91 protein-coding genes, 2 tRNA genes, 1 pseudogene and 1 other annotated feature (2 of these 95 running past the window's edge) are annotated in these 115,343 nt (G+C 67.0%); of the genes and pseudogenes, 41 read left to right on the forward strand and 53 right to left on the reverse strand.

Features of this window, described 5'->3' with window-relative positions; genetic code table 11:
• The 3 genes from SOM18_RS00465 to SOM18_RS00475 all read right to left on the reverse strand — a co-directional run.
• Nucleotides 1–263, reverse strand: the 5' portion of a protein-coding gene (locus tag SOM18_RS00465) for a hypothetical protein (protein ID WP_042466688.1). 202 nt of this gene lie to the left of the window's left edge; only the first 263 of its 465 coding nucleotides appear in the window; it begins with the start codon at nucleotides 261–263; its stop codon lies beyond the left edge, outside the window.
• A 79-nt stretch (nucleotides 264–342) separates the two neighbouring features.
• A complete protein-coding gene (locus tag SOM18_RS00470) occupies nucleotides 343–1,779 on the reverse strand; it encodes an AMP nucleosidase (RefSeq protein ID WP_031439894.1) in 1,437 nt (478 codons plus the stop codon).
• A 121-nt stretch (nucleotides 1,780–1,900) separates the two neighbouring features.
• Nucleotides 1,901–2,380, reverse strand: a complete 480-nt coding sequence (locus SOM18_RS00475; RefSeq protein WP_031394784.1) for a peroxiredoxin — start codon at nucleotides 2,378–2,380, stop codon at nucleotides 1,901–1,903.
• Nucleotides 2,381–2,489: 109 nt separating this feature from the next.
• On the opposite strand from SOM18_RS00475, the gene SOM18_RS00480 reads away from it, so the two are divergent.
• Nucleotides 2,490–3,050 (forward strand): YqgE/AlgH family protein, encoded by a 561-nt coding sequence (locus SOM18_RS00480; protein ID WP_056407654.1) that lies wholly within the window; start codon nucleotides 2,490–2,492, stop codon nucleotides 3,048–3,050.
• 173 nt (nucleotides 3,051–3,223) lie between these two features.
• Complete coding sequence (gene ahcY, locus SOM18_RS00485) at nucleotides 3,224–4,657, forward strand: adenosylhomocysteinase (RefSeq protein WP_320481149.1); 1,434 nt, start codon at nucleotides 3,224–3,226, stop codon at nucleotides 4,655–4,657.
• Nucleotides 4,658–4,765: 108 nt separating this feature from the next.
• Here the strand turns inward: ahcY and SOM18_RS00490 are convergent, their stop codons facing one another.
• From SOM18_RS00490 to SOM18_RS00500, 3 genes are read right to left on the reverse strand one after another with little or no spacing between them, the layout of a single operon-like run.
• Entirely contained in the window at nucleotides 4,766–6,112 is a 1,347-nt protein-coding gene (locus SOM18_RS00490) for a cell wall hydrolase (protein WP_042466703.1), read from the reverse strand.
• 5 nt (nucleotides 6,113–6,117) lie between these two features.
• Nucleotides 6,118–7,038: a cysteine synthase A gene (cysK, locus tag SOM18_RS00495; protein ID WP_031439897.1), complete on the reverse strand. Its 921-nt coding sequence runs from the start codon at nucleotides 7,036–7,038 to the stop codon at nucleotides 6,118–6,120.
• Nucleotides 7,035–8,387 (reverse strand): MFS transporter, encoded by a 1,353-nt coding sequence (locus tag SOM18_RS00500; RefSeq protein ID WP_031439898.1) that lies wholly within the window; start codon nucleotides 8,385–8,387, stop codon nucleotides 7,035–7,037. The genes cysK and SOM18_RS00500 overlap by 4 nt, the downstream gene beginning before the upstream one ends.
• Nucleotides 8,388–8,605: 218 nt before the next feature.
• Between SOM18_RS00500 and pdhA the strand changes: the two genes are divergently transcribed.
• Nucleotides 8,606–9,655 carry a pyruvate dehydrogenase (acetyl-transferring) E1 component subunit alpha gene (pdhA, locus tag SOM18_RS00505; RefSeq protein WP_031394777.1) on the forward strand — a complete coding sequence of 350 codons (1,050 nt, stop codon included), beginning with the start codon at nucleotides 8,606–8,608 and terminating at the stop codon, nucleotides 9,653–9,655.
• Entirely contained in the window at nucleotides 9,655–11,079 is a 1,425-nt protein-coding gene (locus SOM18_RS00510; RefSeq protein ID WP_031439899.1) for a pyruvate dehydrogenase complex E1 component subunit beta, read from the forward strand. The genes pdhA and SOM18_RS00510 overlap by 1 nt, the downstream gene beginning before the upstream one ends.
• Before the next feature lie 49 nt (nucleotides 11,080–11,128).
• Here SOM18_RS00510 and SOM18_RS00515 read toward each other — a convergent pair whose 3' ends face one another.
• Genes SOM18_RS00515 through SOM18_RS00525 form a run of 3 tightly spaced genes read right to left on the reverse strand, consistent with a single transcriptional unit; the run spans nucleotide 11,129 to nucleotide 14,078 of the window.
• The gene (locus tag SOM18_RS00515) at nucleotides 11,129–11,785 is read right to left on the reverse strand and encodes a TadE/TadG family type IV pilus assembly protein (RefSeq protein ID WP_042466694.1); all 657 of its coding nucleotides are present in this window, start codon (nucleotides 11,783–11,785) and stop codon (nucleotides 11,129–11,131) included.
• The gene (locus tag SOM18_RS00520; RefSeq protein ID WP_042466695.1) at nucleotides 11,782–12,381 is read right to left on the reverse strand and encodes a TadE/TadG family type IV pilus assembly protein; all 600 of its coding nucleotides are present in this window, start codon (nucleotides 12,379–12,381) and stop codon (nucleotides 11,782–11,784) included. Before SOM18_RS00520 ends, SOM18_RS00515 begins: the two co-directional genes overlap by 4 nt.
• Nucleotides 12,378–14,078 carry a TadE/TadG family type IV pilus assembly protein gene (locus SOM18_RS00525; protein WP_042466696.1) on the reverse strand — a complete coding sequence of 567 codons (1,701 nt, stop codon included), beginning with the start codon at nucleotides 14,076–14,078 and terminating at the stop codon, nucleotides 12,378–12,380. Before SOM18_RS00525 ends, SOM18_RS00520 begins: the two co-directional genes overlap by 4 nt.
• Before the next feature lie 122 nt (nucleotides 14,079–14,200).
• Between SOM18_RS00525 and SOM18_RS00530 the strand changes: the two genes are divergently transcribed.
• On the forward strand, nucleotides 14,201–14,863 hold the full coding sequence (locus tag SOM18_RS00530) for a squalene/phytoene synthase family protein (RefSeq protein ID WP_031439902.1): 663 nt from the start codon (nucleotides 14,201–14,203) through the stop codon (nucleotides 14,861–14,863).
• A gap of 79 nt (nucleotides 14,864–14,942) precedes the next feature.
• On the forward strand, nucleotides 14,943–15,422 hold the full coding sequence (locus SOM18_RS00535; RefSeq protein ID WP_031439903.1) for an EF-hand domain-containing protein: 480 nt from the start codon (nucleotides 14,943–14,945) through the stop codon (nucleotides 15,420–15,422).
• Here SOM18_RS00535 and trmFO read toward each other — a convergent pair.
• Nucleotides 15,358–16,725, reverse strand: a complete 1,368-nt coding sequence (gene trmFO / locus SOM18_RS00540; RefSeq protein WP_031439904.1) for a methylenetetrahydrofolate--tRNA-(uracil(54)-C(5))-methyltransferase (FADH(2)-oxidizing) TrmFO — start codon at nucleotides 16,723–16,725, stop codon at nucleotides 15,358–15,360. The two genes, SOM18_RS00535 and trmFO, sit on opposite strands and share 65 nt — an antisense overlap.
• A gap of 58 nt (nucleotides 16,726–16,783) precedes the next feature.
• Here trmFO and SOM18_RS00545 point away from each other — a divergent pair, with 58 nt between their 5' ends.
• Nucleotides 16,784–17,215 carry a DUF488 family protein gene (locus SOM18_RS00545; protein WP_031439905.1) on the forward strand — a complete coding sequence of 144 codons (432 nt, stop codon included), beginning with the start codon at nucleotides 16,784–16,786 and terminating at the stop codon, nucleotides 17,213–17,215.
• Nucleotides 17,216–17,388: 173 nt separating this feature from the next.
• Nucleotides 17,389–17,444: a sequence feature (sul1 is cis-regulatory element that is thought to sense ions involved in sulfur or methionine metabolism; They are found in Alphaproteobacteria), on the forward strand.
• A gap of 71 nt (nucleotides 17,445–17,515) precedes the next feature.
• Entirely contained in the window at nucleotides 17,516–18,997 is a 1,482-nt protein-coding gene (locus tag SOM18_RS00550) for a SulP family inorganic anion transporter (RefSeq protein ID WP_031439906.1), read from the forward strand.
• Nucleotides 18,998–19,095: 98 nt separating this feature from the next.
• Here SOM18_RS00550 and SOM18_RS00555 read toward each other — a convergent pair whose 3' ends face one another.
• The 4 genes from SOM18_RS00555 to yaaA all read right to left on the reverse strand — a co-directional run bounded on the left by SOM18_RS00555 (nucleotide 19,096) and on the right by yaaA (nucleotide 23,854).
• Nucleotides 19,096–19,446 (reverse strand): DUF952 domain-containing protein, encoded by a 351-nt coding sequence (locus SOM18_RS00555; RefSeq protein WP_031439907.1) that lies wholly within the window; start codon nucleotides 19,444–19,446, stop codon nucleotides 19,096–19,098.
• Nucleotides 19,443–22,223: a DNA gyrase subunit A gene (gene gyrA, locus SOM18_RS00560; protein ID WP_192008611.1), complete on the reverse strand. Its 2,781-nt coding sequence runs from the start codon at nucleotides 22,221–22,223 to the stop codon at nucleotides 19,443–19,445. The genes SOM18_RS00555 and gyrA overlap by 4 nt, the downstream gene beginning before the upstream one ends.
• A 198-nt stretch (nucleotides 22,224–22,421) precedes the next feature.
• Nucleotides 22,422–23,108 carry an SDR family NAD(P)-dependent oxidoreductase gene (locus SOM18_RS00565; RefSeq protein ID WP_031439909.1) on the reverse strand — a complete coding sequence of 229 codons (687 nt, stop codon included), beginning with the start codon at nucleotides 23,106–23,108 and terminating at the stop codon, nucleotides 22,422–22,424.
• Nucleotides 23,105–23,854, reverse strand: a complete 750-nt coding sequence (gene yaaA / locus SOM18_RS00570; RefSeq protein ID WP_031439910.1) for a peroxide stress protein YaaA — start codon at nucleotides 23,852–23,854, stop codon at nucleotides 23,105–23,107. Before yaaA ends, SOM18_RS00565 begins: the two co-directional genes overlap by 4 nt.
• Before the next feature lie 163 nt (nucleotides 23,855–24,017).
• Between yaaA and SOM18_RS00575 the strand changes: the two genes are divergently transcribed.
• Nucleotides 24,018–25,310 (forward strand): hypothetical protein, encoded by a 1,293-nt coding sequence (locus SOM18_RS00575; protein WP_031439911.1) that lies wholly within the window; start codon nucleotides 24,018–24,020, stop codon nucleotides 25,308–25,310.
• A gap of 100 nt (nucleotides 25,311–25,410) precedes the next feature.
• On the opposite strand, the gene SOM18_RS00580 is transcribed toward SOM18_RS00575, so the two are convergent.
• On the reverse strand, nucleotides 25,411–25,878 hold the full coding sequence (locus tag SOM18_RS00580) for an Lrp/AsnC family transcriptional regulator (RefSeq protein WP_031393257.1): 468 nt from the start codon (nucleotides 25,876–25,878) through the stop codon (nucleotides 25,411–25,413).
• Between the two features lie 195 nt (nucleotides 25,879–26,073).
• On the opposite strand from SOM18_RS00580, the gene SOM18_RS00585 reads away from it, so the two are divergent.
• From SOM18_RS00585 to SOM18_RS00595, 3 genes are read left to right on the forward strand one after another with little or no spacing between them, the layout of a single operon-like run.
• Nucleotides 26,074–27,891 carry a sensor histidine kinase gene (locus SOM18_RS00585; RefSeq protein WP_031439912.1) on the forward strand — a complete coding sequence of 606 codons (1,818 nt, stop codon included), beginning with the start codon at nucleotides 26,074–26,076 and terminating at the stop codon, nucleotides 27,889–27,891.
• The gene (locus SOM18_RS00590; RefSeq protein WP_031439913.1) at nucleotides 27,888–28,874 is read left to right on the forward strand and encodes a polysaccharide deacetylase family protein; all 987 of its coding nucleotides are present in this window, start codon (nucleotides 27,888–27,890) and stop codon (nucleotides 28,872–28,874) included. Before SOM18_RS00585 ends, SOM18_RS00590 begins: the two co-directional genes overlap by 4 nt.
• Before the next feature lie 44 nt (nucleotides 28,875–28,918).
• The gene (locus SOM18_RS00595) at nucleotides 28,919–29,437 is read left to right on the forward strand and encodes a DNA-3-methyladenine glycosylase I (protein WP_042466697.1); all 519 of its coding nucleotides are present in this window, start codon (nucleotides 28,919–28,921) and stop codon (nucleotides 29,435–29,437) included.
• A gap of 22 nt (nucleotides 29,438–29,459) precedes the next feature.
• On the opposite strand, the gene SOM18_RS00600 is transcribed toward SOM18_RS00595, so the two are convergent.
• Nucleotides 29,460–29,729, reverse strand: coding sequence for a hypothetical protein (locus tag SOM18_RS00600; RefSeq protein ID WP_031439915.1), 270 nt, complete (start codon nucleotides 29,727–29,729; stop codon nucleotides 29,460–29,462).
• 131 nt (nucleotides 29,730–29,860) lie between these two features.
• On the opposite strand from SOM18_RS00600, the gene SOM18_RS00605 reads away from it, so the two are divergent.
• From SOM18_RS00605 to SOM18_RS00630, 6 genes are all read left to right on the forward strand, one after another.
• Complete coding sequence (locus SOM18_RS00605; RefSeq protein ID WP_320481150.1) at nucleotides 29,861–32,077, forward strand: VacB/RNase II family 3'-5' exoribonuclease; 2,217 nt, start codon at nucleotides 29,861–29,863, stop codon at nucleotides 32,075–32,077.
• Nucleotides 32,078–32,148: 71 nt separating this feature from the next.
• A complete protein-coding gene (lepA, locus tag SOM18_RS00610) occupies nucleotides 32,149–33,972 on the forward strand; it encodes a translation elongation factor 4 (RefSeq protein WP_031439917.1) in 1,824 nt (607 codons plus the stop codon).
• A 109-nt stretch (nucleotides 33,973–34,081) separates the two neighbouring features.
• Nucleotides 34,082–37,480, forward strand: a complete 3,399-nt coding sequence (locus SOM18_RS00615; RefSeq protein WP_031439918.1) for a polysaccharide deacetylase family protein — start codon at nucleotides 34,082–34,084, stop codon at nucleotides 37,478–37,480.
• Nucleotides 37,481–37,555: 75 nt separating this feature from the next.
• Nucleotides 37,556–38,317, forward strand: a complete 762-nt coding sequence (modA, locus tag SOM18_RS00620; protein WP_192008619.1) for a molybdate ABC transporter substrate-binding protein — start codon at nucleotides 37,556–37,558, stop codon at nucleotides 38,315–38,317.
• Nucleotides 38,318–39,022 (forward strand): molybdate ABC transporter permease subunit, encoded by a 705-nt coding sequence (gene modB, locus SOM18_RS00625; protein WP_037530133.1) that lies wholly within the window; start codon nucleotides 38,318–38,320, stop codon nucleotides 39,020–39,022. It abuts the gene before it with no gap.
• Nucleotides 39,012–39,611 (forward strand): ATP-binding cassette domain-containing protein, encoded by a 600-nt coding sequence (locus SOM18_RS00630; RefSeq protein WP_031439319.1) that lies wholly within the window; start codon nucleotides 39,012–39,014, stop codon nucleotides 39,609–39,611. Before modB ends, SOM18_RS00630 begins: the two co-directional genes overlap by 11 nt.
• A 65-nt stretch (nucleotides 39,612–39,676) precedes the next feature.
• On the opposite strand, the gene rpsI is transcribed toward SOM18_RS00630, so the two are convergent.
• From rpsI to SOM18_RS00645, 3 genes are all read right to left on the reverse strand, one after another.
• Nucleotides 39,677–40,234: a 30S ribosomal protein S9 gene (gene rpsI, locus SOM18_RS00635; RefSeq protein WP_043157976.1), complete on the reverse strand. Its 558-nt coding sequence runs from the start codon at nucleotides 40,232–40,234 to the stop codon at nucleotides 39,677–39,679.
• Nucleotides 40,235–40,714, reverse strand: a complete 480-nt coding sequence (gene rplM, locus SOM18_RS00640; RefSeq protein ID WP_037530138.1) for a 50S ribosomal protein L13 — start codon at nucleotides 40,712–40,714, stop codon at nucleotides 40,235–40,237.
• A 115-nt stretch (nucleotides 40,715–40,829) separates the two neighbouring features.
• The gene (locus tag SOM18_RS00645; protein WP_320481153.1) at nucleotides 40,830–41,873 is read right to left on the reverse strand and encodes a COX15/CtaA family protein; all 1,044 of its coding nucleotides are present in this window, start codon (nucleotides 41,871–41,873) and stop codon (nucleotides 40,830–40,832) included.
• A 231-nt stretch (nucleotides 41,874–42,104) separates the two neighbouring features.
• On the opposite strand from SOM18_RS00645, the gene SOM18_RS00650 reads away from it, so the two are divergent.
• The 4 genes from SOM18_RS00650 (at nucleotide 42,105) to SOM18_RS00665 (ending at nucleotide 45,267) form a co-directional block, all read left to right on the forward strand.
• On the forward strand, nucleotides 42,105–42,503 hold the full coding sequence (locus tag SOM18_RS00650; protein WP_042466454.1) for a MerC domain-containing protein: 399 nt from the start codon (nucleotides 42,105–42,107) through the stop codon (nucleotides 42,501–42,503).
• A gap of 73 nt (nucleotides 42,504–42,576) precedes the next feature.
• Nucleotides 42,577–43,050, forward strand: coding sequence for a Fur family transcriptional regulator (locus SOM18_RS00655; RefSeq protein WP_031439322.1), 474 nt, complete (start codon nucleotides 42,577–42,579; stop codon nucleotides 43,048–43,050).
• Between the two features lie 127 nt (nucleotides 43,051–43,177).
• Nucleotides 43,178–45,100, forward strand: a complete 1,923-nt coding sequence (gene dxs, locus SOM18_RS00660; protein WP_031439323.1) for a 1-deoxy-D-xylulose-5-phosphate synthase — start codon at nucleotides 43,178–43,180, stop codon at nucleotides 45,098–45,100.
• A complete protein-coding gene (locus SOM18_RS00665; RefSeq protein ID WP_157840526.1) occupies nucleotides 45,097–45,267 on the forward strand; it encodes a hypothetical protein in 171 nt (56 codons plus the stop codon). Before dxs ends, SOM18_RS00665 begins: the two co-directional genes overlap by 4 nt.
• Nucleotides 45,268–45,297: 30 nt before the next feature.
• Here SOM18_RS00665 and SOM18_RS00670 read toward each other — a convergent pair whose 3' ends face one another.
• Nucleotides 45,298–45,969 (reverse strand): RBBP9/YdeN family alpha/beta hydrolase, encoded by a 672-nt coding sequence (locus SOM18_RS00670; RefSeq protein WP_031439324.1) that lies wholly within the window; start codon nucleotides 45,967–45,969, stop codon nucleotides 45,298–45,300.
• A gap of 187 nt (nucleotides 45,970–46,156) precedes the next feature.
• Between SOM18_RS00670 and SOM18_RS00675 the strand changes: the two genes are divergently transcribed.
• From SOM18_RS00675 to proC, 5 genes are all read left to right on the forward strand, one after another.
• Nucleotides 46,157–46,906, forward strand: coding sequence for a TlyA family RNA methyltransferase (locus SOM18_RS00675; RefSeq protein ID WP_031439325.1), 750 nt, complete (start codon nucleotides 46,157–46,159; stop codon nucleotides 46,904–46,906).
• A gap of 171 nt (nucleotides 46,907–47,077) precedes the next feature.
• Entirely contained in the window at nucleotides 47,078–47,596 is a 519-nt protein-coding gene (locus tag SOM18_RS00680) for a TspO/MBR family protein (protein ID WP_031439326.1), read from the forward strand.
• A gap of 38 nt (nucleotides 47,597–47,634) precedes the next feature.
• Nucleotides 47,635–47,889: an accessory factor UbiK family protein gene (locus SOM18_RS00685; RefSeq protein WP_031395657.1), complete on the forward strand. Its 255-nt coding sequence runs from the start codon at nucleotides 47,635–47,637 to the stop codon at nucleotides 47,887–47,889.
• A gap of 97 nt (nucleotides 47,890–47,986) precedes the next feature.
• Nucleotides 47,987–48,493, forward strand: a complete 507-nt coding sequence (locus SOM18_RS00690) for a YbjN domain-containing protein (RefSeq protein ID WP_031395656.1) — start codon at nucleotides 47,987–47,989, stop codon at nucleotides 48,491–48,493.
• A 31-nt stretch (nucleotides 48,494–48,524) separates the two neighbouring features.
• Complete coding sequence (proC, locus tag SOM18_RS00695; protein ID WP_031439328.1) at nucleotides 48,525–49,340, forward strand: pyrroline-5-carboxylate reductase; 816 nt, start codon at nucleotides 48,525–48,527, stop codon at nucleotides 49,338–49,340.
• On the opposite strand, the gene SOM18_RS00700 is transcribed toward proC, so the two are convergent.
• Complete coding sequence (locus SOM18_RS00700) at nucleotides 49,341–49,829, reverse strand: MarR family transcriptional regulator (RefSeq protein ID WP_031395654.1); 489 nt, start codon at nucleotides 49,827–49,829, stop codon at nucleotides 49,341–49,343.
• A gap of 106 nt (nucleotides 49,830–49,935) precedes the next feature.
• On the opposite strand from SOM18_RS00700, the gene SOM18_RS00705 reads away from it, so the two are divergent.
• From SOM18_RS00705 to SOM18_RS00715, 3 genes are all read left to right on the forward strand, one after another.
• Complete coding sequence (locus tag SOM18_RS00705) at nucleotides 49,936–51,015, forward strand: branched-chain amino acid aminotransferase (protein ID WP_031439329.1); 1,080 nt, start codon at nucleotides 49,936–49,938, stop codon at nucleotides 51,013–51,015.
• A gap of 52 nt (nucleotides 51,016–51,067) precedes the next feature.
• Nucleotides 51,068–51,142 (forward strand) — tRNA-Gln (locus tag SOM18_RS00710).
• Nucleotides 51,143–51,208: 66 nt separating this feature from the next.
• Complete coding sequence (locus tag SOM18_RS00715; protein WP_031439330.1) at nucleotides 51,209–51,637, forward strand: DUF1810 domain-containing protein; 429 nt, start codon at nucleotides 51,209–51,211, stop codon at nucleotides 51,635–51,637.
• A 21-nt stretch (nucleotides 51,638–51,658) separates the two neighbouring features.
• Here SOM18_RS00715 and SOM18_RS00720 read toward each other — a convergent pair whose 3' ends face one another.
• Nucleotides 51,659–52,321 carry a Fe2+-dependent dioxygenase gene (locus SOM18_RS00720; RefSeq protein WP_031439331.1) on the reverse strand — a complete coding sequence of 221 codons (663 nt, stop codon included), beginning with the start codon at nucleotides 52,319–52,321 and terminating at the stop codon, nucleotides 51,659–51,661.
• Between the two features lie 92 nt (nucleotides 52,322–52,413).
• On the opposite strand from SOM18_RS00720, the gene SOM18_RS00725 reads away from it, so the two are divergent.
• Nucleotides 52,414–52,722: a hypothetical protein gene (locus SOM18_RS00725; protein ID WP_152555363.1), complete on the forward strand. Its 309-nt coding sequence runs from the start codon at nucleotides 52,414–52,416 to the stop codon at nucleotides 52,720–52,722.
• Between the two features lie 110 nt (nucleotides 52,723–52,832).
• Here the strand turns inward: SOM18_RS00725 and SOM18_RS00730 are convergent.
• Nucleotides 52,833–54,929: pseudogene (locus SOM18_RS00730) on the reverse strand (prolyl oligopeptidase family serine peptidase).
• 58 nt (nucleotides 54,930–54,987) lie between these two features.
• Nucleotides 54,988–56,115 (reverse strand): lactonase family protein, encoded by a 1,128-nt coding sequence (locus SOM18_RS00735; RefSeq protein WP_031440098.1) that lies wholly within the window; start codon nucleotides 56,113–56,115, stop codon nucleotides 54,988–54,990.
• 108 nt (nucleotides 56,116–56,223) lie between these two features.
• On the opposite strand from SOM18_RS00735, the gene SOM18_RS00740 reads away from it, so the two are divergent.
• From SOM18_RS00740 to SOM18_RS00755, 4 genes are all read left to right on the forward strand, one after another.
• Nucleotides 56,224–57,603: an AarF/ABC1/UbiB kinase family protein gene (locus SOM18_RS00740; protein WP_320481155.1), complete on the forward strand. Its 1,380-nt coding sequence runs from the start codon at nucleotides 56,224–56,226 to the stop codon at nucleotides 57,601–57,603.
• Between the two features lie 156 nt (nucleotides 57,604–57,759).
• Complete coding sequence (locus tag SOM18_RS00745; protein ID WP_031439262.1) at nucleotides 57,760–60,120, forward strand: FdhF/YdeP family oxidoreductase; 2,361 nt, start codon at nucleotides 57,760–57,762, stop codon at nucleotides 60,118–60,120.
• Nucleotides 60,117–60,911, forward strand: coding sequence for a formate/nitrite transporter family protein (locus tag SOM18_RS00750; protein ID WP_031439261.1), 795 nt, complete (start codon nucleotides 60,117–60,119; stop codon nucleotides 60,909–60,911). Before SOM18_RS00745 ends, SOM18_RS00750 begins: the two co-directional genes overlap by 4 nt.
• Nucleotides 60,912–60,918: 7 nt before the next feature.
• Nucleotides 60,919–61,170 (forward strand): hypothetical protein, encoded by a 252-nt coding sequence (locus tag SOM18_RS00755; protein WP_031439260.1) that lies wholly within the window; start codon nucleotides 60,919–60,921, stop codon nucleotides 61,168–61,170.
• Nucleotides 61,171–61,295: 125 nt separating this feature from the next.
• Here the strand turns inward: SOM18_RS00755 and SOM18_RS00760 are convergent, their stop codons facing one another.
• The 8 genes from SOM18_RS00760 to SOM18_RS00795 all read right to left on the reverse strand — a co-directional run bounded on the left by SOM18_RS00760 (nucleotide 61,296) and on the right by SOM18_RS00795 (nucleotide 76,859).
• Nucleotides 61,296–63,362 (reverse strand): catalase, encoded by a 2,067-nt coding sequence (locus SOM18_RS00760; RefSeq protein ID WP_031439259.1) that lies wholly within the window; start codon nucleotides 63,360–63,362, stop codon nucleotides 61,296–61,298.
• 104 nt (nucleotides 63,363–63,466) lie between these two features.
• Entirely contained in the window at nucleotides 63,467–63,730 is a 264-nt protein-coding gene (locus SOM18_RS00765) for a hypothetical protein (protein ID WP_152555360.1), read from the reverse strand.
• A 98-nt stretch (nucleotides 63,731–63,828) separates the two neighbouring features.
• On the reverse strand, nucleotides 63,829–65,745 hold the full coding sequence (locus SOM18_RS00770) for an alpha-L-fucosidase (RefSeq protein WP_320481156.1): 1,917 nt from the start codon (nucleotides 65,743–65,745) through the stop codon (nucleotides 63,829–63,831).
• 18 nt (nucleotides 65,746–65,763) lie between these two features.
• Nucleotides 65,764–68,061, reverse strand: coding sequence for a GH92 family glycosyl hydrolase (locus tag SOM18_RS00775; protein WP_320481157.1), 2,298 nt, complete (start codon nucleotides 68,059–68,061; stop codon nucleotides 65,764–65,766).
• Nucleotides 68,058–69,479: a glycoside hydrolase family 125 protein gene (locus tag SOM18_RS00780; RefSeq protein ID WP_320481158.1), complete on the reverse strand. Its 1,422-nt coding sequence runs from the start codon at nucleotides 69,477–69,479 to the stop codon at nucleotides 68,058–68,060. Before SOM18_RS00780 ends, SOM18_RS00775 begins: the two co-directional genes overlap by 4 nt.
• Nucleotides 69,476–72,013, reverse strand: a complete 2,538-nt coding sequence (locus tag SOM18_RS00785; RefSeq protein ID WP_031439254.1) for a glycoside hydrolase family 3 C-terminal domain-containing protein — start codon at nucleotides 72,011–72,013, stop codon at nucleotides 69,476–69,478. The genes SOM18_RS00780 and SOM18_RS00785 overlap by 4 nt, the downstream gene beginning before the upstream one ends.
• Nucleotides 72,010–74,595, reverse strand: coding sequence for a beta-mannosidase (locus SOM18_RS00790; protein WP_031439253.1), 2,586 nt, complete (start codon nucleotides 74,593–74,595; stop codon nucleotides 72,010–72,012). Before SOM18_RS00790 ends, SOM18_RS00785 begins: the two co-directional genes overlap by 4 nt.
• Complete coding sequence (locus SOM18_RS00795; protein ID WP_235188263.1) at nucleotides 74,595–76,859, reverse strand: beta-N-acetylhexosaminidase; 2,265 nt, start codon at nucleotides 76,857–76,859, stop codon at nucleotides 74,595–74,597. Before SOM18_RS00795 ends, SOM18_RS00790 begins: the two co-directional genes overlap by 1 nt.
• Nucleotides 76,860–77,195: 336 nt before the next feature.
• On the opposite strand from SOM18_RS00795, the gene SOM18_RS00800 reads away from it, so the two are divergent.
• Both SOM18_RS00800 and galA read left to right on the forward strand, forming a co-directional pair.
• Entirely contained in the window at nucleotides 77,196–77,933 is a 738-nt protein-coding gene (locus tag SOM18_RS00800; protein WP_031396151.1) for a GntR family transcriptional regulator, read from the forward strand.
• 22 nt (nucleotides 77,934–77,955) lie between these two features.
• On the forward strand, nucleotides 77,956–80,877 hold the full coding sequence (galA, locus tag SOM18_RS00805) for a beta-galactosidase GalA (protein WP_031439251.1): 2,922 nt from the start codon (nucleotides 77,956–77,958) through the stop codon (nucleotides 80,875–80,877).
• A 61-nt stretch (nucleotides 80,878–80,938) separates the two neighbouring features.
• Here the strand turns inward: galA and nagE are convergent, their stop codons facing one another.
• The 6 genes from nagE to SOM18_RS00835 all read right to left on the reverse strand — a co-directional run bounded on the left by nagE (nucleotide 80,939) and on the right by SOM18_RS00835 (nucleotide 89,294).
• The gene (gene nagE / locus SOM18_RS00810) at nucleotides 80,939–82,672 is read right to left on the reverse strand and encodes an N-acetylglucosamine-specific PTS transporter subunit IIBC (protein WP_192008648.1); all 1,734 of its coding nucleotides are present in this window, start codon (nucleotides 82,670–82,672) and stop codon (nucleotides 80,939–80,941) included.
• Nucleotides 82,669–85,170: a phosphoenolpyruvate--protein phosphotransferase gene (ptsP, locus tag SOM18_RS00815; protein ID WP_031439250.1), complete on the reverse strand. Its 2,502-nt coding sequence runs from the start codon at nucleotides 85,168–85,170 to the stop codon at nucleotides 82,669–82,671. The genes nagE and ptsP overlap by 4 nt, the downstream gene beginning before the upstream one ends.
• A 43-nt stretch (nucleotides 85,171–85,213) precedes the next feature.
• Complete coding sequence (nagA, locus tag SOM18_RS00820; RefSeq protein WP_031439249.1) at nucleotides 85,214–86,356, reverse strand: N-acetylglucosamine-6-phosphate deacetylase; 1,143 nt, start codon at nucleotides 86,354–86,356, stop codon at nucleotides 85,214–85,216.
• The gene (locus SOM18_RS00825; protein WP_042466387.1) at nucleotides 86,353–87,423 is read right to left on the reverse strand and encodes an SIS domain-containing protein; all 1,071 of its coding nucleotides are present in this window, start codon (nucleotides 87,421–87,423) and stop codon (nucleotides 86,353–86,355) included. The genes nagA and SOM18_RS00825 overlap by 4 nt, the downstream gene beginning before the upstream one ends.
• Before the next feature lie 85 nt (nucleotides 87,424–87,508).
• Nucleotides 87,509–88,276, reverse strand: a complete 768-nt coding sequence (locus SOM18_RS00830; RefSeq protein WP_042466384.1) for a copper homeostasis protein CutC — start codon at nucleotides 88,274–88,276, stop codon at nucleotides 87,509–87,511.
• Between the two features lie 4 nt (nucleotides 88,277–88,280).
• On the reverse strand, nucleotides 88,281–89,294 hold the full coding sequence (locus SOM18_RS00835) for a N(4)-(beta-N-acetylglucosaminyl)-L-asparaginase (RefSeq protein ID WP_031439246.1): 1,014 nt from the start codon (nucleotides 89,292–89,294) through the stop codon (nucleotides 88,281–88,283).
• A gap of 203 nt (nucleotides 89,295–89,497) precedes the next feature.
• Here SOM18_RS00835 and SOM18_RS00840 point away from each other — a divergent pair, with 203 nt between their 5' ends.
• Complete coding sequence (locus SOM18_RS00840; protein WP_031439245.1) at nucleotides 89,498–92,566, forward strand: TonB-dependent receptor domain-containing protein; 3,069 nt, start codon at nucleotides 89,498–89,500, stop codon at nucleotides 92,564–92,566.
• A 154-nt stretch (nucleotides 92,567–92,720) separates the two neighbouring features.
• Nucleotides 92,721–92,805: transfer RNA gene (locus SOM18_RS00845), tRNA-Leu, on the forward strand.
• 53 nt (nucleotides 92,806–92,858) lie between these two features.
• Here SOM18_RS00845 and SOM18_RS00850 read toward each other — a convergent pair.
• The 12 genes from SOM18_RS00850 to SOM18_RS00905 all read right to left on the reverse strand — a co-directional run bounded on the left by SOM18_RS00850 (nucleotide 92,859) and on the right by SOM18_RS00905 (nucleotide 107,535).
• Nucleotides 92,859–93,890 carry a sulfate/molybdate ABC transporter ATP-binding protein gene (locus SOM18_RS00850; RefSeq protein ID WP_031439244.1) on the reverse strand — a complete coding sequence of 344 codons (1,032 nt, stop codon included), beginning with the start codon at nucleotides 93,888–93,890 and terminating at the stop codon, nucleotides 92,859–92,861.
• Nucleotides 93,887–94,726, reverse strand: a complete 840-nt coding sequence (gene cysW, locus SOM18_RS00855) for a sulfate ABC transporter permease subunit CysW (protein ID WP_031395573.1) — start codon at nucleotides 94,724–94,726, stop codon at nucleotides 93,887–93,889. Before cysW ends, SOM18_RS00850 begins: the two co-directional genes overlap by 4 nt.
• A complete protein-coding gene (gene cysT, locus SOM18_RS00860; protein WP_042466400.1) occupies nucleotides 94,723–95,589 on the reverse strand; it encodes a sulfate ABC transporter permease subunit CysT in 867 nt (288 codons plus the stop codon). The genes cysW and cysT overlap by 4 nt, the downstream gene beginning before the upstream one ends.
• Before the next feature lie 30 nt (nucleotides 95,590–95,619).
• Nucleotides 95,620–96,645: a sulfate ABC transporter substrate-binding protein gene (locus SOM18_RS00865; RefSeq protein WP_031439241.1), complete on the reverse strand. Its 1,026-nt coding sequence runs from the start codon at nucleotides 96,643–96,645 to the stop codon at nucleotides 95,620–95,622.
• 96 nt (nucleotides 96,646–96,741) lie between these two features.
• Nucleotides 96,742–97,803, reverse strand: a complete 1,062-nt coding sequence (locus SOM18_RS00870) for a lipocalin-like domain-containing protein (RefSeq protein WP_037527959.1) — start codon at nucleotides 97,801–97,803, stop codon at nucleotides 96,742–96,744.
• Entirely contained in the window at nucleotides 97,803–100,313 is a 2,511-nt protein-coding gene (locus SOM18_RS00875; RefSeq protein ID WP_320481159.1) for an FtsX-like permease family protein, read from the reverse strand. The genes SOM18_RS00870 and SOM18_RS00875 overlap by 1 nt, the downstream gene beginning before the upstream one ends.
• Nucleotides 100,310–100,987: an ABC transporter ATP-binding protein gene (locus SOM18_RS00880; RefSeq protein ID WP_031439484.1), complete on the reverse strand. Its 678-nt coding sequence runs from the start codon at nucleotides 100,985–100,987 to the stop codon at nucleotides 100,310–100,312. Before SOM18_RS00880 ends, SOM18_RS00875 begins: the two co-directional genes overlap by 4 nt.
• A 398-nt stretch (nucleotides 100,988–101,385) precedes the next feature.
• Nucleotides 101,386–102,981 (reverse strand): isocitrate lyase, encoded by a 1,596-nt coding sequence (locus SOM18_RS00885; protein WP_031439483.1) that lies wholly within the window; start codon nucleotides 102,979–102,981, stop codon nucleotides 101,386–101,388.
• Nucleotides 102,982–103,125: 144 nt separating this feature from the next.
• Entirely contained in the window at nucleotides 103,126–104,418 is a 1,293-nt protein-coding gene (locus SOM18_RS00890) for a dicarboxylate/amino acid:cation symporter (RefSeq protein ID WP_320481160.1), read from the reverse strand.
• A 110-nt stretch (nucleotides 104,419–104,528) separates the two neighbouring features.
• Nucleotides 104,529–104,756: a hypothetical protein gene (locus tag SOM18_RS00895; protein WP_052380834.1), complete on the reverse strand. Its 228-nt coding sequence runs from the start codon at nucleotides 104,754–104,756 to the stop codon at nucleotides 104,529–104,531.
• A gap of 94 nt (nucleotides 104,757–104,850) precedes the next feature.
• Nucleotides 104,851–105,840: a cell wall hydrolase gene (locus SOM18_RS00900; protein ID WP_081874118.1), complete on the reverse strand. Its 990-nt coding sequence runs from the start codon at nucleotides 105,838–105,840 to the stop codon at nucleotides 104,851–104,853.
• A gap of 60 nt (nucleotides 105,841–105,900) precedes the next feature.
• The gene (locus SOM18_RS00905) at nucleotides 105,901–107,535 is read right to left on the reverse strand and encodes an NAD(P)/FAD-dependent oxidoreductase (protein WP_031439479.1); all 1,635 of its coding nucleotides are present in this window, start codon (nucleotides 107,533–107,535) and stop codon (nucleotides 105,901–105,903) included.
• A gap of 155 nt (nucleotides 107,536–107,690) precedes the next feature.
• On the opposite strand from SOM18_RS00905, the gene SOM18_RS00910 reads away from it, so the two are divergent.
• Entirely contained in the window at nucleotides 107,691–111,014 is a 3,324-nt protein-coding gene (locus SOM18_RS00910) for a hybrid sensor histidine kinase/response regulator (RefSeq protein ID WP_031439478.1), read from the forward strand.
• 18 nt (nucleotides 111,015–111,032) lie between these two features.
• On the opposite strand, the gene SOM18_RS00915 is transcribed toward SOM18_RS00910, so the two are convergent.
• The 3 genes from SOM18_RS00915 to acs form a co-directional block, all read right to left on the reverse strand.
• On the reverse strand, nucleotides 111,033–111,821 hold the full coding sequence (locus SOM18_RS00915; protein WP_031439477.1) for a hypothetical protein: 789 nt from the start codon (nucleotides 111,819–111,821) through the stop codon (nucleotides 111,033–111,035).
• A gap of 82 nt (nucleotides 111,822–111,903) precedes the next feature.
• Nucleotides 111,904–112,530, reverse strand: coding sequence for a response regulator transcription factor (locus SOM18_RS00920; protein WP_320481161.1), 627 nt, complete (start codon nucleotides 112,528–112,530; stop codon nucleotides 111,904–111,906).
• Nucleotides 112,527–114,482 carry an acetate--CoA ligase gene (acs, locus tag SOM18_RS00925; RefSeq protein WP_031439090.1) on the reverse strand — a complete coding sequence of 652 codons (1,956 nt, stop codon included), beginning with the start codon at nucleotides 114,480–114,482 and terminating at the stop codon, nucleotides 112,527–112,529. Before acs ends, SOM18_RS00920 begins: the two co-directional genes overlap by 4 nt.
• 147 nt (nucleotides 114,483–114,629) lie before the next feature.
• Here acs and SOM18_RS00930 point away from each other — a divergent pair, with 147 nt between their 5' ends.
• Nucleotides 114,630–115,343, forward strand: the 5' portion of a protein-coding gene (locus SOM18_RS00930; RefSeq protein WP_320481162.1) for a DcaP family trimeric outer membrane transporter. The gene runs 702 nt beyond the window's last position; 714 of the gene's 1,416 nt are visible here — the first part of the coding sequence; its start codon is at nucleotides 114,630–114,632; its stop codon lies beyond the right edge, outside the window.

Consider the following 115,343-nt stretch of genomic DNA (forward strand, 5'->3'; position numbering starts at 1 on the left):
TCGATCGGCTTGGCGACGGGCGGCGGCGTCTTGCGCGCCGATATCGGTCGAGGCGTGCTGCGCTTGGTCGAGCGCGGCTTGGGGGCGGGTTTGGGCTTCCGCGAGACTGGGACCGCCTTTTCGGATGTCGGCTTGTCGATTGCCGGCGCGGCCGGCGCAACCACTGGCTTTGCCGGCTTGGGTGCACTGGCCTTGCGCGGCGCGCGGCGGCGCGTGACGACGGGCTTCTTGGCGTCCGTTTCAGGCGGGTCGGTGTCGGCCACGGCTATGCTCCCTCACAAAATGATCCCGCGGGCGTAACGCATCGGCATGCGATGCGCTCCGAAAATCGCGCGGCAGGCCTCAGCGGAACGGCGGCTCGTCGAACGCCCGCAGCTTGCGGCTGTGCAGCTTGGCACCCTCCTGGCGAAGCTGCTCACAGGTTTCGATCCCGATCCGCAGATGCTCGCTGATCGCGCGTTCGTAAAAGCGGTTGGCCTGACCCGGCAGCTTCAGCTCGCCGTGTAGCGGCTTGTCCGAGACGCAGAGCAGCGTGCCGTAGGGAACGCGGAAGCGATAGCCCTGCGCCGCGATCGTCGCGGATTCCATGTCGATGCCGACCGCGCGCGACAGCGAGAAGCGCAGCGCCGATTTCGAATAGCGCAGTTCCCAGTTGCGGTCGTCGGTGGTGACGATCGTCCCCGTACGCAGCCGGCGCTTCAGGTCCTCGCCCGACTGGCCCGAGACGATCTCGGCGGCCTTGGCCATCGCCACCTGGACTTCGGCGATCGCGGGGACGGGAATCTCGGGCGGAAGCACGTCATCGAGCACATGGTCGTCACGCAGATAGGCATGCGCGAGCACATAGTCGCCGATCCGCTGGCTGGGACGCAGGCCGCCGCAGTGACCGATCATCAGCCAGGCCTCGGGACGCAGTACCGCAAGATGGTCGCAGATCGTCTTGGCGTTGGACGGGCCGACGCCGATGTTGACGAGCGTGATCCCGGTACGGTCGTCCGCCATCAGGTGATAAGCGGGCATCTGGTGCCGACGCCATGCGCTGTCGGAGATGATCTTGTCGATATCATCCCCTGACGAAATCGTGATCCCGCCCGCGCCCGACAGCGTCGTGAACCGGCTGCCTTCGCCGAGCTGCGTGCCCGCCCAGCGAACGAATTCATCGACATAGCGGTGATAGTTCGTAAACAATACGAAGCGCTGCGCGTGTTCGGCAGGGGTGCCCATGTAATGGCGCAGCCGTGCGAGACTGAAATCGGTCCGCAAGCCATCGAACAGCGCGAGCGGACGGGTGTCGTCCTGTGCCACCCACAGCCCGTCGGCGATCTCGTCACCGATATGCGCGAGCTCGGTGGCGGGAAAGAACCGTGCGAGTTCGGTCGCAGAGACCTCGTCGAGGCTCAGCGCGTGGCCGGGATCGATGACGTACGGGAAGGGGATCTCCTGCCGCCCTTCGACGGCTTCGACCTCGACGTCGTAATCCTCGATCAGCAGCGTCAGCTGTTCGGTCAGATAATCGGCGAAGATCGCGGGCTTGGTCACGCTGATCCGGTATTCTCCGGGATTCACCATGCGTCCGAAGGAGCGGAGCGGGGTCGGGCGGTCAATGCCGCCTTTGTAGATCAGCCGGATTTCGGGATAGGCGAACGAGCCATCGCTGCGGGTTGCCGGATCGGGCACGGTGCCGTCGGCGATATAGGCGCTCATGGCGGACTGGAGCCGCGCAACGGAGGCGCGGTAGAGGCGGTCGAGTTCGGCGACCAGGTCGGATGCGATTGTCATCGCCCAGTGTTACGCGGGCGAGATTACGGAGGCAAGACTACCGCGCGTGCCACGCCAGCTCCGTCATTCCCGCGTGCGCGAGGATGACGGAGCACGACGTTCAATCAGGCGCGCGTCGCAATCAGATCTCGCTGAGCAGATGCTCGGCAGAGCTCACCTTGAACTCACCGGGGGCCTCGACGTTGAGCTGCTCGACGACGCCGTCATTGACGATCATCGAATAACGCTGGCTGCGCGTGCCCATGCCGAAGCCCGAGCCGTCCATCGTCAGGCCGACCGCCTTGGCGAAATCGCCATTGCCGTCCGCGAGCAACGTGATGTCGCCGGCACCGGCGGACTTGCCCCATGCATCCATCACGAACGCATCGTTGACCGATGTGCAGGCGACCTCGTCGATGCCCTTGGCCTTCAGTGCGGCTTCCTTTTCGACGAAGCCCGGCAGGTGCTTGGCAGAGCAGGTCGGGGTGAAGGCGCCGGGGACCGCGAAGAGCGCGACCCTGCGGCCCGCGAAGAAGGTCTCGGACTCGACCTGATCGGGGCCGTCCGCGGTGGCCTTGACGAGAGTGGTGTTGGGAAGCCGGTCGCCGACGCTGATCGTCATGGAAATTCTCCTGTCGCCGCGAGATCGTCCCGGGCGGACGGTACCTCGTATGGGAGGCGCGCGATTTCAAGCGTGGCGGCGGGGCCGTCGCGACGCTATGGTCTAGGGCATGGACAAGACGGCTTTTCTTTCCGGGCAACTCCTTCTGGCAATGCCGGGGATGAGCGATCCGCGGTTCGCCCGCGCGGTGATCGCGATGTGCAGTCATGACGAAAACGGCGCGCTCGGGATTGGTCTCGGCGCCACCGTCGACGGTCTCGGCTTTCACGACCTGCTCGAACAGTTCGAGATCGCACCCGGTGACGCGCCCAATGCCCCGGTGCATTTCGGCGGGCCGGTCGAACCCCGCCGCGGCTTCGTCATCCATTCGTGCGACTGGGGCGGGCAGGACACGATCGAGGTCGCAGGGCTCTGGGCCTTGTCGAGCACGATCGACGTGCTCCGCGCGATCGCGGAGGGGAAGGGGCCGTCGCAATGGGTCGTCGCGCTCGGCTATGCGGGATGGGACAGCGGGCAGATCGAGGGCGAACTGGCGCGTCCCGGCTGGTTCAACGTCGCCGGCGCTGCCGATCTGGTATTCGACACCAACGCGGATGAGCGCTGGAGCAGGGCGTTCGAGCGGGCCGGCGTCGACCCGCGGCTGCTGGTGGCGGATACCGGCACGGCGTGATGATCGCCGCGCGCATCCGCGGGTCAAGATGACATTCTAGCGCGGCGGAGACCGTCCCGGGCATCATATAAAGATATCTTTATATTTGATTTGGGCGGCCCGTTCCTCTATGCGGCCCTGCATCCGGCACGGGCATGAGGCCCGCCGATCAAAGATTTCCAGGAGATATCCTCGTGGCCACCACGCTCGCGCCCCAGAAGACGGACGGCAAGACCGATTACGTCGTCGCCGACATCAGCCTTGCCGATTTCGGCCGCGCCGAGATCAACATCGCCGAAACCGAGATGCCGGGCCTGATGTCGCTCCGCGAGGAATTCGGCGCAGCGCAGCCGCTCAAGGGCGCGCGCATCACCGGTTCGCTGCACATGACGATCCAGACCGCGGTGCTGATCGAGACGCTGACCGCACTCGGCGCCGACGTCCGCTGGGCGACGTGCAACATTTTCTCGACGCAGGACCATGCCGCCGCCGCGATCGCCGCGTCGGGCGTGCCGGTGTTCGCGATCAAGGGCGAGACGCTCGCCGACTACTGGAACTATGTCGGCGACATCTTCTCGTGGGATCGCGACGTCGAGGGCCAGACCGCCAACATCATCCTCGATGACGGTGGCGACGCGACGATGTTCGCACTCTGGGGCGCCAAGCTCGAAGCCGGCCACACAATGCCCGAGCCCGAGAACGAGGAAGAGGTCGAGATGCAGCGTGCGCTGAAGGCGTATGTCGCAAAGAATCCCGGCTATCTGACCGAGACCGTCAAGAACCTGAAGGGCGTTTCGGAAGAGACGACCACCGGTGTTCACCGGCTGTACGAGATCGCCAAGAAGGGCGAGCTGCCGTTCCCCGCGATCAACGTCAACGACTCGGTCACCAAGTCGAAGTTCGACAACCTCTACGGCTGCAAGGAATCGCTGGTTGACGCGATCCGTCGCGCGACCGACGTCATGCTCGCCGGCAAGGTCGCCTGCGTCGCCGGTTTCGGTGACGTCGGCAAGGGTTCGGCGCAGTCGCTCCGCAACGGCGGCGCACGCGTGATGGTTACCGAAGTCGATCCGATCTGCGCACTGCAGGCGGCGATGGAGGGCTTCGAGGTCGTGACGATGGAAGACGCCGTGAAGCGCGCGGACATCTTCTGCACCGCGACCGGCAATGCCGATGTCATCACCGCCGATCACATGAAGGCGATGAAGCCGATGTCGATCGTCTGCAACATCGGTCACTTCGACTCGGAGATCCAGATCGCCGCGCTGTCCAACTATGACTGGAGCGAAGTGAAGCCCGGCACCGACCTGGTGAAGTTCCCGGACGGCAAGCAGATCATCATCCTGGCGAAGGGTCGCCTCGTGAACCTCGGCTGCGCCACCGGCCATCCGTCGTTCGTGATGTCGGCCTCGTTCACCAACCAGACGCTCGCGCAGATCGAGCTCTGGACCAAGGGCGAGAACTACAAGAACGAAGTCTATGTCCTGCCGAAGCATCTCGACGAGAAGGTCGCAGCGCTGCACCTCGAGAAGCTGGGCGTGAAGCTGTCGCAGCTGACCCCGAAGCAGGCCGGTTACATCGGCGTGCCCGTCGAAGGCCCGTTCAAGCCGGATCACTATCGCTACTGATCGCCCACGCGATCTGAAGCGGAAAAAGGCCGCGTCTACCGAAGGGTGGACGCGGCCTTTTCTTTTGGATCTGACTGTTGCTTACCGGCGGGCGTGCCGGTCTTTCCGTTACATTTCTGTCGCTTGTGGTGCTTTCCTGACGTCCGGCTTCAACATCGGGGCTGCGGTCGCCGCTGGCGTGGCGGGCGTCTTGCGCCGCACACCGTCGAGTTCCTGTGGCGCATCCGCCGGGGGTGCTGCCTTGTCCGCCGCCGCGGGGGCCGCGCGCAGCGTCTGTCGCGCGCGCATGCACTGCGTCGGATCGGGCCGGCGGACCTGCTGGCAATTCCACAGCGCCTTTTCGTAATCGGCCGAGCGATCGCGCAGATAGCTGAACGTGATCGCCGCGCTCTGTGCCGGCGTCAGCGGCGTGGACGTTGCGGCCTTGGTTTTGTCGGCCCATGCCATGAAACGGCAAAAGGCGCGGTCGCCGCACGCGATCGTCGCAAGCGTCGGGTAGGCGTTGGGGAGCACGCCCGGCGAGAAGGTCATCAGCACAGTATCGCCCTCGGCCGTGGCAAAGGGCGTCGAGGCCGCGTTCGCGCCGTCACCGGCGACCGCATCGTCGCCCAACACGAAGCCGAGCGCGGCGGATGCTTCGGCAATCGCGGCATCGGCTTCGGACAGCGCGGCGGCGGTGCGGTGCGCATCCGAAATAGGCGCGAGCTGCGCGATGACCGGTTCGCCCTGCTCGGGCGCACGTCGGAAGGCCGGGGGTGTGCCCCACCAGCCCGACCAGCGGAAGAACAGGTGCGACCCGACCGCGACGATCTTGTCGAGGCTCGACTGCCAATAGGGAACGACCCAGTCGGTGTGGTAATGCGTGGCATAGCCGACCGGTCGATAGACATTGCCCGACAGCGCGGCGGCCGCGACGCTGCGCGCCCGGCGCCATGCGTCCTCGGAGGGCTTCCAACGAAGCAGCGCGCCGTCGCAACTGAAGCTGAACTGGCAACCCGTCGCCCGCGTCTCGCCTTCGAACACCACCCCGCAGACGGTTTTCGGGAAGGCGGGATGCCGTAGACGGTTGAGCACGACCTGCGCGACGGCGCGTTCGCCGACCGTGTCGTCCCCCGCCTCGTACAGCGTGCCGGCGGCGAGGCAGTCGGTCGCGCGTGCGAGGTCGTCGGCGGCGCCGGCGAAGCGGAACGGCCGTGCAGCTGGGTTCGGATCGGTCGAGAACGGCACCGTGGCGTTGAACGCTCGCGCATCCTCGGGCGCGAGGTCGACGAACCGGACCGGCTCGACCGGGGGCAGCTCTGCCTGGGGCACGACGCGCTGCTTCGGCATCGCGGCGCGCGCCGGGTGGGGCAGCGCCGGGGGATTGGTCACGACGAGCGTCGGTCCGACGATCGCCGCAGCCGCGATCGCGAGTACCGACACGCGCAGATAAACGGCGCCACGCGCATCGGTCATCGTCGTCACTGCTCCGGAAGGAAGTCCGGCACGGACAGATAGCGCTCGCCGGTATCATAGTTGAAGCCGAGGACGCGGACGTCGTCGGGAAGATCAGGGAGCTTCTGCAGGATCGCGGCCAGCGTCGCGCCCGAACTGATCCCGACCAGCATGCCCTCTTCGGCCGCCGATCGGCGTGCCATGTCCTTGGCGACCGCGGCATCGACCTCGATCACGCCGTCGATCGCCTGGGTGTGGAGATTGGCGGGGATGAAGCCTGCGCCGATGCCCTGGATCGGATGCGGGCCCGGCTGGCCACCGGCGATCACGGGCGAGGCGGCGGGCTCGACCGCATAGACCTTCAACTCGGGCCAGTGCGCCTTCAGCGCCTCGGCGACGCCCGTGATGTGGCCGCCGGTGCCGACGCCCGTGATGATCACGTCGATCGGCGTATCCCGGAAATCTTCGAGGATTTCTTGTGCCGTCGTGCGGACATGCACGTCGATGTTCGCAGGATTTTCGAACTGCTGCGGCATCCAGGCGCCGGGCGTTTCGGCGACGCGCTCGCGCGCGCGCTCGATCGCGCCCTTCATGCCCTTCTCGCGCGGGGTGAGGTCGAAGGTCGCACCATAAGCGAGCATCAGACGCCGACGCTCGACGCTCATGCTCTCTGGCATCACGAGGATCAGCTTATAGCCCTTGACCGCTGCCACCATCGCCAGGCCGACGCCGGTGTTGCCGCTGGTCGGCTCGATGATCGTGCCGCCGGGCTTGAGGTCGCCGGCCTTTTCGGCGGCCTCGATCATCGCCAGCGCGATACGGTCCTTGATCGAACCACCCGGGTTCGACCGTTCGGATTTCACCCAGACTTCGGAATCGGGGAAGAGCTTCGACAGGCGGACGTGCGGCGTGTTGCCGATCGTGTCCAGGATCGAGGAGGCTTTCATGGCTTGGCTTCTCCGTGCTGTGGTTCGGTCTCTAGGATCTCGGGGGGATCAAAGGTCTTCGCCGCCCCGAGTTCCGGGAACAGGCGCGCCCAGCCGATCGTGACGGCAATAGCACCAACCCCGCCGAACACCACTGCGCCGACGGGGCCGAGCAGCGACGCCATCACCCCGCTTTCGAATTCGCCGAGCTCGTTCGAGGCCGAGATCGTCAGCTGCGACACCGCGCTGACGCGGCCGCGCATCACGTCGGGCGTGTGCAGCTGGATCAGCGACTGGCGGACATAGACCGAGATCATGTCCGCCCCACCCGCGACGATCAGCGCGACGAAGCTGAGGACGAAGGCGGGGTGGATGGGGAACCCCGCAATCGTGCTGGGGGTGAGCCCGATCAGCTCGACGATCGGCGTCGCGACCCCGAAGGTGAGGATCGCGATGCCGAACACGATCACCGCGACCAGCATCTTGACCCCGACATTGCGGCTCATCGGCCGAATCGAGAACCAGATCGCGGTGACCGCGGCACCGATCCCCATGCCCGCGGCGAGCACGCCGAGCCCCTGCGACCCGACATGCAGGATATCGCGGGCATAGACCGGCAACAGCGACGTGGCACCCGCCAGCAGCACTGCGAACAGGTCGAGCGTGATCGTCGCGAGCACGAGCCGGTTGCGGCGGACATAGGTAAACCCCTCGATGATCCGCGCGAGGGGGCGATGGTCGGTCTGCGCGGCGGGCTGTGCCACCGGGCCGATCAGGAACATGAACACCAGCGCGACGAGGAAGAGCAGCGTCGCCACGCCGTACGCGACCTCGGGATGGATCGCGTAGAGCAGCCCGCCGACGCTGGGGCCTGCGATCGTTCCGACCTGCCACGCGATCGAACTGATCGCGATCGCGGTGGGGAGCACCGCCCGCGGAACCAGATTCGGCGCCAGGGCCGAATAGGCTGGGCCGGAAAATGCGCGCGCGACGCCGAAGGCGACGGCCGCGGCGAACAACGCCCCGAGCGTGAGATGGCCGGACCATGTCAGCAGCCAGAGCGTCGCGGCGGTGAGCACCAGCAGCGTGGTCGTGCCGCGGACGATCCAGCGCCGGTCGAAGCTGTCCGCGACGAGCCCGGTGATCGGGGTCAGCAGGAACAGCGGCACGAACTGCGCAAAGCCGATCATCCCGAGCATGAACGCCGCCTGGCGGATGTCCATCGTTTCGCGCGCCAGGTTGTAGACCTGCCAGCCGATGACGATCGACATCGCGCTGACCGCGATCGTGCCGGCGAACCGCGACAGCCAATAGGCGCGAAAATTGGCGATCCGGAAGGGATGCTGATGCGGGTCGATCGTCGGGTTCATTGTCCCGGGCTTTAGGGGGTCGAGCGCGTGAAGGGCAACCGGAGCTTTGCTTGGGTTGGGGATAGGGGCGGGGGCGACGGCCCGCGTGTCGGGCACGACGGATCGAAGCTCGCGGGACAGTCGCAGAATCGCATACCCCAGACGGGAATTGATGTTCGGCCCCGTCCGCGCCTATAGGCTGCGGCAACTCCCCTACGGAAAACGAGGTTTCCCACATCGTGGCCAAAGCCCCCCCAGCACGTGCAATCGCCGAGCCCCCGATCACCAACCGTGAACGGCCGGCCGAACCCAAGCCCTATGAGGCCAGCAAGGACGAGCTGCTCGCCTTCTACAAGCAGATGCTGCTGATCCGGCGTTTCGAGGAAAAGGCGGGCCAGCTTTACGGTCTCGGCCTGATCGGCGGCTTCTGCCATCTGTACATCGGCCAGGAAGCCGTTGCGGTCGGCCTGCAGTCCGCGCTCGACGGCGAGACCGATTCGGTCATCACCGGCTATCGCGACCACGGCCACATGCTCGCCTACGGGATCGACCCGAAGGTGATCATGGCCGAGCTGACCGGGCGCGGCTCGGGCATCTCGAAGGGCAAGGGCGGGTCGATGCACATGTTCTCGACCGAGCATAAATTCTACGGCGGGCACGGCATCGTCGGTGCTCAGGTGTCGCTGGGCACCGGCCTCGCGTTCAAGCATAAATATTCGAACGACGGCGGCATCTGCATGGCCTATTTCGGCGACGGCGCCGCAAACCAGGGCCAGGTGTATGAGAGCTTCAACATGGCCGAGCTGTGGAAGCTCCCGATCATCTTCGTGATCGAGAACAACCAGTACGCCATGGGCACGAGCGTCAATCGCGCCTCGGCCGAGGACCAGCTCTATCGCCGCGGCGAATCGTTCCGCATTCCCGGCATCCAGGTCGACGGCATGGACGTGCTGGCGTGCCGCGGGGCCGCTGAAGAGGCAATCGCCTGGGTCCGCGCGGGCAAGGGCCCGGTCATCCTCGAGATGAAGACCTATCGCTATCGTGGCCACTCGATGTCCGATCCGGCGAAATACCGTACGCGGGATGAGGTCCAGGCGGTCCGCGACAAGTCCGACCCGATCGATCACATCAAGAAGCTGCTCGACGAGCAGGGCGTGACCGAGGCGGACCTGAAGTCCATCGAACAAGAGATCAGGAAGACCGTGAACGAAGCCGCCGATTTCGCCGAGCAGACCCCCGAGCCGGATGTCGCCGAGCTCTACACCGACGTTCTGGTGGAGTCGTACTGATGGCGATCGAGATCAAGATGCCCGCGCTCTCCCCGACGATGGAAGAGGGCACGCTCGCGAAGTGGCTCGTCAAGGAAGGCGATAGCGTCAAGTCCGGCGACATCATGGCCGAGATCGAGACCGACAAGGCGACGATGGAGTTCGAGGCGGTCGACGAAGGCACGATCGGCAAGATCATGGTTGCCGAAGGTACCGACAATGTGAAGGTCGGCACCGTCATCGCGACGCTGCTCGAAGAGGGCGAAAGCGCTGACAGCGCGCCGACCGAGGCACGCGCGGGCGAGGCCGCCAACGCCGCACCGAAGGAAACGCCGTCGGACGACAAGGCGCCGCCGGTTCCCGAAGGCGCGTCGCCTGCCAAGGCCGAGAGCGGGACGCAGCAGCTCGTCGCGTCGGCGGAGAAGGTCGGCAAGACCGATCCGGCGATCCCGGAGGGTACCGAGATGGTCAAGACGACCGTCCGCGAGGCGCTACGCGATGCGATGGCCGAGGAAATGCGCGAGGACGACCGCGTCTTCGTGATGGGCGAGGAAGTCGCGCAGTATCAGGGCGCGTACAAGGTCACGCAGGGGCTGCTCGACGAGTTTGGCGAGCGTCGCGTGATCGACACGCCGATTACCGAATACGGCTTTGCCGGCATCGGTGCAGGCGCGGCGATGGGTGGCCTCCGCCCGATCGTCGAGTTCATGACCTTCAACTTCGCGTTGCAGGCGATCGATCACATCATCAACTCGGCGGCCAAGACCAACTACATGTCGGGTGGCCAGATGCGTTGCCCGATCGTGTTTCGTGGTCCCAACGGCGCGGCGTCGCGCGTGGGTGCGCAGCATTCGCACAACTTCGCGGCATGGTATGCGAGCGTCCCCGGCCTGATCGTGATCGCGCCCTATGACGCGGCGGATGCCAAGGGCCTGCTGAAGGCGGCGATCCGTACCGACGATCCGGTCGTGTTCCTCGAGAACGAGCTGATGTACGGCCGCAGCTTCGACGTTCCCAAGCTCGACGACCATGTCCTGCCGATCGGCAAGGCGCGCATCGTCCGCGAGGGCAAGGACGTGACGATCGTGAGCTATTCGATCGGCGTGGGCATCAGCCTCGAAGCCGCCGAGAAGCTCGCCGAGGAGGGCATCGAGGCGGAGGTCATCGACCTGCGCACGCTGCGCCCGCTCGACACCGACACGGTGCTGAAAAGCCTCGCCAAGACCAACCGCATGATCATCGTCGAGGAAAACTGGGCAACCTGCTCGATCGCGTCCGAGATCGTGTCGGTGGTGATGGAGCACGGCTTCGACGACCTCGACGCGCCAGTGCTGCGCGTGACCAACGAAGACGTGCCGATGCCCTATGCGGCGAACCTCGAAAAGCTGATGCTGGTCGATGTCGCCAAGGTCGTCGATGCGGCGAAGAAGGTGACGTACCGGTAATCGGTGAGCTGTTGCTGATCGCTCCGACCGGGTTCACCGGTCGGAGCGATCATGCTGCGTAGGTCGAGCACAGACTCGGCGTGACTCCTGCAACGGCGGCCAGGGTCTGGTCGTTGCGTTCTCGCACATTGTACACCGCTTCGGCGCGCAGGACCGGAGCGCCGAAAAATCGCTGCGAGACGAGCGGCTGATATTTGTAGGTCACCTCGATGAAGATCAGCGCGGTTCCGGCGGCCGCCGTAATCTTGCGACTGGCCAGTCCCATATATTGCAGGCTTGCATCGGCCTTGCCCTTGTCCTGCAGGCCATAAGCCGGCTGCGAGGCACTGGTGTTCAGCGCCCCCGTGCACCGCTGCCAACGGATCCACTGCCCCGCCTTCGTGCCGGTCTGACCATTGGGTTCGACGCTCGAGATCACGACGCGGCCGTTATCGGCAAAGTCGATATCGGTCCCTAACAACTTCGGGCTGAGGAGGACCTCGTTGACATCGGCCTCGTTGATCGAATCCCGCACGCGGGCGACGTTGTCGGACGCGGTCGTGGCGATCTGGTTGACGCGCATCTTGGCGATCGACATGTGCGTCAGTTCGGCACCGGCGAGACCCAGTGTCAGAAGGAACGGCGCAACGATCGCGAATTCGATCATTGCGAGGCCGCGCGTGTCGGCAAGAACCCCTGGCCTTGCGGTGCTGTCGATCCTCGTCATGGCTTGGTACATACGACCGTCGGTGCCGCACGCGAGGTAAAGGGCTGGTTACGTACCAGCGTCGTTTCCGTAACTGTCCGGGTGCGCGTCCAGCCCATCAGCGGTCCGACCGGCGTCAGATTGGGGTATCTCACCGTCGCCGTGTAGAAGATGACGTCGTCCGCGCTACCGACACCGTCATCGCCCGGCGTCGCGTCGTAAATGCCATTGTTGTTCGCATCTTCGAAACAGTCCCCGAGATTGAACGTGCCGCGCGGGTCCGTGTCCGACGTGATCTTCTCGGGCTTGCCGACATTCGAGAAGTTGTAATAGCGGCGCGTCGACACGGTGACATATTCTGCCGGGACGACGGCGCGGACCTCGGCCTTGATCGTTGCGCTCACGTTGGCAGCGGTCGTGTTGCCGACCGTGGTCAGCCGTGATGCCTTTGCGAGCGCGCCCTGTACCATGGCCTCGACATAATTCTGATACCCGACCTCCAGGATCATCATCAGCAACCCGATCAGTAACGGTACGATCAGAGCGAATTCGACGATCGTTGCGCCCGCGACATCTGCCGCAATGCGCCGCCTTGCCGGCGCTAATTGCGCGATCACTGGCTCACCCGTAGCGATCCGACCTTGGTGCCGATTTCCTTGAACTTCTGGATGAGCGCGGCGGAGGTGGTGATGCCCGACGCCATGGAGGGCTGTGTCGCGCAATCCCGCATGTCGTTGGTCAGCGTGGTCGAAAACGCAATGACGTACAGCTGGATACCCTGCGCCCTGGCAGCATTGCAGGCCATGCGAAATCGCTGGAGATGGCGCGACAGCTGCGCTGCGGCGAGCTGGGTGGTATTGCCCGTCGTCGTTCCCAGCACGCGCTTGTCGCGCTCCTCCGCGCCATAGGTCGTATAGACGTCCAGGTAAGGCGACAGGTCGCCGTCGGTCATGAAGATCATGAACTTCCTGACCGAGAAGCCGCGAAGCTTTCTTGGATTGTCCGGATCGCTCTGATTGTTCGTTTCGGGCGTTGCCGATGCGAAGATGCCGTCCGACGAGATAAACCGGGCGCCCCATATCATGCCGATATCATGATAGGTGCCGCCAAGCGGTTGCAGATCATTAAGGTATCTCATGAAGCCAGCCTTGTCGCCGTAATATTCCTTCAGGCGGCTGGCCTCGCTGGCGCAGTATTTCGGGTCGGTATAGATGGCGCGCCGGTCGGGATCGAATTCCGTCTCGGGCCACCACGGCGCCCAACGGCTGGCGTCCGAGTTCGGCAACCGGTTGATGTCGAGGTCCCACGCGTCCGACGGTGCCGTCGTCAGCGATCCGCCGTCGATGGTCGTGTTGTTGGTCTGGCGCTCCTCGATGCACCCGGCCCATTTCGATGTCGCCGTGCTGGGCGATCCGCCAGGCGTCGGTACCGATGCGCCCGTCTTGAACGTCGCGGTGTTCAGCGTCGCCTGCTGGTAGGTCCAGTAGTTCGAGCAGACCCCCCAATAGCTTGAATAGCTGCCGTCATACGCGTTGCACCAGTTCAGCGAGCTGTAGACAGGTCCGCCGGTTCGGGCCCGCGTCTGATAGGGTGCGCTGTTGCGGATATAGCTCGCATCCTTGGCATAGACGAGCCTGCCGACATTGACCGTCGCATTATAGGGCACAAAGCCATAGCGAAGCCTCAGGTTGTTGTTGTGCAGCTGGTTCTGTGCAGACTCCAGGGTGTCGTAGAGGGACTCGGACGCATCGCGCAGCGCCTGCATCTTCGATCCGGATTGTTCGATCTCGCCGCAGGCGTCATTGGGGCGGCTCGTCGGGCAGTTCATCGATCCCGACATGTCGAGGACGAGCACGACGTCCGTGCCGACGAAATCCTGCGTCGCCGCGCAGGTGATCGACAGGGGCAAGGTGTTGAACCCGAAGATCTTCATCACCGTGGTCGGTATCGCGGTCGTCGCGGTGATCCGGACGGTACCAACGGCGGGAACGGTGACCACGGGAGTGAACGGGGTCGTGTCGAAGGCCCCGCTGGGGAAGTTGAAGTTAAAATAGTTTCTGGCTTCGGTTTCGACGTCGCTCGTCAGCGTCGGGCCCGCCAGCAGGCGCCGCGCCGCCAGCGAGCCCGCGTCGCAGGCCTGCTGCAGCCGGTCACGCGCGACATAGGCGCGTGACATGTCCAGCCCGGACCCGACCATGGCCAGCAGCGGCATGATCGCGAAGGCGACGATCACCAAAGTGTTGCCTTTGACGTTCCGTCGCAGACGCGCGAGGAACGTCAGCGCTGCAAATTTCGGGGCAATCGTCTTGGCCATGGATGTCCCAGTGGATCTTGATCGCGCACCCATGCCCGGCAATCCGGTAAGCCCGGCTCAAGAGATATGGTTAACGAGAGCGGGGGCGTGCCCTGCGGCGCGTTCGCAGCTATGGCGGCGCGATGGTCGACCCTGCCAACTTACCCAATCCCGAGCGCGCGCTTGCCCTGAGCTACGCCCCGGCCTCGACCCGGCCCGGGCTCGAGGCGCTGTTCGCGCTCGATACGGCGCTCGGCACGATCCTCAAAACGACGCGCGAGCCGATCGTCGGGCAGATGCGGCTGACCTGGTGGTATGAGGCGCTCGGCCGGCTCGACACCGCGCCGCCGCCGGCCGAGCCCGTGTTGCAGGCGCTCGCACGCCATGTCGTGCCGCAGGTCGGCAGCGCCACGCTCGCGACGATCGCCGAGGGGTGGGAGGCACTGCTTGAAACGCCGCTCGACGATGCAGCGGTCGAACGCTTTGCCCGCCTGCGCGGCGGACAGCTGTTCGCGGCGGCGGCATCTTTGCTGGCGGTGTCGGACGATCGCATCGCGGCGGCGGGCGAGGGATGGGCGCTTGCGGATCTGTCGCTGCGGCTGTCGAATCCGCAACGCGCGGCAGGCGTGGCTGCGATCGCGCGCGGGCGGCTCGACATGGCGCTCCACGGTCGCTGGCCACGACGCGCACGAGCGCTTGGCGCACTAGCATTGCTGGCGCGGGCCGATCTTACCGCGCCGGAGCAACCGGCCGGCAGCCCGAAGCGGGTCGGCCGCCTGCTGCTGCACAGACTGGTCGGATACTGACCGGTTCGTTTGAGATCGGCGCGCGGCGGGATTAGCCTTGCGCCTGGACGGGGACGTCCGGGGGTGGGGGAGACCGGGGATGTGGCGATACCTGACGGGTGGCGCGGCGCTGATCGCGCTGATCGGTGCGGCGATACTGGGTTTTGGCGGCAAGGTGCGATCCGGGCCAGTGCTGGCGCCACAACCGACCGCGCAGGCGCAGACCAAGGCACAGGCGGATGGCGGGACCGATCCTTTGCCGAGCATGGCACCGCGTGCGACCGATGCAACGCGCGAACAGCGGCGATTTCAACGGTATGACAAGGATCGCGACGGCGCGGTGACACGCGACGAATATCTGGTCGCGCGGCGCAAGGCCTATACGAAGCTCGACGTCGATGGCGACGGGCGGCTGTCGTTCGACGAATGGGCGGTCAAGGCGACGACCAAGTTCGCCGGTGCGGATGCGGACAAATCGGGCGCGATGACCGCGCCCGAATTCGCCACCACCGCGGTCAGGCGGAAGCCGTCGTCTCGGGCTGCCTGTCCGCCGGTTCCGCCGTCGTCTGAGGAGAGTTGAGCCACGCCGCCAGCGCCGCGCGGCCACGATCGGTGTACATCCGCTTGCGATCGGTCTTTTTAGTGCGGCCGGGGATCGGCGGGAACAGCCCGAAATTGACGTTCATCGGCTGATAGGTCTCGGCCTCCGCCCCACCGGTGATGTGGCCGAGCAACGCGCCGAGCGCGGTCGCAAAGGGTGGCGGCGTCAGCGTCTGGCCGGTCAGTTCGGCGGCGGCGAACCGGCCCGCGAGCAGGCCGATGCCGCAGCTTTCAATATAGCCCTCGCAGCCCGTGATCTGCCCGGCGAAGCGGATGTTCGGCCGCGATTTCAGCCGCAGCGTCGCGTCGAGCAGCTCGGGCGAGCGGATGAAGGTGTTGCGGTGCAGGCCACCCAGCCGTGCGAACTCGGCATTCTCCAGGCCGGGGATCGTGCGGAACAGCCGGACCTGATCGGCATGCTTCAGCTTGGTCTGGAAGCCGACGATGTTCCACAGCGTGCCCTGCGCATTGTCCTGGCGCAGCTGGACGACCGCATAGGGCCAGCGCCCGGTCTTGGGATTGTCGAGCCCGACGGGCTTCATCGGGCCATAGCGCAGCGTGTCGACGCCGCGCTCCGCCATCACCTCGATCGGCATGCAGCCATCGAAATAGGGCGTGTCCTTCTCCCAGTCCTTGAACGGCGTCTTCTCGCCATCGACCAAGCCCTGATGGAAGGCGAGATACTGGTCCTTGTCCATCGGGCAGTTGATGTAATCTTTGCCCTCGCCCTTGTCCCAGCGCGAGGCGAACCACGCCGTCTCCATGTCGATCGAGTCGCGGTGGACGATCGGGGCAAGCGCGTCGAAAAAGGCGAGCGCCTCGCGGCCGGTTTCGGCGCCGATCCCGGCGGCGAGCGAGGCGGCGGTGAGCGGGCCGGTGGCGATGATCGTCGGGCCGTCGGGCAGCGCGTCGATACGTTCGCGAACGAGCGTGATGTTCGGATGCTGGTCGATCGCCTCCGTCACGCTGTTCGAGAAATTGTCGCGGTCGACCGCGAGCGCGGAGCCCGCGGGGACGCGGTGGATATCGGCCTGGCGCATGATCAGCGAGCCGAGCGTGCGGAGTTCCTGGTGGAGCAGGCCGACTGCGTTGCTCTCCGCATCGTCCGAGCGGAAGCTGTTCGAGCAGACGAGCTCGGCGAGGCCGTCGGTCTGGTGCGCGGGCGTGGCTTCGCCGCTGCCGCGCATTTCGGAGAGGCGGACCTTGAGGCCGGCTTCGGCAAGCTGCCAGGCGGCTTCGGATCCGGCGAGGCCGCCGCCGATAACATGGATGTCGTGGGTCATTCCCGCCAGATAGCGCCGGACGCTTGCCGTGTCAGCGGTCCAATCCCACTTCGTTCTTATGAAGATCTTCACGATCGGCTATGAAGCCACCACGATGACGGACTTTCTTGCGGCGCTGACGCGGGCCGGGGTCGAGCGGGTGATCGACGTCCGCGCGCTGCCGCTGTCGCGTCGGCCGGGATTTTCAAAGACGTCGCTTGCGGCATCGTTGCGCGAGGCGGGGATCGATTACACGCATCTGAAGGCGCTCGGGACGCCGAAGCGCGGGCGCGACGCGGCCAAGAAGGGTGACGTCGCAACGCTGACCGCGGTGTATGACGAACAGCTGGAACTGCCCGAGGCGCAGGCGCAGGCGGCGATCATGCTCGCGCTCGCGGCGGAGAAGCCGAGCGCGCTGCTGTGTTACGAGCGCGACCCCTGCCATTGCCACCGGACCCTGCTGTTGCAGGCGGTGGGCGAGGGGGCCGAGGTGGTGGACCTGTTTACGTGATTTTCGGGAACCTCATTTATTCGCCATCCTGACGAAAGTCAGGATCTAGAGCCAGGAACGGCGCGGTTTAGTAACTCTGGATCCTGACTTTCGTCAGGATGACGGGGTTGTGGAGGAAGAGTGGCAGACCGTGTTGCAATGCAGCACCTGATCCGCTAGCAGGCCCGCATTCGCTTGGACCCGGTGCAATTCCGGGTGGCTATTCCGGCCGCCGATCCGCCGGACAACGCAACGACGCCATTTTGAACACCCGCGACCGACAGGGTCGCCGCGGTTCGTGCGTCCTATGCGGACACATCCATGACAATTTCTGCTTTTTCTCGTTACCGCGCCGAGTGGTATAGCGGCCCGACGGCCGCGCGGCGTGACATTCTCGCCGGCATGGTGGGTACTTTCGCGCTGATCCCCGAGGTCATCGCCTTTTCCTTCGTCGCCGGCATCGATCCCGAGGTCGGCCTGTTCGCCTCGTTCGTGATCGGCATCGTCATCTCCTTTGCGGGCGGTCGCCCCGCGATGATATCGGGGGCTGCGGGGTCCGTCGCGCTGGTCGCCGCCGCGCTCGTTCATGCGCACGGGCTGCAATATCTCCTCGTCGCGACGATCCTCGCGGGCATGCTGCAGATCGCGTTCGGGCTCGCCAAGCTCGATGTGCTGATGCGGTTCGTCTCGCGCTCGGTCCATGCGGGGTTCGTCAACGCACTCGCGATCCTGATCTTCTCGGCTCAGGTGCCGCAGATGGTGGGGGTCAGCTGGCAAGCCTATGCGATGATCGCGGGCGGGCTTGCGATCATCTATCTCGTGCCGCGGGTCTCGAGTGCGATCCCGTCGCCGCTGATCTGCATCGTCGTGCTGACCGCAATCGCGATGTGGTTTCCGATGCCGCTGAAGACGGTCGGCGATCTCGGGCGGCTGCCCGATTCGCTGCCGTCGTTCGGCTTGCCCGACGTGCCGCTCAGCTGGGATACGCTGCGCATCGTTGCCCCCTATGCGCTTGCGATGGCGGCGGTTGGGCTGCTCGAATCGATGATGACCGCCAATGTCGTCGACGAGCTGACCGAGACGCGCAGCTCGAAGGCGCGCGAATGCACCGGGCTCGGGCTCGCCAACATCGCCGCGGGCGCGTTCGGCGGGATCGCCGGGTGCGGGATGATCGGCCAGACGGTCGGCAATGTCCGCTATGGCGGCACCGGACGGCTTTCGACGATGGTCGCCGGCGTGTTCCTGCTCGTCGTGATGGTGCCGTTGCGTCCCTGGGTCGCGCAGGTGCCGGTCGCGGCGCTGGTCGCGATCATGATCATGGTGTCGATCAGCACCTTCTCCTGGGGGTCGCTGCGCGATCTGGTGCGGCATCCCAAGGTGTCGAGCGTCGTCATGCTGGCGACGGTCGTCGTCACCGTTGCGACCCACGACCTGTCGCTCGGCGTCGGGGTGGGCGTGCTACTGAGCGGCGTGTTCTTCGCGTGGAAGGTCACGCGGATGATGGACGTGGCGGTCGAGTACGACGCGGCGAGCGATACGCGCATCTACAGCGTGACGGGGCAGGTGTTCTTTGCCAGCGCGGATATCTTCGCGGACCGTTTCGACCTGCGCGAGGAGGCCAAGCATGTGCGGATCGACCTGACGGGGGCGCATCTCTGGGACGTCACCGCGGTCGGCGTGCTCGACGATGTGGTCGCCAAGCTGCGGCGGCATGGTGCGGTGGTCGAGGTCGTCGGGCTGAACCAGGCGAGTGCGGTGCTCGTCGACCGACATGCGCCGTTGATGCGCGATCTGGCGGCGTGATCGGGTAGCGGGGGCGGATAAACGACGGTCGTCGTTGCCGCCCCCTCCGTCAGGCTCTGCCTGCCACCTCCCCCGGGCGGGGGAGGATGGTCACGGCTTCAGCCGGCTACGGGCAGCTTAACCTGGCCGGCATCGTCGCGTTCGAGCGGGCTGTAGGACAGCACCGTCTCGAGCAGCAGTGGACCGTTATAGATGTGCGGGAAGAGCTGGCCGCCGCGCGACTCTTCCCATGTCACGTCGTCGCCGATCGCTTCGAGATCGACTGCGGCGACGTACAGGTCGGACTGGCCGGTGAAATGCTTGTCGACCGTCTCGGTCAGCTGCGCCGCGGTCGACAGGTGGATATAGCCATCGGCCAGATCGACCGGCGCGCCGGCGAAGCTGCCGCTTTCCAGCGACGCCAGCTGCTCGCCCGTCAGCACCTTGTAGGCGATAGGGTCGCGGCTCATTCGCCGTCCCCCTGGCCTTCGGTCGGATCGCCCGCCGCCGTGTCCTCGCCGATCGTCGCGCCGGTGTCGGGCGCCAGCTCTGGCGTTGCGTCAGCCAGGTTCACTTCGGCGTCTTCCTCGGTCTCCTCGATCCGCGCGGCCGAGACCACATGCTCGCCCTTCGCCACGTCGAACAGCTTCACGCCCGCCGAGTTGCGGCTGATGACGCGCAGTGACGCGAGCGTCGTGCGGATCAGCTTGGCCTGGTTGGTCACCAGCATCAGCTGATGGCCCTTGGCCGCGGCGAAGCTCGCCACGACCTGACCGTTGCGCGCGATGTTGTCGATGTTGGTGATACCCTGACCACCACGCCCCGTGCGACGATAGTCGTACGCGCTCGACAGCTTGCCATAGCCGTTCTCGCAGACCGTCAGGATGAACTGCTCGCGGTCCTTGAGATCGTTGTAGCGCTCGTCGCCCATCCCGTGATCGCCCTCGCGCTCGCCCTTCCAGGGGGCGAATTTGAGATACGTCTCGCGCTCTTCGGGCGTCGCGCCGACGCGGTGGAGGACCGACAGCGAGATGACCTCGTCGTCGCCCTTTAGCGTCACGCCGCGCACACCTGTCGAGGTGCGGCTCTGGAACTCGCGGACGTCGTCGCCGGCAAAGCGGATCGCTTTTCCGAGCCGCGTCGCGAGCAGGACATCGTCATGCTCGGTGAGCAACGCGACGCCGATCAGCTTGTCCTCGGAGCCTTCTTCAAAACGCATCGCGATCTTGCCGTTCGACGGCACGTTGGTGAACGCGTCCATCGCGTTGCGGCGCACCAGCCCGCGCTGCGTCGCGAACATCACGTGCAGACGGCTCCACTCGCCCAGATCCTCCGGCAGCGGGAGCACGGTCGAGATCGTCTCGCCCGGCGCCAGCGGCAGCAGGTTGATCATCGGGCGCCCTCGGGTTGCTGGACCACCCTCGGGCAGGCGCCAGACCTTGTAGCGATAGACCTTGCCGAGGTTCGAGAAGAACAGCACCGGCGTGTGCGTCGAGGTGACGAACAGCTCGGTGACGACATCCTCGTCCTTGGTCGACATGCCCGCGCGGCCCTTGCCGCCGCGTGCCTGAGCGCGGAACGTGTCGAGGCTGGTGCGCTTGATATAGCCCTGCATGGTCACGGTGACGACCATGTCCTCGCGCTCGATCAGATCCTCGTCGTCGATGCCGTTGGCGGCAGCGGCGATCTCGGACCGGCGCGGGGTCGCGAATTCGTCGCGGATCGCGATCAGCTCGCCGCGCATCACCTCGTACAGCTTGGCGCGGTCGGCGAGGATGTGGAGCAGTTCGGCGATCGATGCCGCGAGCGTCTTCAGCTCGTCGCCGATCTCGTCGCGGCCGAGCGCGGTGAGGCGGTGCAGGCGAAGATCGAGGATCGCGCGGACCTGCGGCTCGGACAGCTTGTAGATGCCCTCCTGCTGCTTGTCCTCGACCGCCTCGACCAACGCGATGTACGGCGCGATTTCAGCGACCGGCCATTCGCGCGCGAGCAGCTTGCCGCGTGCTTCGGCGGGGCTCGACGATCCGCGGATGATGCGGACGACTTCGTCGAGATTGGTGACCGCGATGACGAGGCCGAGCAACAGATGCGCGCGCTCGCGGGCCTTGGCGAGCTCGAACTTCGAGCGGCGCGTGATGACCTGTTCGCGGAACGTGATGAACGCGCCGATGATGTCGCGCAGGTTCAGCAGCTCGGGGCGGCCGCCGCGGATCGCGAGCATGTTGGCGGGGAAGCTCGACTGCGCAGGCGTGTGCCGCCAGAGCTGGTTGAGTACCACGTCGGGGGTCGCGTCGCGCTTCAGATCGATGACGATGCGCACGCCCATGCGGCTCGATTCGTCGCGAATGTCGCTGACGCCTTCGATGCGCTTGTCCTTGGCGGCTTCCGCGATCTTCTCGACCAGGCCGTTCTTGCCGGTCTGGAACGGGATCTCGGTCAGGACGATCGAACGGCGATCACCCTTGCCCTCTTCGACGACGTGGCGCGAGCGGACGATGATCGAGCCGCGGCCGGTCTCGTAGGCGGACTTGGCGCCTGCGCGGCCGAGGATGATCGCGCCGGTCGGGAAATCGGGACCGGGGACGATCTCGAACAGTTCCTCGGTCGTGATCGCGCCATTGTCCATATAGGCGAGGCACGCGGCGATCACTTCGCCGAGGTTATGCGGCGGGATGTTGGTCGCCATGCCGACCGCGATGCCGCCGGCGCCGTTGACGAGCAGATTGGGGAAGCGCGCCGGCAGCACCGACGGCTCGCGCTCCGAGCCGTCATAGTTGGGCGTGAAGTCGACCGTGTCCTTGTCGAGATCGCCAAGCAGCGCGTTGGCGACCTTGCCGAGGCGTGCCTCGGTGTAGCGCATCGCCGCGGGTGGATCGGGATCCATCGAGCCGAAGTTGCCCTGACCGTCGATCAGCGGCACGCGCATCGACCAGTCCTGGGTCATGCGGGCCAACGCGTCGTAGATCGAGCTGTCGCCGTGCGGGTGATATTTACCCATCACGTCACCGACGATACGCGCCGACTTGCGATAGGGCTTGCCCGCGACGAAGCCGCTTTCGTGCGCGCCATAGAGGATGCGGCGATGAACGGGTTTCAGGCCGTCACGGACGTCGGGGAGCGCGCGCGCGACGATCACGCTCATCGCATAGTCGAGATAGCTCGACTTCATCTCGTCGACGATCGAGATGGTGGCAATGCCGGCTGGCTCGCCGCCGGTGGGTTCGGCGAGCATGGTCTCGTCGGTCAAATCTGAAGGCTTTCGGCTTGTTTCGGTACGATGACACACCTTAGCCGAGGGGGGACCACCTTACTACCCCCGCGCACGCGTACGCGCGGGGAGAGGAGAGGTTTCATCGGTATTTGCGGGTGATTGCCGGTTGTCGGCACGATGCGTTTTACCATCGTTCGCCGGGGTGACGGACTTCAAGGCGGGCGAAGGCCCGGGTCAGGGGGTAATCTCGACCCCGTCCCAGGCGAACAGCTTCCCGCTGTCGGGCGCACGGAGGCCGTCGATCACGTCGAGCAGCTGGACCGCCGCCCGGTCCGGCTTGAACAGCGTGCCGGGCGTCACATTGCCCTGGAACGGCTGCGACAGGCCGGTGTCGACCGTGCCTGGATGCAGCCCGACGACGATGCCGCTCGAATTGCGCCGCTTGTCCTCGATCGCGATCGTCCGGACGAGCTGGTTGAGTGCCGCCTTCGACGCGCGATAGCCGTACCAGCCGCCGAGCTTGTTGTCGCCGATGCTGCCGACCCGCGCCGACAGGACCGCGAACACGATCCGCCCCGCCTTGGGCATCGTCGGCAGGAAATGCTTGGCGACCAAAGCGGGACCGATCGCGTTGATCGCGAAGTTGTGCGCCATCCATGCCGGATCGAGATCGCGTATCGCCTTTTCAGGCCCCTTGTCGCCCGCATGGAGCAGGCCCGTCGCTACGATCACGAGCGTCGGCGATCCGACCTTCGTTGCAGCCGCGACAATGCTCGCTTCATCCTCCAGGTCCAGATGGCGATCACCATCGGCCGACCGCGAGAAGCCGTGGACGGCATCGGATGTGCCCTCGTCGCGCAGCGCCTCTTCCAGCGCTTTGCCGATCCCGCCCGAGGCGCCGATGACGACAGCGCTGCTCATCGGCGAACGAACCGCCACTGCGCGTCGGTACTGCCAGCCGCGTCATAGGCATAGCCGTCGGTGTCGAAGCCCTTCATCCCCTCGATTTCGTCGATGCGGTGCTCGAGCATCCAGCGCGCCGCCATCCCTCGCGCCTTCTTGGCGTGGAAGCTGACGAATTTCTGGGCCTCCCCCTCGCGGAAATCGAACGCGACGACGCGGATCCCGGCGGGCAGCTTGCCATCGGCCGCCGCCCAATATTCCTGGCTGGCGAGATTGAGGATCGTCCCCGAGCCTTCGGCCTCGACGTCCTCGGCCAGAAGCTTTGCGATCCGATCGCGCCACCAGTCGGTCAGCTTCTTCTGACGGGGCGCCCAGCGAGTCCCCATTTCGAGCCGATAGGGGCGCATCGCGTCGAGCGGTCGGAGCAGGCCGTAGAGCCCGGAGAGCATACGCAGATGATCCTGCGCATAGTCCACCGCCGCCTCGTCGAGCGTCTTCGCGTCGAGCCCGGTATAGACGTCGCCCGCGAACGCGAACAGCGCGGGGCGTTCGGGCAGCGTGTCGAAATCGCCGAACCGGTCGGCATTGAGCTTCGCGAGCGCCGGCGAGATGTGCATCAGCTCGCTCAGCCGCTTCTGCGTCAGATGCGCCGCCGCATGCGCGAGCGTCGTCGCCTCGTCGGCGAACCGCGGCTGGGTGGGGGTGACGGAGGGCAGGGCGGTCTCATAGTCGAGCGTCTTGGCGGGCGAGAGGACGGCGATCATGCGGGTCACCTAGCCGTGCAACCCGGCGCGTTCAATCGGCGTTCAGTGCGCGGGACACATAAGGCGTGTCTTCACCCTGATTCCCGCTGCTTGCTTGAACGCAATCGGCCACACCCATATAGCGTCGCGCCAAGTCGCAGATACGCACGAGGAGAGTTCCCGCATGAAGACCATTTCGAAACTCGCACTGGCCGCGGTGCTCGCCACCGGGGTGAGCGGCATGGCACTTAGCGTTCCGGCCATGGCCAAGGACAAGAAGGAAGAGGCCAAGGGCGGTCTCAAGCTGAGCCCCGAGGTCCTGAAGGCCGCGCAGGTCGCACAGCCCGCGATCGCCGCGAAGGATTTCGCCACCGCAGAGCCCGCGCTCGCGCAGATCGACGCAGCCGCGAAGACCGACGACGACAAATATATCGGCGCTGCGCTGCGCTATGATCTGGAACAGCAGAAGCTGGCCGCCGCACAGGCCGCCAACCCCAATGCTCCGATCAACGAGACGGTCCTGGCGGGGCCGCTCGACGTGCTGATCGCCAATCCCAGCACGCCTGCCGACATGCGCGGGCGCTACACCTATCGTCGCGGCGCGCTCGCGTTCAACGGCAAGCAGTATCCGGTCGCGATCCAGTATTTCCAGAAGGCCAAGGCGCTCGGCTTCACCGATCCCAACCTCGACCTCCAGATCGTCAAGGCGAAGATGGAAAGCGGCGACGTGAAGAGCGGCCTCGCCGATCTCGACGCGTCGGTGACGGCATCGACCGCGGCCGGTCAGAAGGCACCCGAGGATTTCTATCGCTATGCGATCAGCAAGGCCAATGCCGCCAAGCTGAAGCCGGAGACCTTCGCCTGGCTGCAGAAATACGCGGTCGCCTATCCGTCGCCCAAGACGTGGCGCGACGTGATCGTGACGTTCGGCCTCCAGCAGAACGGCGTCGTCACGCTCGACGAGACGCAGAAGATCGACCTGTTCCGGCTGATGCGCCAGACCAAGTCGCTGGCCGATCAGAACGACTATCTTGAATATGCGGACAGCGTGAACCGTCGCGGTCTGCCGAGCGAGGCGCAGGCCGTGCTCAAGGAAGGCATGGCTGCGGGCAAGATCCCTGCGACCAACACCATGGCGAAGACCCTGCTGGCGGATACCGGCACGGCGATCCGCAACGACGGCCCCTTGTCCGGGCTCGAGAAGAAGGCCGCGAGCAACGCCGATGGCAAGCTGGCTGCCGGCACTGCTGACGCCTATCTGGGGCAGGATAACTACGCCAAGGCGATCGAACTCTATCGCCTCGCGCTCAGCAAGGGCGGTGTGAATGCCGACGACGTCAACCTGCATCTCGGCATCGCGCAGGCGAAGTCGGGCGACAAGGCTGGTGCGGCGACCTCGTTCGCGGCCGTGAAGACCACGCCGCGTCTGGAGACGGCGCAGCTCTGGACGGCCTGGATGAACGCTCCCGCCGCCTGAGCGGGTCGCAGAAATGGAAAAGGGGGCGGCAGCGATGCCGTCCCCTTTTTTTGTGCCCCGCGTCGGAGGGGTCGCCGCGGATGCGGCGTTGAGCTTGAGTCTAGTCGAGCGTGACGGGAATGCCGGACAGCGCCTTGGCGGTGCGGATCGTCAGCGAGGTCTTCACGCTGGCGACATTGGGGGCAGGGGTCAGGTGCGTGGTCAGGATTTCCTGGAAGCTCTTCAGGTCGGCGGCGACGATCTTCAGGATGAAGTCGATCTCGCCGTTGAGCATGTGGCACTCGCGGATCTCGGGGATGTCGGCGATGTGCGTTTCGAACGCGGCCAGGTCGTGCTCGGCCTGGCTGCGGAGGCTGACCATCGCGAAGACGGTGATCGGGAAGCCAAGGCGGCCGGCGTCGAGGTCGGCATGATAGCCGCGGATCGCGCCCGCTTCTTCCAGCGCTCGGACGCGGCGCAGGCATGGCGGCGCGGTCAGCCCGACCTGGTCTGCTAGGTCGACATTGGTCATCCGACCGTCGGCCTGCAGAAGCGACAGGATCTGACGATCGATCCGGTCAAAACTCATTACGTGTAACTCCCATGAAACGCGTCAAACACGGCGATCGACCCTCCATAGCGATAAGATTGTTGCGGCGAAACGCAATTGTCCCACATCGCCACGGCATAACCATGCACGCCAATTCTGTTGTTCCTTCCAAGGCCGCGTCGGGGTATGACACCTTGATGACGCAGGCGGTGCAGCGTCCATTCGGGGAACTCCGTGCGCTTCGACGACAGCCTGAAGACCGTGCTATCTGCCGACATGGCCACGGATTTCGGTGCTCAATCGGCGTGGCGTCAGATGGTCGACCTGATCGGACGCGGGCGTAGCCCGGCCGATGCTGAGTCGCTGGAACGGTTGCAGGCGCTGCGCAAGCTGGTCCCCGACACGGTTCGCGCGGCAAGCGCGCGCGCGCTGGCGTTCGCGAAGCCCGATGTCGCACTGGTAAGGTTTTTTGCCGAAGACACCTTGGCGATCGCCGCCCCCGTGTTGCGGACTGCGATGCTGCCTGCGGATGACTGGCTTGCTCTGCTGCCTCAGCTGACCCCGGCGGGCCGATCCGTCCTGCGGCATCGGCGAGATCTGCCCGAACCCGTCTGTCGCGGTCTTGAGAGTTTCGGGTCGACCGATTTCGTCCTCGCGCATCATCCGGCCCCATCCGACGTTGCTCCCGCGATCAACCCCGGCGCAGAGGTGCAGCTTTCTGTCGATGACGCGGTGCACGCACCTGCCGTCGAGGCTCCAGCGGAATCACCGTCCTGTCCGACCATGCCGCGCACCGCGTCGCCCTTTGTCACGCTCGGCGCGATCGCGCGCGGTCTGCCGGTCGTGGCCGAAGCGCTGCGCCACGTGGCGGTACCGGCGACCGACGCCGCGCCCGAGCCCGTCGCGAAGCCCGAGCGGTTCGAGATTTCCGACCTCGTCAAGCGAATCGACGCGTTCAATCGCGACCGGATCGTGCCTGACGCGACGGACTTTGCCGCGGAGGTTGCCGACAGCTTCCGCTACGAAACCGATCCGACGGGCGTGATCCGCTGGGTCGATGGTGTTTCGCGCACGGCGCTGGTTGGCGCCTCGCTGGCCTATGCCGCCGTTCAGGGTGAGGTTCAGATCGACGGAGTCGCGGCAGGCGCCTACCGGCGGCGCTCCGCCTTCGACGCGGCGCGGCTCCAGATTGGCGGTTTGTCGAGCGCTGCCGGTGCATGGCGTATTTCGGGTGTCCCGGCCTTCGATCCCGCATCGGGGCGGTTTACCGGGTTTCGCGGCACCGCGCGCCGGCCGCGCCGCGACGAGGTCGCGTCGCTCGGTGAGCCGTTGGCCGCGCCCAAGTCGCCGGTTTCCGATTCGTTGCGGCAACTGGTGCACGAGCTGCGCACGCCGACCAATGCGATTGCGGGCTTCGCCGAACTGATCGAGACCGAATTGCTCGGCCCGGTCCCTGCAACCTATCGCGAACGCGCGGCGATGATCCGCAGCCAGGCGTCCGAACTGCTGGCCGCGATCGAGGATCTGGATACCGCGGCACGGATTGAAGGCGATGCGCTCGAACTGCGCCCGACGATCGTGCCCGTCCTGCCGTTGCTCGACGGCGTGGTGCGTGACCTCGCACCGCTGGCGGCGTTGCGCGGCGCCCAGGTCGTCATCGATCCGTCGGCGGCCCATTGCGACATCGCCGGTGACGACCTTGCGGTCGAACGGCTGGTGGGGCGCCTGCTGGCGACTCTCGTATCGGCCTGCAGCGCGGACGAGATGCTGATGGTCGCGGTCCTGTGCTGCGGCGATACGGTGGCGCTGCGCTTCGATCGGCCTCGCGCGATGGCGGTGCACGACACGAACATCCTGCTGAGCATCGACAACGACCGCGGTCACGAGCGCGATGGCGCGCCGTTGCTGGGCACCGGATTTGCGCTGCGGCTGGCGCAGAATTTTGCGGTCGAACTGGGTGGGCACATGGCGTTCGAGTCCGAACACATCATCCTCACGCTACCCGCCGTTGCGGCCGAACGGATGGAGCGCGTTCTCGACCGGTTTCGGTGAACGACGCGCGGTACAGGCTGGCTTCACCGCCGGAGCCCATCGTCTGGCGGCCGGGTTTCGGACCGCGCTACACGGTGTTCGTCGATGTCGAGGAGCAGTTCGACTGGACCGCGCCGTTCGAGCGTACGCGACATTCGACGAGTGCGATGGCGGCATTCCCCAAGGCGCATGCGCGGTTCCGCGAGCAGGGCGTCGCGCTGACCTGTCTGGTCGATTATCCGATCGTCGACGATCCCGCCGCCGTCGAGATCCTGCGCGACGTGGTTGCCGATCGCCGGTCGGAGATCGGCGCGCAGTTGCACCCCTGGGTCAACCCGCCCTTTGGTGAGCCGCTGACGCCGGCGATGAGCTTTGCGGGCAATCTTCCCCAAGGCCTCGAAGCCGCGAAGCTCCGCTCTCTCACGAATGCGATCGCCACGGCGTTCGGTCGACGCCCGCGCGCGTATCGCGCCGGTCGCTACGGGGTTGGCCCGGACACGTTCGCGACACTCACGGCGCTCGGCTATCGCCTCGATAGCTCGGTCCGGCCCGGCTATGACTATTCAGCCGAGGGCGGGCCCGACTTTTCGTCGAGCGACCCGCGTCCCTGCCGCCGGGGCGCGCTCCTCAGCGTGCCATTGTCGACGCTGTATGTCGGCGCGCTGCGTGGTGGCGGCGCGGGACTGTACCGCGCGCTGGGGCGAGTGCCCTATGCGCGCGGTGTCGCGTCGCGACTGGGCCTGCTGTCGCGGGTCGCGTTGACGCCGGAGGATATGCCGATCGGCGTCGCGCTGGAGGCGGTGACGATCGCCGTGGGCGAGGGGGTCGAACTGCTCAACTTCGCGTTCCATTCGCCGTCGCTCGTCCCCGGCAATACGCCCTATGTTCGCGACGCCGCCGATCTGCGCACGTTCCATGCCTGGTGGTCGGCGATGCTGACCCGGCTCGACCGGCTGGGCGTGCGCAATGCGTCGCTCGACGACATCCTGGAGAATGCCCTGTGACGACGCACCCTTCGCGCTGTGGCTGGGCGGGGCATGATCCGCTGATGTGCGCCTATCACGACACCGACTGGGGCGTTCCCGAACGCGACGGACGCGCGCTCTGGGAGAAGCTGATGCTCGACGGTTTCCAGGCGGGACTTGCCTGGATCACCGTGTTGCGCAAGCGCGAGGCGTTTCGCGCCGCCTTTGCCGGGTTCGACCCGGAACAGGTCGCGCGCTTCGACGAGGCGGACATCGCCCGGCTGATGGGGAACGCCGGCATCATCCGGTCGCGGGCCAAGATCGAGTCGACGATCGGCGGCGCGCGTGCGGTCCTCGCGATGCGCGAGGCGGGTCTGGATTTCGCGACCTATTGCTGGTCGTTTACCGATGGCGCGGTGTTGCTCGGCGACGGTGCAAAGCTGGTCACGCAATCGGCATTGTCGGCCCAAATCGCAGCCGATCTCAAGAGTCGTGGGTTCAAGTTCGTCGGTCCGACGATCGTCTATGCCTGGATGCAGGCGGTAGGCATCGTCAACGACCATGAAGCGACGTGCTTCCGACGCGCGGAGCTCGGCGGCTAGAACGCGACAGCTCGGCGCGTGGTCAGAACGCGCGCCGGTGCTTTCCGCCATAGCGACGGCCGATATAGTCGCCGATATGCGCGACCTCGATCGCCGCTTCGCGCACTGCGCCGTTCTGGCAAGGCATCGGGTCGCTGGCCGGTTCGGCGGCGCGGCGCTGGACCGTGGCGCAAAGCTCCTCGATGTCGGCGCGCGACAGGATGTTCTTCTCGCGCAACAGGCAGATCAGGCTTTGCAGGATGACGAGGTTCTTGTCCTCGGGATCGGCTTCGAGCCGTAGCGGCGTCGTCACTGTCTCTCTCCTTATGTTTATCCGGAGATGATATGCTCATGAGGTTCAGGCGCAAGGATTGATTTTCGCCGTGTTGCAAAGGCTTGCCGGTAACGGGTGACGCATCGCCCAACGCACCCTATCTGGTGGGGATGTACAAACCGAAAGCCGGTCTTCCGACCCGCCAGCAGATCCTGGACTTCATCGCGTCGTCGGACGTCCCAGCGGGTAAACGCGAGATCGCAAAGGGCTTCGGCCTGAGTGCGCAGGACAAGATCGGACTGAAGGCGTTGCTGAAGGACATGGCGGACGAGGGGCTGATCGACAGCGCCCCCGGCCGCGCGTTCCACAAGATGGGCGGCGTGCCGAAGGTCACCGTGCTGCGGATCGCCGACGTCGACGATGCCGGCAATGTCTGGGCGGTCCCCGAGCGCTGGGAGGCCGAGGGCGTGCCACCGCCGCGGCTGCGCGTGCGCGAACGCAAGCGCGGTGCGCTGGGGGTCGGCGAGCGCATCCTCGCGCGGACCGAGGAGGCCGGCAATGGCTGGACCGCGCATCCGATGAAGGTACTTGCCCCCGCGTCCGAACAGGTGCTGGGCGTGCTGCGCGAGGAGGCGGGGCGGCTGTGGCTGACCGGCGTCGACAAGCGCGAGCGGCGTGAGTTCGCGGTTGCCGATGCCGGCGGCGCCGCGCCGGGCGATCTGGTGCTGGCCGAATTGGCCGGCAAGCCGCCGCGGATCGCCGCGCGGGTCGTCAACAAGCTGGGCGACCCGTTCGCCGCGCGCAGTTTCTCGCTTATCGCGATCCACAAGCACGGCATCCCCGACGTGTTCGCGGTCGAGGCGATCGACGAGGCCAAGTGCGTCGCACAGCTCCCGCTCGGCGACGACCGTGAGGATCTGCGCCACCTGCCGATCGTCGCGATCGACCCGGAGGATGCGCGCGATCATGACGACGCGGTCTGGGCGCAGGCGGACGAGGATCCGGCCAATGCCGGCGGCTGGAAGGCGATCGTCGCGATCGCCGATGTCAGCTTCTACGTGCGGCCGAAGTCGGAGATCGACCGCGAGGCGCGACGTCGTGGCAATTCGGTCTATTTCCCCGACCGCGTCGTCCCGATGCTGCCCGAGATACTGTCGGCGGACGTCTGTTCGCTGAAGGAGGGCGAGGATCGGGCCGCGCTCGCCTGTCACCTCGTGATCGGCAAGGATGGGTCGCTCAAGTCGTGGCGCTTCACCCGCGCTGTGGTGCGGATCGCGGCGAACTTGGCTTATGAGGAGGCGCAGGCGGCGATCGACGGGACGCTGGCGCTCGACATGACGGAGACGGTGCTGAAGCCGCTCTGGGGATGCTGGGCGTCGCTGGCGAAGGCCCGCGATGCACGAGCGCCGCTCGACCTCGACCTGCCCGAGCGGCGGGTGGTGCTCGACGAGAAGGGGCGGATCATGTCGGTCGCACCGCGCGAGCGGCTCGATGCGCATCGGCTGATCGAGGATTACATGATCGCCGCAAACGTTGCCGCGGCCAAGGCGCTCGAGGGCAAGAAGGCGCCGGTCATGTACCGCGATCACGAGCCGCCGAGCCGCGAGAAGCTGGCAGCGCTGAAGGATTATCTCGAGACGTTCGGGGTGCCGTTCGCGCTGGGGCAGGTCATCCGTCCAGCGACGTTCAACCATGTGCTCGAGCGGATCGGTGACGCCGACTTCCGGCCGCAGGTGATGGAGCAGGTGCTGCGCACGCAGACCCAGGCCTATTACAGCCCCGCCAATCACGGGCATTTCGGGCTGGGGCTTGGCAGCTACGCCCACTTCACCTCGCCGATCCGCCGTTATGCCGATCTGATCGTGCATCGATCGCTCGTCGCGGCCTATGGCCTGGGGGCAGGCGGTCTGCCTGCCGAGGATGCAGCCGGGATGGAGGCAATCGGCGAGACGATCAGCCGGCTCGAACGCCGCGCGATGGAGGCCGAGCGCGACACGATCGACCGCTATGTCGCCTCGTTCCTCTCCGAACGCGTCGGCCAGATCATGGAAGTGCGGATTACCGGCGTCACCAATTTCGGATTCTTCGCGACGGTCGAGGGAATCGGCGGCGACGGACTGATGCCGGTGCGCGACCTTGGCGGCGAGTATTTCCGTTTCGACGAGGCGGCGCGGACGCTGGTCGGCGAGGACAGCGGCGACGTCTATGCGCAGGGGCAGATGCTCGACCTCAAGCTCGCCGAGGCGAACCCGGTATCGGGCGCGCTGCGCTTCGAAATGCCCGAGGGGAAGGGGGCCGCAGGACCGGCACGCGCGCGCAAGCCGGGCCGCGAGATCAAGCGGCGCGGGCGTCCGGCGAACATCCGGCACCAGGGAAAGCGACGCTGATTGTGATTCCCGTTGCCACGGATGATGCGGAAGCTTTGGCATAAGCCCGGCGAGGTGCTAACGGCGCGCGCATGACGACCGAATTGTCCCGCATCCGCAACTTCTCCATCATCGCGCATATCGACCATGGCAAGTCGACGCTCGCCGATCGACTGATCCAGCAAACCGGCGGCCTGACCGCGCGCGAAATGTCCGAGCAGGTGCTCGACAACATGGACATCGAGAAGGAACGCGGGATCACGATCAAGGCGCAGACCGTGCGCCTGGCTTACCGCGCGAAGGACGGCGAGGATTACGTCCTCAACCTGATGGACACGCCGGGGCATGTCGATTTCGCCTATGAGGTGAGCCGTAGCCTCGCCGCGTGCGAGGGCGCGCTGCTCGTGGTCGACGCGGCGCAGGGCGTCGAGGCGCAGACGCTCGCCAACGTCTATCAGTCGATCGAACATGATCACGAGATCGTGCCGGTCATCAACAAGATCGATCTTCCCGCCGCCGAACCCGAGAAGGTCCGCAAGGAAATCGAGGACGTGATCGGCATCGACGCGTCCGGCGCGGTGCTCGCATCGGCCAAGTCGGGCATCGGCATCGAGGACATCCTCGAGGCGATCGTCACGAAGATCCCGCCGCCCAAGGGCGATCCGGAGGCACCGCTGAAGGCCATGCTGGTCGACAGCTGGTACGATCCGTATCTCGGCGTCGTCATCCTCGTCCGCGTGATCGACGGCATCCTGAAAAAGGGCCAGCAGATCAAGTTCATGCAGACCGGCACGATGCATCTGGTCGACCGGGTCGGCTGTTTCCGCCCCAAGATCGAGCAGCTGACCGAACTCGGCACGGGTGAGATGGGCTTCATCACCGCGCAGATCAAAGAGGTCGCGCAGACGCGCGTCGGTGACACGATCACCGATGCGAAGCGGCCGGCGCTGGAAGCGCTGGCGGGCTTCAAGGAAGTCCAGCCGGTGGTGTTCTGCGGCATGTTCCCGGTCGATGCGGCCGAGTTCGAGAAGCTGCGCGAGTCGATCTCCAAGCTGCGCCTCAACGATGCGAGCTTCTCGTTCGAGATGGAGACGTCAGCGGCCTTGGGCTTCGGCTTCCGTTGCGGGTTCTTGGGCCTGCTCCATCTGGAGATCATCCAGGAGCGCCTGACGCGTGAGTATGACCTCGACCTCATCACCACCGCACCGTCGGTGGTCTACGAGATCGAGCTGACTCACCCCGATCCCGCGGGCACGACGCATATCGAGTTGCACAACCCCGCCGACATGCCCGAGCCCAACAAGATCGCGACGATCAGCGAGCCTTGGATCGAGGCCACGATCTACGTCCCCGACGAATATCTCGGCAGCGTCCTCAAGCTCTGCCAGGACCGCCGCGGGATCCAGAAGAACCTGACCTATGTCGGCGGCCGCGCGCAGGCGACCTACGAGCTGCCGCTCAACGAGGTCGTGTTCGATTTCTACGACCGGCTGAAGTCGATGTCGAAGGGCTATGCGAGCTTCGACTATCACCAGATCGGCTATCGCGAGGGCGACCTCGTCAAGATGGGCATCCTGGTCAACGAGGAGCCGGTCGACGCTCTGAGCATGATCGTCCACCGCGGCACCGCCGAGGTACGGGGTCGCGGCATGGTCGAGCGGCTGAAGGACCTGATCCCGCGTCACCTGTTCAAGATCCCGATCCAGGCAGCGATCGGCGGCAAGGTGATCGCACGCGAGACGATCAGCGCGATGCGCAAGGACGTGACCGCCAAATGCTATGGCGGCGATGCGAGCCGCAAGAAGAAGCTTCTGGAAAAGCAGAAGAAGGGAAAGCTGAAGATGCGCGAATATGGGTCGGTCAGCATCCCGCAGGAGGCATTCATCGCCGCGCTGCGGATGGGCGACGACTCCTGATCGGATGTTCTCTTTCAGGCTGACGTGACGGATTTGTCATCGTCCCGATTGGTCGCGGGCATGAATGGTGGTGCATGGCGCGCGATCCTGGGGTCGGATAGCGTTGGTCATGGCACTGCATCCTGTTTTCTACGACGCAAGCGGGCGGCGTCGTCGTCGTTTCGCATTGGGTGTCATCGCCTTCGTCGCGCTCGTTTTATTGTCGGTGGCGGTGTTCGCCGTGTCGATCGGCGCGGTCCCGGCGGCACCGTTGCTGCCGTTCGAGCCCGAGCATCCCGGGCTTCACCGCTTGCCCGCACCGCATAGCGGCGTGATCGGACGGGCGCAGCGCAGCATCGATTATTACGGCAAGGCACTGTTCGGCGGACCCACCGCGGGCGCCGGCAAGGCGGGTGCGAAGGGGGGCGTCGGACAGGCGCCGCGCGCGACCAACCCGCGGCTGGCCATCGCCTTCCACGTGCCCTGGGACGAATCGAGCGTGGCGAGCCTTGCCCGGCATGTCGAACAACTCGACTGGGTCATTCCCGGCTGGGTGTCGGTGACCGGGGCCGACCACCGGATCACCGTGTTCCGCGATGTCGCGGGCCGCGCGGTGCTCAATCGCGCGATCCACCGCCCGGTGATCCTGCCCATGGTTCAGAACGCCAAGGACGGCGACTGGGACGGCGCGGGCAGCGCCGCGCTGTTTGCGGATGTGACCGCCCGGCGCGCCTTTCTCGATCGGCTGGTCCCGTTCCTGGTGGCGAACCATGCAGGCGGCGCCTTCTTCGATTTCGAGAGCCTGCCCGCGGGGGCGCAGGCGAACTACCGCCTGTTCCTTGCCGAGGCGAAGGCGCGGTTCGCACCACGCGGCTGGGTCGTCGCGATCGCCGCGCCGGTCGGGAACGCCGACTGGAACATGCGTGCCTATGCGCGCGTGACCGACAAGATCTTCCTGATGGCCTATGACGAGCACGAGACGAGCGGCCCGGCCGGGCCAATCGCATCGCAGCGCTGGTTCGCGCGGTCGGTCGCGAATGCCGCGCGCGGCGTCCCCCCCTCAAAGCTGGTCGTCGCGTTCGGATCCTACGCCTATGACTGGCATGACCGTGGCGGCGATGCGCTGGGCGTCGAGGAGGCGTGGCAGGCGGCATCCGATTCGGGCACCGTCCCGACGTTCGACAAGGGCAGCGGCACCAGCAGCTTCGCCTATGCGGACGGCGGGACCCGGCATCAGGTCTGGCTGCTCGATGCGGCCAGCGCGTATAACGAGCTGGCCTTTCTGCAAAAGGCGGGGGTGCAAAGCTTTGCGCTGTGGCGACTGGGGTCGGAGGATCCGGCGCTCTGGTCGATCTTCGGGCGCGACCACCGCCGATTGCCCGATCCGCGTGCGATCAACACGACACCGGCCGGGACGAATGTCGATATCGAGGGCAATGGCGAGATCCTGAAGATCGGGTCGACGCCGGTGTCCGGGCTGCGTGATACTGTCGCGGCTGCCGACGGGACGATCGCGGACGTCCGCTTCACGCGCATGCCCTCGCCCTACGTCGTCCAGCGTACGGGCTACAGCCCGCGAGCGCTTGCGCTCACCTTCGACGATGGGCCGGACTCCGAATGGACGCCGCAGATCCTGGATATCCTTAAGCGAAAGCACGTGCCGGCGACATTCTTCGTGGTGGGCGAGAATGCGCTGACGCAGCGGAGCCTGCTCGAACGCATGGTGGCCGAAGGGCATGAGGTCGGCAGCCACACCTATACACACCCCAATCTGGCGACGGTATCGGGGCGCCAGGTCGGGTTCGAGCTCAACACGACGCAGCGGCTGTTCCAGGCGTTCACCGGGCGATCGCTCCGCCTGTTCCGCGCACCCTATTTCGGCGATGCCGAGCCGAGCACCGCGGACGAGATCAAGCCGGCACTCGAGGCGCAGCAGCGTGGCTATGTATCGGTAGGCCTGCACGTCGATCCCGACGACTGGAAGCGTCCGGGCACCGCTGCAATCATCGACCGCACGATCGCACAGGTCGTGGAAGGATCGCCCGAACGCAGCGCCAATATCATCCTCCTGCACGATGCGGGCGGCAACCGCGCGCAGACCGTCGCGGCGCTGCCGGTGATCATCGACCGGCTGCAGGCGATGGGCTATCACTTCGTGCCGGTCTCGGCGCTGGCCGGGCTGACGCGCGATGCGGCGATGCCGGTGATATCGTCGAGCGACCGGGTCGCGGCGGTCGCGGATCTTGCGCTGTTCAGCACGCTGGGTGGACTGGTAATCGGCCTGCGCTGGATCTTCGGGATCGCGATCACGATCGGCATCCTTCGCGCGCTCGCGCTGTCGGCGCTGGCACTGATCCAGGCACGCCGCGAATTGCGGACGGTGTTCCCGGCGATCGATCCGGCTCGATTCGTCACGGTGATGATCCCGGCGTTCAATGAGGAACGCGTGATCGTCCGCGCGGTCGAGGGCGTGCTGGCCTCGACCGACGTCGTGGTCGAGGTGATTGTGATCGATGACGGGTCGAGCGATGGCACGAGCCAGGCCGTCGCCACCGCCTTTGCCGGCGACGCGCGGGTGCGGCTCATGACTCTGGCGAACGGCGGCAAGGCGCGTGCGCTGAACCGCGGGCTGGCCGCGGCGCGGGGCGATATCGTGATCGCGCTCGACGCCGATACGCAGTTCGAGCCGCTGACGATCGCGCGGCTGGCGCGGTGGTTCGACGACCCGGCGCTGGGGGCGGTTGCGGGCAATGCGAAGGTCGGCAACCGGGTCAATCTGATCACCCGCTGGCAAGCGCTCGAATATATCACCGCCCAGAACCTCGAACGGCGCGCGCTCGCGCGGCTGAACGCGATGACGGTCGTGCCGGGCGCGGTCGGCGCGTGGCGACTGGCGGCAATTCGCGCGGTCGGCGGCTATCCCGATGATACGCTGGCCGAGGATCAGGATCTGACGATCGCGATCCAGCGCGCAGGGTGGACGGTCCAGTATGACCAGTTCGCGATCGCGTGGACCGAAGCCCCCGAGACGCTGCGCGCGCTTGCCAAGCAGCGGTTCCGCTGGGCGTTCGGGACGCTCCAGTGCCTGTGGAAGCACCGGTCGGCGATCGGCCGCAGCCAGCCGCGCGGGCTTGGCTGGGTCGGGCTGCCCCAGGCGATCGTGTTCCAGATCCTGCTGGCGGCGATCTCGCCGATCATCGACCTCGCGCTGCTCGTCAGTGTCGCGACGACCTACGTCGCGGTGTCGGCGCATGGCTGGGCACAGAGCAGCCATGATCTGCAGACCATGCTGACCTATTGGCTGGTCTTCACCGCGATCGACCTGCTCGCGGCGACGATCGCGTTCGCACTCGAGCGGCGCGAGCGGTGGAGGCTGCTCTGGCTGCTGATTCCGCAGCGGATCGGCTATCGCCAGGTCATGTACTATGTCGTGCTCAAGGCGCTCGCCCAGGCTTTGCGGGGGCCGATGGTCGGCTGGGGCAAGCTGGCCCGGACGGGGCGCGTGACGGCGCCCTCCGGGGCGGAATGAACCCCATGTCCGTTGTGGCGTTCAGCGGGCGGCATACTATAGCGCCGTGGTGATTGGCGGGCTCGAGGGGACATGATGAAGTATCCGGTATTGCTCGCCATGCTGGCCGTCGGCGGCGTCGCGACGGGCGCCGACGCCGCGCAGCGCGCGGCACCGCTCGTGCTGGCGGCGGCGAGCCTGCAGGAATCGATGACCGCGGCCGCCGATGCGTGGGCGGCGAAGGGGCATGTGCGACCGACGATCTCGTTTGCGGCCTCGTCGGCGCTGGCACGGCAGGTCGAGGCCGGCGCGACAGCGGACCTGTTCGTGTCCGCGGATGAGGACTGGATGAACGAGCTGGCAAAGCGCCGCCTGATCGTCCCTGCGTCGCGCGTGACGTTCCTGGGAAACCGGCTGGTCGTCGCGGCGGCGTCGGGGACGACGGTGCGGATCCCGTCACGCCCGCCTGCAGCGCTCGTGCGGGTCCTGACCGCAGGGCCACTCGCGATGGCGGATACGCCCGTCCCTGCGGGGCGGTACGGCCAGGAGGCGCTGGAGGCGCTCGGCGTATGGAAACAGGTCGCGCCGCGCGTCGTGCGCGCCGAAAACGTCCGCGCGACGTTGGCGCTCGTCGAACGCGGCGCGGCACCCCTGGGGATCGTTTATGCGACCGACGCCAAGGCATCGACGCGTGTCAGGATCGCAGGCGTATTTCCCGCATCGACGCATCCCGCCATCACCTATCCGATCGCCCGGTTGTCGACGTCGCGCAATCCGGAGGCCGAGGCGTTCCGCCGGTTCCTGACGTCGCGTCAGGGCAAGGCGATCTTCGTGCGTTACGGCTTTTCGGCGCGCTGAGTGACGGATGGGTTCGTCCTGACACCGGCGGAATGGGGGATCGTCGGTCTGTCGCTGAAGGTCGGCGCCGTCGCCATGCTGATCACATTGCCGATCGCGTTCGGCTTTGCCTGGCTGCTGGCGCGCGTACGGTTTCCCGGGCGGATCCTCGTCGATGCGGTGATCCACCTGCCGCTCGTCGTGCCGCCGGTCGTGACGGGGTGGCTGCTGCTGCTCGCCTTTGCGCCGAACGGGCCGGTCGGTGGGTGGCTGCAGTCGTGGTTCGGGGTCAGCGTGTTGTTCCGCTGGACCGGTGCGGCGATCGCAGCGGGGGTCATGGCGCTGCCCTTGATGGTGCGTGCGATGCGGCTGTCGATCGAGGCGGTCGATGCACGGCTTGAGAGTGCGGCGCGGACGCTGGGCGCGGGGCCGTGGCGGGTATTCTGGACGGTCACGCTGCCGCTGAGCGTACCGGGCGTGCTCGCGGGCGCGGTGCTGGGCTTTGCGCGATCGATCGGCGAGTTCGGGGCGACGATCACCTTCGTCTCCAATGTGCCGGGCGAGACGCAGACGCTGCCGCTGGCGATCTACTCGGCGCTTCAGCAGCCGGGCGCGGAGATGCTGGTATGGCGGCTCTCGGCGATTTCCGTCGCGTTGTCGCTGATCGCACTGGTCGCGTCCGAGCTCCTGACGCGGCGCGCGGGCAGGGGGCTTCATGTCCTTTGAGATCAACGTCCGCAAGCGTCTGGGCGATGCCGAGGTCGCACTGACGATGGCGGCGGGGGACGGCGCGACCGTGCTGTTCGGACCGTCCGGCGTCGGCAAGACCAGCATCCTGAAGATGGTCGCCGGGCTGCTCACGCCCGACAATGGCCGGATCGTCGTCGATGGCGTCACGCTGTTCGGGGAGGGCATTAACCTGCCACCGGAACACCGCCGTGCGGGCTATGTGTTTCAGGAAGCGCGGCTTTTTCCGCATCTGAAGGTGCGGGCGAACCTGCTTTACGGCGCCGGCCGAGACACGTCGGGGTTCGAGGAGCGGATCGGCTTCCTGGGGATCGGGCATCTGCTCGACCGCTGGCCGCGGTCGCTCTCGGGGGGCGAAGCGCAGCGCGTGGCGATCGGACGGGCATTGCTCAGCAACCCGCGCTTCCTGTTGCTCGACGAGCCGTTGGCGTCGCTCGACCGACCGCGCCGCGAGGAGATCGTCCGCGTGATCGAGCATCTGCGCGATACGATGCGCCTGCCGATCCTGATGGTGACCCACGACCCCGACGAGGCCGCACGAATCGGCACCCGCGTCGTACGGATGTAGCGCAGGCATGAAAAAGGCGGCCCGGGAAAACCCGGACCGCCCTTTTCCGTAGTTCGGTAAAGCGTTTAGCGCTTCGAGAACTGGAAGCTACGACGGGCTTTCGCCTTGCCGTACTTCTTGCGCTCGACGACGCGGCTGTCGCGCGTCAGGAAGCCTGCAGCCTTGACCGATGCACGCAGCACCGGCTCGAAGCGGGTCAGCGCCTGGCTGATGCCATGCTTGACCGCGCCGGCCTGGCCCGAAAGGCCGCCGCCCTTGACGGTGCAGACTACGTCATACTGACCTTCGCGCTCGGTGATACCGAACACCTGGTTGATGACGAGACGCAGCGTCGGACGTGCGAAATACACTTCCTGGTCACGACCGTTGATCGTGATCTTGCCGGTGCCGGGCTTGACCCAGACGCGGGCAACGGCGTCCTTGCGACGGCCGGTCGCATAGGCGCGGCCCTGCTTGTCGAGGATCTGCTCGCGGAGCGGCATCGGCTCGCGGACCGGCTCGTTCGAGACGGGCGCTGCGATGTCGCCTTCGCTGGTCGGCAGCGACTGTGCGGCCGGAGCAGCCGGTGCGGGCTGGTTGGTCAGGCTCGCGAGATCGGCGAGCGACTGGCGGTTGTCGGTCATTTACGCACCCACCTTGTTCTTGCGATTCATGCTGGCGATGTCGAGAACCTCGGGGTTCTGTGCCTCATGCGGATGCTCGGTACCCTTGAAGATACGCAGGTTGCGCATCTGCTCACGGCCAAGCGGGCCGCGCGGGATCATGCGCTCAACGGCCTTTTCGAGAACGCGCTCCGGGAAGCGGCCGTCGAGAACCTTGGCGGCAGTGATGCCCTTGATGCCGCCGGCATAACCGGTGTGCTTGTAATAGACCTTCTTCGCGGCCTTGTTGCCGGTGAAGCGGATCTTGTCGGCGTTGATCACGACGACGTTGTCACCGCAATCGACATGCGGGGTGAACGACGTCTTGTGCTTGCCGCGCAGGACGTTGGCGATGATCGACGCTGCGCGACCGACCACCAGATCCTCGGCATCGACGATATGCCATTTCTTCTCCACCTCGTGCGGCTTGGCCGACTTGGTGGTCTTCATGAGCGCCTTCATGGGGCTGAGACCTTTGCTGAAACGATATGCGCCGCCACGACGGACGGCGCTAACGAGGCGGCAATGGCGAAAAGAGGTGTTTAAGTCAAGCTTTCCGCCGGTTTCATGGCGGGTATTATAATACCTTGGGCGGATTGCCGAGGCGATGCGCGGCAAATACCATGGCGATCAGCAACAGCGCCGCGTTGGCTTGGTGTGCGACGGCGACAGGGATGGCGACACCGGTCATGAGCGTTGCGATCCCCAGAAAGACCTGAAGCGTGACGAGCCCGACCACCCAGAAGCCGGCGCGCGAACCATGCTGCGTCGCGCGGACCGCGAGCCAGACGAGCCCGGCGGCGGTGGCGAAGGCGAGCCACCGGTGAATGAACTGGACGACAATCGGGTTGTCGACGGCGTTGATCCAGCCGGGTGACAGCATCGGGACGCCGCCCGGGAACAGGCTGTCGCCCATCAGCGGCCAACTCGAAAAGGCGTAGCCTGCGTTGAGCCCTGCGGTGAACGCGCCATAGACAAGCTGGACGAACAGCAACGCGAACGCGGTGACCGCGATCGGCACGAGGCGGGCCGGGGCCGCAAGCTTCGAGCGGTGGAGTGCGAGGAGGTCCAGCGCCGTCCAGACGATGCCGGCGAGCGTGACGAGCGCGGTCATCAGATGGACTGCGAGACGAATGTGGCTGACGTCGGTGCGGACGGACAGCCCGGACTTCACCATCCACCAGCCGACAGCGCCCTGAAGCGCGCCGAGCGCCAGCAGCGCGCCGAGTCGCCAGCCATAGCCGACCGGGATTGCCCGGCGCAGCGCGAACCACAAGAGCGGGATCGCGAACGCCGCGCCGATCGTCCGTGCCAGCGCGCGGTGGAGATATTCCCAGAAGAAGATCGCCTTGAACCCGTCGAGCGTCATGCCGCTGTTGAGCTGGCTATATTCGGGGATCTGTCTGTAGTTCGCGAATTCCGCCTCCCACTGCGCAAGCGTGAGTGGCGGAATGATGCCGGTGATCGGCTTCCATTCGGTGATCGAGAGCCCCGAATTGGTAAGCCGCGTTATGCCCCCCACGATAACGATGCCGACGATCATCGCCGCAACGAGAAGAAGCCAGGTCGCGACCGCTCGCGGGCGCGCTGTGGACAGGAAGGCGGCACTGGGCTGGAGCATCGCACGGCTCTACGCCTGTCTGACTGGGGCGTCGAGTATCAGGGGTTATCGGCCGCCGGGTTTCTGCTGGCCCGAGACACACGCGCGATGCGTTGGGAACGAGCGCGAGCGCAGGATTGATCACGACGTCGATCGAGCGTCCTTTTCCTGAAAAAAAAGCGAGCGGACGACGGGCGTTCGGCCGAATGTGATGTTGTATCCTTTCCTGAGATGGACTATCTAATCGGAACGATGTCGACGACCGCCCACCACCATACCCATGCGCATCCGTCCTGGATCGCAGGCCTGGATCGCTATGCGATCGGGCTGTCGGGTCTGTGCATGGTGCACTGTCTGGCAACGTCGGTGCTGGTTGCGCTGATGTCGACCGCGGGCGGCGTGCTGCTCGATCCCATCTTCCACGAAGTCGGACTGACGATCGCGATCCTATTCGGTGCGGTCGCGCTGGGGCGCGGGATCCTTCATCATGGCTATGCGATGCCGGCGGCGATGGGTGCGTTCGGGCTCGGGATCATGGCGGGGGCGATGACGCTGCCGCATGATTCGGGAAGCGGTGAGACGCTCTGGACGATCATCGGCGTCGCGTTGCTCGCGTTCGGGCACGATCTGAACCGTCGCGCCGAAAGCTGAGCCGGGCCGCACGATCGCCCCGGCGCGGTCGCTGCTTGTCGCCGGTCCTGCGGCACCCTAGATTCACGGCATAATGGCAACGCACTCGCATTCACATCATGAGCCGCAAGGCGCCGACCTTAACGTTGCCGCGCAGGCGACGCTGGAAAAATCGGGAGAGCAGTGGACGACGATGCGCGCCAGCGTGTTTTCCGCGCTGGCTGGCTTCGACAAGCCGGCCTCGGCCTATGACATCGCGGAAGCCGTGTCGAAGGCGGAGGGGCGGCGCGTCGCTGCCAACAGCGTTTACCGAATTCTCGACCTCTTCGTGGGTGCGAACCTGGCGCGACGGGTCGAGAGTGCGAACGCGTACGTCGCCAATGCCCATCCCGATTGCCTTCACGACTGCATCTTCCTGGTATGTGATTCGTGCGGGCAGACGACGCATATCGACAATGACGTGATCACTCGCGGTGTGCGGAATGCGGCTATTTCGGCCGGTTTCGTGCCTGTTCGCCCGGTCATCGAAGTCCGCGGCCGGTGTGCCGCATGCGAGGCGCAGCGCTGATCGGGGAAGGCTGCCAGCGCCATGACGGGGTAACCAATCTGGCGTCGCTGCGTAGAAATATCCGCGGATGGCGGGGTTTCGTTCGGTAACAATCGACACCAAACCTGTGCTGCGATAAGCCGGCGGGATGGCAGATACTCCTGTAACCCCGTTGCTCGACACGGTTTCGACCCCCGATGACCTGCGCAAGCTGAAACCCGACCAGCTTCGCCAGCTTGCCGATGAACTGCGGACCGAGACGATCTCGGCCGTCGGGACGACCGGTGGCCACCTCGGATCGGGGCTCGGCGTCGTCGAACTGACGACCGCGATTCATTATGTGTTCGATACGCCGCGCGACCGTCTGGTCTGGGACGTCGGGCATCAATGCTATCCGCACAAGATCCTGACGGGCCGCCGCGACCGGATCCGGACGTTGCGCCAGGGTGGCGGCCTCAGCGGCTTCACCAAGCGGAGCGAGAGCGAATACGACCCGTTCGGCGCTGCGCATTCCTCGACATCGATCTCGGCCGCGCTCGGCTTCGCGGTCGCCAACAAGATCGCGGGCACGCCGGGCAAGGGCATTGCCGTTATCGGCGACGGCGCGATGTCGGCGGGCATGGCCTATGAGGCGATGAACAATGCCGAGCAGGCGGGTAATCGCCTCGTCGTGATCCTGAACGACAATGACATGTCGATCGCGCCGCCGGTTGGCGGTCTGTCGGCCTATCTCAGCCGGATCGTGTCGAGCCGCGAATTCCTGGGCATTCGCGAGCTTGCCAAGAAGCTCGCTCGGCGCCTGCCGCGGCCGTTCCACAACGCCGCGCGGAAGACCGACGAGTTCGCCCGCGGCATGACGATGGGCGGTACGCTGTTCGAGGAACTCGGCTTTTATTATGTCGGGCCGATCGACGGTCATAATCTCGAGCATCTGATCCCCGTGCTCGAGAATGTGCGCGACGCGGAGGAGGGCCCGATCCTCGTCCATGTCGTGACCAAGAAGGGCAAGGGCTATGCGCCCGCCGAGGCCGCGGCCGACAAATATCACGGCGTGCAGAAGTTCGACGTGATCTCGGGCGTGCAGACCAAGGCGCCGCCGGGACCGCCGCAATATCAGAACGTGTTCGGTGCGCAGCTCGTCGCCGAGGCCGCCAAGGACGACCGGATCTGTGCGATCACCGCGGCGATGCCGTCGGGCACCGGCCTCGATGCCTTCGCCAAGGCCTATCCCGATCGCTTCTTCGATGTCGGCATCGCCGAACAGCACGGCGTGACCTTCGCGGCGGGGCTTGCCGCGCAGGGGATGCGGCCGTTCTGCGCGATCTATTCGACGTTCCTGCAGCGGGCCTATGACCAGGTCGTCCATGACGTCGCGATCCAGAACCTGCCGGTGCGCTTTGCGATCGATCGCGCCGGGCTGGTCGGAGCGGATGGCGCGACGCATGCCGGATCGTTCGACGTGACCTATCTCGCGACGCTGCCGAATTTCGTCGTGATGGCGGCGGCGGACGAAGCCGAGCTGGTCCATATGACACACACCGCGGCGCAGTATGACACCGGCCCGATCGCGGTGCGCTACCCGCGCGGCAACGGCACGGGCGTCGCCTTGCCTGCCACGCCCGAACTGCTCGAGATCGGCAAGGGCCGGATCGTTCGCGAGGGCAAGGCCGTGGCGATCCTGTCGCTCGGCACGCGGCTCGAGGAAGCGTTGAAGGCCGCCGATGTGCTCGAGGCCAAGGGGCTGTCGACCACCGTTGCCGATCTGCGATTCGCCAAGCCGCTCGACGTCGAGATGATCCGCAAGCTGCTCACCACGCACGAGGTCGCGGTCACGATCGAGGAGGGCGCGGTCGGCGGTTTCGGCGCGCATGTGCTGACGCTGGCCAGCGACGAGGGGCTGATCGACGGCGGGCTGAAGCTGCGCACGCTGCGTCTGCCGGATCTCTTCCAGGATCAGGACAAGCCCGACGCGCAATATGCCGAGGCCGGGCTCGATTCGGCGGCGCTGGTGGAAACCGTGCTCAAGGCGCTGCGCCATAATTCGGGCGGGGTTGCCGAAGCGCGCGCATGAGCGGGCCGACCAAGGCCATCGTGATCATTGCGCTCGCGGTGATCGTGATGGTGTCGCTGAACATCGCCATGTGGCGGCGGATGCGCGCCGGGTTGCCCGCGGCGCGTGCCGCGGACGAGCAGGATCAGCAGTCGCAGGTGCCGGCAGACGACACACTGCGCGGCTGATCCGGAACGACTGCCGGACGCGCGCCCTGCCTATCTGCCCAGATAGTGGGAGTGGGCCGCGTCGGTTGCGCTGACGGCGAGGATCGATCGCGCCTGGCTCGGCGGCAGCGCTTGCCCGTGACCGTCGCCACTCGCGGCGATCACCCGCTCGAGCAGATCCTGTCCCTCGCGCCACCAGCCGATACCGCTCGCGGCATTGAGATGCCCCTGCGGGCCGGCATCGACGAAATGACTACCCCAGTCGGCGGCCATGCTGTGCGCGCGGTCGGGCGTGACCCAGGGATCGTCGCTGCTCGCGACGACGATCGAGGGGAAGGGCAGGGGGCCGCGCGGGGTCGGTGAAAAGCCCTTGAGCTCGGCCTGGGCCCCACCGCGATCGACATCGGCGGGCGCGACGAGCAATGCCCCCGCGACGGGCCAGCCATAGGGTTGCGGGCTGAGTTCGGCCCACCACGCCACCGCAAGGCAACCAAGGCTGTGCGCGGCTAGGATGACGGGGGCCTGTGCGCGCCGGATCGCCTCGTCGAGTCGCGTGACCCAGGCGTTGCGATGCGGCGTGTTCCACATCCCCAGTTCGACCCGGACGGTATCCGGCCGGGCATCTTCCCACAGGGTCTGCCAGTGTGACGGGCCGGATCCGCCGAGCCCGGGGACCGTCAGGATGGTCGGTTGAACGCTATCATATGGTGCAAAAGAACCCACGACGCCTCTCCTTCTCCAGACCGCCGGAGCCCGGGGGTGGGATCGTGATCGATCGACGCTCTAGGGGACGTCGGCCGATCACGATCCCTGTCTGCAAGATAATCCTACCAGTTCAGTGGGCAATAGATATTGCGGCAAAAGGAAGGCAGCTTGCGATGATCGGACGCCGGGGCGATAGGCTGGGCGTATGGCAAAGCAACGCGCGGACCAGATGCTGGTCGACAGGGGACTGGTCGAGTCGCGGACGCGCGCCCAGGCGCTGATCATGGCGGGGCTGGTCTTTGCCGGCACGCGCAAGGTCGACAAGCCGGGGCAGACGCTGGCGGACGACGTCGTGCTCGACGTGCGGGGTCGCGATCACCCCTGGGTGTCGCGCGGCGGGATCAAGCTCGCGCACGGGCTCTCACATTTCAGCTGGACGGTCACGGACGCGGTGGCGATCGACGTCGGCTCGTCGACCGGCGGGTTTACCGACGTGCTGCTCAGCAACGGGGTCGCTCGCGTCTATGCCGTCGACAGCGGGACCAACCAGCTTGCGTGGAAACTCCGTCAGGACCCGCGCGTGATCGTCCACGAACAGACCAGCGCGCGCATCCTGACCGACGCGCATATCCCCGAACCGGTCGACCTGATCGTCTGCGATGCGAGCTTTATCGGGCTGGCCAAGGTGCTCGAGCGCCCGATCGGGTTCGCACGTCCCGGCGCGCGGCTGCTGGCGCTCGTCAAGCCGCAGTTCGAGGCAGGCCGCGAAGAGGTCGGAAAGGGCGGCGTGATCCGCGATCCGGCCGTCCATGCGCGCGTCTGCGGCGAGGTCGCGGCCTGGTTCGAGGCACAGGGCTGGCAGGTCGAGGGCGTCGTCGAGAGCCCGATCACCGGTCCCGAGGGTAATATCGAGTTCCTGATCGCCGCGCATGCGGTCGCCGCGCCACGCGACTGACGATCCGGATGCTGCCCGCGCTGGACCCGGATCGGCCATCGCAGAATGACACACTTCCCGATCGGTCCATGCATGTTGCGGTTTACGGCAGGGCGTTCCCGCGGCAGGACTAAGCCGATCAGTCTTGAAAGGACGTATGTGGGAGGCATCGCTTCGAAGGGCCAGCTGAGGATGTCGTTCCTGCGCTGGGCGATCGTGACCGTTCCGTTGATCGTCCTGCTGGGCTTTCTGGCCGGGCGCGCGGTCCCGGTGGGGAGCGAAAGTGCCTGGTACACCAGCCTGGTGAAGCCCGCGCTCACTCCGCCAGGCTGGGTGTTTCCGGTCGCCTGGTCGACGCTCTACGTGCTGCTCGGCCTGGCTCTCGCAATGATCCTCAATGCGCGCGGCGCGCTGGGGCGGGGGCGCGCGATCGCCTTGTTTGCCGCGCAGTTCGTGTTGAATCTCGCCTGGACGCCATTGTTCTTCGGCGCGCACCGAATCGGTGCGTCGCTGCTTGTCATCGTCGCGATGCTGCTGCTCTCGATCGCGGCGACATTCCTGTTTGCGCGTATCCGGCGCGGGGCGGCGTGGCTGATGGTGCCCTATATGGTGTGGATCAGCTTTGCGGGAATGCTCACATACGGTATAGGCCGGCTCAACCCCGATGCCGAAACCCTTGTGCCGACGACGCGCACCTCCCAGATGTTGTGACGGGGCGCGCGGCGCAAGTTACTAGCAGGATGATGACAATGCAGTCCGAAAACCGGATGTTCGACGATTTCGTGAAGGTCCTCAACGGCGCCGCTGGAACCTTTGCCGGTGTCGGCCGCGAAGCGCAGTCTGGGGTTCGCGAGCGTGCTCGTGAATGGCTCGGCGGCCTCGATTTCGTAAGCCGTGAGGAGTTTGATGCGGTGAAATCGATGGCGGCCGCCGCGCGCGACGAAAATGACGCGCTGAAGGCCCGGCTCGACGCTCTCGAAGCAAAAATGCAGGTCGGCGTCTGACTTTTCCACAGATTTCTGGGCATTCGGATCGAACGGGGTTGTCGGAGCATTTTTGCCCCGGCACCCTTTGTCGCGTGACAGGGAGTGCCAGGACGTAATGATGCTCGACCACGCCGACCATGACCAAGACGACGCTGCTCCCATCGACATGCTCGAAGCCTATTATGCTGCGCATGGATGGGAACATGAACGTCACGATGACGAGATCGTCGCGACCGTAAAGGGCAGCTGGACGACCTACGAACTGCGCGCCTTGTGGCGCGAGGACGACAGCGTGCTGCAGTTCCTGGCGTTTCCGGACATCAAGGTGCCCGATGAACGGCGTCAGGCGGTTTACGAGACGATCGGCCTCGCCAACGAGCAGCTCTGGATCGGCCATTTCGAACTCTGGTCGACGAGCGGAATCCTTTTGTTCCGTCACGCGGCGATGGTCGATGGCGGCGAGGATGGGACGATGTCGCTTTCGGCCGCCGAACTGCTTGTCGAATCGGCGATCGAGGAATGCGAGCGTTTCTATCCAGTGTTCCAGTTCGTCCTGTGGGGCGGGAAGACGCCGGCGGACGCGCTTGCCTCGGCGCTGATCGAAACCCAGGGCGAGGCGTGATCGCGCGCGTTTCCCCGGGCGCGGCGTGCCGATGACCGGGCGGATCCTGATGATCGGCTGTGGCAATATGGGCGGGGCGATGCTTGCCCGCTGGCTTGCCGACGGCCTTTCACCTGACAGCGTGACCGTCGTCAGCCCCAGTATGCGCGTGATGCCACCCGGTGTGCACGTCGTCGCCGCGGTGCCCGACCCCGACGACTTTTCCGCTGAAACCGTCATGCTCGCGCTGAAGCCGCAGCAGCTCGGCGCGCTGAAGACGCCCGAGTTCTCGCGCTATGCGCCAAAGCTGCTGATCTCGATCCTCGCGGGGGTCGAGATTGCCGCACTCCAACCTCTGTCCCAGGCGCAGACGGTGGTTCGGGCGATGCCCAACCTGCCGGTTGCGATCGGCCGCGGCGTGGTTGCGCTGCACGGCGCGACGGATGACGGCGCGGCGCGTGCGACCGCGGAGGCGTTGATGACGCCGCTCGGCCTGGTCGAGTGGATCGCCGCGGAGGCGCAGTTCGATGCCGTCACCGCGCTGGCGGGATGCGGGCCGGGTTTCGTGTTCCGTTTTGCCGACGCGCTGGCCAAGGCGGGGCAGGCGCTCGGCCTGCCGGCGGATCAGGCGGCGCGACTCGCGCTCGCCACGCTCGACGGATCCGCGCGGATGGCAGGCGCAGCCGATGTTTCGCCGGCGGTGCTGGCGGACCGGGTTGCGAGCCCGGGTGGATCGACGCGGGAAGGCTTGAACGTGCTCGACGACGGCGATGCGTTGGTCACCCTGATGTCCCGCACGCTGGCGGCGTCGGCACGGCGCAATGCGGAGATGGCGGCAAACGCCCGCGGCGACCTTGCGCCGCTTTAGTCAGCCGCGCAGCTTTATCACCTGCTCTCGTTCCTCTTCGGGGATCAGGCCTTCGAGCACCGCCCAATAGCCCGCAACCGCGCCGTGGCCGGCGTGATTATAGGCTGCGGACATCTTCTGTCGCGCAGCTTCGAACAGGTCGCTCTCCATCTTGCTGCCGACTGGCGTCAAGCGCAGCAGTCGCTGACGCCGGTCACGATCGCCGGGACGGACCTCGATAAAGCCGCGATCGCTGAGTTCGTTCAGCACGCGACCGAGTGACTGTTTGGTGATCGCCAGCAGCGACAGCAGTTCGCTGACCGTCATGTCCGGTTTGCGGGCGATGAAATACAGGGCGCGGTGGTGCGCGCGCCCCAGCCCCTGCTCCGCGAGCCCCGCATCGATCGATCGGACCAGATGGCTCTGACCGAAGTACAGGAGTTCCATGCCGCGACGCAGTTCGGGTTCGCGAAGAAACAGGGGTGAAGCGGGTGATGCTGAGGCAGCCATGTTGACCGGTTTAGTCTTCGGTCCTAGTCGACGGCAAGCCGTGGAAAGAGAGAAAAATTCAATGCATCCTCCGTTGTCGCAGGCCTCATCGTCCCCAGACGCGAGCATGACATTTTCGTTCGAACCGTGTGGCGATCCGGTCGCTGCGAACGAGCGTGCGCAGCGCCTGATCGATCCCGGCTTCGGCCGGGTCTTTACCGACCATATGGCGATGATCCGCTTCAGTGACGCGAAGGGCTGGCATGATGCCAGGATCACGACGCGCGCGCCGATCATGATGGATCCCGCATCGTCGGTTCTGCACTATGCGCAAGAAATCTTCGAAGGAATGAAGGCCTATCGACTCGCCGATGGCGGCACCGCGCTCTTCCGGCCCGAAGCCAATGCGCGGCGTTTCCAGGATTCGGCACGCCGGATGGCGATGCCCGAGCTTCCCGAATCGCTGTTCCTCGAATCGGTCGAGCGGCTGGTCCGGACGGATCAGGACTGGATTCCCGACAGCGACGGCGGCGCGCTGTATCTGCGGCCGTTCATGTTCGCGAGCGAGGTGTTCCTGGGGGTCAAGCCGAGCGCCGAATATCTCTACATGGTGCTCGCCTCGTCGGTCGGTGCCTATTTCAAGGGCGGTGCCTCCGCGGTCTCGATCTGGGTCAGCCAGCATTATACGCGTGCGGCACAGGGCGGCACGGGCGCGGCGAAGTGCGGCGGCAACTACGCCGCCAGCCTGCTCGCGCAGAAGGAAGCGATCAGCCAGGGCTGTGACCAGGTCGTCTTCCTCGATGCGGTCGAGCGCCGCTGGGTCGAGGAACTCGGCGGCATGAACGTCTTCTTCGTCTTCGAGGACGGCAGCCTGTCGACCCCCGCGCTCACGGGCACGATCCTGCCCGGCATCACCCGCGATTCGATCCTGACGCTGGCGCGGGCGCAGGGGATCACGGTGCGCGAGGAGCCCTATGCGATCGACCAGTGGCGCGCCGACGCGGCGAGCGGCAAGCTTGTCGAGGCGTTCGCCTGCGGCACCGCCGCGGTCGTGACCCCGATCGGGACCGTCGCGTCGCCCGAGGGCCGCTTCACGATCGGCGGCGGCGAGCCGGGCGCGATGACGCTGCGGATCCGCGATTCGCTCGTCGCTATCCAGCGCGGTCTGGCGCCGGATGCCAATGGGTGGGTCCATCGACTCGATTAAGACGCGATAGGGCTTTTCTCGTCGGGGCGCGCCGCTATAAGGCCGCCTCTGCTGGGGCGTCGCCAAGTGGTAAGGCAGCGGCTTTTGATGCCGCCATGCGCAGGTTCGAACCCTGCCGCCCCAGCCAGTCCTTCCTGCGTCCATCTATTCTCCCATATGTGGGGAGCCGAGGATTGAGTGAAAGCAGGCGGTGATGACCCATCCTTATGATCTTGAACGGTTCGTCACTGCGCAGGCGGCAGTCTACGAGTCCGCGCTTGCCGAGATACGCCGCGGCGCCAAGCGTAGTCACTGGATGTGGTTCATCTTCCCGCAGATTGCCGGGCTCGGACGAAGCCCGATGGCGCAGCATTATGCGATCGTGTCACTCGAGGAAGCGCGGGCCTATCTTGCGCATCCGGTGCTCGGGGCGCGTCTGCGGCAGTGCGTGGAAGCGCTTGACGCGCTGACGGGGACGACCGCCCGGGCCGTTTTCGGTGAGATCGATGCGATGAAGCTGCGATCGTCGCTGACGCTGTTTCGCGAGGCGGGGGCCGGTCCGCTGTTCGGCGCAGCGCTCGATCGCTGGTTTGCCGGGACGAGCGACGCGGCCACGCTTGCTCTCATCGACAGACCAAGCTGACGGCGATCCACGCCGCGCCGCTCAGTCCTCGGCCCAGCGCCGGAGCAGGTTGGATTGCGTCTTGGCGAGCAGGTCGAGTTCGGGCGTCTTGCCCAGCCGCTCGAACAGCGCGTGGCGGGCGGTTTCAAGATCGAACAGCAGTTCCCGCGCATCCGCGTCCCGAACGAGGCTCCGGACCCAGGTCACCGCGGCAAGCCGCTCGCCCGACACGACCGGCGCCACGCGGTGCAGCGAGGTCGTCGGATAGCAGACCGCCGAGCCCGCGGGCAGCTTGACGTCCTGTTCGCCGGCGGCGGACTCGATCACCAGTTCGCCGCCGTCATAATCCTCGGGTTCGCTGAGGAAGACCGTCACCGACACATCGGTCCGCATCCCGCCCATGATCGCATCGTCGACATGGCTGCCATAGGCCATGCCCGCATCATAGCGGCTGAAGAGCGGCGGGCGGACGACATGCGGCCGCGTCGCCATGCGGAACAGGGCATTGTCGAGCAACCGCTCGACGACGAGGTCCTGCATCTCGGCGAGCAACGGGTCGCCGCGGTCGACCTGTTCGTTGCGTTTGACCGGGCGTGCCTCGCGCCCCGCCGTCCGTCGGCCGTCGACATAGCGGGTCTTGCGCATATTATCTCGCAGCCACTGGAGATTGTCCGCATCCAGGACGTTGGCAATCATGATCATCATGGGAAATCTCGCAAATCCGGCATGAAGCCAGGTGACGCGCCCCTAACAGGTCAGTGCCTTCCCGGCCAACGCGTCGGGACCGAGGAGATAGTATGCGTACGAAATTGTGGATGGGCGTCGGCGCCTTTGTGATCGCGCAATCGGGCCAAGCCGTCATCGGCGACGCGGCCGCCAAGCCAATGCCGTCGCCAGCTCAGCAGGTCGGTGAGGGTGAAGGCGAGGGTGAAGGTGAAGGACGGCGGGTCGTCCGGTCGGGCAAGGTTCGGCATGCGGTGACATCGCCGCGGCGCGCGCGCGCGGTGCAGCAGCAGCGTGGCCAGCGCGGCGAAGGCGAATATGAGGGCGGCGAGAACGAGCGCGGCGAAGGTGGCGAAAACGAGGGTGGCGAGGGCGAACGATGAGCCGGCTACGCCGCTTGGCGTAATCAGCACTGCCGCACGGATCGGAGTGATCCGTGCGGCAGTAACGAGACTGCACCATGGGCATCGCCCCGGCGGTGACGAACGGACGGTCAGTCGGTGCGTAATCCGCTCGGCTTGGCGCGATAGCGATCGAACCAGGCGATAATCGCGGAGGCCTTTGCCGCGGATTGCGACGGCCGTGCGGTGAAGCCGCCGTGGCTCGCACCCGGCACCTTGACGAGCGCGGTCGGTATGCCGCGGATCTGCAGCGCGGCGTAATATTGCTCGGATTCCGAAACGGGCGTGCGGTAGTCGTCACTACCCACCACGACCAGGGTCGGTGTCTTGACGTTGCCGACGAGACTGAGCGGCGAGCGGTTCCAGTAACTCATCGGATCCTCCCATGGCAGCTTGGTGAACCAGTAGCGCGAGGTAAACAGCGTGTTGTCCATCGTCAGCGCCTCGCTTGCCCAGTTGATCACCGGCTTTTGCGTCGCCGCGGCCCTGAACCGGTCGGTCTTGCCGACGATCCAGGCGGTCAGGACGCCGCCGCCCGATCCGCCGGTGACGAACAGATTGTCGGCATCCGCGGTCCCGTCCGCGATCGCCGCATCAACCGCGGCGATCAGGTCGCCATAATCGTCGGACGGGTATTTCTTGTCGATCAGATTGGCGAATTCGGCACCGTAGGAGGTCGAGCCGCGCGGGTTGGTCCACAGCACCGCATAGCCCGCCGCGGCATAGAGTTGCATGTCGGTGGCAAACCCAGGGCCATAGGCGCTGTTCGGCCCACCATGGATTTCCAGGATCAGCGGCACGCGCTGGCCGAGCGTGCGATTGGCGGGCGTTGCGAGCCACGCGTCGATCGCGCGGCCATCGGGCGCGGTCACCGCGATCTTGCGGATCGGCGCGAGCGTCTTGGCGCCGGTCATCACCGCGTTGAGCTGCGTCAGCCGCCGTGACTTGCCACCGCTCGACACCCAGACATCGGCGGGAGCGCTGCCGTCGCCGCCGGTATAGGCGATCGTCCCGCCCCTCGCGACGGAGAACTCGCCCCCGGTATAGGGCCGGTCGAGCCCGCCGCCCGCGACGTTGTCGACCAGCGGCGTCGTCCTGCCGTCGAGGCCGATGCGCGCGATCCGGCGCTGCCCGTGATCGTCATAGCTTGCGTAAAGGCTGCGCCCGTCGGCGGCCCACACCGCATCCTCGACCCCGCGATCGAGCGCGGCGGTCAGCGAGCGCGGGCTGCCGGCGTTGCGGTCGCCGAGGTAGAGCTGGGTATTCTCGTAACTGCGCCGCTTGTCATCGAAGCCGAGCTACGCGATCCGCGTGCCGTCGGGAGAGATCCACGGCTGCGCATCGGGGCCGTCGCGGGTCGTCAGCGTCCGCATCGCGCCGCTCGACGTGTCGACCGCGATGAGATCCGAGTTCATCACCTGCCGCTCGGCATCGGGCCCGCGGATCGCGGCGAACACGATCCCGCGGCCGTCGGGCGTCCATGACAGGGGGCCGCCGTCATCGAATGCGCCGAAGGTGAGCTGCTGCGGCGCGCCGCCGTCCGCCGCGACGACGAACAGATGATCGCGGCCGGGCTTCACATAGCCGGGGCCATCGTTGCGATAATTGACGCGGTCGATCACCGTCAGCGGCTCGGCCCATTTCGCCCCCTCGGGCTTGGGCGGCGCCTTGCCGAGCGTCGTCGCCTCGCCAGCAACGGTCGCGACGTAAGCGAGCCGGGTGCCGTCGGGCGACCAGGCGAGCGCCTGCGGATCGCCGGGAAAGCCCGTCACCCGCGCGCTCGTGCCGGTCGCGATCCAGCGAACGAACAGTTGCGACTGTTCGCCGTCGCGCGCGGCATAGGCGACGCGCGTGCCGTCGGGAGACCAGCGCGGGTCGGACCCTTGCGCAGCGAACGGCGACTGGCGACCGGTCGCCACGTCGATCAGCCAGAGCGACGACTGGACACGGTCGGTCATGACGTCGGCGGTGCGGCGGACATAGACGATCGTTCGTCCGTCAGGGCTGATCTGCGGGTCCGCTGCGATCGCCAGGCCGAACAGGTCGGCACCGGTGAAGCGCCGCGTCGGGGCGTCGGCCGGGGCCGCGATCGGCTGCTGCTGCGCGACGGCGGGGGCTGCCGACAGCAGGGCGAGAACGAGGGTGAGGCGCAAGCACGGCTCCTTTGACGATGATCGAGGCGCGATCATGCCCGATCCCCCGGCCCGTGCAAGGGCAGGGGCGGGGGCGCCACCGGTCGGGTGATCGTCAGCCAGTCGACGCGAGGAACACCGCCCCGGGGACGCGCAGGGTCTGATCGGTCGGAGAGAGACGGCCGCCTTTGCCAAGCGCCATGACCGCGATCGTGCCCGACCGCTCGTTCGCGACGAGCATCTGCCGCTGATCCTCGAGCAGCAGGAAGATGCGCGGCCAATGTCCGCCGGCGGCGATGTGCTGGACGAGGGTCGGCACTCCGTCGCGATCGAGCGCGAACACCGCGATACTGTCAGCGCCGCGGTTCGAGACGTAGAGGTGCCGGCCGGCGCGATCGATCGCGATGTGCGCGGCCTGGGACGACCCGACATGGTCGCCGGGCAGGGTGGACAGCTGCGTGCGGGTGGTGAAACGACCGTCCGGCTGTGCATCGAGCATGGTCACGGTGTTGGCGAGTTCGGCAACGACATAGGCGCGTGGCAGGCGGGGATGCCAGACGAGGTGGCGCGGTCCCGTTCCCGGCGGCGCGCGCCAGGCCGGGACCGGTGCGGCAAGGCTGCGCGCTCCCGGATCGAACCGATAGGCGAAAATCGTGTCGGCGCCGAGATCGACCGAATGCAGCCAGCGCCGATCGGGGCTGAACCCGACCCAGTGCGCATGCGGCCCCTCCTGACGGCTCTTGTCGGGGCCGGTCCCTTCATGGCGGAAGATCGTCGGTTCGCCCGGCGCGCCGGTCGCGGGATCGATGCGGTAGAAGCCGACACTGCCGCTCGAATAATTGGCGATGGCGAGGCAGCCGGACGCGTCGTCGAACGCGGCATGGCAGGGATCGGCACCACCCGATGGCATCGTGCCGCGCGCTTTCCAGTCGGGCGTGAAGCCGGTCACCGATCCTTTCGCCTGCTCGCGCAGGACGTACCAAAGCCCGGTGCGGGGTGCCCGCACCGCAAACGACGCGTCCTCGATCCCGGCGACCGGCGGTTCGACCTGCCAGCGATTGCGCGCCCGGTCATGCGACAGCGTGTACAGGCCCTTGCCGCCCTCGCGCGCATAGGTGCCGACGAGCACGCGGGCGTCGCGCGGCGATGGCGGTGCGGCGCGCAGACCGGTGGCGAGCGTCGCGGTCGCCATGCCGGAGAGCAATGTGCGGCGGGTGATGTTATTGAAAACAGGTGGCGTCATGGATGGCGGTCCGATGGTTGATCCTCCACCCCAGCTTACCATCTAAGAAGCGGTCTCGTGCAAGGGGCTCTCCAGACCGAGGATAGACCGACGAGCGAAGATCCTGTCATGCCCGGTACGGAGCTGGGCGCTGAACGAAATCCACACGCTGATAACGAGGCTGTCTCGGACGCAGGATCGCAATCGCGTGGCGGGCGGTCGATCCCGCGGGGCCGGCTGTCGCGGCTCGGCGTGTTCGGGCGGCTGGCCGGCGGCGTCGCGGGCGGGGTCGTCGCCGAGGGGGCCCGGCGGCTCGCGAGCGGCGAGCGTCCGCGCATGTCGGACCTGCTGCTGACCCCCGCCAACGCGGTGCGCGTCGCGGACCAGCTTTCGCATCTGCGCGGTGCGGCGATGAAGCTCGGCCAGATGGTGTCGATGGACGCGGGCGACATGCTGCCGCCCGAATTGGCGACGATCCTCGCCAGGCTGCGCAACGATGCGCATCACATGCCGCCCGCGCAGCTCGACCGGGTGCTCACGGCCGAATGGGGGAAGGACTGGCGCCGCCGCTTCGCGCATTTCCAGGCGCATCCGGTCGCGGCCGCATCGATCGGTCAGGTGCACCGGGCACGGCTCCCCGACGGACGCGTGCTGGCGATCAAGGTGCAATATCCGGGCGTGAAGGACAGCATCGACGCGGATGTCGACAATGTCGCGACGCTGCTGCGCGTGTCGGGGCTGCTGCCCAAGGAACTCGACATCACACGGCTGCTTGGTGACGCGAAACAGCAATTGCACGACGAGGCAGATTATGTCCGCGAGGGCGAGATGCTGGAACGCTATCGCGCGCTGGTGGGCGATGATGCGGGGCTGGTCGTCCCGCAACTCGAGCCGACATTGTCGACGCCGCGCGTGCTGGCGATGGAGTATATCGACTGTACGCCGATCGAGAGTCTCGAGACCGCACCCCAGGACGTACGCGATACGGCCATGGAGCGGTTGATAAGGCTCACGCTGCACGAACTGCTCGACTGGCGGCTGATGCAGACCGATCCCAATTTCGCGAATTATCGCTGGCAGGCCGAGACGGGACGGATCGTCCTGCTCGACTTCGGTGCCGCGCGTGCGGTGCCGCAGGTCGTGGCGGACGGGTATCGCCGGCTGCTGGCCGCGGGGCTCGCCGGACAGCGCGACGCGGTCCGCGACGCAGCCGTGCAGGCGGGCTTTCTGGGCGAGGCCGCGGTCGTGGGGCATCGGCCGCAGATCGACCGCATGATCGACGTGATCCTGGCAGAGATGAACCGGACGGGGCCGTTCGACTTCGGCGATCGCAGCTTCGTCTCGGTACTGCGGGACGAGGGCGCGGCGATCGCACGCGACCGGTCGACCTGGCATATTCCTTCGGCCGACATGCTGTTCGTGCAGCGCAAGATCAGCGGTACCGCGCTGCTCGCGGCACGGCTGAAGGCGCGCGTCGACGTGCGGGCGATGGTCGAACCTTATTGCTAGTCAAATGAAAGCCGTACTGACCTATAAAGGCGATCACCGGCTGCGATTTTCCTGTTTTGGCACTTATGCTGCGGCGCGGTATCGCGACTCCAAACGTTAAGGCTGCATGGACCCGGGCAATTTCCGCGGTGACACGCCCGATTTGGAGATTTGAGTATGCGTAACAAGCGTCCCGACGGGATTGTCGACTATACGGGCCCGGCCGGTGGCTGGGGTGCGCTCAAGGCGGTTGCCACGTCGTTGAAGGCCCAGCAGATCGTCGTGCGGGGCGGGCAGACGCTGCTGAAGTCCAACCAGCCCGACGGGTTCGACTGTCCGAGCTGCGCCTGGCCGGACCCCAAGCATACCTCGTCGTTCGAATTCTGCGAGAATGGCGCCAAGGCGGTGGCATGGGAATCCACGGCCAAGCTGATCGGCGCCGACTTCTTCGCCAAGCACAGTGTCGCCGAGATCTGGAAGCAGAGCGATCATTGGATCGAGGATCAGGGTCGCGTCACCGAACCGTTGCGCTACAACGCCGCGACCGACCATTATGAGGTCGTGACCTGGGCGGAGGCAATGTCCGCGATCGGTGCGGGGCTTGCCGCGGTGCCGGATCCGAATCAGGCCGAATTCTATACTTCGGGCCGCTGCTCGAACGAGGCGGCGTTCCTCTATCAGCTGTTCGTGCGGCTATACGGGACCAACAATTTCCCTGACTGTTCGAACATGTGCCACGAGGCGACGTCGGTCGGCCTCCCCAAATCGATCGGGATCGGCAAGGGCACGGTCAGTCTCGAGGATTTCGACCATGCCGACCTGATCCTGTCGATCGGCCATAATCCGGGGACGAACCATCCGCGGATGATGGCGACGCTGCGCGAGGTGTCGCGCCGCGGTGGCAAGATCATCGTGTTCAATCCGCTGAAGGAACGCTCGCTCGAACGCTTCGAATCGCCGCAGTCGGTGGTCGAGATGGCGACGATGTCGGCGACCCAAATCGCGAGCTCCTATCTACAGGTGAAGGTCGGCGGTGACGCCGCAGCGTTGAAGGGTATCGCCAAGGCACTCGTCGCGCTCGACGAGGCGGCGCGCGCGAGCGGCAGCGAACCCGCGCTCGACCATGCGTTCATCGCCGAGCATACCGACGGGCTCGAACCCTATATCGCCGATCTTGCACGGACCGACTGGGCCGATATCGAACAGGCGAGCGGCCTGCGTCGGGCGGATCTCGAGGACGTCGCGCGGATCTATGCGTCGTCCAAGGCAACAATCGCCTGTTACGGCATGGGGATCACTCAGCACCGCACCGGGACCAGCAACGTCCAGCAGCTCGCGAACCTGTTGCTGCTGCGCGGCAATATGGGCCGCCCCGGCGCCGGGATCTGTCCGCTGCGCGGGCACAGCAACGTGCAGGGCGACCGGACGGTCGGCATCACCGAACGCCCGATGCCGTTGCTGCTCGACCAGATGAAGAAGGTCTTCAACTTCGAACCGCCGCGCGAGCATGGCCATTCGGTGGTCGAGAGCATCGCCGCAATGCGCGACGGCACGGCCAAGGCGATCGTCTGCCTCGGCGGCAACCTGGCCATCGCGTCGTCCGATCCGCAGGCGTGCGCCGAAGGGTTCCGCAATCTCGATCTGGCGGTGCACATCACCACCAAGCTCAACCGCACCATGCTGTTGATGGCAAAGGACACCTATATCCTGCCATGCCTGGGCCGGACCGAACTCGACACGCAGGCCGGTGGCCCGCAGTCGGTCACCGTCGAGGATTCGATGTCGATGGTTCACGCGTCGCGCGGCTTCCTGATGCCGCCGGGCGAGAATGTGAAGTCGGAGATCTGGATCGTCGGCGAGATCGCCAAGGCGACGCTCAAGGGCAAGGGCGATATCGACTGGGATGCCTATGTCGCCAATTACGACCTGATCCGCGACAAGATCGAGGCGGTGTTCCCCGATTTCGCCGATTACAACGCGCGCATCCGCAAGCCCGGCGGGTTCCATCTGCCCAATTCCGCCGCGATGCGGATCTGGAAGACGAGCAGCGGCAAGGCGAACTTCATCGTCGCCGAGGGGATCGAGGAAGACGAAACTGCAAACGCGCCGGACGTGCTTCGTCTGACGACATTGCGTGCGCACGATCAGTATAACACGACCGTCTACAGCCTCGACGACCGGTATCGCGGTGTTTTTGGCCGTCGCGACATCCTGTTCATGAACGAGCGTGACATGGCGCGGCTTGGCTATGCGGAGGGCGATGTCGTCGATGTCGCCACCGCGTTGCAATATGCGCATCCCGACCGCGTCGTGCAGAAGCTGACCCTGGTTCGCTATGCGCTGCCGGACGGGTGCATCGCATCCTATTATCCCGAGACGCAGCCGCTGATCGCGCTCGAGGATCATGATCCGCAGAGCTTCACCCCGTCCTACAAGTCGGTGCCGGTGACGGTGCGGCGGGCTGGCGGGGATGTCGGTGCGGAGCGCGGCGTGGCGCGTGCGGGGGTCGTCGGCCAGAGCCAGGCCGCTATGGCATGAGCGCGGGATACGCGCCGACGATCGACACCTATGCGACGCTCGCGGCGGCGAAGGCTGCGGCGTGGCGTCGCTCACCGGTTGGCTTCTTTGCGGGCGCGATCCTGGCGGGAACCTATATCGGGATCGCCATGATCCTGGCGATCAGCGCGGCGGCGGGGCTTCCTCCCGGCGTCCGGCCGCTGGTGATGGGCGCGACGTTCGGGATCGGCTTGATCCTGACGGTATTCGCCGGCGCCGAGCTGTTCACCGGCTATGTCATGTATCTTGGCTTCGGCCTGGCGAAGCGGACCATCAGCTATGGCGAGGCGATCACGCTGGCGAGCGTCGTCTGGGTGGGCAATCTGGTCGGCGGCGTCCTGTTGTCGGCGATCTTCGCGATCGGCGGCGGCGGGGCCGTGTTCGCCGATGCCGACACGATGTTCAACGCCTATGTCCAGCACAAGGTCGAGGCGGACGGGATCGCGTTGTTCGCACGGGCGATCCTGTGCAACTGGCTCGTCTGTCTCGCGATCTGGACCGCGGCGCGGATGAAGGGCGATGCGGCCAAGTGCATTGCGATGGCCTGGATCCTGCTCGCTTTCGTTGCTGCTGGTTTCGAGCATTCGGTCGCCAACATGACCGCGCTCACGCTCGGCCTCATGGCGCCGCATCCGGTGATCGATCTGGCGGGCACGGTGCACAATCTCGTCGTCGTGACGGCGGGAAACACCATCGGCGGGCTGGTCTTCGTCGTCTTCGGGTACATGCTCGCGGCCAGGACGGATGCCGCGGCACCGCCCGCGGCGGACTGACGCGCACTTGGCCCGGAAGCATTATCTCACCGCGACGCTGCCCGATGGCTATGTGAAGACGATCGGGCCCACGGCGACGGCGTTCACGCATTACTGGCGGATCGTCGCGGTGCTGGAGAATGGGAAGACCGAGGTGTTCTGGGGGCACAGCAAGTCGCTGGCCGAAGCGAAGAAGAAGCGCGTCGCGGCCGAGGAGGCGGCGATCCAGCGCGGCTGGCGATCGCACGCTTTCGAAATCGTCGAACTCGTTCGCTCCTAGACCGTCCACGCGTACAGCTGGGCCAGACGCGAAACGGCCGCCCCGCACATGATGTGCGGGGCGGCCGTTCCTCTATCCGACGAATGAGACCACGCGCGAATGGCGTGATCTCATTCTCGTGCCGGTCAGGCGAGCATGCGGACGCTAGGCTCACGATCCCAATAGCGCTTTGCACCCGCGGTCGCGATGTCGGCCAGCGCCACCACACCCGCATCGGGCTCCACGCCGGCCTTGTCGAGAAGCGGCTTGGCCGCATCGCTGGCCCCGATCGCCTTCAGATGACCGAACGCATCCATGACCCACTGGACCGCCGCGCCTTCCTTCAGGAGCATCTTGCACCCGTCGGCCGACAGAACGACCGCCACCGCGTCGAAGATTTGCGACGGGCTGCCCGCAAGCTGGCCCTGTGCCTTCTTCATGCTGCCATCGGCAAGCTTGGCGCCACCGACCTTGGGCGCGACCAGCACCGGCTTGCCGCCTGCACCCTCGACCGCCGCGACGACCGCGTCGATCTCCGCGCCATCCGACCCGTCGGCAATCAGGATCCCGACCTGACGGCCCTGGAGCGTCTCCTTCATGTTCTTCTGGATCGACAGAGCCGGGCTCGGTGGCATGTCGACCGGCGCACGGAACGCCGGATTGGCAGCCGGCAGGGGGATGCCGAGACCATCGGCAACGCGCGTCGCCAGTTCCTCGTTCACGTTGCGCAGGTTTGCGACGGTGCGCTCCTGAACATGCGCGAGGCCTACCTTCGACAACTCGAAAGTGAAGGCGGATGCGATGTGCGCCTTTTCATTGTCGGTCGCGGACACCCAGAACAGCCGTGCCTGGCTGTAATGGTCACCGAACAGTTCGGCGCGCATCCGCAGCTTCTCGCCCTGCTCGTCCGCACCGGTCGGGTTCGTCGTCGTCACGAAGCCGTTCGGCGACTCGCGCGGACCACCGTCTTCGCCGACAACCGACAGGCTGTTCGGCTCGTAATTGGCACGACCCTTGGGCACCTTGGTCTGCATCATGCCGTCACGCTGGAAATTGCCAGCGGGGCTGCGCGGTGCGTTGACCGGGATCTGATGGAAGTTGGTTGTGCCGAGACGTGACTTCTGCGTGTCGAGATAGCTGAACAGGCGGCCCTGAAGCAGCGGATCGTTCGAGAAATCGATGCCGGGGACGATGTTCGTCGGCAGGAATGCGACCTGCTCGGTCTCAGCGAAGAAGTTGTCGACATTGCGGTCGAGCACCATCCGGCCGATGATCCGGACGGGAACGTCCTCCTCAGGGATCAGCTTGGTCGAATCGAGCACGTCATAAGGCTGTGCCTCGGCGAATGCCTTGTCGAACACCTGGATGCCGAGCTCCCACTCGGGGAAGTCGCCGGTGTCGATCGCTTCCCACAAGTCACGACGATGATAGTCGTTGTCCGCGGCCTGGAGCTTGAGCGTCTCGTCCCAGATCGTCGACTGGAGACCAAGTTTCGGCTTCCAGTGGAACTTGACGAAGCTCGACTTGCCTTCCTCGTTCACGAGCTGGAACGTGTGAACGCCGAAGCCTTCCATCATCCGCAGCGAACGCGGCAGGGTGCGGTCGGACATCGCCCACATCTGCATGTGCGTCGATTCCGGAGTCAGCGATGCCCAGTCCCAGAAGGTGTCGTGCGCCGAACCCGCCTGCGGATAGGCACGGTCGGCCTCCATCTTCACCGAATGGATCAGGTCCGGGAACTTGATCGCGTCCTGGATGAAGAACACCGGGATGTTGTTGCCAACGAGATCCCAATTGCCCTCGGTTGTGTAGAACTTGACCGCGAAGCCGCGCACGTCGCGCGGGGTGTCGACCGAACCGGCGCCGCCAGCGACCGTCGAGAAGCGCGTGAAGAGCTCGGTCTTCGTGCCCTTCTTGAACACCGCCGCCTTGGTCAGGTCGGAAATATCGTCGGTCGCCTCGAAATAGCCGTGCGCACCCGTTCCGCGCGCGTGGACGATCCGCTCGGGGATCCGCTCGTGATCGAAATGGAAGATCTTCTCGCGGAGCACGAAATCCTCGAGCAGCGTGGGACCACGCGCGCCGGATTTCAGGCTGTTCTGGTTGTCGGACACGGGCACGCCGTGATTGGTGGTCAGGACGGGGACGTCGCCGCCTGCCTGCTGATGCGTCTCACCACCGTTGCCGGGGTTGCGCTGTTCGGTGTCGCTCATTGCGGATCCTTGCTGTCGAGGACGAAGTTCGGGGGCTCAACGTGCGATCCACCAGACCGGGTCCATGCAGGCGGCAAGGAATCGGCCTGCTTCATGTTAGGGGATCAGGTCGTGGGCGACGGATGTTGCCCGGACCACGCCGAACCGAGTCCGTTTCCAGCAGGTGCCCGGAATCGCCGGAGTTTTTTCGCCGACCGCCAGAGCAGAAGCAGGCCGATCGCGAACAGGAACAGCGCACCGAACAGGAAGGCGAGGTAGAATCCCGGCGCAAGCCAGGCGGATCGTATCACCGGCCCGGCGGCTGCGACGTCCGCGGCGGCCCCTGCCATGCTGGTCATCGGCGTTGCACTGGTTTCGATCGCTGTCATGGCGTGTCCCCGGCCGGACCGGCACCGTCGCGGCACCGGATCCGACCTGAGGTATGCCCGCGATTTATTGCACGCGTGGGACAGGCCGTATCATTGCGTCACCCGCTACGCGGCCGGAACGCGCCGATCCCGGCAATTGCGAGGCGACGGGCGGGAATCGCGGTCTCGGCAAAGCTGAGGCGGAGCAGGCGGGCGGTGACCGGAGCAGCAAACGCAATGCGCTGAGTCGCGAGCGCATAGGCGATGTTGGGCAGTTCGCCCTTGCCGGCCTCTTGCCAGTCGGTGCCGTCGGTGCTCGTCTCGATCCGGTAGCCCTTTGGCGGCGCGGTGTCTGCCATCACCGCGCGCGACGGCGTCAGGCTGAAGCCGGCAAGCGTCTCGGTCGCGCCGAGGTCGATCGTAACCGAGGCGGGGCTGCCGGGTTTGGGGGCGGGCAGCGCCCAGCTCGTCGCGGTGTCGTTGTCGAGCAGTGCCTGCGCGCCGGGGGCGGAGGCGGCGGCTATCGACCAGCGCGTCGTGGCGACGATGCTCGGGTCCGATGCGACGACGGTGGCGACCGCGGTGGGCGCGACCTGGCGGAAAAGCGCGATCTCGCGGATCGCGGGGCAGGCGGGGGCCTCGAGGATTCGCAGACGCAGGCGGCGGGCCGTGACCGGTGCGGGCAGGCGGATGATCCGCTGCGCGCCGATGCAGGCGTGCTGCGCCAGTTCGCGCCACCGGCCGTCCACTTCGGCATCGACCGCGAACCGCGTCACGCGCAGCCCGAGCGGGAGATATTCGCGCAGGCGGATGAGGTCGAAGGTCCGGCCGGGGGGAAGGTCGAGCACGAGGCTGGGCGTCGTGATCCCGTCGGCGGTCGACCAATAGCTGTCGGCGCGACCGTCGAGGACGTTTGCCGGCGTGAAGCCGGGGCCGCGACTGTGGCTGGCGGTCGCGACCGCGCCCTGGGCGAGGTCGCGCGCGAAGGTGGCGGCCTGCGCGGTGCCGAAGGATTTCAGCACGGCGACGTCGATATCGGCGAGGCGGCCGCGCCGGTCGGGTGGCAGGTTGAGGTTGAGGTTGGTGCCGCGACCGACCGACTCGTCGTACAGCTTTACCAGCCGCGCGGGCGTCTTGACCTTCGCATCCTCGTCGGCGTGAAAGAACCAGCCCGGCCGGATCGAGACGTCGGTCTCGGCTGGCCACCAGAGCGGTGCACCCCGCACGCCCGAATTACCCTCGCTCTGGACATAGGGATGGTTCGGCATGGTCGGCCAGCAGGGATCGCCCGCGACGCCGTCCTCATTGCCGACCCAGCGGACATCAGCGCCGAGCGGATCAAAGGTGCAGGCCATCGGCTGATGCTGATGGACCAGCGCGACAATCGACGGCCAGTTGTAATATTTCGGCGCATCGATCTTCCGCGTGTCGCGCGCGCCGCCATAATAGCCGTCGCCGCCATTGGCGCCGTCGAACCAGAATTCGAACAAGGTGCCATAGCGCGTGCAAAGCTCGACCACCTGCTTGCGGAAATAGTCGACATAGGCCGGCCGGCCATAGTCCGCGTGATTGCGATCCCAGGGCGAGAGGTACAGGCCGAAATCGAGCCCGGCCCGCCTGGTCGCGCGCTCCATCTCGCCGACGACATCGCCCTTGCCGTTCTTGTACGGGCTGTTGCGGATGCAATGCTCGGTCAGCATCGTTGGCCACAGGCAGAACCCGTCATGATGCTTGGCGGTCAGGATGATGCCGCGCATGCCGCCTGCCTTGGCCGCCGCGACGATCTGGTCGGGGTCGAAATCGGTCGGATCGAAGAGCTTGGGATCCTCGTCGCCATAGCCCCATTCGCGATCGGTGAAGGTGTTGATCGAGAAATGGACAAAGGCATATTGCTCGCGCGCATGCCAGGCGAGCTGGCGCTTTGACGGCGTCGCACCCCATGGCTTGGGGGCGGCCGCGCGGGTCGCCGCGAGCGCGGGCGTCGCGGTTGCGGCGATGCCCGAGGCGAGCAGGAGGCGGCGGGAAACTTCGGTCATCATCGTCTCCATGAGAATTCAGGCGGCGGGGCGGCCGAACGAGGGGGGGCGGTCAGCGAGCTTCGCGCCGAACGCCGGATCGGGGGTGGCGGACATGGTGAAGCGCAGCGTGCCGCCGGCGACGAGGTCCGCATGCGAGATCCAGCTCTTCGTCCAGGGCTTGCCGTTCCAAGTGACCGCGGTGACATAGGGCGTATCGATGCGGTTGCCCGGCGCCTCGATCACGACCTTGCGCTTGCCCCCGACCTTGAGTTCGGCGCGGGTGAAGAGCGGCGATCCCAACACATAGACCGCCGCGACCGGATCGACCGGGTAGAGGCCGAGCGCTGACATGACGAACCATGCGCTCATCTGGCCGCAATCGTCATTGCCGATGATCCCGTCTGGCGCGCGCTTGTACATCGTCGTCAGGATCCTGCGGACCAGCGCCTGCGTCTTCCAGGGCTGGCCGACATAGGCGTAGAGATAGGGCACGTGCTGATCGGGTTCGTTGCCGTGCGCATATTGGCCGATCAGCCCCGATATGTCGGGCGGCGCGTCCCTGGGCAGCGTCGACGGCGCGGCGAACAGCGCGTCGAGGCGTGCGGCGAACTTCGCGTCGCCGCCGAAATGCGCGATCTGGCCGTAGAGGTCATGCTGGTTGAGGAAGGTCGTCTGCCAGCCATTGGCTTCGGTGAAGTCGTGGTAGCGCTTGATGTGGCCGAGCTGGATCGGGTCATAGGGCGTCAGCCAGCTGCCATCGGCAAGCTTGGGTCGCGCCAAGCCGATCGTCGGGTCCAGCACGTTGCGATAGTTCCGGCTGCGTTCGCGCAGGCGGGCGGCGTCGTCGGTCGCCCCGGCCTTCGCGGCGAGGGCGGCCATCGCCCAGTCGTCATAGGCATATTCCTGGGTCCGGCTGACCGACTCGTCGACCTGATCGGCGGGCAGATAGCCACGCGCGATATAGGTGCCCCGCGCGCGGCTGTTGACGAGGTCGGGCGCCTTGGCGTCGAAAGCACGCGTGCGGATCGCGGGCCAGGCGGCGGCATAGTCTGCGTCGATGCCCTTGGCTGCCGCCTCCGCCATGATCGCGACCGAATGCCAGCCGATCATCGTGCCGGTCTCGACCCCCTGGAGCGGCCAGCAAGGCGGGCCATAGGCGCTCTGCTGCGTCTGGCGGACCAAGTCGCGGACGAGCGACCGCGCGCGATCGGGCGCGACCAGTGTCAGCAGCGGGTGGAGCGTGCGGTAGGTGTCCCAGGTCGAATAGGTGCTATAGGCCTGTTCGCCCTTGGGCACGCTGTGGACCAGCCGATCGAGCCCGACATAGCGGTCGTCGACATCCGAAAACAGCGTCGGCGCGAGCATCGCATGATAGAGCGCGGTGGCCATGACGACGCGCTGGTCGTCGCTGCCACCGTCGATCTTCACGGTCTTGAGCGCGTCGGCCCAGTCGCCGATGGCCTGGCGCCGCGCGGCATCGAAGTCGCGCGAGGCCGAGGCGGCGAGGTTGGTCCGTGCGCCCGCCATGTCTACCGCGGAGACCGCGGTCCGTACGACGATCGGGGCGGACCCCGCATCGTCGTAATGCAATACTGCGCGCACGCGGTCGGCGGTCGCGATCGCGCCGTTGACGACCTGGTCGCCCGCATGGAGCGTGATCCGGTCGGGCTTGCGCGAGACCTGCATCGCGAAGTGGATGCGGCGCCCCTTGGCCCAGCGGAAGGTGCGGCGGCTGCCGATCAGGATGCCGTCCGATTCGAGTTCGATCCGGCTGTCGTCGATCAGCGGGCCTTCGCCCGGGCGGCTGTCGCGGTAATTGCCGAGATCGATCAGGAGATGCCCGGGGCCGGCAGGAAAGCGGTGCCGCTGCCAGCCGACGCGCGCTTCGGCGGTGAGTTCGGAGCGAACGCCGTTGCCGAGCGTGCAGGCATAATAGCCGGGCTCGGCACTCTCCTGCGCATAGGTCTGGCGATAGCCTTCGCCGGGCTTGTCGGGTGCGCCGGGGCGCAGCTTGACCGGGCCGCGGGCAGGCACGACGAGCACGTCCATCATGTCGGCGATGCCGGTGCCCGACAGATGGGTGTGCGAAAAGCCCATGATCGACGGGTCACCGCGATGATAGCCCGAGCAGTTCGCCCAGTTCTCCGTATCCGTGTCGGGACTGACCTGGACCATGCCGAACGGCACGGTCGCGCCGGGATAGGTATGGCCGTCGCCGCCGGTCCCGATCCACAGATCGGGCACCGCGCGCGACCGGCCGGCAAAGGCCGGCATCGCGCCGGTCAGCGCCAGCGCACCGGTCGAGCCGAGCAACGCGCGTCGCGTGAGCCTCATAACGGCGCCGCCAGCAGCGCAGGGCGGGTATCGGCAAGATGGACGAGCAGTTCCCCGAACAGTCCGTTCGTCCAGGCGAACCAGCTGCGCGTGAACTTGGCCGGATCGTCCTTGTCGAACGCCTCGTGCATGAAGCCGGTGTCGGCATCCGTATCGCGCAGCATTCTGAGGCAGCTGCGGACGGTCGCGTCGTCGGCGCCGGCAAGCGCGCGGATGATCAGCGACATCGGCCAGATCTGGCCGAGCCCGACATGCGGGCCTCCGATCCCCTCCGCCTTGGTGCCCTTGAAGAAATAGGGATTGGCGTCGCTCCAGGCCGCGTCCGAGGTGCGGCGCCAGAGCGGGTCGGTGGCGGGAACGCAGCCCATATAGGCGAGCGCGGACAGCGACGGCACGTTGGCGTCGTCCATGAAGACCGCGTTGCCGAACCCGTCGACCTCATAGGCCCACACCTCGCGGCCGTCGCGCAGCCGCATCTTGCCATGCGCGTTGAGCGCGGTCTCGACCTCGGCCGCGAGCGCGGTGGCATCAGCGGCGAGCGCGGTATCGTTGCGCGCCTCCTTCGCGACGACGGCCAGTTCACGCAGCGTCGTCACCGCGAAATGATTGGCGGGGATCAGATAGGGATAAAGGCAGGCATCGTCGGACGGACGAAAACCGCACTGGATCAGGCCGTTCGGCTTGGCGGGATTGCCCCAGCCCTCGAGCGCCATCGTCTCGGTATTACGGTTCGAGGCGCGCAGGAAGCTATAGGGTCCGCGGCCGTCCTTGCGCTGCTGCTCGCGGTAGGTGCGCAGGCTGGCGTGTGCTGCCTTGGCCCAGGTCGCGTCGAACGGGGTTGCGTCGCGCGTCGCCTGCCAATAGCCATAAGCGAGACGCATCGGGTAGCAGAGCGAGTCGATCTCCCATTTGCGCTCGGCGACACCCGGTTTCATCTCGGTCTGGTCGTGCAACGCCCAGCTCAGCTCGGTCTTGCCGGCGGGATCCTCGAGAAACGCATTGGCATAGGGATCGAGCAGAATCGATCGCGACTGGCGGGCGATCAGCCCGCGGAACACCGTGCGCAGCGCGGGATCGTTGCGGACGAGGTGAAGATAGGGGCGGAGCTGCGCCGAGCTGTCGCGCAGCCACAGGCACGGAATGTCACCGGTGATGACGAACGCGTCGGGGGCACCGCCGATGGTCGACATCCGCACGGTCGTGTCGAGCGTGTTGGGATAGCAGTTGCCGAACATCCAGCGCAGCTTCGGATCGGCGATCCGGGCCGAGACGCGGGCGATCTCGCGTTCCACCGCCCGGCTCTTGAACAGACGGTCGGCGACGGCGGGGCGCTTGGAGGGCAGGTTCGGGCGGGCGGCAAAAGCAGGGGTGCCGACGAGCGCGAGCCCGCCGGCGATCAACGAACGGCGATCGATCATTTGGGCAGCCCCACCGCTGCGCCTGTGATCGTCAGGTCGGTCCATTGTCCCTCGCCGTCGCCGGGCTGGCCGCCGCCGACATAGAGGCGATAGGCGCCGGGCTGGATCGTGCGCGTGCCGTCCCGCGCGACGCTGCTCATCGAGCGGGGATCGAGCGCGAACGAGACGGTGCGCGACTGGCCGGGCTTGAGCGCGACGCGGTCGAAGCCGACGAGCTGGCGCTGGAGCACCGCGGTGGTCGGACCGCCTCCGGTGGTCGCGGTCGGGACGAGATAGGCCTGAACCACCTCTTCGCCCGCGCGCACGCCGGTGTTCGAGACCTTCGCCGCGAGCGTGAGCGGCTGGCCGGCGGCGACGGTGAGGCTGGGTTTTGCCGCGGCATAGCCGAAGCTGGTATAGCTCAGCCCGTGGCCGAAGCCCCAGAGCGGCTTGCCGGTGAAGTAGCGGTAGGTGCGCTCCTTCATCGTATAATCGATGAAGGCGGGCAGGTCGCTGGCGGACTTGTAGACGGTGACGGGGAGACGACCCGAGGGGTTGTTGAGCCCCGCCAGCGTCTCGGCAATCGCGGTGCCGCCGGCCTGGCCCGGATACCAGGCGGTCAGGATCGAGTCGGCGAGCGACGGATCGACCGCCACCGCGCTGCCGCTGGTCAGGACGAGGATCACGGGTTTGCCGGTCGCGCGCAGTGCTTTCAGCAGCGCCTGTTGCGCAAGCGGAAGCCCGATGTCGGTGCGGTCGCCGCCGACGAAGCCGGGGACACTGACCGACAGCGCCTCGCCCTCGAGATCGGGCGACAGGCCCATCACCGCGACGACGACATCCGAAGCGTTCGCGGCGGCGACGGCGGCGGCGAGCATCGGCGCGGCGGGCGGCGTCCAGAGCAGGCGGATGCCTTCGTCGTCGCTGCGGTGATCGAGTTCGAGCCGGAAGGCGGCGGGCTTGCCGTCGCTGGAGACCGGGATCTCGACGCGGCCCTTCTTGATCTCGCCGGAGGTGAGCTGGCGGTCGCCGATCCAGAGGCGTGCGACGTCATGGACCGAACAGTCCTTCCAGCACGCCGGGACGTCGATCACCAGCGTATAGTCACCCGCGGCGGGCGGAGTGAAGACGCCCGACCAGCGGACGCCGAAGCTGCGGCCAAGCCCAGGCGCCGGACTGACGCGGTTGAGGTCCGCATCGATACGGCGTTCGGTTCGCGTCAGGACGGGCGTGCCGCCGGTCGTCCCGGTTCCGGCGAAATACTCCGCCTTCAGACCCTGTGGGAAGACGGTCTCGGGCACCACCACCGGCGCGCCGTCGGCGAGCACCGAGCCCTGGGCATAGCGGACATTGGCGGCACCGAACTGCTTGCGGATACCGTCGAGCGGGGTGACCGGGGCGACGGCGGTGCCGTGATAATTGCCCTGGAGCACGCCGATATCGTCGGCATTGGTGCCGATCACCGCGATCCGGCTGCCGGTCTTGAGCGGCAGGCGGCTGGCGTCGTTCTTGAGCAGCACGATCGACTTGCGCGCCGCCTCGAGCGCGAGCGCACGGTGCGCGGGGGTGTCGACCTGATCGGTGCCGATCTTGCTCCACGGGCTGTCGCCGCCGAACGCGATGCCCAGCGCGCGGCGGGCACGGAAGGCGCGCGTCAGCGCGGTGTCGACCTCCGCCTCGCTCACCAAGCCCTGGCGGACCGCGGCGGGGAGGCCGGCATAGGCGGTGCCGCAATTGAGATCGGTGCCGCCCCTGATTGCCGCTGCCGCGGCGCCGGGCGTGTCGAGCCGGTAGTGGTGATAGGTGCTAATGTTGCCGACCGCGTCGCAATCCGAGACGGTGAAGCCGGTAAAGCCCCAGTCGCGCCGCAGCCGGTCGACCATCAGCGGCGACGACGCGCACGCGGGCACGCCGTGGATCGAGTTGTACGCGCACATCAGCGAGAGCGCCTTGCCCTCGGTCACCGCCTGACGGAAGGCGGGCAGGTAGGTTGCTTCCAGATCCTGCGGGCTGGGGTCGACGTCGAAGCTGTCGCGCCCCGCCTCGGGGCCGCTATGCACCGCGAAATGCTTTGGCGTGGCGACGACCTTGGGGTGGAGCGGGTCGGGGCCCTGGAGGCCGCCGATGAACGCGACGCCGAGCCGCCCGGTCAGATACGGGTCCTCGCCATAGGTTTCCTGCCCGCGCCCCCAGCGCGGATCGCGGAAGATGTTGATGTTGGGCGACCAGATCGTCAGCCCCTCATAGATGCGGCGATCGGCATTGGCGGGCTTCGCATTGAAGCGCGCGCGTGCCTCGGTCGCGACGACGTCGCCGATCTTGCGGACGAGCACCGGATCCCAGGTCGCGGCCATGCCGATCGCCTGCGGAAACACGGTCGCATGACCGTTGCGCGCAAGACCGTGCAGCCCCTCGTTCCACCAGTCATAGGCGGGCAGACCGACCTTCGGATCGGCGGGCGCGGTGCTTTGCAGCTGCGCGGCCTTTTCCTCCATCGACATGGTGGCGACCGCGGTGGCGACGGGATCGGCGGAGGCGAGCAGGAGCCAGATCATCGGGCAAGGGTCCTCAAGGTGAGCGCTTTGCGCAGTGTGGCAGGCGACGCGGCCGACGCAACGGCGACGGTCCGCGTCTCGCCCGGCAGAAGGTCGAACCCGTCATCGGCGGGCTGCGCTGCCACGTCGCCGAAATCGAGCATGACCGCGCGGGCGAAGCGGCTGGCGGTGATCGTCGCGGTCGAGCCCGACCAGGTGACGCTCAGGCCCGGATCGGGATAGGCCATGTCCTTGGGCAACGCGCGTTCGATGATCGCACGGCTGGCGACCGCGTCACCGACGATTAGCTCGGCGACCGCATAGCTGGCCCCCGGCGCGGCGCTGCCGAACAGCGTCGCATCGGGGAGCGTCGCGGCGAGCGTCGACGAGAGCGGCGGCAGCGTCGCGGGCTTGGTGGTGTCGTTCAGCACGGTGCCCGCCATGTCCATCGCGCGCACCCGCCAGCGCGCGGCGATCGGCGTGGTCGCGTCGGAGATCAGCGAGATCCGCGTCGCGCCATCCTTGTGCTCCGCGGCGATTGCCTGGGGTGCGAAGAAGCGCCGCGCGGCATAGTTGAGCAGCTTCCACTGGCCGTCATGATCGATGCTCGCCCAGCTGATCGAGGGCCAGACGTCGTTCAGCTGCCAGTAGAGCGATCCCATCGTCACCGGGCGGCACGCACGGTGATGCAGCGCGGCGATGCGGATCGCCTCGGCCTGGTTGACCTGCGTGAGATAGACGAGATCGGCGAAGTCCTTCGCCGGGCGCAGGCGATCGCGCAGGTACATCAGCAGGCGCTCATTGCCCTCGCCGGCGAGGAACTTCTGATGCGCCTTCATCACCGGGCTGTCGGCGGCAAGCGGGCCCTTGCCCGCGAAGGCGCGGATCGTCGCGAGGTCCGGCATCGCCTGGAACCCATATTCAGACATGAAACGCGGGCAGCTGTCTAGATAGCGTTCGACCGGCTTCGATCCGGACCAAACATCCCAAAAATGGCGATCGCCGTCCTTGTCGGTGTCGGTCGGGCCCTCATAATCGGTCGAGGGGGAGCCCGGCCAATAGGGCGTGCCGGGCGAATATTGCGTCACCGCCTGGCGCAGCACGCGGTCGAACAGAACCGCCATGCCCGCGCCGATCCGCTCCTGCTCGTCCGCGCCGACCGCCTTCTTGAACGCCTTGCGGTCGGACCAGTTCTCCCAGCCCGACAGCACTTCGTTGCCGCCGGCCCAGATCACGACCGAGGGATGCGAGCCGATCCGGGCGACTTGCTGCTCGGCTTCGATCCGGACATTCTCGCGGAATGCGGCGTCGGGCGGCGTGACGCTGCCGCCGAACATGAAATCCTGCCACACCATCAGCCCCATGCGGTCGGCCAGGTCGTAAAAGGCGTCGTCGAGATAATAGCCGCCGCCCCAGACGCGGATCATGTTCATGTTGGCGTCCGCCGCGCCCTTCAGGATCGTCTGCATATAGGCGGGGGTGACGCGCGACGGGAACATGTCGAACGGGATGAGGTTCGCGCCCTTGGCGAAGATCGGCGTGCCGTTGACCTTGAAGCCGAAGCTGCCGTCCTTGCGGATCAGTTCGACCGTGCGCAGGCCGATCCGCCGCGTGACACTGTCCTCTGCGGTCGCTTGCGCACCGGCAAGCGAGGCGGTGACGGTGTAGAGCGGCTGCGCGCCATAGCCGATCGGCTGCCAGCGCTGCGGGGCGGCGATCGTCAGCGGCAGCGAGACGCTGTTGCTGCCGGCGGCGAGCGTGACGCTGCGGTCGACCGTGACGGTCTTGCCGTCGGGGCCCGTGACCACGGCGTGGACGGTGGTGCGGCCGGGCGTGTCGGCGACGATGTCGAGCCTGGCCGCGATCCGCGCCTCGGCGTCGCTCAGATCCTCCTGCTCGACCCGGAACGTCTCGATCCGCGCCTCGTCCCAGATTTCGAGACGGACCGGGCGCCAGATGCCGATATTGACGATCCGGGGACCCCAGTCCCAGCTGTAATGATATTTGGGTTTGCGGATATAGGGCGAGGTCTGCTTGCCCTTGGGCTCGTCGCCGAACGCGCTGTCATATTCACCGGGCAGCGGATGCTTTTCGGCGAGCACCATCGGCTGGAGTGTGCGGATCGGCGAGGCGATCGTCACCAGCACCTCGTTGCGGCCCGCCTTCAGCGCCGATTTCGCGTCCACGCGCCAGCGACGGTGCGCGTTGTCGGTCTTGAGCAGCGGCGTGCCGTTGACGGTGACGGTCGCAAAGGTGTCGAGACCGTCGAATACGAGATCGAGATGGTCGCGCGCCAGCATCGCGGGCGTGACGTCGAGCACGCGGCGGAACTGCCACCGGGTCAGCCCGGCCCACTGGATCGCGCCCTCGTTCATGCCCTTGTAGGGATCGGGGACGCGGCGCGCGGCGATCAGGTCCTGCTGGACCGAGCCCGGCACCGTGGCCGCGAGCCATTTCGCCTCACGCTTGTGCGCGGCGACCGCGCTCGTGTCGGTCGGATCGATCCGGACCTGCCAGTCGCGGTCGAGCGTGACCACCGTCTTCGGGGCCGAGATCGCGGGCGAGGCGAGCGCGAGGAGAGGGAGAAGGAACCAGCGACGCATCAGCGTGTCTCCGTGAGTTGCATCCGCTCGACCGCATAATAGGGATCGGACGTGGGGGAGGTGAATTGCAGGCAGATGTCGCGGTCGCCGGTCAGCGCGGGAAGGCGGCCCCTGACGCTGAACCGGGTGGCGGCGGTTGCCGGATCGGGGAGCGGGAAGGTGCCGGCGACGACCGGCTTGGCACCCGCCACGGTGCAGCCGACGAGCACGATCAGCTCGCCGTGCGGGGTGACGTTATAGTGCCGGCGCAGCTTGGTATCTTCATGCGCCAGCGCATAATGACGCGGCAGGCGGGCGATATCGATCGTGAAGCCCTTGGCGACATCCATCGGCGCCGCAGGATAGGCGGTGCACAGGTCGAACAGGTCGATATTGTACACCGGTGCGTTCGCCTGCGCCTCGGGCGTCAGCGGCACGCGTAGCGCGAGCGATCCTTTTGGACAGGCGACCATGTCGGAGGCAGTGCGCGTCAGCAGTGCCTGACGGCCGGTATCGAAGAGGCGTGGCTCGGCGATCTGCTGACCGGCGGCGTCAAACGCGGCGGCGCGGATCTTGACCCCAGGTTTGATCGACAGCGGTGCCGTATAGGCGGGCGACCGTGTGCCGGGGGCCTTGCCGTCGAGCGTGTAGCGGATCGTGCCATAGGGCGCCTGCGTCGCCAGTGAGACCTTGGCGCATTTGGTGCGCAGCGCATCGCCGCGTGTGCCAGCGAGCGTATAGCCGACCGCGAACGCGCTGTCCGCGACCTGCATGCCGGACGTGCGCCAGCGGCCGATCTGCGGCTGGACCCGTTCGAGGAAACTGCCGAAGTCGCGCTTGTCCTTGCCCGACCAGGTGATCTCGGCGAGCGCGGCGGCGCGTGGGAAGATCAGATGCTGCATCTGATAGGGCGTGACGATATATTCGCTCCACAGATTGCCCTGTGCGCCGAGCACGTGATGCGCCTTGTCGGCGGGGATCCCCGCGGGCATCGGCTCATACTCGTACACGGTCTCGAGCGACTGGATGTCGATCCGGCCCGGCGGTTCGTCGCTGCGATCGCTTTGCAGGCTGTTGAGATAGAGCGTCGGTGCAGGCGACAGGACGACGTCGTGGTTCTGGTTCGCGGCCTCGACCGCGCCCTTCTCGCCACGCCACGACATCACCGATGCGGAGGCGGGGAGGCCGCCTTCGAGGATTTCGTCCCAGCCGATCAGGCGGCGGCCCTTGCTGGCGAGATATTCGCCGAACTGGTCGATCATCCAGCTCTGCAGTCCGTTCTCGTCCTTGACCCCGAGCTTGACCATCTGCGCCTGGACTTCGGGACTGCGTTCCCACTGATCCTTGACCGCCTCGTCACCGCCGAGATGGACATAGGTGCCAGGGAAGACCGCCATGATCTCGTCGAGCACCGTCTTGACGAAGGCGATGCCCTTGGGGCCGGGATTGAAGAGATAGGGGTTCACGCCCCAGTCGCTGCTGACCTTCGGCGTGTCGCCGAGGACGCCGAGGTCGGGATAGGCCGCGACGAGCGCCTGCGCGTGGCCGGGCAGGTCGATCTCGGGGACGACGACGATGCCGCGCTCGGTCGCATAGGCGACGAGCTTGCGCAGCTCGTCCTGCGTGTAGAAGCCGCCGACCTGCGTCCCGGGCGCTTCGCCGGTCGAGGGCGACGTCCGGACGCTGCCGATCGCGGTCAGCCGGGGATAAGCCTTCACCTCGAACCGCCAGCCCTGATCGTCGGTGAGGTGGAGATGGAGCGTGTTGAGCTTCACCGATGCCATCTGGTCGACGATCGCATAGAGCGAGGGCAGCGACTGGAAATGCCGTGCGGTGTCGATCATCAGCCCGCGCCAACCGAAGCGGGGGGCATCATCGATCGTGACCGCTTGAATCCGGACGGGCTGGCCGAAGGCGCGATCGGGGCTGATCAGCTGCGCCAGCGTCATCGCGCCATAGACGAGCCCGGCATCGCCCGACGCCGCGATCCGCACGCCGGACGCATCGACCGTCAGGCGATAGGCTTCCGCGCCCTTGATCGTCGCGTCGCGATCGATGCGGATCACGCCGCGCGCGCCGGTTGCCAGCGTCAGGCCGCGTTCGGTCTTCACATGGGCGAGGAGCAGACGGGCGGCGGCGGTGGTGCCGGCATCGCCGGGATCGGCGGACACCGTGCTGCCCGCCGCGATCGTCACGGCGCCGGTCCCGCGCGTCATCGCTGCGGGTTGCGGGACGAGCGGCAGGCGGTCCTGCGCATCGGCCACGCCGGTGGTGCCGAGCATCATGCCGGTCGCGATAAGCGCGCATCCGAAACGGGGGGGTGCGTTTGACCGCATGATTTCTGCTCCCGGTAACCGGCTCCTCACGGCCGCTGGTCGGGGAATGTAACCAATATAGGTCCAGACACAAGCCGTTGATTGGGCGGCGTCCCGAAAGCAGGTCCCGAGCCGCCGCAAAGTTTGCCAGTGTTTCAGCCGATCTGGTCGCATCGAACCGTTTTGGACGGAAATACCAATATAATCCTTGGCGCCGGTCTGGTTGCCGCGCGGCTGTGCTTTGGCTATCCTCCCGCGCCAGGACAGGGTGTGGCGCGCTTCGGGCTGCCAGTCAAAGGGGGGTACATGGCGTTTTCCGATGATATCGGACGCTTTCGCAAGGGCAATCCGTCGCCGCTCTATCTTCAGTTGCAGGATCTGATCCGCAACGCGATCGGCGAGAAGCTGCTCGTCCAGGGCAATGCGATCCCCGCCGAACGCGATCTGGCGATCGAATATGACGTCTCGCGCATCACCGTGCGCAAGGCGATCGGCGGGCTCGTCGAGGAAGGGCTGCTGACCCGGCGTCGGGGTGCGGGCACGTTCGTCGCCGGTCGCGTCGAAAAGAGCTTCTCGAAACTGTCGTCGTTCAGCGAGGACATGGCAGCACGCGGCCGCACATCGAGCAGCACCTGGATCTCGCGATCGGCGGGCCAGGTGAACCCCGAAGAGGCGATGGCGCTCGGCCTGTCGCCGGGTGCGCCGGTGTTCCGCTTCAACCGTATTCGCTATGCCGACGAGGAGGCGATGGCGCTCGAATTCTCGACCATCGCCGGCTATTGCCTGACCTCGGTCGATGGCGTGACGGACTCGCTCTATGCCGCGCTCGAAGCGGCGGGGAGCCGGCCGGTGCGTGCGCTGCAGCGGCTGCGTGCGGTGCCGTTCGGCGGCGAGCATGCGCGGATGCTGGGGGTCGATGCCGGTCATGCCGGGCTGCTGATCGAACGCCGTGGCTTCCTGCGCGACGGACGTGCGGCCGAATTCACGCGCTCCTATTACCGCGGCGATGCCTATGACTTCGTCGCCGAACTGGCCGACATCTGATCCGTTACACCGAAAGACTGCCATGAACCGACGCCAGCTCCTCATCGGCACGGCGGGCGCCGGTGTCGGCGTCGTCGTCCGCCCGACCGACGCCTTTGCCGCTGCCGGGGCTGGCCCAGGTCGGCAGGCAGGCGAGGCCGGCGCGTTGCCGATGCCCGCGCCGTCGCGGACCCTGCCGCCCGCGATGCATGTTCAGGACCCGTCCTGCACCCGGATCGAACGCGGCTGGGTGTTTCATGAAGGCGATGTCGCGACGCCCGCGCCCGAGGGGCATAATGCGACCTATCTGAGCGTGAAGGCGGGCAATGCGCTTGGCGCCGCGGCCATGGCGTTTGACGATTCGGACTGGACGCAGGTCCGGTTGCCGCACGACTGGGCATCCGCGCAGCCGTTCGAGCGCGATGCGAATATCTCGCAGGGCTATCGCCGGCGCGGCATCGGCTGGTACCGGCGGACGCTGCGGCTGGAGGCGGACGATCGCGGCAAGACGATCGCGCTGCGGTTCGACGGGATCGCGAGCAACGCGACGATCTGGGTCAATGGCAGCGTCGTCGCGCACAACTGGTCCGCCTATAACAGCGTCGAGATCGACTTGACCCCGTTTGCGCGGTTCGGCGACGACCTGAACATGATCGTCGTGCGCGTCGACGCGACCGCGATGGAAGGCTGGTGGTACGAAGGCGCTGGCCTGTACCGGCATGTCTGGCTGATCCGGCGCGGGCCGGTCGCGATCGTCACCGACGGCGTGCACTGCGATCCGCGACGCGACCCGGCGGGGGGCTGGCACGTGCCGGTCGCGGTGACGATCGGCAGCATCGCGCGGGCTGCGGTCGGCGTGACGATCGAGACGATCTTGCTCGACCCGGACGGCAAGCCGGTTGCGACGGCACGCGCGGCGGCGACCGTCGCGCCGCTCGATCCGGTGGTGACGACGCTGACGATGCCGGTGACGGCGCCCCGCTTGTGGTCGATCGAGACCCCGACGCTTTACACTGTCCTCACGCGCGTGATGCGAGACGGCAGCGTCATTGACGAGCGGCGGACACGCGTGGGGTTCCGGACGATCCGCTTCGATGCGGACAGGGGCTTCTTCCTGAACGCTCAGCCGGTGAAGCTGAAGGGCGTGTGCCTGCATCAGGATCACGCGGGCGTCGGCACCGCTATTCCCGACGGGCTGGTCCGCTGGCGGCTCGAACGGCTCAAGGCGATGGGCTGCAACGCGATCCGCTGTTCGCACAATGCCCCGGCGGCCGAACTGCTCGACCTCTGCGACGAGATGGGGTTCGTCGTGATGGACGAGAACCGCCAGTTCAATCCCGCGCCCGACTATATGGCGCAACTCGAATGGATGGTGCGGCGCGATCGCAACCATCCGAGCGTGATCCTGTGGTCGGTGTTCAACGAGGAGCCGATGCAGGGGACGGAGGCCGGCGTCGAGATGCTCCGGCGGATGGTCCATGCGACGCACGCGCTCGACGACAGCCGGCCGGTGACCGCTGCGATGAACGGCGCCTTTTTCGATCCCGTCAACGTCTCGAGCGAAATCGATGTGACGGGGTTCAACTACTATCAGGGCGATTATGATCGCTTCCACCAGCTCAACCCGACCAAGCCGATCACGAGCTCGGAGGATACGAGCGCCTATGAGACGCGTGGGGCCTTTGCCAGCGATCCGGCGCGGCATGTCCAGTCGTCCTATGACGTCGAGGCGGCAAGCTGGGGGGATACGCATCGCGGTACCTGGAAGAAGATCGCCGAGCGGCCGTTCGTCGCGGGCGGCTTCGTGTGGACGGGGTTCGATTATCACGGCGAGCCGACCCCGCATGAATGGCCGACGATCTCGAGCTTCTTCGGCATCCTCGACCTGTGCGGTTTTCCCAAGACCGCGTTCGACATCCACCGCGCGCACTGGGTCGATACCGCGCCGGTGGTGAGCATCACCCCGCACTGGACCTGGCCGGGGCGGGAAGGCCAGCCGGTCACGCTGCTGGTGATGAGCAACGCCGAGCGCGTCGAGGTCCGGCTGAACGGCCGGGTGGTCGGGGAGGCGGCGGTCGACCGGATCATGGGGAATGAATTCGTCGTGCCCTATGCGCCCGGGCGGATCGAGGTGATCGCGCGGCGCGGCGGTTCGCAGGTAGCGCGCGCGGCGCATGAGACCGCCGGGCCGCCGGTCGCGTTGCGGCTGACCCCGGCGCGGACCGTGATGGCAGGCGATGGCGAGGACGCGCAGCCGGTGACGATCGATGCGGTCGATGCGGCAGGACGCCATGTGCCGACCGCCAACCTGCCGACGCGGTTCGCGGTCGAGGGGGCGGCGATCATCGGGATCGGCAATGGCGATCCGAACAGCCATGAGAGCGAGAAGGGCAATGCCCGATCACTGTTCAACGGCCTCGCGCAGGTCATCGTCCAGGCGGGCGAGGGGCGAGGGCGGATCGTGATGACCGCGACCGCGCCGGGCCTGAAGCCGGCGCGGCTGACGATCGACCGCGCGGGTCTCGCACCGCCTGCGCAGGTTGCCGTGACGCTAGCTGCGATGGCGATCCGCGAGTGGCGGCGTTCGCCGGCGATGACGGCGCGGCCCGATCCGGCGCTGGCACCGGTCGATGGCGATAATAACAGCTGGGCGTTCGTACGCAGCGGGACGCGAGTCGACCCGGATCGTGCGGGCCGCTGGCGCATCTATCGCACGACGGTCACGCCGTGGCGGCGGGTTGCGCAGGAGGGGGGCGTGATCCGCTTTGCAGCGATCGCCGGGCGTGCGGAGCTATGGGTCGACGGCACGCGGCTTGCGGTAAAGGACGCCGCATCGGTCGGACCGTTGGAGGCGGCGGTGCCGCCGGGCGGCGGCGTGCGGACGATCGCGGTTCTGGTCGAGGCGGCGCCGGGCGTCGTGTCCGGGCTCGTCGGCGGCGTGACGCTGGAGCCGCGCGCACGATAACGAGGGCGGTGCCGTGCCGCCCGTCCCCCGGCCGATGCCGCAGGGACAGGCGGAATGGGCGTCAGGCGGCTGTGTGGATCAGCGTCGCGAGCGTCGCGTCGGTCCCGAGCAGGTGCAACTGACCGGCAGCGGGGCGTGCGGTGGCGCGGAGCCCGAGCCGTGCAAGCCGCGGTTCGTCGATCGCCGCAGCGTCGGCCACTTCGATCCGCACCCGACCGGGGTGGCGGCTCGCGGTGACGACATTGCCCTCGCCCCCGAGTGCGGCAAAGGCCGCTTCCGACAGCCGCACCGCGGTGGTGTCTGGCACGGGTGCGGCAGTCGCAGCGGGCGCAGCGCTGGCGATAACCGCCGGACCGCCCAAGGCCAGCGCATCGCGGATCTCGACCGCGACCACATCCGCGATCGGGCCGAGCACGACCTGCAGCGCGGCGTTCGATGGGCGCAGGATACCGCGCGCGCCGAGCGCCTTGAGAGCCGCGTCGTCGACCGCGGACTGATCGACGACGATCAGACGCAGTCGCGTCGTGCAGGCGCTGACGGTGGTCAGGTTCCCACCGCCGCCAAGCGCCTGTGCGAATGCCGCGCCACGACCGCCTGCTACCGGTGCGGCAGCTGCAACGCTGGCCTCTGCTTCCCGGCCCGGGGTGGCGAGGTCGAACTTGCGGATGAAGAAACGGAACAGCCCGTAATACAGAGCGAAATAGACCGCACCGACGGGGAGCAGCAGCAACGGCCGCGTCGCCTTGCCATAGTTGAGGACATAATCGAGCAGTCCCGCCGAGAAGCCGAAGCCGAGCTTCACGCCCAGCGCGTTCATCAACGCCATCGACAGCCCGGTCAGCACCGCATGGACCGCATAGAGAAGCGGTGCGAGGAACATGAAGCTGAACTCGATCGGCTCGGTCACGCCGGTCAGCGCGGAGGTCAGCGCGAGGCTGAACAACATGCCGCCGACGGCCTTGCGCCGTTCGGGAAGCGCGGCGTGGTACATGGCGAGACACGCGGCGGGCAGGCCGAACATCATGACCGGGAAGAACCCGGCCATGAACGCGCCGGCATCGGGATCGCCTGCGAAGAAGCGCCGCAGATCGCCGGTCGTGCCTTGATAATCTCCGGCGACGAACCAGACGATGTTGTTGACCAGATGATGCAGGCCGGTGACGAGCAGCAGCCGGTTGAACAGGCCGAAGAGGAACAAGCCGATCGCACCGCTGCCGCTGACCGCCAGGCTAAGCTGATCGACGCCCGCGTTCAGGATGCCGAAGCCCATCCCGAAGATGACCGCGAAAACCAGCCCGGCAACGCCGCTGACGATCGGAACGAACCGACGTCCGCCGAAAAAGGCGAGATATTCCGGCAGTTTGATCGCCGAGAATCGATTGTAGAGCAGCCCGCCAGCGAGCCCGGACAGGATCCCGATCGGCACGTCGAGCCGCGCGATCGCCTTGGCCTTCCAGGCTGCGGCGACAATCTCGAGCGTCGGGGTCGCTATCCCCGCGACGACGTCGGCGGGGACGGATAGGAACACCTTGCCCGCTTCGGTCGCGACGAGGAAGCACACGACACCCGCCAGACAGGCCGCCCCGTTGCCGTCACGTGCGAAGCCGGTCGCGACACCGATCGCGAACAACAGCCCGAGATGCGAGAAGATCGCGTCCCCGGCTGCGCTCAGGAACGCGATGTCGAGCAGATCGGGCTGGCCGAGACGCAGCAACAGGCCGGCGATCGGCAACACCGCGATCGGCAGCATGAGCGCACGGCCGAGCGGCTGCAGGGCTTCGAGTATCGACTTCATGCGGCAAACTCCCGGGCGAGCGTTCGGACTTGGGCGGCGGAGGTGCAGGCGAGGCACGCGGTCGCGTGCGCGCGGCAGGCATCCATGCCGAGCGTGGCGACCAGCGCCTTGATCTCCGGAATGATCGCCGGTGCGCAGGAGAGTTCGGTGACGCCGAGGCCGATCAGGATCGGTACGGCAAGCGGTTCGGAGGCCAACCCCCCGCAGACGCCGGTCCAGCGTCCATGGACCGCGCCACCCTTGCAGGTCTGCGCGATGAGGCGGAGGACGGCGGGATGGAGCCCGTCGATACCCGACGCGACCGCCGGATTTCCGCGATCCATCGCCAGCGTATATTGGGTGAGATCATTGGTGCCGACCGACAGGAACTCCGCCTCGCTGGCGATCAGATCCGCGGTCACCGCCGCGGCGGGAGTCTCGATCATGACGCCAACCGGGACGCGATCGGGCAGATCGAGCTCGGCGGCGATCCGGTCGACCGCGGCGCGGACTGCGCGCAGCTCGTCGAGGCTGGCGATCATCGGCACCATGATCCGGCACTGACCCGTGGGGCGTACCGAAAGAATCGCGCGAACCTGATCCTCGAGCATCTGCGGATAGGCGAGCCCGACGCGGATGCCGCGCAGGCCCAGCGCTGGGTTTTCCTCGGCATCCATCGGCAGATAGGGCGCGGGCTTGTCGCCGCCGATATCGAGCAGCCGGACGATCAGCGGGCGACCGTCGAGCGCGTCGGCGATCGCCTGATAGTCGGCGGTCTGTTCGGCAACGCTCGGCGCGGACTCGCGTTCGAGGAACAGGAATTCGGTGCGGAGAAGGCCGGAGCCCTCCGCCCCGTTGTCGCGCGCGAGACGGGCATCGCCGATCGATCCGAGATTGGCGAACGCCTCGATCCGCGTCCCGTCGGCCATGCGGCAGAGTTCGCCGGCGCGCGCGAGCATGTCGGCGCGGCGCATCTCGGCCTGCGCAAGCCGGACCTGTGCGGCGACAAGCGTGTCCGCGTCGGGATCGACGCGCATGAGCCCTTCGCTCGCCTCGAGGATGACGGGCGTGCCGTCCGCCAGCGGGGCAAGCGCGGGGCCGACCGCGACCAGAGCGGGCAGGCCGATCGTCGCGGCGAGGATGGCGACATGCGACGTCGGCCCACCGCGCGCGACGCACAGGCCGATGACCGTCGCGCGGTCGAGCGCGAGAATGTCGGATGGCAGCAGGTCGTCGGCGAGCAGGATCGTCTCAGGCGGAAAGACCGGGACGGTCGTCTCGACGCCTTCGAGGACCGCCAGCAGCTGGCGTTCGAGGTCGAGCATGTCGTCCGCGCGCTCGGCAAGCCGTGCATCGGTGCCGGCACGCAACGCGTCGGCAAGCGGCCGGATCGTGGCGCGCCAGGCGTGGCCCGCGCTCTTGCCCGCGGCGATCTGCGACTGCGTCCCGTCGCGGAGCGCGGGATCGTCGAGCATCGCCGCATGCGCCTCGACGATCGCCTTCTGCGCGCCCGCGCTATGGCGGGTCTGCTCGGCAAGCCGCGCGGCGAGCGTCGTGATCGCGCTCGCGAACCGCTCATTCTCGACGGCGATGCCCTGGCCCTGTTCGGAAACCACGATCTCGGCATGGCGGAACCAGCGCGCCTTGCCGACCGCGAGGCCCGGTGCAGCGGTCACGCCGAGCAGTGCGCCGTCGATCGCCGCACGCACCGGGCTGGCTGCTGCCGGGGCCGGGGCGGGTGCGGGAGTGGTCTCGTCCATGCCGCTGAGGATCAGCGCCGCGATCGCGTCGAGCGCGTCGGCGGCGTCGGGGCCCCGCGCACCGAGCGTGATCGGGTCGTTGTACCGCACCCCGAGCGCGAGCAGCCCGATCGGGCTGAGAATGCTGGACGTGTTCGCATCGCGCGTGACCGTGACGTCCGCGGTATAGCGTTTCGCGAGCGCCCCGAGCCGCGCGGCGGGGCGCGCGTGAATCCCGTGCGCAAGCGGCACGGTGATCGTCCGCGTCAGGATTTCGCCCGAGGCCGCGCCACCTGCGACTGCGTCGGGCCGGATGTCGGCTACCGGTTCGATCGTCATCAGCGGGTCGCCGAGCGCGACCTCCCGGTCGGTCGTGCACTGCGTGATGGCGAACCGGTCGGGGTTTACGACGATAATCGGCGTGACGACGGCGCGTGCCTCGCAGACGAGCAGGTCGAGATCGAAGCGGATCAGCGGCGCGCCCGTAACGACCCTGTCGCCGACCGCGACGCAGGGCGAGAAGCCCCGACCACCGAGCGCGACGGTATCGAGCCCGATATGGATCAGGATCTCCGCGCCTTCCGCAGTGCGCAGCGTGATCGCATGGCCGCTGTCGAGCAGCGTCAGCACGGTCGCGTCACAGGGCGCGTAGAGCCCGTCGCCGGTCGGATCGATCGCGACGCCGTCCCCCAGCATGCGGTCGGCGAAGACCGCGTCGGGGACCTGATCGATGGGCAGCGCCCAACCCTGCATCGGCGCGCTCAGGAGGATGGGAGCCATGGGGTCGTCCTTGGTGCCGTAAGGGGGGTAAAGCGGGGCGCGGTCAGGCGGACGGAACGCCGCCGAACCAGGTGCCCAGGGGGTGGAGATCGTGCGTCAGCCGCACCCAGTCGGCACGCTGCCCGGGCGCAAGCGCCCCGCGCGTGTCCGACAGGCCGAGAAACGCAGCCGGATAGGTCGACGCCATCGCGGCGGCGACTTCGGGCGCAAGGTCGAGCCGCGCGACCGCATTGCGAACAGCACCGGTCATGTCGAGATCCGATCCCGCCAGCGTGCCGTCCGCGCCGACGCAGCGGCCATCCTCGACATGGATCGGCCGCCCCTGGATCGTGAAGGACTTATCCGCCGCGCCGACACAGGGCATCGCGTCGGAGACGAGCATGAACCGGTCATGCGGGCGGCTGCGCAATGCGATCCGCAACGCGGCGTCATCGACGTGAAAGCCGTCGACGATGATCCCGCAATAGACCGACTGGTCGTCGAGCGCTGCGCCGACCACGCCGGGCGCGCGGTGGATCAGCGGCGACATCGCGTTGAACAGATGCGTGACGCCGGTGATGCCCGCAGCGATGCCCGCGGCGGCGGTTGCGTAGCTCGCGTCGCTGTGACCGATGCTGACCAGCACTCCGGCGGCGGTGAGCGCGGCGACCTGATCGGCGGTGACGCGTTCGGGCGCGAGTGTCAGCATGACGCGGCCGCGGCGGGGACGCGTCATCAGTTCCATCAGATCGTCGTCGAGATCCTGGAAGCGCGACGCATCATGGATGCCCTTGCGGGCCGCACTGATGACCGGACCCTCGACATGAATGCCGACCACGCCCGGCACGCCGGCATCGATCGCGGCGTCAACCGCATCGAGCGCACGCGCGATCACGTCGGGCGTGTCGCTGATCAGCGTCACCATGAACGCGGTCGTGCCGTAACGGGCATGCGCCGCACCGATGGCGGCGATCCCCTCGACCGTGGTGGCATCGTTGAACAGCACGCCGCCGCCGCCATTGACCTGCGTGTCGACGAAGCCGGGCATGATCCAGCCCCCGTCGAGGTCGATCGTCTCCACGGCCGTGCCCGTAGCGGGCGCCGCGTCGAGGCTGACGATCCGGCCGTCTTCGACGACCATCGTCGCGTCGGTGAGAACAGCGGCCGGCGTGACGATATGGCCGTTGGAAAACCGGAAAGTCGTCATAGCGTGCGCGTGACCTTGGCAAGATGCGAGGGCGCGTCGGGATCGAACCCGCGCGCCACGGAAAGGGCGTTGACGAGCTTGTAGAAGCTCTGGATCATCAGGACCGGCTCGATTGCCGGATGCGCGGTGAGCGCGGGCAGCGTCGCGTCGCCAGCCTGCGCGTCGCGTGCGGCATCGGCCAGCAGAACGCAGGCGCCGCGCCCCGCAAACTCTGCCGCGGCGTCGCGCACGCCGTCGCCGGCCGCGTCGGAGGTCGCCAGCGCGAGTAAGGGGAAACCATCCTCGACGAGCTGCATCGGGCCGTGGCGCACCTCGGCCGAGCTGAAGCTCTCGGCGTGAAGCGCGCAGGTTTCCTTCATCTTCAGCGCCGCCTCGTTGGCGATGCCGAAGCCCGGTCCGCGCGCGATGACGAAGAGGTTGGTGGCGGTACGCAACGGTGCGATCGCGCTTGACCAGTCGAGCGCCCATGCGCGCTCCAGGTCAGCGGGGAGTGCCGCCACCGCGTCGCGCAACGCATCGTCGTCGGCCCATTCCGCGGTGAGTGCCGCCAGCGCCGCCAGCGCGCAGATATAGGATTTGGTCGCAGCGACCGAGCGCTCGGGACCGGCCTTGAGCGCGATCAGCGTGTCGGCGGCGGCGGCGAGCGGCGACGTCTCGTCATTGACCAGCGCGACGACATGCGCGCCGCCTGCCTTCATCGAGGCGACCGTCGCGAGCAGATCGGGGCTGCGGCCGCTTTGCGAGATGGCGATGCAAAGCGTCGTCTGCGCGGAAAGCTCTGCGTCATACAGCGACACGACCGAGGGGGCGGCGGCCGCGACCGGGATGCCGGTCTTCGTCCAGATCAGGTATTTGCCGTAAACCGCGGCGTGATCGGACGATCCGCGGGCGCAGGTAACGACCACCGCGGGCGGTGCGGCCCGCAGCTTTGCGCCGAGTGTCGTGAAGGCGTCGGCATTGGCCGCGAGCAGCCGGGCAACCGCGGCACCCGATTCCGCCGCTTCGCTGAACATCAGCGTGGCTTCCGGGTCGCGTGCCGCCAAGGGGGCGGGGGGGGCGTTGGTCATGACAGCTCGCTCTCAGGATCTTGCACGGTGACCGTATGGCGGCCTTCGTCGTTGGATTATGCCAAGCGTAAGTTATAGATTGGTCTTATTCAAGCGTGTGTTTCTGCGTAAGCATATGTGACAGCTGGCGGATGCGGTCCGTACTGGTCGCGGTGCGGTTCGGCGCGGCGAAACCGAATCGCACGTCCACCGGATCGGCACCGCCGGCGATCGGCTGACGGCACGAGGCGTGGACTTCGGTGATGCCGGTGCGCAGCAGTGCAGGCAGTGATTGCGGGGAAACGCCGCTGCCCGCGAGGATGATGATGCGTCCGGCGGCTTGGCGATGCAGGTCAGCCACTGCCTCGACCCCGTCGATCGCCTTGGGCGTCCCACCCGAGGTGAGAACCCGGTCGAAGCCGAGTTCGATCGCGGTGTCGAGCGCGGCGCCAAGATCGGAGCACACATCGAAGGCGCGGTGCAGCGTCAGCGACAGCGGTCTGCCGCGCTCGCTGCCGAGCATCCGTGCGTGCGCGATCAGCTTGGCCAGAGTTGCCGCGTCGAGCCGGTGGTCGGCCAGGGTTGCGCCGATCACGATGCCCGCGAGCCCGGCGTGCGCAGCGGTGACGATATCGTCGGCGATCAGCGCGATTTCGCGCGGGGTGTAGGCGAAACCGCCCTCACGCGGGCGCACGAGCAGGTGCGCGGGGAGGGGGCCCTGCGCCGCCGCGCGGATCAGCGACGCAGGCGGCGTCAAGCCGCCGACTGCGAGCGCGGCGCACAGCTCGATCCGGTCGGCGCCGCCCTCCACCGCGGCATCGATGCCGTCGAGATCCTCGACACAGACTTCGAGCGTCATGGCGTCGCGCATCATGTGGTCAGCTCGCGAACAAGGCGCGCGCCTTCAGCACCGTGGTGCTGCCGCGCGCGTCGGTGACGGCGTAGGTAAAGCCCGGCAACAGGCAGAAGGCCCCGACCGCGCCCTTTGTATCGAGCGCGAGGAAGCCGACCTGCACGCCGCGTATCGCGTCGCCGCGCAGCCGCGCGATGTGGCGGACCACCTCTTCGCAGGCCTGTTGCGGTGACGCGCCCGCGCGCATCGATGCGACGACGCGCGCCGACCCTGCGACACGCGTGACCTCCTCGCCCAGCCCGGTCGAGGTCGCGCCGCCGACGCCGGCCTCTACATAGAGTCCCGATCCGACCTGTGGCGAATCACCGACCCGGCCGCGCATCTTGAACGCCATGCCCGATGTGGTGCAGGCGCCGGCCATCCGCCCCGTCGGATCGCGCATCAGCAGGCCGATCGTGTCATGGTCGAGCGCGCCACCGGGCGTCCGCGTGATGCGGTTCTCGCTATTGGCCTCGGGGCGATAATCCGCGGTCTTCAGCCAGTCGCGCCACGCCTTTTCCGCCTCGGGCGTCAGCAGCGACTCTTGCTTAAAGCCCTGGTCACGCGCGAACCGCGTCGCGCCTTCGCCGACGAGCATGGTATGCGGTGTCCGCTCCATCACCCGCCGCGCGACGGAGATCGCGTGCATCGTGTTCTCGAGCGCTGCGACTGCGCCGACGCCGCCCGCATCATCCATGATGACCGCATCGAGCGTGACATGGCCGTCGCGGTCGGGATAGCCCGAATAGCCGACGCTGTGATTGTCCGGATCGGCTTCGGGGACCATCGCGCCGGCCTCGACCGAGTCGATCAGCGATCCGCCGGCGCGTCTGCGGGCAAAAGCGGCGGCGTTGGCTGCAGCACCGAAATCCCAGGTCGACACGATCAGCGCAGGCGCAGGGCCGCCGGTTGCGGCGCGCGCGCGGGCGATCGGCGCAACAAAGGGCAGGGCCGCTCCAATACCACCAAACGCGGTCAGCAACGATCGTCTCGTCTTCATCAGCAGCCCCCTGTTGTCACCCTGGCGCCCAGTCGTATCGCAAGTCACGGCAGTCGACCAGTCGTATGGCCATTTTACAACATCCGGTCCGAAACGTTACACAGTGGTCTTACTAAGGTATTGACTGAGACCCGATTATGACCAAAACCTTACGAAGGAGACGGGGGCAGGCGACAACGCTGGCCCAAACAAGGGTTTTTAGTATGAACGTGCGTAATTCGGCGTCTTATATGGCGCTTGCGGGGGCACTGATGGTGTCCGCGACCCCGGCGATTGGACAGGTCACGCCGGCACAGGCCGAGGCTACCACGCCCGCGGAGGCCAAGGTCGAGGCGGATGCGGCGACCGCGACCAGCGCCGTCGACGCGCCGCCTGCCGAAGACCGCGCTGGCGGGGGCGACATCGTCGTGACCGGATCGCGCATCCAGCGTCCGAACATGACCTCCGCCGCACCGATCACCTCGGTCACCTCGCAGGACATCCGCGCCCAGGCTGCGGTCAATGTCGAGGACGTCCTCAACCGCCTGCCGCAGGTCGCGCCCGACAGCCAGCAGACCTATAATGATTCGGACGGCCGGCAGCGGATCAAGCTGCGCAGCCTCGGGTTCGAGCGGACGCTCGTCCTCATCGACGGCAAGCGCCTCGGCACGCAGAACGGGCAGGACGTGGGCATCATCCCGCCGTCGCTGCTTGAGCGCGTCGACGTCCTGACCGGTGGTGCGTCGTCGGTCTACGGGTCCGATGCCGTCGCCGGCGTCGTCAACTTCGTCCTGAAGAAGGATTTCGAAGGCATCCAGCTCGACGGAAACTATAATTTCTACAACCACAACAACAAGGACACGGTGGTCTCGTCGCTGGCACGCGCAGCCGGCTTCAACAGCCCGCGCGGCCTGACCAACGATGGCGGCCGCGCCGACGTCACGCTGACCGCGGGCAAGAAGTTCTTCGACGGGGCGCTGCGGATAAACGGCTTCGTCAACTACAAGCATACCGACGAGGTCCTGCTGTCCGAGCGGTCTAACTCGGGCTGCTACCTTACGCAGACGAGCCTCAACGCGCCGATCTCGTGCGGCCTGACGCCGAGCAGCTCGACGAGCGGCCTGATTTCGCCGCTCGACAGCAAGGGCGTCGCGACGGGGCAGTATGTCAACAACCCCAATGGCACGCGCACCTTCGTGCCGTTCGGCACCGGCGCGGGCAATGCGTCGAACTATTTCAGCAACTATGCCTATCAGCGCCCGTCCGAGCGCGTGAATGCGGGTGGCTTCGTCAGCCTCGACGTCGCGCCGGACGCCGAAGTCTATGCATCGGGCATCTGGTTCCGCGACAAGTCGTATAACAACTACCCGGCGATCGCGGGCGGCAACGTCCAGGTGAACTGCAACAATCCGTTCCTGTCGGCTTCGCAGGCCAGCACGATCTGCGGTGCGGCAGCGGGTACCGCGGCGTTTGCGCCGATCGACATCCGCTATCGCCTTGGCGAGGGCAATGACCAGCCGGACAGCTATCTGAACACCGGTCTGCGCCTGACCGGCGGCCTGCGCGGCAAGGCTGGCGATGCATGGACCTATGACATTGGCGGCGTCTATGCGCGCAACAAGCAGGACTACACGCCGAGCTTCGTCAACGCGGCCAATCTGCGGAATTCGCTGAACGTGGGCGGGACGCTCGCGGCACCGACCTGCGCAGGGACCACGGACGCCGCCTGCGTGCCGTTCGACGCGTTCAGCGCGGGCAACACTAATCCGGCGCTGATCGACTATCTCTACGACCGCGGCACGTCGACCACGATCGGTACGCTGTATGACGTGCAGGCGAACATCACCGGCGATCTCGGCAAGTACGGTGTCACCTCGCCGTTCGCCGAGCAGGGCGTCGCAATCGCGCTCGGCACCGAATATCGCAAGGATACGCTGAAATCGACCGCCGACAGCGTCTACCGCGCCGGGCTTGGTGGCAATGACACCTATCTCAAGCAGGACGTCTGGGAGGCCAATATCGAGGTCCAGGCGCCGCTGATCGAGCACAAGCCGTTCGCGGAACTTTTGCAGGCCAATGGTGGCTATCGCGTTTCGAAGTACAGCAGCAATTCGAGCAGCTTCAACACGTGGAAGATCGAGGGCATTTACGCCCCGGTCAGCGACCTGACGTTCCGCGCCTCGTTCAACAAGGCGCAGCGCGCGCCGACCGTGACCGAGATCCGGCAGGCGACCAATGTCGATTTTGCCCGTGGCGGATCGGGCACGTTCAACGATTTCTGCGCACCGACCGTGACGACCAACGCCGCTGGCGGCGTGACCTATGGCACGCCCGTCGCCTCGCGTGAGGTCTGCCGCGCGACCGGCCTGTCCGACGCGCTGTACGGCAGCCCGACGCTGATCTGTCCGGGGGATGCATCGACGGGGGCGACCGGATGTACGGTTCGCTCGGGCGGTTTCGAAGCCGATCCCGAAACGGCTTATACCCAGACCTATGGCCTGATCGTGAAGCCGCGCTTCGTGCCCGGGCTCGTCTTCTCGGTCGATCGCTACAAGATCAAGATCGACGACTCGCTCGGCTATAACGACTTCAGCTATTACACCGATGGCTGTCAGCGTTCGAACGGCGACGCGTTCTTCTGCCAGGGCATCGTCCGCAATCCCGGCACCGGCACGCTCTACTCGAACGCGGCGAGCAACCCGACGACCGGCTTCATCCGCCAGGGCACGACCAACTTCTACAAGTCGATCGCCCGCGGCTATGACTTCCAGGCGCAGTACACGCTCGATCTCGCCAGCGTCGGCAAGATCGACTGGAACTTCAACGGCTCGCTGACGACCTTTGCAGGTGGTCAGGACTCGCCGGTCCAGCCGACCCGCAACTGCGCAGGCTATTACGGCAATGGCTGCGGTCAGCTGATCCCGAAATGGTCGCACGGCCTGCGCGCGACCTATACGACGGTCGACAAGGGGTTCAGCGCGTCGTTCAACTGGCGCTATGTCGGTTCGCTGACGAATGCGGACAATTCGGGTGATCCGGCGATCGGCGGCACGCCCGAGCGCGAGCGGACCAGCTATTTCCGCGTCTCGCCGAAGAGCTATTTCGATCTCGCGCTCAACTTTGCGATCGACAAGGCGTTCTCGCTGCGCCTGATCGCGAACAACCTGCTCGACAAGAGCGCGCCGATCGTCCCCGATTCCTACAATGTCGCGCTGGCACGGACCAACACGATCCCGCAGCGCTACGACTCGCTTGGTCGCAACCTGGCGGTTGGTGCCACCGTCCGGTTCTGATCCCGTACCCCCACCTCAAGGCCCGCCGGAAACGGCGGGCCTTTTTTTATGCGCGCGTTCGGGGATGAAGAGGCGGGTTCGTGCTTGCGGGCGTGGATCGCATGGTCTAGCGAAACCGCCGCTGCCCGGGGCTTGAAGCCTGCAGGGCGGTCGTGCGGGTGTGGTGGAATTGGTAGACGCGCTGGACTCAAAATCCTGTTCCGAAAGGAGTGCCGGTTCGACCCCGGCCACCCGCACCACCTTTACTGTTTAAGAGCCCGGGCGACCGAGACCAGTCGGCCCGGCTCCACGGCTACGAAGCCGGAAAAATCTGAACATCGTCGAAGCGAAGCCCCGCACGAGCGCCACGCTCGGGCAAGCGACCGCTCGTGTCGATCTCGACGGCGATGTCGTCGACACGCGCCTCGACGCGCCACGTACCACCCCGCTTGTGCACGGCGCCGACGACGATCGACAGCGCACCGGGATCGTCATCCCCCAATAGCGCCTCGTGCGGGCGGAAGTGCAGTTCGGCCGGTCCGTTGGCGAGCGCCTTCGGAGAAACGTCGAGCGCCTGTCCGTGATGCAGGACGCGGCCATCGACGACCGTCACCGGGATACGGTTGGTCTCCCCGACGAATTCGGAGACGAACGGCGTGGCGGGCATGTCATAGACTTCGCGCGGGGTCCCGATCTGTTCGATGACACCGCGGTTCATGATGACGACGCGGTCGGCAAGCTCGAGCGCCTCCTCCTGGTCATGCGTGACGAACACCGAGGTCAGGCCAAGCCGGTCGTGCAGCTCGCGCAGCCAGCGGCGCAGGTCCTTGCGGACCTTGGCATCGAGCGCGCCAAAGGGTTCGTCGAGCAGCAGCAGGCGGGGCTCGACTGCGAGCGCCCGCGCCAGCGCGACACGCTGGCGCTGACCGCCCGAGAGTTGTGCTGGATAGCGATGGCCAAGATCGGGCAGCTGGATCAGGTCGAGCAGTTCGGTGACGCGCGCGCGGATGTCTGCCTTTGCCGGGCGATCGCGGCGGGCACGGACGGTCAGGCCGAACGCGATGTTGTCGGCGACGGTCATGTGACGGAACAGCGCGTAGTTCTGGAACACGAAGCCGATCTGGCGTTCGGCAGCGGGCGTCCCGGTCATGTCGGCGCCGTCGAACAGGACATGGCCGCTATCGGGGAAGTCGAGCCCCGCGATCATGCGGAGCAGCGTCGTCTTGCCCGAGCCTGACGGGCCCAGCAGCGCGAGGAACTCGCCCGGACGCGCTTCCAGGCTGACGTCGTTCAGCGCGGCGAACTGGCCGAACCGCTTAGATACGGCGTCGATGACGATACTCAATGCGCACTCCTTGCCTGATGATAGCCGAACCGCCATTCGAGCAGGCTCTTCAACACGAGCGTGACGAGCGCGAGCGACGCGAGCAGCGATGCCACCGCAAACGCGCCGACGAAGTCATATTCGTTGTACAGGATCTCGACGTGGAGCGGCATGGTGTTGGTCAGGCCGCGGATATGGCCCGACACCACCGACACCGCGCCGAATTCGCCCATCGCACGCGCGTTGCAGAGCAGCACGCCGTAGAGCAGGCCCCAGCGGATATTGGGCAGGGTGACATGCCAGAAGGTCTGCCACCCCGACGCGCCGAGCGACACCGCGGCCTCTTCGTCGTCGCGACCCTGCTCGGCCATCAGCGGGATGATCTCGCGCGCGACGAACGGAAAGGTGACGAACACGGTGGCGAGCACGATGCCCGGCACCGCGAAGATGACCTTCCAGTTGTGCGCGATCAGCCACGGCCCGAACCAGCCCTGAGCGCCGAACATCAGTACGAAGATGAGGCCGGCGACGACGGGCGACACCGAGAAGGGCAGGTCGATGAGCGAGATCAGCAGGCTTTTCCCACGGAAGTCGAACTTGGTGATCGCCCAGGACGCGACGACGCCGAACACGCAGTTGAGCGGCACCGAAATCGCCGCGACCAGCAGGGTCAGCCGGATCGCCGCACGCGCGTCGGGCTGGCCGATTGCGTCGACGAACATCGGCCAGCCCTTGGCAAAGGCCTGAACGAACACGACGACGAGCGGCAGCGCGAGGAAGAGTGCGAGGAAGAGGAGACCGACGCCGATCAGGATCCGCCGGGCGACGGGGCTTTCGCTGGACGCGGCGCGGGTCATTTCGCGCTCCGCTTCGTACGCCACGCCTGGAGCAGATTGACCAGCAGCAGCATCGAGAAGGAGGCGACCAGCATGACGCACGCGATCGCGGTCGCGCCGGGATAGTCGAACTGTTCGAGCTGGGTGACGATCAGCAACGGCGCGATCTCCGACTTGTACGGCATGTTGCCCGCGATGAAGATGACCGAGCCATATTCGCCGACGCCGCGCGCGAAGGCGAGCGCGAAGCCGGTCAGGAGCGCGGGTGCGATGGCGGGCAGGATGACCTGGCTGAACGTCTGCCACCGGGTTGCCCCGAGCGTCGCTGCGGCTTCCTCGACATCGGCGCCGAGGTCGGCGAGCACGGGCTGGACCGAGCGCACGATGAACGGCAGGCCGATGAAGATGAGCGCGACGACGACGCCGAGCGGGGTGTAGGCGACGCGGATGCCGAGCGGTGCGAGCAGCGACCCGATCCAGCCGTTTTCGGCATAGAGCGACACCAGCGCGATGCCCGCGACCGCGGTCGGCAGCGCAAAGGGCAGGTCGACCGCGGCGTCGACGAACTTCTTGCCCGGAAACTCATAGCGCGCGAGGATCCAGGCGATCAGCAGGCCGAACACCGCGTTGACCGACGCGGCCAGCAGCGCGGTACCGAAGCTGAGCTTGTAGGCGGACAGCGCGCGCGCCGAGAGCCCGACCGCGACGAACCCGTCCCAGCCAAGCCCCGCCGCGCGCAGGAAGATCGTCGACAGCGGGATGAGCACGATCAGGCATAGCCAGACGATCGTCAGCCCCATCGTCAGCCCGAACCCGGGAATGACCGACCGTCGCGCGCGGCGAGCGCGGCCGGGCCTGGCGCCGAGGCGCGCGACGTCAGCCACCGACGAGGATCCGAACGATCGCATTCCCGATCAGCGCTTCGGACCCGAATAGATCCGGTCGAACACGCCGCCGTCTGCAAAGAAGCGGGCCTGCGCAACCTTCCATCCACCGAAATCGCGAATGGTGCGCATCTCGATCTTCGGGAACAACGTCGCATAGCGCGCCAGCACCGCAGGATCGCGGGGGCGATAATAGTTCTTGGCGACGATGTCCTGGCCCTCGGGCGTGTAGAGGAACCGGAGATAGGCCTCAGCGACCTTCTCGGTACCGTGCGCCTTGGCATTGGCGTCGACGACCGCGACCGATGGCTCGGCGAGCACCGAGATCGACGGCACGACGATGTCGAACTTGCCGCTGCCGAGTTCCTTTTCGGACAGGAACGCCTCGTTCTCCCAGGCGATCAGCACGTCGCCGAGCCCGCGCTCGACGAAGGTGGTGGTGGCGCCGCGTGCGCCCGAATCGAGGACCGGGACATGGCCGTAGAGCTGCGAGACATAGGCCTGCGCGGCGGCGTCGGATCCGCCCCCGGCCTTCTTCCCATAGGCCCAGGCCGCGAGGAAGTTCCAGCGTGCACCGCCGCTGGTCTTGGGGTTGGGCGTGATCACCTGGACGCCGGGTTTGACCAGATCGCTCCAGTCGCGAATCTGCTTGGGATTGCCCTTGCGGACCAGGAACACGATCGTCGACGTATAGGGCGCGCTGTTGTCGGGCAGGCGCGTTTCCCAGTTGGCGGGCAGCAGCTTCGCACGCTCGGCAATCGCATCGACGTCATAGGCGAGCGCCAGCGTGACGACGTCGGCGCCCAGGCCGTCGATCACCGCGCGCGACTGCTTGCCCGATCCGCCATGGCTCATGTTGAACCGCACCGTCTGGCCGGTGTCCTGCTTCCACTTGGCGGCGAACGCGGTGTTCACCGCCTTGTAGAGTTCGCGGGTCGGATCGTAGCTGACGTTGAGCAACTCGACCGATCCGTCCTTGCCCGTGCTCGAGGGCGACGAGCAGCCCGCGACGATCGCAGCAAGCGCCAGGCCGATATGCGTGCGGTTCAGTCTCATCCAGTCCCTCCGGTTCGCGTAATCCCTATCGCGTCGGTAGTGGTGGGGAATAGCCGCAAAGCTTGGCCATGCCAAAGCCTGGGTATCCGGCAGGCGTCACATCTGCAGCGGATCGGCATAGCCGGTGAGCTCGAGATAGCCGCTGCCGCCCGCCGTGCGGACCGCGCCTTCCCAGTAGACGGGCATGCCGCTGCGGCGGGCATCGAGCTCCTGATCGGCGAACAGCGGATCGAGGCGGAAGCGGCGGACCCCTTCGGGGAGGCGAATGGTGAGGCGTTGCGTCACGGGGTAGAGCGCCCCGGTGCGCGGCGAGCGCCACTGGCGGAGCGGATCGAACCGGACGTCGGCGGGCGCGAACCGGACGACGCGACCATCCGCACGCCGCAGCGATCCACCCGCCCAGAGCGGCTTGCCGTCGCGGCCACGAATGCGGAACGCCATCAGCGCCCCCCCGTCATCGAGATTGAGCCCGGTCCAGTCCCAGCCTACCGCGCCGCCGCCCAGATAGTCCGACGACCATTCCCGGTCGAGCCACGCCTGTCCGGTAACGCGTTGCGGTGTGCCGTTCCGCACCAGCTGCCCCGCCACCGCGAGATGCGGGATCGAGTAATAATAGCTCGCCTGTTCGGGCCGCGGACCCTTCTGGCTGTACCCCGCGTTCCCCTGGAGCAGGGGCGGCTGGCGCGGTGTCAGCGTCAGCGTCAGCGCGAAATCGCCGGTGGTAACGGTGGTCGTGAACCGGCCGTCGGGTCGCCTGCGGATATGCCAGTCCTTGAGTGTGACGTCGGTATCGCCGATGCGTGCCTGGGCCAGGCCGAACCCCGCCCGTGCCGCCCGCTCCCCGTGCAGAAGATGGCCGAGCTTCGGGTCGGAGAGCGCTGCGTGCGCGAACAGGATCTGCTTGGGGGCAAAGCGGCTGGGGTTCGCCGCGTCGGTGCCCGGGGTGGTCCGGAAGAAGGTGATCTGGAAGCCGAGGTTGCGACCCTCCTGCGTCTTCAGCAGACCGGTGACATACCACCATTCGGTGCGGAAGGCCGGATGCGCGCCGTGTTCGCGCGGGAAGGTGAAGGAGGCGCCGGGACGGACGACGGGATAGCCGGTCGCGGCCGGCGTCGCGGCGGTCAGCGCCAGCGCTGCAAACGTAAACACGGGGCGCATCACCAGTCCTCCCTGACCATGCGGACCGCATCGGCGGCGATCGCGCGCCGGCCGGCAAGCACCGCGGTACCCGCCGCCGCAACGATCAGCGCAAGTGCTACTCCGCCGACGCTACCCCAGGGTATGCGCGTTGCCATCGTCCAGTTGAACGACTGCGGATTGATCACATGGACAAGCACCTGTGCCATCACCCCACCGAGCGTGATCCCGGCAATGCCGCCGACGAGACCGAGCAACGCCCCCTCGGTCGCCAGCATCGCGACGATCTGCCGCTTTGCGACGCCGATATGGCGGAGCATCCCGAATTCGCGTGTGCGGGCGATCGTCTGCGCGGACATGGTCGCGGCGACGCCGGCCAGCCCGACAAGGATCGCGACCCCCTCGAGCAGATAGGTGACGGCGAAACTGCGATCGAAGAGTTCGAGGGCATAGCGGCGCAGGGTGGCCGGGCGCGCGATCGAGACGAGGCCGGCGAGCGCCGGGGGCGCCGCCGCGGTCAGCGCGCGCTCGACGGTGCGGGGATCCGCGCCGCGGGCAAGCGTGATCGCCGCCTCGGTCCGCGTGCGGTCGCCGGTGGCGCGCGTATAGTCGGTGTCGCGGACGATGATCGCGCCCTGCTGGCGGGCATAGTCGCGCCAGATCCCTGCGACGACGTACCGGCCCGCGATCGGCAACGTGACGCTGTCGCCGACCGACCAGCCATAGAGCCGCGCTGCGGGTTCCGAAATCCAGATCGGCGCGGTGTCGGCGGGGCGGGCGCGTCCGCTTTCGAGGAGTACGAGGCTCGGGTCGGGGCCATCGGTTTCAACCGGACGTGCGATCAGCGAGACGGGTGGCCGGTCCGCCGCGAGCGTCAGCGGGATCTGCCGGCTATACGCGATCGCTGCGATGCCGGGCACTGTGCGCAACCGGGCCTGCGCCGTGGGATCGAGCCCGGTGCCACCCTCGACCCGGAGATAAAGATCGTCCGAAAGGACCTGACCCAGCCATTCATCGACCGCGCCGCGAAAGCTGGTGACCATCACCGCCATCGCGATCATCAGCGCGGTGCTCGCGACGATCCCGCACAGCGCGGTGGCGGCCTGGGCGGGGGCACCGTGGAGGTGGCGGATGGCGAGGTCGACGGGGACGGACCGCCCGGAACCGCGGCTGAGCGGCGCGAGCAGCGTGCGCGCGAGCCAGGGCATGCCGGCGATGCCGCCTGCCAGGATCAGCGCCATGCTCGCAAACCCGAACAGGGGCAGGCCGCCGATCGCCGGGAGCAACGCCGCGCCACCGCCGAGCAGCATCAGGATGGCGGCGGGGCGGACGGGCATGGGAGTCCGGGGGTCGATCACGTCGCCGGCGTTGCGCAGCGCCGCGGCGGGGGCGGCCCGCGCCGCGATCCGCGCCGGCAGGACGCTGCCCGCGACCGCGGCCAGCAGGCCGAGCGCGAAAAAGCCGATCGCGGCGGCGGGCGCGAAGGCCAGCCGGACGCGGCCATCGGCGAAATAGCCTGCGCCAAGGTCCGCGCCGAACCGGGCGAGCGCGGCATAGGCCAGCGCATAGCCGAGCAGCAGACCGAGCGCGGCGCCGATCACGCCGATCGCCAGCCCCTCCAGCGCGACGGTCGCGACGATTCCGTTGCGCGGCAGGCCGAGCGTGCGGACGAGCGCAAAGGCCCGCAGCCGGCGGGCCACCGACAGCGACTGCGCGGAAAAGACGAGGAACCCGCCGGTCAGCAATGCGACCAGCGCGAGCATGTCGAGATTGACGCGGTATGCGCGTGACAGCGCGTCGCTGCGGGTCGCATCACTGGCGTCGCTGCCGATCGTCGCGTCGCGCGGAAGGATGGTGGCGAGGCGTGGAGGGGCGGCGCCGTCCTGCTGCTTCACGTCGATCCGGTCGAGGCGGCCGAGCCGGTCGAAGCGCCACTGCGCCGCGGCGATGTCGATCACGCCGATCGCCTCGCCCTCGGCTAGGCCCGGCAACCGGCCTGCGACGCGCATCGTGGCGGTTCGTCCGTTCGCGGTGACGACGAGCATCGCGCCGGGACGGGTATTCACGTTGCGCATCGCCGCGGCGGACAGATAGAGCGCGGCGTCGTCGAACGCCGCGTCGCCCCGCCGGTCGATGCCGGCGGGAGCGACGCCGACCAGCGACGGCGTGACCTGCGCCGCGCGGATCACGTCGAGGCCGAGCAGGGTGACGGGCCGCCTCCCGATCGTCGCGCGCAGGATGACGACCGGGCTCGCGTCCGCGACGCCGGCCGCGGTCGCGACCCTCGGATAGAGCGCCTCGTCGAAGCCGAGCGGGCTGGTCGCGTTGACCTGAAGATCCGCGCTGCCCTTGACGGTGCGCAATGCGCCTTCGAACGACGACAGCGCCGATCCGTTGACGAGGTGGACCGCGAAGCCGAGCGCGACACCGATGGCGATCGCGATCGCGGTCAGGGCAAGCCGCGCGGGATGGGCGCGCCACTCGCCACCGATCATCCAGCCCAGCGCGAGCCGCGCCGACAGGATGCTCATCGCGTGCGTTCCAGCCCGTTTGCGGTCAGCGTCAGAACATCGTCGGCGATCGCGGCGGCCGCCGCCGAATGGGTGACGATGATCGCGGCAACGCCCTGTTCGCGAACCGCGTCGGAAAACAGCGTCAGGATCTTCGCGGCGGTGTCGGGGTCGAGATTGCCGGTCGGTTCGTCCGCGAGGATCAGCGCGGGACGGTGGACGAGCGCGCGCGCGATCGCGACGCGCTGCAATTCGCCGCCCGACAGGTCGCGGGCATAGCCGTCGCCGCGGGTGCCGAGCCCGACCCGCGCGAGCATCGCCTGTGCCTGGTCGGCGATCGCGCGACGGTCGGTCGACACGAGCGCGAGCGGAAGCGCGACGTTCTGGCGCAGGGTCAGATAGGGCAGGACATGAAAGGCCTGGAACACGAACCCGATCCGCGTCGCGCGCAGCCGCGTCAGCGCGGCCTCGTCGAGCGTGTCGAGGATCGTGTCCTCGATCGCGACATGCCCCGCGTCTGGCGCGTCGAGACCGGCCAGGATGTTGAGTAGCGTCGATTTGCCGACGCCGCTTTCGCCGACGATCGCGATCAGCTGGCCGGCACGTGCGGTCAGGTCGAGCCCGCCGAAGAGCTGGCGGCCGCCTGGGACCGACTTTTCGAGCGCGGTGACGCGGAGCAGGGCGCGGTCTTGCATCTGGGGCTCATGCCACGGCGCGCAGCCGGGGGACAGCGCGGCGGTGTTGCCATGGGTTGTCTTGGGGGCTGGTTTTAGTGGGAGCGTGGCTGCGAAGGGGTGAGCTTTGGGTTGGCCGATACCGCGTGCTCCCGCGGCGCCCTTAATAGCGCCTCCCCGGCGGAGGCCGGGGTCCAGTTGGAGAGGTGGGAGTAACGAAAGGCGACGCCTGCCATAACCGTCCCCCAACTGGGCCCCGGCCTTCGCCGGGGAGGTGTCTTTGGGTAGGCATGCGCGTCTTTACTGGGCGTTGGAACAGACCAGCGCCGCGGCGAAGCCGCGGCGTCGGACGGGGCTTTTGGCCCCGCCGGCCAGGCCTGACGCTGGTCCGCGCCGGGGCTTGTGCTCCGGCTTGGGCGTCAGGCCGCGAACTGGTTCATCGTGTTGTGGACGCCGCCGGCCTTCAGCGCCGCCTCGCCCGCGAAATACTCCTTGTGATCGTCGCCGAGATCGGAGCCCGACATGTTCTGGTGCTTCACACAGGCGATGCCCTCGCGGATTTCCTTGCGCTGGACGCCCTTCACATAGCCGAGCATCCCTGCATCGCCGAAATACTCCTTGGCGAGATTGTCGGTCGAGAGTGCCGCGGTGTGATAGGTCGGCAGCGTGATCAGGTGATGGAAGATGCCGGCGCGCTTTGCCGAATCCGCCTGGAAGGTGCGGATGCGCTCGTCCGCCTCGTCGCCGAGCGGCGTGCCGTCATAGTCGACACTCATCAGGCGCGTCCGGTCATAGGCCGACACGTCGCGGCCGGCTTCGCTCCACGCATCGAACACCTGCTGGCGGAAGTTCAACGTCCAGTTGAAGCTGGGCGAGTTGTTGTAGACGAGCTTCGCATTTGGCACGACCTCACGGATGCGGTCGACCATGCCGGCAATCTGCTCGATGTGCGGCTTCTCGGTCTCGATCCAGAGCAGGTCGGCGCCGTTCTGCAGGCTTGCGATACAGTCCATCACGCAGCGATCCTCGCCGCTGCCGGCGCGGAACTGGAACAGGTTGGATGGCAGGCGCTTCGGGCGGAGCAGCTTGCCGTCGCGGTTGAGGATCACGTCGCCATTCTGCGCGGTCGCGGGGTCGATCTCCTCGCAATCGAGATACGAGTTGTACTGGTCACCGAGATCGCCGGACGTCTTGCTGACCGCGATCTGCTTGGTGAGGCCAGCGCCGAGCGAGTCGGTGCGCGTGACGATGATGCCGTCCTCGACGCCGAGCTCGAGGAAGGCGTAGCGGCAGGCACGGACCTTGGCGAGAAAGTCCTCGTGCGGGACGGTGACCTTGCCGTCCTGATGCCCGCACTGCTTCTCGTCGCTGACCTGGTTCTCGATCTGGAGTGCGCAGGCCCCCGCCTCGATCATCTTGCGCGCGAGCAGGTATGTCGCCTCGGCATTGCCGAAGCCTGCGTCGATATCGGCGATGACGGGGACGACGTGCGTCTGGTGGTTCTCGATCGCGTTGAGCAGGCGCTTCTCCTCGATCGCGTTGCCCGCCGCGCGTGCCGTATCGACGTCGCGGAACAGCATGCCAAGCTCGCGCGCATCGGCCTGACGCAGGAAGGTGTAGAGTTCCTCGATCAGCGCAGGGACGCTCGTCTTCTCGTGCATCGACTGGTCGGGAAGGGGACCGAATTCGCTGCGGAGCGCGGCGACCATCCAGCCCGAGAGGTATAGGTAGCGCCGGTCCGTCGTGCCGAAATGCTTCTTGATGCTGATCATCTTCTGCTGCGCGATGAATCCGTGCCAGCAGCCGAGCGATTGCGTGTAGTTTGATGGATCGGCGTCATAGGCAGCCATGTCGCGGCGCATGATCCCCGCGGTGTAGCGGGCGATGTCGAGACCCGAGCGGAAGCGGTTCTGTGCGCGCATCCGGGCGACCGATTCGGCGGAAATTCCGTCCCAGGTGCCGTTCCGTGCGGCGATCAGCTGGTCGATCTGGGTAAGGTCGGTCTGGAAGGTCATGCTGCATCCTCGTTCCGCGTTTGATGACGGATCGGTACACAACTTGACAACAAATCGCCCGGGGCTAGGCGGCAGCTACAGCGTCGCGCTGTCAAACTCTTGCGCGCGCCTAAGTCTTGTTGTCACGTTTGTGACAGCGCGCAGTCATGCCGTGGCGGTCCGGGATGCCTCAACGTCTTGCAGTGCCGGGTCGAGCAGGCCCTGCCGCTTGGCGACGATCGTCGGGACGAGCGCCTGCCCGGCGACGTTGACCGCGGTTCGGCCCATGTCGAGGATCGGGTCGATCGCGAGCAGCAGGCCTGCGCCCTCGAGCGGGAGGCCGAGCGTCGACAGCGTGAGCGTCAGCATGACGACCGCGCCGGTCAGCCCTGCGGTGGCGGAGGACCCGAGCACCGACACGAGCACGATCAGCACATAGTCGGCGGCATGCAGCGGAATGCCGTAATATTGGGCGACGAAGATCGCCGAGACCGCAGGATAGATCGCGGCGCACCCGTCCATCTTGGTCGTGGCAGCGAGCGGCACGGCGAAGGCGGCATAGGTGCGGGGGACGCCGAGCCCACGTTCGACGACGTCCTCGGTCACCGGCAGCGCGGCGATCGACGAGCGCGACACGAAGCCGAGCTGGATCGCGGGCCAGGCGGCGGCGAAGAACCGCCGCGGGCTGAGCCCGTTGGCGAGCAGGAGCAGCGGGTAGACGACGAAAAGCACGATCGCGAGTCCGGCATAGACCGCGATGCTGAACGCGCCGAGCGCCGACAGCGATTGCCAGCCATAGCGGACGATCGCGTTGCCGAGCAGCGCCCCCGTACCGATCGGCGTCAACCGTATCACCCAGCGCAGGATGCGGCGGAAAAGCGCGAGCGCCGATGCGTTGAAGGCGAGGAACGGCGCGCCCGCATCGCCGATCCGGACCGCGGCAATCCCGATCGTGATCGCGATGACGATGATCTGCAGGACGTTGAACGACAGCGCGGTCCGCGCGGTGTCTTCGTTCAGCTTGGTCGACGCCTCGAGCCCGAGGATATTGGCGGGGACGAGCCCACGCAGGAAGTCGAGCCACGACCCGGCGGTCGTCGGCGCGACCGCGCTGGCGGCACTGACCCCCGCGGTCACGCCGGGCTGGATCACCAGCGCGAGGACGATGCCGATCGACACCGCGATCAGCGCGGTGATCGCGAACCAGGCGAGCGTGCTGATGACCAGCCGGCGTGCATTGTCGAGATCGCGCAGCGCGGCGATCGACGCGATGATCGCCGTGAAGACGAGCGGGACGACAAGCGTCTTGAGCAACTGCACGAAGATCTCGCCAACGATGCGCAGCGTCTCAGCAAGGCCCGATCCCACGCCGGTCCCGCGCGCGACGAAGCCGAGCGCGAGCCCGGCGATCATCCCGATCAGAACCTGTAATCCGAACGATCGCCGTAATGTCTGCATGGCCGCTGTCCCGTATGAACCGGACGAAATACAGCTTCTGCATGGTGCGGTGCAACGAAGACGCTGTCCGTGCCGGGATAGCCGAGCTTGTCGGTCGAACGGCTCGTCAATCAGCGGATGATCGGGAATTCCTCGCGGAACCGGTCGACGAGTGTCTCGATCCGGTCGATGTCCTCGGCGCTGCCCGAGGGCGTGACCGACCAGTTGCAATGCGCGTGCGTGGCGGTGGAATAGACCCGGACCTCGCCGACCGCCATGCGCCAGCGACGCCGGTCGCCGAGATGGTCGCGGGTCAGAACGGTCACGAGCCGGTCGCGCAATTCGCTGGCAGTCAGCATCGGGGTCCGAAGCGGGTCATGGGGTAGGGCAGGTGAAGCAGCATGGCACGGGCGATACCGCGCCCGTCGCGTCGTGGCACCCCCCAAAGGGCTATCAGGTCGGATCGCTTTCCTCGGAGATCGAAACGACCGGCAGCGGGGCGCCACCGCCGAGAACCGGGCCAGCATGTGCCGAACCGATATGGATGCGGACGCCCGACGCCAGATGCACGCGTGGTATGGCGGCGGACGACTCCGGCGGTGTCGACAGCGCAGTCTCCACCCCCGGCATGGTCCGGCCGCGATGGACAGTGACGCCGGATCCCGCCGTACCGGGTTCGGTGGAGGCGGACGGGGACGCGGCGAGGATCGTATCGGGCGCAGCAACGCGCGTCGGTTCGACGCCCGCATAGGTCTGGCGGAAGCTCAGCGCGCGCTCCATCGCGCCGCGCCAGCGATAGAAGATATGGGCGCCGACCGCGCCGACCCGGCTGAGGCTGGGCGCCCACCAGGGCAGGATCGAGGCGGCGTGGTAGGAGGTCGACGCGCCGACCGGGGCGAAGACGCTGCCGTCGAACGCGGCGCGCGCGACCGATGCAGCCCTTGCCCAGGCGGCACCGTCGCGGGGGTGGTTCATCGAACCGTCGCAGGTGAAGCTGAACTGGCAGCCGGTGCGCCGTGTCGACCCCTGATAGACGACCCCGCAGACGCTGTGCGGAAAGGCACGGTCGCGCACGCGGTTGAGCACGACCTGTGCGACCGCGCGCTGGCCATCGGTCGGTTCGGATCGCGCCTCGTAATAGACCGCGGCGGTCAGGCAGGCGATCGCGCGCTGGCGGTCGTCGTCACTTTGCGCGGCGCCGGGAAAAGCGGGCGCGGCGGCGAGGGTGCGCGGGGTGTCGTCGGTGGAGGCTGCAGAGCCGGCAAAAGCGCGGTCGAGCGGTTCGGCGGGCGCCTCGAGCGCGAGCCCGGCGAGCAGGTTGCGCGCTTCTGCTGCGTCACGGACAGGGACGTCCGCAAGCGGTCCAGCCACGCGCGTCGACGGGGGAACGCACGAGGTACTGGCGGCGATCGCGGCGAAACCGAGCACTGTTCTCTTGAGCATGGGGTAGGTCGCGCGTCGTGACAGGAAGCCTGCGCGTACCACCCGGATGTTAGATAGTGGTTAAGCCCCCGGCGTGGCGCCGACGAGGCTAAGTCCGACCGCCTCGGCGACCTTGATGCCGTCGACGCCGGCCGACAGGATCCCGCCCGCATAGCCCGCGCCTTCGCCGGCGGGAAACAGGCCGATCGTGTTCAGGCTCTGAAAATCGTCGCCGCGCGTGATCCGGACGGGGGACGAGGTACGCGTCTCGACCCCGGTGAGGACCGCGTCGGGGTGATCATAGCCGGGAATGTCGCGACCAAATACCGGCAGCGCCTCGCGCATCGCGGTGACCGCGAACTCGGGAAGGCATTCGGCGAGATCGGTGAGGTGGACGCCGGGGCGGTAGGACGGGATGACCGAGCCGAGCGCGCTCGACGGGCGGCCGGCGAGGAAATCGCCGAGACGCTGCGCGGGGGCCTTATAGTCCGAGCCGCCCGCGACATAGGCGCGCGATTCCCAATGGCGCTGCAATTCGATGCCCGCCAGTGGATTGCCGGGATAGTCACGCGCAGGGTCGATGCCGACGACGAGTCCCGAATTGGCGTTGCGCTCGTTGCGCGAATATTGGCTCATGCCGTTGGTGGCGACGCGGCCTTCCTCGGACGTCGCCGCAACGACCGTACCGCCCGGGCACATGCAGAAGCTGTAGACGGTGCGCCCGTTCGTGCAGTGATGCGACAGGCTGTACGCGGCGGCGCCGAGATCCGGATGGCCGGCACAGGGGCCGAACCGCGCCTCGTCGATCCAGGATTGCGGATGTTCGATGCGGACGCCGATCGAGAAGGGCTTCGCCTCAAGGAAGACGCCGCGGTCATGGAGCATGTGAAAGGTGTCGCGCGCGCTGTGCCCGACCGCGAGCACGACATGATCCGCCTCGAGATAGTCGCCGGTATGCAGATGGAGCCCGCGGATGCGGCGCGTGCCGTCCGCATCGACCGCGATGTCGAGATCGTCGACGCGGTGCTCGAAGCGATATTCACCGCCGAGCGACTCGATCGTCGCGCGCATCGCCTCGACCATCGTCACCAGCCGGAACGTGCCGATATGCGGATGCGCCTCGGTCAGGATCTCGGGGGGAGCGCCGGCCTTGACGAACTCGGTGATGACCTTGCGGCCGAGATGGCGGGGATCCTTGATCTGGCTCCACAGCTTGCCGTCGGAGAAGGTGCCCGCGCCGCCCTCGCCGAACTGGACGTTGGACTCGGGGTTGAGGACGCTGCGGCGCCACAGACCCCAGGTGTCCTTGGTGCGTTCGCGGACCAGCTTGCCGCGGTCGAGGATGATCGGGCGGAACCCCATCTGCGCGAGGATGAGGCCGGCGAACAGGCCGCACGGCCCTGTTCCCACGACGACCGGGCGACGCGCGCCCGGCGTCTCGGGTGCCTTGGCGACGTGGCGGTAGCCGGTATCGGGCGTCGTGTTGACGTGACGGTCCTTGCGGAACCGCGCGAGGATCGTCGCCTCGTTCTTCGCGGTGACGTCGATCGAATAGACGAGCTGGATGTCCATCTTGTCGCGCGCGTCATGCGCGCGCCGCGCGACGGTATAGCGGATCAATTCGCGGGGGGTGATGCGCAGCCGCTTGCAGACCGCGGCGGGGATCGCTTCGTCGGCATGGTTGAGCGGCAGCTTGAGTTCGGTGATGCGGAGCATGGGGCCCTGTAACGCGGGCCGCGTGGTTTCGCCATGAGCTGTGGTACCGAAGCGCAGACCGTGCAGGCCTTGCCCTGGAACGGCCCGGACTGCACGGTATCGGCATCCGGGAACAAGGGAGCTAGCCGATCAACAGCGCCGTCGTCATCGTCGCGATGCTTGCCTATGGCACCGCGTTGTTCGGGATCGCCTGGGTCGTCGATCGGCGCGGGCTTTCGCCGCGCATGGCGCGGATCGCCTATCCCTTGTCGCTGGCCGTCTATTGCAGCAGCTGGACGTTCTTCGGCGGCGTCGGCACCGCGGCGACGCGCGGCTGGGATTATCTGTCGATCTATCTCGGCCCGGCGCTGGTGTTCCTGCTCGCGCCGGGATTCCTGACGAAGCTCGTCCGGCTGGCGCGCGACGAAGGGTCGAGCTCGATCGCCGACTTCATCTCGGCGCGTTATGGTCGCAGCCGGAGTACCGCGGCGATCGTCGCGGGAACCGCGCTGGTCGCGTCGATCCCCTATATCGCGCTGCAGCTGCGATCGGTGACGCTCAGCTTCGGCGCGCTGGTCGGGATCGGCGGATCGGTGCTGGTCGGGCCGCTCGTCGCGCTGCTGCTGGCGACGTTCGCGATCAGCTTCGGCGCGCGACGCTATGAAGTGGCGGGTGGCAATACCGGCGTGGTCGCGGCGATCGCGGCGGAGTCGCTGATCAAGCTGCTCTGCTTCGTGGCGCTCGGCGGATTTGCGCTGACGCTGCTCGCGACGATGCCGGCCGCGCGGATCACGCTGCCGCTGACCGGGTTCGTCGAGGGTTTCGCGCCCGGCGCGCTGACCCCCGACTTCTTCGTCCGCACGCTGCTATCCGCCTGCGCGATTCTGTGTCTGCCGCGTCAATTCTATGTCGGGATACTAGAAGCGAGCGGCCCGGCGGCGGTGCGGCGCGCGCGCTGGCCGTTCATCGCCTATCTCGCGGTGATCTCGGTGATGGTCCTGCCGCTCGTGCTCGCGGGGTTGGCGGTGCTGCCCGCCGATACGCGACCCGACCTCTATGTGCTGGCGGTCCCGCTGGCGCGCGACAACGATCCGATGGCGCTGCTCGCGTTCATCGGCGGGTTTTCCGCCGCGACCGCGATGGTCGTCGCCGAGACGATCGCGCTGTCGACGATGGCGACCAACGACCTGCTGGCCCCATTACTGCTGCGGCGGCAGACCGATGGCGGGGAGGGCGATCTGGGGCGGCGGCTGCTGCGTGTCCGGCGCGTGATCATCGCCGCGATCGTCGCCGCGGCTTTGTGGTACGGCACGAGCATCGGCGACGAGCTGTCGCTCGCATCGATCGGGCTGATCGCGTTTGCCGGCGTTGCGCAGTTCGCGCCCGCGCTGATCGCAACCGTCGGCTGGGGCTTTGCCGATACCCGGGCGGCACGCGGCGGGTTAATCGGCGGCGTCGTCGTCTGGGCCTATTGCCTGTTGATGCCCTCGGTATTGGGTGGTTTCGGCGCCAGTCTTGCGAAAGCGAGCGGCGGACTGCTCGACCCCGATGCGCTGATGCGGGTCGCGCTCGGGTCCCCACTGGTCAACGGCACGATCTGGAGCCTGGGCGTGAATATCGCGCTGATGGCGGGGCTGCACCTGTACGCGGCGCGGCGGCGGGTGTTCGGGGGACGGCACAGCGTGCTGGATCACGTTACGACCTTTGGCGAGCTGAAGATCCTGGTCGCGCGCTTCGTCGGCGATGCCGAAGCCGCAGAGGGGCTGGACCCGCTGTCACGCGATCCGGGCGCGCCGATCGACGGACGCGCGGCCCGTCAGGCGGAGCGGCTGATCGCGGGCGTGATCGGCGCACCCTCGGCGCGGCTGATCGTGACGTCGAGCCTGGCGGGTTCGGCGATGGACGTAGGCGACGTCGTCCGGCTGCTCGACCAGCGGGGGCGCAGCCTGCGCTTCTCGCGGTCGCTGCTGTCGGCAACGCTGGAGACGATCGACCCGGGCGTCAGCGTGATCGACGCCAATCTGAGGCTGGTCGCGTGGAATCCGCGCTATGTCGAGATGTTCGACTATCCCGAGGACTATGTGATCGCCGGACGGCCGATCGCCGATCTGATCCGCTACAATGCCGAGCGCGGCGAATGCGGGCCGGGTGGCGTCGAAGCGCATGTGTCGCGCAGGCTCGCACATCTCGAACGCGGCCTTCCGCACAGTTTCGAGCGGCTTCGACCGTCGGGGCGGTGGATCAAGACAGTGGGTCAGGCAATGCCGGGCGGCGGCTATGTCCAGAGCTTCACCGACATCACCGCGGAGAAGACCGCGCAGGCGGAATTGGAGGCCCGGGTCGAGGCGCGGACGCATGATCTGGCGCAGTCGAATACGATGCTCGACGAGGCGCGGCGGCATGCCGAGACCGCGACGCGCGACAAGACCCGGTTCCTCGCGGCGGCAAGCCATGACCTGCTTCAGCCGCTTCATGCCGCCCGGCTCTTCTGCGCGGCGCTCGACGAGGGCAAGGCGCCGCACCAGGCCGACCTGGTCCGCGCGATCGATGGCGCGATCGGGTCGGCGGATACGCTGCTGCGGGCCTTGCTCGACGTGTCGCGGCTCGATGCGGGCGGGGTCGTGCCGAAGATCGAGCAGTTCGTGCTCGGGGACCTGATCGAGGAACTGGCCGCCGAGTTCCGGCCGCTTGCCGGCGAACGCGCGTTGAACCTCGCCTCGCACCCGGGGGCGCACATCGTTGCCACCGACCGGTCGCTGCTGCGCTCGATCCTGCAGAACTTCCTATCAAACGCGGTACGCTACACGCCGTCGGGGCGGATCTGGATCGGCGCGCGGCGGCGCGGCGGTGACGTCCTGGTCGAGGTGCGGGATAGCGGGCCGGGCATCGCGGCGGGTGACCGTGAACGGATCTTTGCCGAGTTCGAGCGGGTGGAGAGCAAGGGCAGCGCGGGCGGCGGTGTCGGCCTGGGGCTGGCGATCGTGCAGCGGATCGCGCAACTGCTCGACCTGCGGATCGAATTGCGGTCGCAGCCGGGTGCGGGATCGACCTTCGCCGTTCGCGTTCCGCTGGCGGCGCATGCGACGCTGCCCGACCGTGCCAGGACGGCCCCGGTCCTGCGCGACCTGCCGCCGGGGCTGCGCGTGCTGTGCCTCGACAATGATGCCGCCATTCTCGCGGCGCTCGACGCGGCGCTCCGGTCGCGGCGCTGCGTCCCGCTGCTGGCGGCGACGATCGAGGAGGCGATGACACTGGCGGCGGACGAGGAGCCCGACGTCGCGCTGATCGATTTCCATCTCGAGGTGGCGCAGGACGGACTGGACGTTGCCGAACGCCTGTCGGCGATGGCGCCGGCGCCCGCGATCGCGCTGGTGACCGCGGACCGCAGCGCGGCGGACGATCCGCGCTGTGCCGGGATCACCGTCCTGACCAAGCCGGTGGTGCCAGGCGAGCTATGGGCATTCCTCGAACAGGCATCAGCGGCCGCGGCTGCGGTTTGAGGTGCTGACCCAGCGCGCCTATTTGGTCGGGGCGCTGGTGAAGTCGATCTTGATGCGGACCCAGGCGCCGATCATCTTCTTGCCGCCGACCCGGGGCGGCAGCACGCGGAACTGCCATGCGGCCTGGCGCATTGCGCGGGCCAGCCCCGAGCCGACCGGGGATTCGCCGAGCGACCGGCAATTCTCGACCCTGTAATTCTCCGCGGTCCGGCAGGCGATGAGCGCCCAGCTGCCCGGGGGGGCGCCATTGGGAACATAGCCCGCAAGTTCGGCATGGCTCGGTTCGGTATACCATTCGGCATTGTAGAGCCGCTCGCCACTTGGACCTTCGCCTGGGCCGTAGGCAGAGCCGCTGTCCTTGCCGGCGCCCGCGCCATCGGTGTCGGATCCGCCAGCCTGGCGATCGCCCGGGTGCGACGGGATTTTCGATATGTCCGCCGAATCGAACAACTCCATGCCGCCCGCCAGCATCTTGGGGAAGGCCGGGGCAGGCGTGACGGGGCGCGGGTCGGATGCCGGCGCGGTCGATGGCGGGCGGGGCGATCTGGGCGAGGCGCCGCCGGCGACCTTCTTCGCCTTTTCGATCACCGGGCGTTGCGGGGTCTCGGGTTTCGTCTCGCGGTCGGGTAGCAGGCGGAAGCTGCTGGGCGGGGGCGTCGGCTCGGGCTTGGTCGGCGTTGGCGCGAGCCGCAGCAGCAGGAGAATGACGACGACATGCGCGGCGATCGCCAGCAGGAATGAACGCGCGCGCCGCCAAAGCGGCTGGCGCGATCGGTTCGACGCGGACAGGTAGGACGTCGAAGCCATTGATGGTCGCCTAGACCGCGCAGGAGGGTGTCGCAAGACGTCGATTGCCGTGCGGCTAGTCTTGCGAGTGGGAGGCGGTCGGCTAGTCGGCGAAGCGAATGTCGAGCGCGCGCGCGGCAAGCACCGCCTGGGTGCGGTTCTGGACGCCGAGCTTGCGCAGGATCGCGGTCATGTGGCCCTTTACGGTCGCCTCCGACACGCCGAGATCGAACGCGATCTGCTTGTTAAGGCGCCCCGCAAGGACGCCGAGCAGCACTTTCAATTCGGTCGGGGTAAGGCTGGCGACGCGATTGGAGATGTCGTCGGCCGGTAGGGCGGCGACGGGGGCGTCGCGGTCGCCCGCCAGCGCGCGGGCGACCGCATTTTCGAGCGTGGCGAGATCGGCGGTCTTCGACACGAAGCCGACCGCGCCATAGGCGCGCGCGCGCGGCGCGGCCTCCGCCTCGTCGGCGGACGAGATGACGACGATCGGCGTGTCGGGACGCTCAGCATGCAGCAGCGCGACACCCGCAAAGCCCTCCGACCCCGGCATCCGCAGATCGAGCAGGATGAGATCGAGGCGGGCGGCGCCGCGCGCCGCCTCGATCGCCTCGCCGAGCTGCCCCGCCTCGAGGATCGTCGCATCGGGGGCCGCGCGACCGACCGCCAGCTTCAACGCCTGGCGAAACAGCGGGTGGTCGTCGGCGACCAGGATCGTGCTCGCGGTCATGCGAAGGCGGCGGTGGCCTTTTCGCGACCCGTGATCAGCGCGTCGACGACCGTCGGATCGGCGAGCGTCGAGGTATCGCCCAGACCGTCGAGCTGGTTCTCGGCGATCTTGCGCAGGATCCGGCGCATGATCTTGCCCGAGCGCGTCTTGGGCAGGCCGCGGGCGAACTGCAGGACATCGGGCGTCGCGATCGGACCGATCTCGCGGCGGACCCATTGCACGAGTTCCTTGCGCAGCTCCTCGCTGGGTTCGGCATTCGCGTTGAGCATGACATAGGCATAGATGCCCTGGCCCTTCACGTCGTGCGGCATGCCGACGACCGCGGCTTCGGCAACCTTCGAATGCGCGACCAGCGCGCTCTCGACCTCGGCAGTGCCCATGCGGTGGCCGCTGACGTTGATGACGTCGTCGACGCGGCCGGTGATCCAGTAATAGCCGTCCGCGTCGCGGCGGCAGCCGTCACCGGTGAAATACTTGCCCGGATAGGTCGAGAAATAGGTCTGGAAGAAGCGCGCATGATCGTTCCACACGGTCCGCATCTGCCCGGGCCAGCTGTCGGCGATCACGAGATTGCCCTCGACCGCGCCGTCCAGCACCTTGCCGTCGGCATCGACCAGCTCGGGCACCACGCCGAACAATGGCTTGGTCGCGCTGCCGGGCTTGAGCGCGGTCGCGCCGGGGAGCGGGCTGATCATGTGTCCGCCGGTCTCGGTCTGCCACCAGGTGTCGACGATCGGGCAGCGGCCTTCACCGACGACATTGTGATACCAGTTCCAGGCCTCGGGGTTGATCGGCTCGCCGACCGACCCGAGCAGCCGGAGCGACTTGCGGCTGGTCCGCGTGACCCAGTCGTCCCCTTCGCGCATCAGCGCGCGCAGCGCGGTCGGCGCGGTGTAGAGCGTGCTGACCTGATATTTGTCGACGATTTGCCAGAAGCGGCTGTGGTCGGGGTAATTGGGGACGCCCTCGAACATCACCGTCGTCGCGCCGTTGGCGAGCGCGCCGTACAGCGAATAGGTGTGCCCCGTGACCCAGCCGACATCGGCGGCGCACCAGAAGACTTCGCCTTCTCGGTAGTCGAACACATATTCATGCGTCATCGACGCCCAGATGAGATAGCCGCCGGTGGTGTGGAGCACGCCCTTGGGCTGGCCGGTCGATCCGCTGGTGTAGAGGATGAACAGCGGATCCTCGGCGTTCATTGGCTCGGGCGCGCAGTCGGTCGACTGGTCCGCGACGCACTCGTGATACCAGCAATCGCGGCCGTCGGTCATTGCGATGTCGCCGCCGGTGCGGCGGACAACGATGACCGTCTCGACGCCGAGATCGCCCTGATCGAGCGCGGCATCGACATTGGCCTTCAGCGGAATCGTCTTGCCGCCGCGCAGCCCTTCGTCCGCAGTAATGACGACGCGACTGTCGCAATCGTGAATCCGGTTGCACAGGCTGTCGGGCGAGAAGCCGCCGAACACAACCGAATGGATCGCGCCGATCCGTGCGCAGGCGAGCATCGCGAACGCGGCTTCGGGGATCATCGGCAGATAGATCGTGACGCGGTCGCCCTTCGCAACGCCGCGTGCCTTCAGCGCATTGGCGAGCCGCGAGACTTCGTCGCGCAGCTCGGCGTAGCTGATCGTGCGCGAGTCGGCGGGGTCGTCGCCTTCCCAGAGGATCGCGGTCGCGTCTGGGCGTGTATCGGCGTGGCGATCGACGCAATTGGCGGCGACGTTGAGCTGGCCGTCCTCGAACCAGCGGATGCGGAAATCGGCCTCGTCGAACGATGTGTCCTTGATCTTGGTCGGGGGAACGATCCAGTCGAGCCGCTGCGCCTCTTTCGCCCAGAAGGCATCGGGATCAGTCGCGGCCTCGGCATACATCCGGTCATAGGCGGCGGCATCTATCCGTGCGTCCTTGGCCCATGCTGCGGGAACGGGATAGCTGGCCTCGGTCATCACACTCTCCTTTTGCCGCCGTTCTAGACGGTCGCGCGGTACGCGGCACCCCCAACCAAAGTCAGGGATGATCCCGCCCGGGCGATCCGCCATCGTCGTGTTGCTTGCATCTACGCGTCAGACCGGTGGAGCAACCAGGAGGTTGGGATGAGACGATCGGTATTCACGACGTTGCTGCTGGGCACGGCCCTTGCCGGGCTGACGCCGGGCGCCGCCTTCGGCCAGACCGCGCGAGAGGCGGAACTCGAAGCACGGCTCAAGGCGCTCGAAGCAGCGGTCCAGGACCTTCGCGGTGAGTTGACCGCAGCGCGTGCAACCGCCGCCGCGGCCCCGACTGTGCCCCCACAGACCGCCGTCGCTGCGTCGCAGGTGACGGCGCCGGCCGCATCGCCCGGCGCGACCAATGTGGCCCAGGCCAAGCCTGTCGCAACAAATTCGGCACCGACCGATGGTTTTCGCATGGGGAACACGACGGTCAAGCTGGGCGGCTTCGTTCGCCTCAACGCCATTGCCAGCCGCTACAGCGGTGGCGAGGTCGCGGTCGGGGGGCTGGGCAAGGAGTTCTTCTTGCCGCAGCAGATTCCGGTCGGCGGCGGGTTCTCCAGCCAGGACCTGTTGCTCTCCGCGCGCCAGACCCGCCTGCAGTTCAGCACGGCAACCCCGATGAACGGTACCGACATAAAGACGCTGGTGGAGTTTGATTTTGCGCTCGCGACGGCGCCGGTCGGTGCCCAGCGCGCGACCAACCCCTACACGCCCACTTTCCGCCGTGGCTTCATCGAATATGGCAATCTGCTGGTCGGGCAGGAATGGTCCACCTTCCAGAACATCGCGGTGCTGCCCGAGACGACCGATTTCGTC

Source organism: Sphingomonas sp. CFBP9019 (assembly GCF_034045155.1).
Classification (GTDB): Bacteria; Pseudomonadota; Alphaproteobacteria; order Sphingomonadales; family Sphingomonadaceae; genus Sphingomonas; species Sphingomonas aerolata.

Coding starts and splice junctions, on each gene's coding strand:
- SOM18_RS00885 (WP_031439483.1), bottom strand. CDS start 102,981: ATGACCTTCCAGACCGACCTTACCCAGATCGACCAGCTGATCGCCGCA.
- yaaA (WP_031439910.1), bottom strand. CDS start 23,854: ATGATCGCCGTCCTCTCGCCCGCCAAGACGCTCGACTATGAGACCGCC.
- SOM18_RS00840 (WP_031439245.1), top strand. CDS start 89,498: ATGAACGTGCGTAATTCGGCGTCTTATATGGCGCTTGCGGGGGCACTG.
- SOM18_RS00470 (WP_031439894.1), bottom strand. CDS start 1,779: ATGACAATCGCATCCGACCTGGTCGCCGAACTCGACCGCCTCTACCGC.
- SOM18_RS00865 (WP_031439241.1), bottom strand. CDS start 96,645: ATGAGACTGAACCGCACGCATATCGGCCTGGCGCTTGCTGCGATCGTC.
- galA (WP_031439251.1), top strand. CDS start 77,956: ATGAACCGACGCCAGCTCCTCATCGGCACGGCGGGCGCCGGTGTCGGC.
- ptsP (WP_031439250.1), bottom strand. CDS start 85,170: ATGGCTCCCATCCTCCTGAGCGCGCCGATGCAGGGTTGGGCGCTGCCC.
- SOM18_RS00765 (WP_152555360.1), bottom strand. CDS start 63,730: ATGACAGCGATCGAAACCAGTGCAACGCCGATGACCAGCATGGCAGGG.
- SOM18_RS00775 (WP_320481157.1), bottom strand. CDS start 68,061: ATGAGGCTCACGCGACGCGCGTTGCTCGGCTCGACCGGTGCGCTGGCG.
- cysK (WP_031439897.1), bottom strand. CDS start 7,038: ATGAAAGCCTCCTCGATCCTGGACACGATCGGCAACACGCCGCACGTC.
- SOM18_RS00480 (WP_056407654.1), top strand. CDS start 2,490: ATGGACAAGACGGCTTTTCTTTCCGGGCAACTCCTTCTGGCAATGCCG.
- SOM18_RS00745 (WP_031439262.1), top strand. CDS start 57,760: ATGCGTAACAAGCGTCCCGACGGGATTGTCGACTATACGGGCCCGGCC.
- SOM18_RS00750 (WP_031439261.1), top strand. CDS start 60,117: ATGAGCGCGGGATACGCGCCGACGATCGACACCTATGCGACGCTCGCG.
- SOM18_RS00685 (WP_031395657.1), top strand. CDS start 47,635: ATGCAGTCCGAAAACCGGATGTTCGACGATTTCGTGAAGGTCCTCAAC.
- SOM18_RS00725 (WP_152555363.1), top strand. CDS start 52,414: ATGCGTACGAAATTGTGGATGGGCGTCGGCGCCTTTGTGATCGCGCAA.
- SOM18_RS00895 (WP_052380834.1), bottom strand. CDS start 104,756: ATGCTGACTGCCAGCGAATTGCGCGACCGGCTCGTGACCGTTCTGACC.
- SOM18_RS00900 (WP_081874118.1), bottom strand. CDS start 105,840: ATGCTCAAGAGAACAGTGCTCGGTTTCGCCGCGATCGCCGCCAGTACC.
- SOM18_RS00605 (WP_320481150.1), top strand. CDS start 29,861: ATGTACAAACCGAAAGCCGGTCTTCCGACCCGCCAGCAGATCCTGGAC.
- rpsI (WP_043157976.1), bottom strand. CDS start 40,234: ATGACCGACAACCGCCAGTCGCTCGCCGATCTCGCGAGCCTGACCAAC.
- nagA (WP_031439249.1), bottom strand. CDS start 86,356: ATGACGACTTTCCGGTTTTCCAACGGCCATATCGTCACGCCGGCCGCT.
- SOM18_RS00575 (WP_031439911.1), top strand. CDS start 24,018: ATGAAGACCATTTCGAAACTCGCACTGGCCGCGGTGCTCGCCACCGGG.
- SOM18_RS00645 (WP_320481153.1), bottom strand. CDS start 41,873: ATGCTCCAGCCCAGTGCCGCCTTCCTGTCCACAGCGCGCCCGCGAGCG.
- SOM18_RS00655 (WP_031439322.1), top strand. CDS start 42,577: ATGGCAACGCACTCGCATTCACATCATGAGCCGCAAGGCGCCGACCTT.
- SOM18_RS00515 (WP_042466694.1), bottom strand. CDS start 11,785: ATGACGAGGATCGACAGCACCGCAAGGCCAGGGGTTCTTGCCGACACG.
- SOM18_RS00715 (WP_031439330.1), top strand. CDS start 51,209: ATGACCCATCCTTATGATCTTGAACGGTTCGTCACTGCGCAGGCGGCA.
- SOM18_RS00680 (WP_031439326.1), top strand. CDS start 47,078: ATGTCGTTCCTGCGCTGGGCGATCGTGACCGTTCCGTTGATCGTCCTG.
- acs (WP_031439090.1), bottom strand. CDS start 114,482: ATGACCGAGGCCAGCTATCCCGTTCCCGCAGCATGGGCCAAGGACGCA.
- SOM18_RS00830 (WP_042466384.1), bottom strand. CDS start 88,276: ATGATGCGCGACGCCATGACGCTCGAAGTCTGTGTCGAGGATCTCGAC.
- trmFO (WP_031439904.1), bottom strand. CDS start 16,725: ATGACCCACGACATCCATGTTATCGGCGGCGGCCTCGCCGGATCCGAA.
- rplM (WP_037530138.1), bottom strand. CDS start 40,714: ATGAAGGCGCTCATGAAGACCACCAAGTCGGCCAAGCCGCACGAGGTG.
- SOM18_RS00525 (WP_042466696.1), bottom strand. CDS start 14,078: ATGGCCAAGACGATTGCCCCGAAATTTGCAGCGCTGACGTTCCTCGCG.
- SOM18_RS00770 (WP_320481156.1), bottom strand. CDS start 65,745: ATGACCGAAGTTTCCCGCCGCCTCCTGCTCGCCTCGGGCATCGCCGCA.
- SOM18_RS00510 (WP_031439899.1), top strand. CDS start 9,655: ATGGCGATCGAGATCAAGATGCCCGCGCTCTCCCCGACGATGGAAGAG.
- SOM18_RS00705 (WP_031439329.1), top strand. CDS start 49,936: ATGACATTTTCGTTCGAACCGTGTGGCGATCCGGTCGCTGCGAACGAG.
- SOM18_RS00910 (WP_031439478.1), top strand. CDS start 107,691: ATGCTTGCCTATGGCACCGCGTTGTTCGGGATCGCCTGGGTCGTCGAT.
- SOM18_RS00565 (WP_031439909.1), bottom strand. CDS start 23,108: ATGAGCAGCGCTGTCGTCATCGGCGCCTCGGGCGGGATCGGCAAAGCG.
- SOM18_RS00785 (WP_031439254.1), bottom strand. CDS start 72,013: ATGATCTGGCTCCTGCTCGCCTCCGCCGATCCCGTCGCCACCGCGGTC.
- SOM18_RS00615 (WP_031439918.1), top strand. CDS start 34,082: ATGGCACTGCATCCTGTTTTCTACGACGCAAGCGGGCGGCGTCGTCGT.
- SOM18_RS00690 (WP_031395656.1), top strand. CDS start 47,987: ATGATGCTCGACCACGCCGACCATGACCAAGACGACGCTGCTCCCATC.
- SOM18_RS00915 (WP_031439477.1), bottom strand. CDS start 111,821: ATGGCTTCGACGTCCTACCTGTCCGCGTCGAACCGATCGCGCCAGCCG.
- SOM18_RS00870 (WP_037527959.1), bottom strand. CDS start 97,803: ATGCGCCCCGTGTTTACGTTTGCAGCGCTGGCGCTGACCGCCGCGACG.
- dxs (WP_031439323.1), top strand. CDS start 43,178: ATGGCAGATACTCCTGTAACCCCGTTGCTCGACACGGTTTCGACCCCC.
- SOM18_RS00650 (WP_042466454.1), top strand. CDS start 42,105: ATGTCGACGACCGCCCACCACCATACCCATGCGCATCCGTCCTGGATC.
- SOM18_RS00760 (WP_031439259.1), bottom strand. CDS start 63,362: ATGAGCGACACCGAACAGCGCAACCCCGGCAACGGTGGTGAGACGCAT.
- SOM18_RS00665 (WP_157840526.1), top strand. CDS start 45,097: ATGAGCGGGCCGACCAAGGCCATCGTGATCATTGCGCTCGCGGTGATC.
- SOM18_RS00595 (WP_042466697.1), top strand. CDS start 28,919: ATGTGCGCCTATCACGACACCGACTGGGGCGTTCCCGAACGCGACGGA.
- SOM18_RS00530 (WP_031439902.1), top strand. CDS start 14,201: ATGGTCGACCCTGCCAACTTACCCAATCCCGAGCGCGCGCTTGCCCTG.
- SOM18_RS00500 (WP_031439898.1), bottom strand. CDS start 8,387: ATGAACCCGACGATCGACCCGCATCAGCATCCCTTCCGGATCGCCAAT.
- SOM18_RS00800 (WP_031396151.1), top strand. CDS start 77,196: ATGGCGTTTTCCGATGATATCGGACGCTTTCGCAAGGGCAATCCGTCG.
- SOM18_RS00700 (WP_031395654.1), bottom strand. CDS start 49,829: ATGGCTGCCTCAGCATCACCCGCTTCACCCCTGTTTCTTCGCGAACCC.
- SOM18_RS00880 (WP_031439484.1), bottom strand. CDS start 100,987: ATGCAAGACCGCGCCCTGCTCCGCGTCACCGCGCTCGAAAAGTCGGTC.
- SOM18_RS00475 (WP_031394784.1), bottom strand. CDS start 2,380: ATGACGATCAGCGTCGGCGACCGGCTTCCCAACACCACTCTCGTCAAG.
- SOM18_RS00720 (WP_031439331.1), bottom strand. CDS start 52,321: ATGATGATCATGATTGCCAACGTCCTGGATGCGGACAATCTCCAGTGG.
- SOM18_RS00835 (WP_031439246.1), bottom strand. CDS start 89,294: ATGAAGACGAGACGATCGTTGCTGACCGCGTTTGGTGGTATTGGAGCG.
- modA (WP_192008619.1), top strand. CDS start 37,556: ATGAAGTATCCGGTATTGCTCGCCATGCTGGCCGTCGGCGGCGTCGCG.
- SOM18_RS00780 (WP_320481158.1), bottom strand. CDS start 69,479: ATGATCGATCGCCGTTCGTTGATCGCCGGCGGGCTCGCGCTCGTCGGC.
- SOM18_RS00735 (WP_031440098.1), bottom strand. CDS start 56,115: ATGACGCCACCTGTTTTCAATAACATCACCCGCCGCACATTGCTCTCC.
- SOM18_RS00890 (WP_320481160.1), bottom strand. CDS start 104,418: ATGCAGACATTACGGCGATCGTTCGGATTACAGGTTCTGATCGGGATG.
- SOM18_RS00740 (WP_320481155.1), top strand. CDS start 56,224: ATGCCCGGTACGGAGCTGGGCGCTGAACGAAATCCACACGCTGATAAC.
- cysW (WP_031395573.1), bottom strand. CDS start 94,726: ATGACCCGCGCCGCGTCCAGCGAAAGCCCCGTCGCCCGGCGGATCCTG.
- SOM18_RS00905 (WP_031439479.1), bottom strand. CDS start 107,535: ATGCTCCGCATCACCGAACTCAAGCTGCCGCTCAACCATGCCGACGAA.
- SOM18_RS00675 (WP_031439325.1), top strand. CDS start 46,157: ATGGCAAAGCAACGCGCGGACCAGATGCTGGTCGACAGGGGACTGGTC.
- SOM18_RS00825 (WP_042466387.1), bottom strand. CDS start 87,423: ATGACCAACGCCCCCCCCGCCCCCTTGGCGGCACGCGACCCGGAAGCC.
- SOM18_RS00550 (WP_031439906.1), top strand. CDS start 17,516: ATGACAATTTCTGCTTTTTCTCGTTACCGCGCCGAGTGGTATAGCGGC.
- SOM18_RS00580 (WP_031393257.1), bottom strand. CDS start 25,878: ATGAGTTTTGACCGGATCGATCGTCAGATCCTGTCGCTTCTGCAGGCC.
- SOM18_RS00545 (WP_031439905.1), top strand. CDS start 16,784: ATGAAGATCTTCACGATCGGCTATGAAGCCACCACGATGACGGACTTT.
- SOM18_RS00555 (WP_031439907.1), bottom strand. CDS start 19,446: ATGAGCCGCGACCCTATCGCCTACAAGGTGCTGACGGGCGAGCAGCTG.
- SOM18_RS00490 (WP_042466703.1), bottom strand. CDS start 6,112: ATGACCGATGCGCGTGGCGCCGTTTATCTGCGCGTGTCGGTACTCGCG.
- nagE (WP_192008648.1), bottom strand. CDS start 82,672: ATGAAGTCGATACTCGAAGCCCTGCAGCCGCTCGGCCGTGCGCTCATG.
- proC (WP_031439328.1), top strand. CDS start 48,525: ATGACCGGGCGGATCCTGATGATCGGCTGTGGCAATATGGGCGGGGCG.
- SOM18_RS00790 (WP_031439253.1), bottom strand. CDS start 74,595: ATGCGTCGCTGGTTCCTTCTCCCTCTCCTCGCGCTCGCCTCGCCCGCG.
- SOM18_RS00630 (WP_031439319.1), top strand. CDS start 39,012: ATGTCCTTTGAGATCAACGTCCGCAAGCGTCTGGGCGATGCCGAGGTC.
- SOM18_RS00795 (WP_235188263.1), bottom strand. CDS start 76,859: ATGATGCTCGGCACCACCGGCGTGGCCGATGCGCAGGACCGCCTGCCG.
- lepA (WP_031439917.1), top strand. CDS start 32,149: ATGACGACCGAATTGTCCCGCATCCGCAACTTCTCCATCATCGCGCAT.
- SOM18_RS00875 (WP_320481159.1), bottom strand. CDS start 100,313: ATGAGCATCCTGTCGGCGCGGCTCGCGCTGGGCTGGATGATCGGTGGC.
- SOM18_RS00535 (WP_031439903.1), top strand. CDS start 14,943: ATGTGGCGATACCTGACGGGTGGCGCGGCGCTGATCGCGCTGATCGGT.
- SOM18_RS00920 (WP_320481161.1), bottom strand. CDS start 112,530: ATGACCGCGAGCACGATCCTGGTCGCCGACGACCACCCGCTGTTTCGC.